At 40.1% G+C, this 115,343-nt stretch carries 79 protein-coding genes, 7 tRNA genes, 1 other RNA gene and 3 pseudogenes (1 of these 90 running past the window's edge); 59 read left to right on the plus strand and 31 right to left on the minus strand.

The window, feature by feature from the left end; all coding sequences use genetic code 11:
• On the plus strand, window positions 1-1,198 hold the 3' portion of the coding sequence (tyrS, locus tag L0Z67_RS04545; RefSeq protein WP_062570331.1) for a tyrosine--tRNA ligase. The gene continues 2 nt to the left of window position 1, outside the view; only the last 1,198 of its 1,200 coding nucleotides appear in the window; its start codon straddles the left edge of the window (only 1 of its three bases is visible, at window position 1); it ends in the stop codon at window positions 1,196-1,198.
• A 53-nt stretch (window positions 1,199-1,251) separates the two neighbouring features.
• Here the strand turns inward: tyrS and L0Z67_RS04550 are convergent, their stop codons facing one another.
• The 4 genes from L0Z67_RS04550 to folE2 all read right to left on the minus strand — a co-directional run bounded on the left by L0Z67_RS04550 (window position 1,252) and on the right by folE2 (window position 4,630).
• A complete protein-coding gene (locus tag L0Z67_RS04550) occupies window positions 1,252-2,205 on the minus strand; it encodes a cobalamin biosynthesis protein (protein ID WP_405128487.1) in 954 nt (317 codons plus the stop codon).
• A 1-nt stretch (window position 2,206) separates the two neighbouring features.
• Window positions 2,207-2,914 carry a 5'-methylthioadenosine/S-adenosylhomocysteine nucleosidase gene (gene mtnN / locus L0Z67_RS04555; protein ID WP_193988449.1) on the minus strand — a complete coding sequence of 236 codons (708 nt, stop codon included), beginning with the start codon at window positions 2,912-2,914 and terminating at the stop codon, window positions 2,207-2,209.
• A 124-nt stretch (window positions 2,915-3,038) separates the two neighbouring features.
• The gene (locus L0Z67_RS04560; protein WP_062570334.1) at window positions 3,039-3,632 is read right to left on the minus strand and encodes a DUF2726 domain-containing protein; all 594 of its coding nucleotides are present in this window, start codon (window positions 3,630-3,632) and stop codon (window positions 3,039-3,041) included.
• Between the two features lie 77 nt (window positions 3,633-3,709).
• Window positions 3,710-4,630 (minus strand): GTP cyclohydrolase FolE2, encoded by a 921-nt coding sequence (folE2, locus tag L0Z67_RS04565; RefSeq protein ID WP_193988450.1) that lies wholly within the window; start codon window positions 4,628-4,630, stop codon window positions 3,710-3,712.
• A 174-nt stretch (window positions 4,631-4,804) separates the two neighbouring features.
• On the opposite strand from folE2, the gene arcB reads away from it, so the two are divergent.
• The gene (gene arcB / locus L0Z67_RS04570; protein ID WP_193988451.1) at window positions 4,805-7,132 is read left to right on the plus strand and encodes an aerobic respiration two-component sensor histidine kinase ArcB; all 2,328 of its coding nucleotides are present in this window, start codon (window positions 4,805-4,807) and stop codon (window positions 7,130-7,132) included.
• A gap of 6 nt (window positions 7,133-7,138) precedes the next feature.
• On the opposite strand, the gene arcA is transcribed toward arcB, so the two are convergent.
• The 5 genes from arcA to trmB form a co-directional block, all read right to left on the minus strand.
• Entirely contained in the window at window positions 7,139-7,855 is a 717-nt protein-coding gene (gene arcA, locus L0Z67_RS04575; protein WP_062570337.1) for a two-component system response regulator ArcA, read from the minus strand.
• Between the two features lie 105 nt (window positions 7,856-7,960).
• A complete protein-coding gene (locus L0Z67_RS04580; RefSeq protein ID WP_237114903.1) occupies window positions 7,961-8,479 on the minus strand; it encodes a YfiR family protein in 519 nt (172 codons plus the stop codon).
• Window positions 8,476-10,101 (minus strand): ATP-binding protein, encoded by a 1,626-nt coding sequence (locus L0Z67_RS04585; RefSeq protein ID WP_062570339.1) that lies wholly within the window; start codon window positions 10,099-10,101, stop codon window positions 8,476-8,478. The genes L0Z67_RS04580 and L0Z67_RS04585 overlap by 4 nt, the downstream gene beginning before the upstream one ends.
• Window positions 10,102-10,223: 122 nt before the next feature.
• Window positions 10,224-11,252 carry a methyltransferase gene (locus tag L0Z67_RS04590; protein WP_062570340.1) on the minus strand — a complete coding sequence of 343 codons (1,029 nt, stop codon included), beginning with the start codon at window positions 11,250-11,252 and terminating at the stop codon, window positions 10,224-10,226.
• Window positions 11,253-11,270: 18 nt separating this feature from the next.
• Window positions 11,271-11,996, minus strand: a complete 726-nt coding sequence (gene trmB / locus L0Z67_RS04595) for a tRNA (guanosine(46)-N7)-methyltransferase TrmB (protein WP_062570341.1) — start codon at window positions 11,994-11,996, stop codon at window positions 11,271-11,273.
• Window positions 11,997-12,144: 148 nt separating this feature from the next.
• On the opposite strand from trmB, the gene mutY reads away from it, so the two are divergent.
• Window positions 12,145-13,221 (plus strand): A/G-specific adenine glycosylase, encoded by a 1,077-nt coding sequence (gene mutY, locus L0Z67_RS04600; RefSeq protein ID WP_405128488.1) that lies wholly within the window; start codon window positions 12,145-12,147, stop codon window positions 13,219-13,221.
• A 15-nt stretch (window positions 13,222-13,236) separates the two neighbouring features.
• The gene (locus L0Z67_RS04605) at window positions 13,237-13,509 is read left to right on the plus strand and encodes an oxidative damage protection protein (RefSeq protein ID WP_062570343.1); all 273 of its coding nucleotides are present in this window, start codon (window positions 13,237-13,239) and stop codon (window positions 13,507-13,509) included.
• Between the two features lie 33 nt (window positions 13,510-13,542).
• Here the strand turns inward: L0Z67_RS04605 and L0Z67_RS04610 are convergent, their stop codons facing one another.
• On the minus strand, window positions 13,543-16,311 hold the full coding sequence (locus tag L0Z67_RS04610; RefSeq protein WP_405128489.1) for an ATP-binding protein: 2,769 nt from the start codon (window positions 16,309-16,311) through the stop codon (window positions 13,543-13,545).
• A 476-nt stretch (window positions 16,312-16,787) separates the two neighbouring features.
• Here L0Z67_RS04610 and L0Z67_RS04615 point away from each other — a divergent pair.
• From L0Z67_RS04615 to L0Z67_RS04695, 17 genes and pseudogenes are all read left to right on the plus strand, one after another.
• Window positions 16,788-16,863: transfer RNA gene (locus L0Z67_RS04615), tRNA-Phe, on the plus strand.
• A 71-nt stretch (window positions 16,864-16,934) separates the two neighbouring features.
• Window positions 16,935-17,010, plus strand: a tRNA-Thr gene (locus L0Z67_RS04620).
• 116 nt (window positions 17,011-17,126) lie between these two features.
• A tRNA-Phe gene (locus tag L0Z67_RS04625) sits at window positions 17,127-17,202 on the plus strand.
• Between the two features lie 57 nt (window positions 17,203-17,259).
• Window positions 17,260-17,335 (plus strand) — tRNA-Thr (locus L0Z67_RS04630).
• Between the two features lie 38 nt (window positions 17,336-17,373).
• A tRNA-Phe gene (locus tag L0Z67_RS04635) sits at window positions 17,374-17,449 on the plus strand.
• 57 nt (window positions 17,450-17,506) lie between these two features.
• Window positions 17,507-17,582 (plus strand) — tRNA-Thr (locus L0Z67_RS04640).
• A 106-nt stretch (window positions 17,583-17,688) separates the two neighbouring features.
• A tRNA-Phe gene (locus L0Z67_RS04645) sits at window positions 17,689-17,764 on the plus strand.
• Between the two features lie 409 nt (window positions 17,765-18,173).
• A complete protein-coding gene (locus tag L0Z67_RS04650) occupies window positions 18,174-21,032 on the plus strand; it encodes a PKD domain-containing protein (protein WP_405128490.1) in 2,859 nt (952 codons plus the stop codon).
• 569 nt (window positions 21,033-21,601) lie between these two features.
• A complete protein-coding gene (locus L0Z67_RS04655) occupies window positions 21,602-22,474 on the plus strand; it encodes a UbiA prenyltransferase family protein (protein ID WP_193988455.1) in 873 nt (290 codons plus the stop codon).
• Window positions 22,474-22,878, plus strand: coding sequence for a GtrA family protein (locus L0Z67_RS04660; protein WP_237127733.1), 405 nt, complete (start codon window positions 22,474-22,476; stop codon window positions 22,876-22,878). The genes L0Z67_RS04655 and L0Z67_RS04660 overlap by 1 nt, the downstream gene beginning before the upstream one ends.
• On the plus strand, window positions 22,875-24,173 hold the full coding sequence (locus tag L0Z67_RS04665; RefSeq protein WP_193988457.1) for an FAD-binding protein: 1,299 nt from the start codon (window positions 22,875-22,877) through the stop codon (window positions 24,171-24,173). Before L0Z67_RS04660 ends, L0Z67_RS04665 begins: the two co-directional genes overlap by 4 nt.
• Before the next feature lies 1 nt (window position 24,174).
• Window positions 24,175-24,906 (plus strand): SDR family oxidoreductase, encoded by a 732-nt coding sequence (locus L0Z67_RS04670; protein WP_237114920.1) that lies wholly within the window; start codon window positions 24,175-24,177, stop codon window positions 24,904-24,906.
• Window positions 24,903-26,183 (plus strand): hypothetical protein, encoded by a 1,281-nt coding sequence (locus L0Z67_RS04675; protein WP_405128491.1) that lies wholly within the window; start codon window positions 24,903-24,905, stop codon window positions 26,181-26,183. Before L0Z67_RS04670 ends, L0Z67_RS04675 begins: the two co-directional genes overlap by 4 nt.
• A gap of 1 nt (window position 26,184) precedes the next feature.
• Window positions 26,185-26,769 (plus strand): HAD family hydrolase, encoded by a 585-nt coding sequence (locus L0Z67_RS04680; RefSeq protein ID WP_193988460.1) that lies wholly within the window; start codon window positions 26,185-26,187, stop codon window positions 26,767-26,769.
• Window positions 26,770-26,919: 150 nt separating this feature from the next.
• A complete protein-coding gene (locus tag L0Z67_RS04685; protein WP_405128492.1) occupies window positions 26,920-28,326 on the plus strand; it encodes an efflux transporter outer membrane subunit in 1,407 nt (468 codons plus the stop codon).
• Between the two features lie 2 nt (window positions 28,327-28,328).
• A complete protein-coding gene (locus L0Z67_RS04690) occupies window positions 28,329-29,567 on the plus strand; it encodes an efflux RND transporter periplasmic adaptor subunit (RefSeq protein WP_062570349.1) in 1,239 nt (412 codons plus the stop codon).
• Window positions 29,567-32,646: pseudogene (locus tag L0Z67_RS04695) on the plus strand (efflux RND transporter permease subunit). Before L0Z67_RS04690 ends, L0Z67_RS04695 begins: the two are co-directional and overlap by 1 nt.
• Before the next feature lie 297 nt (window positions 32,647-32,943).
• Here the strand turns inward: L0Z67_RS04695 and ssrS are convergent.
• Window positions 32,944-33,127, minus strand: a non-coding RNA gene (gene ssrS, locus L0Z67_RS04700) — 6S RNA.
• 194 nt (window positions 33,128-33,321) lie between these two features.
• On the opposite strand from ssrS, the gene L0Z67_RS04705 reads away from it, so the two are divergent.
• The 4 genes from L0Z67_RS04705 to L0Z67_RS04720 are packed head-to-tail and all read left to right on the plus strand — an operon-like array spanning window position 33,322 to window position 37,584.
• Window positions 33,322-33,885 carry a UPF0149 family protein gene (locus L0Z67_RS04705; protein ID WP_193988461.1) on the plus strand — a complete coding sequence of 188 codons (564 nt, stop codon included), beginning with the start codon at window positions 33,322-33,324 and terminating at the stop codon, window positions 33,883-33,885.
• A gap of 20 nt (window positions 33,886-33,905) precedes the next feature.
• The gene (gene pepP / locus L0Z67_RS04710) at window positions 33,906-35,231 is read left to right on the plus strand and encodes a Xaa-Pro aminopeptidase (protein WP_405128493.1); all 1,326 of its coding nucleotides are present in this window, start codon (window positions 33,906-33,908) and stop codon (window positions 35,229-35,231) included.
• Window positions 35,232-35,239: 8 nt separating this feature from the next.
• Window positions 35,240-36,421: a 2-octaprenyl-6-methoxyphenyl hydroxylase gene (gene ubiH, locus L0Z67_RS04715; protein WP_237114924.1), complete on the plus strand. Its 1,182-nt coding sequence runs from the start codon at window positions 35,240-35,242 to the stop codon at window positions 36,419-36,421.
• Window positions 36,418-37,584, plus strand: a complete 1,167-nt coding sequence (locus L0Z67_RS04720) for an FAD-dependent monooxygenase (RefSeq protein ID WP_193988464.1) — start codon at window positions 36,418-36,420, stop codon at window positions 37,582-37,584. The genes ubiH and L0Z67_RS04720 overlap by 4 nt, the downstream gene beginning before the upstream one ends.
• Here L0Z67_RS04720 and L0Z67_RS04725 read toward each other — a convergent pair whose 3' ends face one another.
• Window positions 37,585-38,454: an AraC family transcriptional regulator gene (locus tag L0Z67_RS04725; protein ID WP_405128494.1), complete on the minus strand. Its 870-nt coding sequence runs from the start codon at window positions 38,452-38,454 to the stop codon at window positions 37,585-37,587.
• Window positions 38,455-38,705: 251 nt separating this feature from the next.
• Here L0Z67_RS04725 and L0Z67_RS04730 point away from each other — a divergent pair, with 251 nt between their 5' ends.
• The 8 genes and pseudogenes from L0Z67_RS04730 to nagP all read left to right on the plus strand — a co-directional run bounded on the left by L0Z67_RS04730 (window position 38,706) and on the right by nagP (window position 49,235).
• Window positions 38,706-39,995: a TonB-dependent receptor plug domain-containing protein gene (locus L0Z67_RS04730; RefSeq protein WP_405128495.1), complete on the plus strand. Its 1,290-nt coding sequence runs from the start codon at window positions 38,706-38,708 to the stop codon at window positions 39,993-39,995.
• Window positions 39,996-40,018: 23 nt separating this feature from the next.
• A pseudogene (locus tag L0Z67_RS04735) lies at window positions 40,019-41,341 on the plus strand (TonB-dependent receptor); the annotation flags it as partial.
• Window positions 41,342-41,427: 86 nt separating this feature from the next.
• A pseudogene (locus tag L0Z67_RS04740) lies at window positions 41,428-42,896 on the plus strand (tryptophan halogenase family protein).
• A 149-nt stretch (window positions 42,897-43,045) separates the two neighbouring features.
• Window positions 43,046-44,293: an MFS transporter gene (locus L0Z67_RS04745; protein WP_405128496.1), complete on the plus strand. Its 1,248-nt coding sequence runs from the start codon at window positions 43,046-43,048 to the stop codon at window positions 44,291-44,293.
• Window positions 44,294-44,316: 23 nt separating this feature from the next.
• A complete protein-coding gene (locus L0Z67_RS04750) occupies window positions 44,317-45,192 on the plus strand; it encodes an ROK family protein (protein ID WP_130151106.1) in 876 nt (291 codons plus the stop codon).
• The gene (locus L0Z67_RS04755; RefSeq protein WP_405128497.1) at window positions 45,189-47,573 is read left to right on the plus strand and encodes a family 20 glycosylhydrolase; all 2,385 of its coding nucleotides are present in this window, start codon (window positions 45,189-45,191) and stop codon (window positions 47,571-47,573) included. The genes L0Z67_RS04750 and L0Z67_RS04755 overlap by 4 nt, the downstream gene beginning before the upstream one ends.
• A gap of 22 nt (window positions 47,574-47,595) precedes the next feature.
• Window positions 47,596-47,733 (plus strand): hypothetical protein, encoded by a 138-nt coding sequence (locus L0Z67_RS04760; RefSeq protein WP_405128706.1) that lies wholly within the window; start codon window positions 47,596-47,598, stop codon window positions 47,731-47,733.
• A gap of 197 nt (window positions 47,734-47,930) precedes the next feature.
• A complete protein-coding gene (gene nagP, locus L0Z67_RS04765) occupies window positions 47,931-49,235 on the plus strand; it encodes an N-acetylglucosamine MFS transporter NagP (protein WP_062570360.1) in 1,305 nt (434 codons plus the stop codon).
• Window positions 49,236-49,477: 242 nt separating this feature from the next.
• Here nagP and L0Z67_RS04770 read toward each other — a convergent pair whose 3' ends face one another.
• Window positions 49,478-51,628 (minus strand): TonB-dependent receptor domain-containing protein, encoded by a 2,151-nt coding sequence (locus L0Z67_RS04770; RefSeq protein WP_062570361.1) that lies wholly within the window; start codon window positions 51,626-51,628, stop codon window positions 49,478-49,480.
• A 312-nt stretch (window positions 51,629-51,940) separates the two neighbouring features.
• A complete protein-coding gene (locus L0Z67_RS04775) occupies window positions 51,941-52,786 on the minus strand; it encodes a LysR family transcriptional regulator (RefSeq protein WP_062570362.1) in 846 nt (281 codons plus the stop codon).
• Between the two features lie 124 nt (window positions 52,787-52,910).
• Here L0Z67_RS04775 and L0Z67_RS04780 point away from each other — a divergent pair, with 124 nt between their 5' ends.
• The 4 genes from L0Z67_RS04780 (at window position 52,911) to gcvP (ending at window position 58,338) form a co-directional block, all read left to right on the plus strand.
• Entirely contained in the window at window positions 52,911-53,510 is a 600-nt protein-coding gene (locus L0Z67_RS04780) for a hypothetical protein (protein ID WP_062570363.1), read from the plus strand.
• Between the two features lie 179 nt (window positions 53,511-53,689).
• Entirely contained in the window at window positions 53,690-54,772 is a 1,083-nt protein-coding gene (gene gcvT, locus L0Z67_RS04785; protein WP_341803984.1) for a glycine cleavage system aminomethyltransferase GcvT, read from the plus strand.
• Window positions 54,773-54,860: 88 nt separating this feature from the next.
• Window positions 54,861-55,250 carry a glycine cleavage system protein GcvH gene (gene gcvH / locus L0Z67_RS04790; RefSeq protein ID WP_054551324.1) on the plus strand — a complete coding sequence of 130 codons (390 nt, stop codon included), beginning with the start codon at window positions 54,861-54,863 and terminating at the stop codon, window positions 55,248-55,250.
• Window positions 55,251-55,449: 199 nt separating this feature from the next.
• Entirely contained in the window at window positions 55,450-58,338 is a 2,889-nt protein-coding gene (gene gcvP, locus L0Z67_RS04795; protein ID WP_405128498.1) for an aminomethyl-transferring glycine dehydrogenase, read from the plus strand.
• Between the two features lie 141 nt (window positions 58,339-58,479).
• On the opposite strand, the gene L0Z67_RS04800 is transcribed toward gcvP, so the two are convergent.
• From L0Z67_RS04800 to L0Z67_RS04820, 5 genes are read right to left on the minus strand one after another with little or no spacing between them, the layout of a single operon-like run.
• Window positions 58,480-59,409 (minus strand): DUF4435 domain-containing protein, encoded by a 930-nt coding sequence (locus tag L0Z67_RS04800; protein WP_405128499.1) that lies wholly within the window; start codon window positions 59,407-59,409, stop codon window positions 58,480-58,482.
• Complete coding sequence (locus L0Z67_RS04805; protein ID WP_405128500.1) at window positions 59,409-60,731, minus strand: AAA family ATPase; 1,323 nt, start codon at window positions 60,729-60,731, stop codon at window positions 59,409-59,411. Before L0Z67_RS04805 ends, L0Z67_RS04800 begins: the two co-directional genes overlap by 1 nt.
• Window positions 60,732-60,784: 53 nt before the next feature.
• The gene (locus L0Z67_RS04810; protein WP_405128501.1) at window positions 60,785-63,007 is read right to left on the minus strand and encodes a DEAD/DEAH box helicase; all 2,223 of its coding nucleotides are present in this window, start codon (window positions 63,005-63,007) and stop codon (window positions 60,785-60,787) included.
• Window positions 63,004-64,311, minus strand: a complete 1,308-nt coding sequence (locus L0Z67_RS04815) for an ATP-binding protein (protein WP_269408919.1) — start codon at window positions 64,309-64,311, stop codon at window positions 63,004-63,006. The genes L0Z67_RS04810 and L0Z67_RS04815 overlap by 4 nt, the downstream gene beginning before the upstream one ends.
• Before the next feature lie 3 nt (window positions 64,312-64,314).
• Window positions 64,315-66,627 (minus strand): TerB N-terminal domain-containing protein, encoded by a 2,313-nt coding sequence (locus L0Z67_RS04820; RefSeq protein WP_405128502.1) that lies wholly within the window; start codon window positions 66,625-66,627, stop codon window positions 64,315-64,317.
• Window positions 66,628-67,265: 638 nt separating this feature from the next.
• Here L0Z67_RS04820 and L0Z67_RS04825 point away from each other — a divergent pair.
• The 7 genes from L0Z67_RS04825 (at window position 67,266) to L0Z67_RS04855 (ending at window position 75,880) form a co-directional block, all read left to right on the plus strand.
• Complete coding sequence (locus L0Z67_RS04825; RefSeq protein ID WP_405128503.1) at window positions 67,266-68,126, plus strand: TnsA endonuclease N-terminal domain-containing protein; 861 nt, start codon at window positions 67,266-67,268, stop codon at window positions 68,124-68,126.
• Entirely contained in the window at window positions 68,116-70,365 is a 2,250-nt protein-coding gene (locus tag L0Z67_RS04830; RefSeq protein WP_405128504.1) for a transposase, read from the plus strand. Before L0Z67_RS04825 ends, L0Z67_RS04830 begins: the two co-directional genes overlap by 11 nt.
• A complete protein-coding gene (locus L0Z67_RS04835; RefSeq protein WP_405128505.1) occupies window positions 70,358-71,848 on the plus strand; it encodes an ATP-binding protein in 1,491 nt (496 codons plus the stop codon). The genes L0Z67_RS04830 and L0Z67_RS04835 overlap by 8 nt, the downstream gene beginning before the upstream one ends.
• A complete protein-coding gene (locus L0Z67_RS04840; RefSeq protein WP_405128506.1) occupies window positions 71,848-72,786 on the plus strand; it encodes a TniQ family protein in 939 nt (312 codons plus the stop codon). Before L0Z67_RS04835 ends, L0Z67_RS04840 begins: the two co-directional genes overlap by 1 nt.
• Complete coding sequence (locus L0Z67_RS04845) at window positions 72,749-74,374, plus strand: TnsD family Tn7-like transposition protein (protein ID WP_405128507.1); 1,626 nt, start codon at window positions 72,749-72,751, stop codon at window positions 74,372-74,374. Before L0Z67_RS04840 ends, L0Z67_RS04845 begins: the two co-directional genes overlap by 38 nt.
• Before the next feature lie 742 nt (window positions 74,375-75,116).
• On the plus strand, window positions 75,117-75,407 hold the full coding sequence (locus L0Z67_RS04850) for a hypothetical protein (protein ID WP_405128508.1): 291 nt from the start codon (window positions 75,117-75,119) through the stop codon (window positions 75,405-75,407).
• Between the two features lie 23 nt (window positions 75,408-75,430).
• Window positions 75,431-75,880 (plus strand): hypothetical protein, encoded by a 450-nt coding sequence (locus L0Z67_RS04855; protein WP_405128509.1) that lies wholly within the window; start codon window positions 75,431-75,433, stop codon window positions 75,878-75,880.
• A gap of 278 nt (window positions 75,881-76,158) precedes the next feature.
• On the opposite strand, the gene L0Z67_RS04860 is transcribed toward L0Z67_RS04855, so the two are convergent.
• Window positions 76,159-77,001: a WYL domain-containing protein gene (locus L0Z67_RS04860; protein WP_405128510.1), complete on the minus strand. Its 843-nt coding sequence runs from the start codon at window positions 76,999-77,001 to the stop codon at window positions 76,159-76,161.
• Window positions 77,002-77,170: 169 nt separating this feature from the next.
• On the opposite strand from L0Z67_RS04860, the gene L0Z67_RS04865 reads away from it, so the two are divergent.
• From L0Z67_RS04865 to L0Z67_RS04890, 6 genes are all read left to right on the plus strand, one after another.
• Entirely contained in the window at window positions 77,171-77,518 is a 348-nt protein-coding gene (locus L0Z67_RS04865; RefSeq protein WP_405128511.1) for a hypothetical protein, read from the plus strand.
• Window positions 77,511-81,014: a hypothetical protein gene (locus L0Z67_RS04870; protein WP_405128512.1), complete on the plus strand. Its 3,504-nt coding sequence runs from the start codon at window positions 77,511-77,513 to the stop codon at window positions 81,012-81,014. Before L0Z67_RS04865 ends, L0Z67_RS04870 begins: the two co-directional genes overlap by 8 nt.
• 44 nt (window positions 81,015-81,058) lie before the next feature.
• Complete coding sequence (locus L0Z67_RS04875; protein ID WP_405128513.1) at window positions 81,059-82,990, plus strand: hypothetical protein; 1,932 nt, start codon at window positions 81,059-81,061, stop codon at window positions 82,988-82,990.
• Window positions 82,983-83,654, plus strand: coding sequence for a hypothetical protein (locus L0Z67_RS04880; protein WP_405128514.1), 672 nt, complete (start codon window positions 82,983-82,985; stop codon window positions 83,652-83,654). The genes L0Z67_RS04875 and L0Z67_RS04880 overlap by 8 nt, the downstream gene beginning before the upstream one ends.
• 672 nt (window positions 83,655-84,326) lie before the next feature.
• Window positions 84,327-85,403 (plus strand): GTP pyrophosphokinase family protein, encoded by a 1,077-nt coding sequence (locus L0Z67_RS04885; protein ID WP_405128515.1) that lies wholly within the window; start codon window positions 84,327-84,329, stop codon window positions 85,401-85,403.
• Window positions 85,404-86,060: 657 nt separating this feature from the next.
• On the plus strand, window positions 86,061-88,019 hold the full coding sequence (locus L0Z67_RS04890) for an ATP-binding protein (RefSeq protein ID WP_405128516.1): 1,959 nt from the start codon (window positions 86,061-86,063) through the stop codon (window positions 88,017-88,019).
• Window positions 88,020-88,189: 170 nt separating this feature from the next.
• On the opposite strand, the gene L0Z67_RS04895 is transcribed toward L0Z67_RS04890, so the two are convergent.
• Entirely contained in the window at window positions 88,190-88,879 is a 690-nt protein-coding gene (locus L0Z67_RS04895; RefSeq protein WP_405128517.1) for an esterase/lipase family protein, read from the minus strand.
• Between the two features lie 311 nt (window positions 88,880-89,190).
• On the opposite strand from L0Z67_RS04895, the gene bla reads away from it, so the two are divergent.
• The 6 genes from bla (at window position 89,191) to L0Z67_RS04925 (ending at window position 98,172) form a co-directional block, all read left to right on the plus strand.
• Window positions 89,191-89,949: a subclass B1 metallo-beta-lactamase gene (bla, locus tag L0Z67_RS04900; RefSeq protein WP_405128518.1), complete on the plus strand. Its 759-nt coding sequence runs from the start codon at window positions 89,191-89,193 to the stop codon at window positions 89,947-89,949.
• A gap of 220 nt (window positions 89,950-90,169) precedes the next feature.
• Window positions 90,170-92,860, plus strand: a complete 2,691-nt coding sequence (locus L0Z67_RS04905) for a TonB-dependent receptor (protein WP_405128519.1) — start codon at window positions 90,170-90,172, stop codon at window positions 92,858-92,860.
• A 65-nt stretch (window positions 92,861-92,925) separates the two neighbouring features.
• A complete protein-coding gene (locus L0Z67_RS04910) occupies window positions 92,926-93,702 on the plus strand; it encodes a family 16 glycosylhydrolase (RefSeq protein WP_062570378.1) in 777 nt (258 codons plus the stop codon).
• A gap of 37 nt (window positions 93,703-93,739) precedes the next feature.
• The gene (locus tag L0Z67_RS04915) at window positions 93,740-96,271 is read left to right on the plus strand and encodes a glycoside hydrolase family 3 N-terminal domain-containing protein (RefSeq protein ID WP_405128520.1); all 2,532 of its coding nucleotides are present in this window, start codon (window positions 93,740-93,742) and stop codon (window positions 96,269-96,271) included.
• 129 nt (window positions 96,272-96,400) lie between these two features.
• Window positions 96,401-97,387: a sensor histidine kinase gene (locus L0Z67_RS04920; RefSeq protein ID WP_405128521.1), complete on the plus strand. Its 987-nt coding sequence runs from the start codon at window positions 96,401-96,403 to the stop codon at window positions 97,385-97,387.
• Window positions 97,384-98,172, plus strand: a complete 789-nt coding sequence (locus tag L0Z67_RS04925; protein ID WP_405128522.1) for a LytR/AlgR family response regulator transcription factor — start codon at window positions 97,384-97,386, stop codon at window positions 98,170-98,172. The genes L0Z67_RS04920 and L0Z67_RS04925 overlap by 4 nt, the downstream gene beginning before the upstream one ends.
• A gap of 64 nt (window positions 98,173-98,236) precedes the next feature.
• Here the strand turns inward: L0Z67_RS04925 and L0Z67_RS04930 are convergent, their stop codons facing one another.
• From L0Z67_RS04930 to L0Z67_RS04975, 10 genes are all read right to left on the minus strand, one after another.
• Complete coding sequence (locus L0Z67_RS04930) at window positions 98,237-98,893, minus strand: LysE family translocator (protein WP_062570381.1); 657 nt, start codon at window positions 98,891-98,893, stop codon at window positions 98,237-98,239.
• Between the two features lie 41 nt (window positions 98,894-98,934).
• The gene (locus tag L0Z67_RS04935) at window positions 98,935-99,708 is read right to left on the minus strand and encodes a bifunctional 2-polyprenyl-6-hydroxyphenol methylase/3-demethylubiquinol 3-O-methyltransferase UbiG (RefSeq protein WP_062570382.1); all 774 of its coding nucleotides are present in this window, start codon (window positions 99,706-99,708) and stop codon (window positions 98,935-98,937) included.
• Window positions 99,709-100,052: 344 nt separating this feature from the next.
• On the minus strand, window positions 100,053-100,745 hold the full coding sequence (locus L0Z67_RS04940) for a DUF4336 domain-containing protein (RefSeq protein WP_193988484.1): 693 nt from the start codon (window positions 100,743-100,745) through the stop codon (window positions 100,053-100,055).
• Window positions 100,746-100,872: 127 nt separating this feature from the next.
• The gene (locus L0Z67_RS04945; RefSeq protein WP_062570384.1) at window positions 100,873-101,235 is read right to left on the minus strand and encodes a MerR family transcriptional regulator; all 363 of its coding nucleotides are present in this window, start codon (window positions 101,233-101,235) and stop codon (window positions 100,873-100,875) included.
• 70 nt (window positions 101,236-101,305) lie between these two features.
• Window positions 101,306-102,307 carry a LacI family DNA-binding transcriptional regulator gene (locus tag L0Z67_RS04950; RefSeq protein ID WP_193988485.1) on the minus strand — a complete coding sequence of 334 codons (1,002 nt, stop codon included), beginning with the start codon at window positions 102,305-102,307 and terminating at the stop codon, window positions 101,306-101,308.
• Window positions 102,308-102,341: 34 nt separating this feature from the next.
• A complete protein-coding gene (locus L0Z67_RS04955) occupies window positions 102,342-103,874 on the minus strand; it encodes an MFS transporter (RefSeq protein ID WP_405128523.1) in 1,533 nt (510 codons plus the stop codon).
• Window positions 103,875-103,889: 15 nt separating this feature from the next.
• Window positions 103,890-105,218, minus strand: coding sequence for a GH1 family beta-glucosidase (locus L0Z67_RS04960; RefSeq protein ID WP_405128524.1), 1,329 nt, complete (start codon window positions 105,216-105,218; stop codon window positions 103,890-103,892).
• 499 nt (window positions 105,219-105,717) lie between these two features.
• A complete protein-coding gene (locus L0Z67_RS04965) occupies window positions 105,718-107,205 on the minus strand; it encodes a tryptophan halogenase family protein (protein WP_405128525.1) in 1,488 nt (495 codons plus the stop codon).
• A 9-nt stretch (window positions 107,206-107,214) separates the two neighbouring features.
• Entirely contained in the window at window positions 107,215-108,741 is a 1,527-nt protein-coding gene (locus tag L0Z67_RS04970) for a tryptophan halogenase family protein (RefSeq protein WP_405128526.1), read from the minus strand.
• A 212-nt stretch (window positions 108,742-108,953) separates the two neighbouring features.
• Complete coding sequence (locus L0Z67_RS04975; protein WP_405128527.1) at window positions 108,954-111,926, minus strand: TonB-dependent receptor; 2,973 nt, start codon at window positions 111,924-111,926, stop codon at window positions 108,954-108,956.
• 516 nt (window positions 111,927-112,442) lie between these two features.
• Here L0Z67_RS04975 and L0Z67_RS04980 point away from each other — a divergent pair.
• The 3 genes from L0Z67_RS04980 to L0Z67_RS04990 all read left to right on the plus strand — a co-directional run bounded on the left by L0Z67_RS04980 (window position 112,443) and on the right by L0Z67_RS04990 (window position 114,560).
• Window positions 112,443-112,949, plus strand: coding sequence for a hypothetical protein (locus L0Z67_RS04980; protein WP_062570391.1), 507 nt, complete (start codon window positions 112,443-112,445; stop codon window positions 112,947-112,949).
• A 29-nt stretch (window positions 112,950-112,978) separates the two neighbouring features.
• Window positions 112,979-113,617, plus strand: coding sequence for a lysozyme inhibitor LprI family protein (locus tag L0Z67_RS04985; RefSeq protein ID WP_062570392.1), 639 nt, complete (start codon window positions 112,979-112,981; stop codon window positions 113,615-113,617).
• A 112-nt stretch (window positions 113,618-113,729) separates the two neighbouring features.
• A complete protein-coding gene (locus tag L0Z67_RS04990) occupies window positions 113,730-114,560 on the plus strand; it encodes a hypothetical protein (protein WP_062570393.1) in 831 nt (276 codons plus the stop codon).
• Window positions 114,561-115,343: the final 783 nt, after the last annotated feature.

Raw genomic sequence — 115,343 nt, forward strand, 5'->3', positions numbered from 1 at the left:
GGATTTACAAACCGCTCTAGCTGAGATAAAACGCGGTGCAGAAGAGATATTAATTGAAGACGAATTAGTTGAAAAACTAAAGTCTGGTAAAAAGCTTAAAATTAAAGCGGGTTTCGATCCAACGGCGCCTGATCTGCATTTAGGTCATACGGTTTTAATTAATAAAATGAAAACCTTTCAAGACTTAGGTCATGAGGTTATTTTCCTTATTGGTGACTTTACTGGCATGATCGGCGACCCAACGGGTAAAAATGTGACGCGTAAGCCGTTAACTCGTGAAGATGTACTTGCTAATGCAGAAACATATAAAGAGCAAGTATTTAAGATTCTAGATCCTGCAAAAACAACGGTTGCATTTAATTCTACTTGGATGGAAAACTTAGGTGCAGCAGGTATGATCAAACTGGCTGCGCGTCAAACAGTAGCACGTATGCTAGAACGTGATGACTTCAAAAAGCGTTATGCCGGTGGTCAATCAATTGCTATCCACGAATTTTTATACCCACTGGTACAAGGGTGGGATTCAGTTGCATTAGAAGCAGATGTTGAGCTTGGCGGTACAGATCAACGTTTCAACCTACTCATGGGCCGAGAGCTACAAAAAGATGAAGGTCAAAAACCACAAACAGTGCTAATGATGCCACTGCTTGAAGGTACTGACGGCGTTCAGAAAATGTCTAAGTCATTAGGTAACTACATTGGTATTACTGATGAGCCAAACGATATGTTTGGTAAAGTGATGTCTATTAGCGATGAGCTAATGTGGCGCTACTATGACTTATTAAGCGCATTATCAATCGAAGAAATTGCAGCTCTTAAACAGCGTGTTGCTGACGGTGCAAACCCGCGCGACATTAAGATTGAATTAGCAAAAGAAATGATTGCTCGTTTCCACAGTGAAGAAGCGGCAGAAGGTGCTCATCAAGATTTTATTAAGCGTTTTCAAAAAAATGCATTACCAGATGAGATCCCAGAAGTAACAGTAACAATTGCTGAAGACACTGTATTTATCACTAATTTATTAAAAGAAGCTAATCTTGTTGCAAGTACGTCTGAGGCTATGCGTATGATCAAACAAGGTGCTGTAAAAATTAATGGTGAAGAAAAAGTAACAGATACTAAGCTTGAAGTTGCTAAAGGCAGTACTGAAATTTACCAAGTAGGTAAACGTAAGTTTGCTAAAATCACCGTCGCTTAAGCGTTAATAGGGCGTATTATAAAAACCAGCCTCGGCTGGTTTTTTTGTATTTGTTAAGCAAAAGCTAGAAATGTGATTATCTCAATACAGATGATAAATAGTAGCCAAAATGCTTTAGCCTGATTTAGTCGGCTTATAAGAATTGGAATGTCATCTGCACTGGGTAATCGCTCCGTACCTACACGCATTTTGTTAAAGCGCACACCTTTGTATAAAGCGGGCCCCCCTAGTTGCACACCCAGTGATGCCGCACTTACGCTGAGTAGCCAGCCAGTATTGGTTTGGTAAAAATGGCGTCCATAATGTTTAATGTAATGCAGGCTTTGTTTACTCGCATTTGTTGCTGCAAGTGTAATGGCTAGGAGTCGAATAGGTATCCACTCAAGTACAAATAACAGTTTAGCAATGGGTAGTAAAAAAGGGCTGTCAGGTAATTGTTTTTCACGCCATGCTTGGTGAATAAGGGTTAATAAACGGTAAGTCAGGCATATTATTGCGCCGCCGACTAAGTAAAAAAAGATCACGGCAAAATACTGCCGTGCGCTTTGTAGCAGTAAAGACTCCATGCATGCCTTACAAATCCCAGGAGCTGATAGACGAGATACATCTCGTGCAACTAAACCTGAGAGTAATTCTCTGGCAGCCGCTTTCTGATTTTTTTTAACTAAGCGCGCAATTCGAAGTGCCTTCTTTTCTTGTCCACGGCTATTGAGTAATAGGTAAAGAATTAGCCCGTTGAGCAGCTCAGGATAAAAGGCAAACTCTAAAAATAACATGACCAGTACTACAATCAGCAAAGTTGTAAGCGTAAATGCAAGTATTGACGATAAATACTGATAGCTTCTTGGGTTATGTTGATCGTAAAGGCGATCGCCAAGTGAAGAAAAAATAACACTCAGCAATGTATTGGGGTGATACCAGCTTACTAAAGGGAAAAAGCGCTCAGCAAGGAGCGCTATAAAAAATACAATAATGTCCAAATGGGTTTGAACAAAACTTGCAATCACCTTATAAACTCACCGACGTTAGTTTCTCTAGTAGAGCAACAACCATTTTAGATGAGTTAATAGAGGCAGTTTCGATGTACTCTTCAAATGATTGTGGAGACTCTTTACCAGCAATATCAGACATAGAGCGGATAACCACAAAAGGAGTGTCTAGTGAGTAACAGGCTTGAGCAATTGCTGCGCCTTCCATTTCAACTGCAAGCATGGTTGGGAAGTCTGCACGTGCTTTATCGATTCGCACTGGATCACACATAAATGAATCGCCTGTACAGATTAGACCAATCATGGTTTTTACATCGCTGATTTGGCTTACGCTTTGCTCAGCAGCTTCAATTAATTTAGGATGTGCAGCAAAACCTGCTGGCATTTGTGGTACTTGACCAATTTCGTAACCAAAGGCTGTTACATCAACATCGTGGTGACGAACTTCAGATGAAATAACGACATCACCCACGTTAAGAGAAGCCTCAAAGCCGCCAGCTGAACCTGTGTTAATCACACAATCTGGAGTGAAGTTGTCAATTAAAAGCGTAGTAGCAACTGCAGAAGCAACCTTACCAATGCCTGATTGTACAAGTGTAACAGTATGGCCTGCTAACTCACCTGTATAAAATGTGAATCCAGCTTTTGTCATGACACTTGGGTTAACCATGGTTTCGCGTAAAATTTTTACTTCAGGCTCCATCGCGCCAATAATACCAACATGCATAATATTTGTTTCCTTAGATTGAATAGGGTGATTATATACCCAACCTTGAGTAGTTACGAGAATTCAGCAAGTGTAAAAACAAAAAAGCAGACTTAAAGTCTGCTTTTGCCAAAATTATGACACGCTATATTTCTGCCAATGCTGTAGAGTGAGCTTTTGCCTGAGAAGGCGACAACACGGCTGGTTTTGTTACGCGGTTGCGAGTGGGCCTTAGTGGCGCTGCGCTAGGTTTACCAAGTTTAAACATAATCGCATCACGTACTTCTTTAGGTTGGTAACCCGCTTTTACTTTCATGCGGATATGTGGAATACCTGCTGCTTCAAGCGCACCACTTACAAACCAATCACGCTGCGCTTTGTGCCCATCCTTGTTGGTGTTATTAACAAGATCAACTGCGGCAACAATGGTGAGCTTATCTTTATCAATTAAGACATAGTCTAATTGCTTGTTTTTGGCTTTAGTAATTGCAGCACGCTTAGCTTTCGGCGAAAGCCCTTGTTTGCAGTCAATTAAGTCGATGAGTTTAACACGACTTACAATCTTATATTGATCGCCAACTGCACGTTCAAGAAGGTGTAAAAACGCACTCTCTACTTGTGTAAATACACTTTGTTTACGAGTGAAAGGGTATGGGTTTCCGCCATCATCTGTATACTTTGACGCAACAACAGAAGCCCCTACGACTAAAACTAAAATTGATAATAAAGCGAATTCCATCTGGTAACTCCACAACAACAAATTGACACTGAATTGTATTAGCAATTTATGTGCCTAAGTTGTGAGGAGTTACTGAATTAAGCGGTATATCCGTTGGCAACACCTTTTACCGCAATGGCAACGGCGTCATGCGCATGCAAAGATTCATAGTGATTGATTTGCAACCAATAATCAGCGTAGCTTTGTGCCTCAAGCAGGGCTTTAATTTTACGGGCAGCGTCTTCACAAAACATCAGGTTTTGACCATTTAAGCGAGCAAATTCTTGCTCATCTTCACGTTTTACCGCCGCTTGTACTGGTGTTTTCAGTTCGCTTTCAATGGCATCTATTAAACCAACAACATCAAAGCTCTCAATCTTGCTATCAAGCTTCACTTTTACATTGGCAATCGAACGTTGTGAGTGTGGTGTTGCTACTATTCCCTCTGTGCTGCCAAGCCACTCATGGACAGCTTGTTTATCAAGTTGACTGTCAGTAAATTTTTCAGCAAAGGCATTTTGAATTAACTGACGAGCAAGGGCCGCTGAGCATGGGCAAGTTGATGAGTAAGTAACATCAACCATTAATTCAAAGCTTAAGGTGCCTTGGTTTATTTTTGCTATAAGATGAATAGGGTAGTTTTTCCAGCCAACTTTGCCACTTAACAGTGATTTACGACGCAGCGGCAGTTCAAACTTAAACTCAATTTGTGCTCGGTCGCTCAAATCATCATGGCTAGTAATAAAAGCATCAAGTGCTTGTGCTAATGTCTGCGGGTTAACGTGTTGCTCAGTCGATAAGGTATCAAGCGCCAAAAATAATCGCGACATATGGATGCCTTTGGCATCTTCTTTGTATAAGTTTACAAAAGCACGTGCCTTGGCAATCACATTTACAGGGGCAATATTGTGAGATTCAAAAATAAAAGGGAGCTCAATTTCACCCATGCCAACCCAGTCTAATTTACCAGTTTGTAAAGCAGGTGCTGTATCAGCAATGTCAGGCATTGTGGTTTGCATGGTTATACTCATTTCTTTGCAGTTATTAAAGCGCGGTAGTTTACATGAAAAAATATAAAAAATCGGCGTTGATGAAAAAATTCTGTGTTTATCGCACAATATGAATATTTCTAAAGGAATAGTGGTAAAATTAACTATGCTGTTTTTTTTCAATTATGTGCCTAAGCTTTATCTATGATTGATTCGTCTTTGAGTCCGTGGGCTCGCACACTCTCAAGCTTGATCTCTAAATATGGTGAGTTTAAAACTGCCGCAGTTTGTTATGCCTTATTGTTAGTCATGTCATTAATTTTGTCATGTATGTTTTATTACGTGGCAGTGGGCACTGTTACCTTGGTTGATGTTCTTGCGGTGATGTTTTTTACCGCTGTCGTATCGCCACTTTTAATTTCTGTATTATTAAACTCAATTCGTCAGTTAGAAGCCTCTTACAGTTATTTAGATAGTGCAACTAAGCAAGAAAAGCTGTTAAACCAAACGCTAAAAGACAATATCAGTCGTTTAAATGAAGAGATTGATGAACGTAAAATGGCTTTTCATGCAAAGCACAGAGCAATTGAAGAGCTAAGGCGTGAAATCGCAGAACGTAAAAAAACACAGCAAGAGCTGGCACAGCAAGGGATGTTACTACGCTCAATCGTCGACTCCTCTCCCGATTTATTTTATTACCGCGACAACAATGGTGTTTTTGCAGGCTGTAATAAAATGTTTGAACAAGTGATGGGTAAAAGTAGTGAAGAGTTAATAGGGAAGAGCGTTGAAGAAATCTACCCTAGTGATTACCTTCCTGAAGTATTGTGTACAGATAAAAAGGTAGCACAAACTCACCAAGCACTTACCTTGGATGTTGAATACCCTGTTGATGGTGAAAAACGGTGGTTTGAGATGCGTAAGTTACCGTTTATCAATGAAAAGGGTGAGTACATTGGTTTGCTCGCTTTCGGCCGTGATATTACTAGCCGTAAAGAGGCTGCTCAAGCACTTGAAGCGGCATATAAAGATAAAGGGAAATTTATTGCCACCTTAAGTCATGAGCTAAGAACTCCCTTGAACGGTATCGTTGGTTTAACCCGTATGTTACTCGATACTGAGCTCGATAAGCAGCAGCGTAGCTGGTGTAATACTGTTTTTTCTAGTGCCGAAACGCTTGGCAATATCTTTAATGACATTATTGACTTAGACAAAATTGATCGTGAGCAATTAGATATTGTCACGGATTCTGTGAATGTCGCTGACTTTATCAACGATGTAGTGAATTTTGCAGGTCTTATTGCTGAGCAAAAAGGGCTTGAGTTTAATATTAAACGTAAAGGCACGCTGGATGTTTATGCGTCGCTCGACCCAACTCGCTTACGCCAAGTTGTTTGGAATTTAATTAATAATGCGGTGAAGTTTACCCAGCAAGGTCATGTTGAGCTTGAGTGCCGCCGAGAAAACCGTCCTGATGGTCCGTGGCTTGTTATGCGAGTCACTGATACTGGGCAAGGGATCCCACGAGAGCAACTACATCGTATTTTTGATATGTATTATAAAGCGCCAGATGTGAATGGTACCAATGCAATCGGCTCGGGCATTGGTCTAGCGGTAACGAAAGCACTTGTTACTGCAATGAAAGGCGAAATTCACGTGAGTAGTACAGAGGGCGAGGGAAGCGTATTTGTGGTGGAAATACCGCTTAAGCTTTGTATTGCACCGACAGAGAAAAGCTATGCCGTGCGTAGTTTAAATATCTTGTTGGTTGAGGATGTTCCTCTTAATGCTGAAATTGCTACGAACTTACTTGAGCAACGAGGTCATGAGGTTATTTGGGCGGAAACCGGTGAAGATGCATTGTCGTTCGTTTATACCGAAGATGATTTAGATCTCGTGTTACTTGATATGCAGTTACCTGATATTAATGGCGATGAAGTAGCTCGCCAAATTCGTGATGATGAACATTTTGATAGCCTACCTATAGTCGCGTTGACCGCAAACGTTCGTAGTGCTGAAGAAGAGCTTGCTGGTATTAACATTCAAGGAGCACTTGCTAAGCCGATTAATACCACGAAACTTGATAAAATGCTCGGTGAGCTATTTGATATCAAGCAGCAACAAAACTGTCAGCCTGAGCCAATCAAAACCGTGACTAAAAAAGACTTATCGGGTATTCGTGTTGAATTACTCGATATAGAAACGATTGAGGACTTTGTTGGTTCAATGGGCTTAGTTATCTTTAATCGTAGCTGTGAGTTATTCAATAAGTTGAACCCGCAGTATCAAACAGAGCTTGCAGATGCTTTGGCATCAGATGATAGAGAAGAGTATAAGTCTGTTGCGCATAAACTAAAAGGTGCGGCTGGCTCTGTGGGCTTAAATGATGTGCAGTTACACGCGAAGAAGATGGAACACGGCGCGCTTGAACAAAGTAGTGAAGAGTTACAACAGTGGCTGGATGTTTTAGCAGTTAAAATAAATGAAGGGCGTGACGCCCTCCAATCATTTTTACAACAGTTAGAAAGCTAATTCTAATTAGCTGTCGATTTTACCAATGAAGCGATAGCCTTCACCATGGATGGTGCTAATCAGCTCAGATGTGCTGTTATCGCTTTCAAAGTGTTTTCTGATACGACGAATAGTAACGTCTACAGTACGGTCATTAGCACGCAGCTCACGACCTGTCATGTGCTTAATAAGTTGCTCACGGCTGAAGATACGACCAGGAGAGTCAAGCATTAGACGCAGTGCACGGTATTCACCTTTAGGTAAACGTTTAGCATCACCACTTGGCGATGTTAAACAACGGCTGTTTTCATCAAGTTCCCAACCGTTAAATGTAATCACACCATTTGTTTCAAGGTTAGTTTCTTCACCACCAAGCGCTGTACGTGTAATAAGGTTACGCGCACGAATTGTTAATTCGCGTGGGTTGAATGGTTTTGTGATGTAATCATCAGCACCAATCTCAAGACCTAAGATGCGGTCAACGTCGTTGTCACGACCTGTTAAGAAAATTAGACCAACGTTGCGTTTTTGGCGTAGCTCACGTGCTAGAATTAGCCCGTTTTTACCTGGCAGATTGATGTCCATAACTACAAGGTTCACATCATCATTATTTGTAAGCTTGTCATGCATATCATCGCCATCAATGGCTTCAATAACTTTGTAACCTTCAGCTTCAAATAAACTAACGAGGTTTAGTCGAGTTACGTCTTCATCCTCTACGATCAGAATGACTGGCGTTTGCATTGTATATTAACCTTTTCGGAAATTTTATTTACAAAAATTCGGTATTACCAAGCAAAACCGAATACTAGAGATTATAGGATTAGATCCAATTGTTAACAAGTAAAATCAATTTGGATAAAACTTAGCCATAGCTAACAATCGAGATTGCACTTTAAAGTTTTGCTGCAATACGTGCTGCTTATTGATATACAGTCGGATTTTATTTCCTTCTTGAACCAGAGAGGCTATACCGCCGTTTTCTAAAAAACTGATACTTTCACCTATGGTTAAAGTATCCAATGAAATTGTATCGGTCCAAAGTGGAAGTATATCATTTTCTAATGTTTCATCAACGTATGTGATATCACAAACCTGAGAAAGTTCAGAAATTTGCTGACTTTTTTTCACTAAAATAACCTTGATTGGTTTTTTGTTAATTTGCAGTTCATTTCTATCTTTTAGGAACGCACCTGGTCCGTACTCTAAGTCATAAAAACAAAATGAAATAGGGCGGGTTATATCATCGTGGGTAAACTCGACAAACTTTGCAATCTGAAACAAAAAAGCAGATTTAACTTGATCAGGGGATTTAGCAAAAATCGACCACGATGAAAGCATCAGCAATATAAAAACAATACTTCTCATCGTATGTCACCTTCTTTCTTTGGTAAGGTGATGATGAAGTGTGCCCCATCTTGCGCTAACTCGTCATACACAATACTGCCACCAAGCGCTTGAGTGACCAAGTTGTAAACTAAATGCATGCCCAAACCACTGCCACCTTCACCACGTTTGGTGGTAACAAATGGATCGAAAATACGTTTTTTTACGGACTTCTCAACACCGATGCCATTATCAAAATAATGAATAGTGAAGTTTGATTCATTATTTTGTACGTTGAAGGTGATTTCGTTGTCTTTATCATCATTAAATGCGTGGATCACCGAGTTACTTAGGAGTTGCTGTAAAACTTGCTGTAAGGGCCCTGATTTGGTTTCAATATTAAGTTCTTTATCACAGTTTATTGTGATTTTAGGGTTGCGGTATTGTATTTCTGAACGCATGGAAAGTACCACATCACTTAATAAGTTATTAAGATTAACTTGTGAGGTGCTTTCACTATCTTGATTCACAGCGACCTTTTTAAAACTTGAAACGAGCTCGGCTGCTCGATTAAGGTTTCGATAAATGAGATCGAGGTTTTCAATGCCATCGTCAATAAAACGCTTTAAGTGAGTCGAGGTTAAGGTTTTTTGCTCAAACTCTGTACAAATTTCTGCAAGCTTATCGCGTAATAGGGTGGAACCAGTTATACCCAGTCCAATAGGGGTATTTACTTCATGGGCAACACCCGCAACCATTTGCCCAAGCGAAGCCATTTTTTCATTTTCAACAATTTGGTTTTGATACTGGTGCATCCTTTCAAGGGTATTAAGAAGCTCTTGATTTGCCTCGCGTAGGGCTATTGTTCGTTGGTTAACTTTTTCTTCAAGACTTTGGTTGAGCTGTTTTATTTCTTGCTTATCTTTTTCATGACGTTCAATTTGCTTTTGTGTGCGAGCAAGCATGATATTCAAACTAGCAGCAAGTTGGTTTATTTCATCGATATTTGTCTTTTTCGCCCGTGTTTCGTAATTATGGTTTTTTGACACATCTTGCAACAACACACTGAGCTCATCAATTGGGTTTGCAATACGCCTTTGAATTTGACGCGCGACAAAATACACCAACACTAAGACAAAAAGTATCAGAAAAATATCAATAATGATTTTTCTGTTGATGTATTGGTTTAATCTGTCTAATCCACCTCGCACATACACGTAGCCTATGGTGTTGCCTTCGTAAACGATGGGGGTAATGAGCTCAATGACCTTATCTTTTATATGAGGCTCTAATAGCTCATTTATGCTGCCGACTTTAATGGGCACTGGCGGCGTTTTGCTGGCATTAAAGCTACTAAAGAAGACGGGCTCGTTAGATAACTCATCAATAGAGTAAATATGAATATTTTTGATTAATGGCACAGATTCAAATGACTTTAAGCGTTCAGTTTCTGTGTCATTATCGTCGAATAGCACAGTCACTTGGGCATTATAAGAGACAATCTTCGAGAGGATCGTTATTTTATCAATAATAAGGCTTTTTTGTTCTTTGACATCAAGATAAGTCGAAATTGAGATCGACAATGACAAGCATAATGCTGTGACTAACATAACAGCATTAGTCAATGCTTTGCGAATACTTGTTTGTCTTTTGAATATTGACATATGCCTTATTAAGCCAAGCTTTTTTATATTATTAGTAACTGTTTAGTCTAGCAAAGACAATAGAAAGTAACTAAATATTAGGAAAAATATTTAGTCACGGAATAGGCTATTAGGCGTTTTTGCTATTTAGCAGAGTAAACGGCAAATTTGGTATTCTTAAAATCTGTGTTGAAACTAGCAAACTGCGCCTCGAGGATGGGCGGGTATTTTAAAAAGCTATTAGCAACAATCGTTAATGAACCTTGCTTGGTTAGGTGGTGTTTAGCATTAGCTAAAAACGCTTCAGCAATACTGTAATCTGTGGCGATACCTGTGTGGAATGGCGGGTTGCTGATGATTAAATCAAATTTGCCCCTAATATTTTCAAGGCCATCACTCAATAAAGCTTCACCTTTGAGGTTATTTAGCGCAAGCGTTTGCTCAGTGGCATAAGTTGCCAGCGCACTTACATCGCTACACACAAATTCAAGTTCAGGCTGCTTGAGTCCTAAGTAAGTAGCAATAACACCTGCACCACACGCGAAGTCGAGCACTTTACCCTTGTTAATACGAGGTGCATTATTAAGAAGTACCGCCGTACCAACATCAAGCGCACCGTGGTTAAATACCCCAGGAACACTAATAGCTGTAAATTCTAGATCGTTTATTTTGACTTGGAATTGTTTGTGATAACGGCTGATATCAAAGCTATTGTTTAGCGTAAGCTCAGAAAATAGATACAAAATGCAGTGTTTGGCACTGTCGATTTTGTTACTAAAGCCAGAGTAGTCTTTTAATTGCTTTTCTGCTGATTTAACGCCGCTTTTATTTTCACCTACCACAAACAACTGGGCATCTTGGTGACATACAGCACGAATGTTATCAAGGCACATTAGTGCTTCAGGCTTCGCTTTTGGATAGTAGTAGATAACTAAATCATAGTTACCATTGGGAATGGTGTGATCAACCACAGCATGTACACCGGCAATTTTGCTGGCATACATAGCGTTAGCGTGGTTATAACTGAACGCGGTAATTTTTGCGTCAGGGTTTAGCGCTGTAAGCTCGCGTAAAAAGCCATCTTGCTCAAAGTTAACCACTAAAATGGACTTTCCAACAAGCTCGTCTTCATTTCGAAGCAATAATAAACTTGGGTTGGTTAACTTACTCATGCTGCTTTTACCTTATTATTACTTAGTGCGCTCAAACATTAGATCCCATACGCCGTGGCCTAAACGGTGCCCGCGTTGCTCAAACTTCGTCAACGGACGAGAATCTGGACGAGGAACATAATCATTCGTGTTTGATTGGTTTTTGTAACCTTCAGCGACCTGCATTACTTCAAGCATGTGCTCGGCATAGTTTTCCCAGTCAGTAGCCATATGAAAAACACCACCAATTTTTAATTTGCTACGTAATTTTTGTGCAAATTCAGCCTGTACGATACGACGCTTGTGGTGACGTTTTTTGTGCCATGGATCAGGGAAGAATAACTGCAACTTAGCTAAGCTTTCATCAGCAATACAATCGGCTAATACTTCAACTGCATCGTGCTCGAATACGCGTAAGTTAGTAACTCCGGCTTCGTCGGCATCCATTAAACAAGCGCCAACACCTGGACGGTGTACTTCAATACCTATGAAGTTAAGCTCTGGAGCGTTTTTAGCCATTTCAACCAGTGACTTACCCATACCAAAGCCGATTTCTAGTACGACGTCGTTATCGTTACCAAATACATCTTTAAAGTCGAGCATGCCATTTTTGTGCTCAAGGCCCATTGTTGGCCAACACTTTTCGATGGCGGCTGCTTGGCCTTTTGTTAGGCGACCTTCGCGCTTAACGAAACTACGAATTGTGCGGATATATTTACCCTCTTGCTTTGCTTGCTCGAGGTTTGGGTTACTTGAGTCATTCATATAATTTGGCCTGATAAAAACACTGACTATAGAAAAAGGTTGCGTATTATCCCTGACCTGCGCCTTGAGTACAAGCTTTTAGCTTGCTTGGCCTAACTAACTGCAATAGACTGAGCCGCAATGAGCTTCAGCAAGTAAAGATGTTATTTTGAATTTAAGCAATAAGGAGTCAACTTGGTTCGCGAGCCAAGTCGTTGACTGGTATCACCTTCACGGCCGTAAAACTCTTCCATGGCAGTTAAATAAAACCCCTTATAAAGTGTGGATCTCTGAGGTTATGCTTCAGCAAACTCAGGTCGTCACTGTCATTCCGTATTTTGAAAAGTTCATGCAGAGTTTTCCTGATATTATTGCGCTGGCCGATGCCGATGAAGATCAAGTGCTGCATCACTGGACGGGCCTTGGTTACTACGCTCGCGCACGTAACTTACATAAAACGGCAAAAATAGTCCGTGATAAATACCAAGGTGAGTTTCCAACCACGCTTGAAGAAGTGATGGATTTGCCTGGCATCGGTCGTTCAACTGCGGGGGCTATCTTATCGTTATCGCTTGGTCAGCATCACCCAATTTTGGACGGTAACGTTAAACGTGTACTCGCGCGCTTTTTTATGATCGAAGGCTGGTATGGGGTTAAAAAAGTTGAAAACCAACTTTGGTCACTATCATCACAATTAACGCCTAAAGAGTCCGTTACTGAGTTTAACCAAGCAATGATGGATTTGGGGGCAAGTCTGTGTTCACGCAGCAAGTTTGACTGTGAGCCTTGTCCTTTAAACAGTAAGTGCCTTGCTTTTAATGAAGGTAAAGTTAAAGAGTTTCCGCATTCAAAGCCTAAAAAGGCGGTACCGAAAAAGTCATGTCATCAGCTTATTTTAGCTTGTGGTGATAAAGTACTTATGGAAAAACGGCCTAATTCAGGAATTTGGGGAGGCTTATTTGGCTTTTTCGAGTTTAGTGAGTTAAGCGAGCTAAAAACATTTTTAGTCCAGCATGGTTTAACGGCTAATACAAAGGAACTTGAAGTGTTTACTCATGTGTTTTCGCATTTTGAGCTGACCATTAATCCGCATGTTTTAACATTGCCAAGCATTCCAGATCTCATTAATGAGCGTCAATTGGTTTGGTATCCGCTTGATGAGTCTATTGAAGTCGGCCTTGCAGCCCCTACGAAAAAGCTGGTTAAACAATTACGCACAATAGATTACAATAACATCACGCAATAAGAGTAGAGAGCAATTATGGCACGTACAGTATTTTGTCAAAAGTTACAAAAAGAAGCTGAAGGCTTAGGCTTCCAACTATATCCAGGTGAGCTTGGTGAAAAGATTTTCAACAACATCAGTAAAGAGGCGTGGGGCCAATGGCAACACAAACAAACGATGTTGATCAACGAAAAGCATCTAAACATGATGGACCCAGAACATCGCACTTTTTTAGAAGAGCAGATGGTTGGCTTTTTATTTGAAGGTAAAGACGTTGAAATTGAAGGTTATCGTCCACCTGAAAAATAAGCACAGAAATTAAAAAGGGCCGATTGGCCCTTTTTAATTTTCACTTTCTTGTTCGGCTTTTTTGATTTGTTCTTTTAAGAACTGCGCCACTTTAGAGTACTCGATTTCGAACTCGTCGCGCAGCTCAATTAGATCGTCACTTGTTAGCTCTTCTTCTTTACAGCGTTGTTCAAATGCTGATGCAAGTTCGGCAATTTTCACTGCTCCAATTGTTTTGGAAATTGACTTTAATTGGTGGCATGCCGAAATGATGATTTCTAAATCATGATCGATCACCCCTGCATTTACCTCTTTAGTTAGTTGATTACTTTGTTCAAGGTACATTTTAAAGAAACGCAGTTTTTTAGCTTCATCGTTATTTATGTATTTACCAAGCATGTTCATATCAATTGGCATGGCAGGTTGTTTTATTTCAAGAGGTGTTCGCTCAGGGTCGACTTTATGCGACCACTTTAGCAATGTTGCCTCAAGTACGTTGAGTTCGACAGGTTTTGTAATATAGTCGTTCATGCCAATACTTAAACATCGCTCTTTCTCCCCTTTGAGTGCATTAGCGGTAATAGCAACAATGTAGGGTTGGGCATTGATGTCAGGAAGCAAAGAGGCTTCGCTGCGAATTTTTTCAACCATGTCATAGCCTGACATTTTTGGCATGTGTAAGTCGGTCAAAATGATCGAGTAGTGGTTTTCACGCCACATCTTTAATCCTTGCTCACCGTTTTCGGCTAACTCGACACCATAACCTAATAAATGTAATTGATCTGTCAGCACTTGCTGATTAAGAACATTGTCTTCAACCAAAAGAATTAATTTATTTTCTTCACGGGCTTGATCCACGCTCAAATAGTTATTGAGTGTTTTTGCAGAGGAAATTTGTTTTGGCTGATGAAGGCCAGCAGCAACTAATAACGACACCATAAAGTTAGACTTACATAGTGGTGCTGCATTTAAATAAAAAATATTTTTATGATTAACAGCGGCTTCATCTAGCTTACTTAATACAATCACTTGTTGATGGTTGTCTTCTAAGGTGTAAAGCAAACGGCGCAGTATGTAGTTAATATCCTCCATGCTTTCGATGCCATCGAGAATCCAAATTATGTCTTTTTTATCTTGCTCTGCTTCGATTTTTTCATTGCTATTGGCAATGATTGTCGTTGCGCCCATAAATGAAAGATAACGAGTTAATAAGCTGTGTCTGCCTTCGTGCTGGGTTACAACAACCACTCGCTGGTTTTTCATCACCTGTTTGTGAGCAAAGTTAACTTTTCCTTGCGTGCTAAACGGCAGCTCAACGATAAATTCACTACCGATCCCCAAATCACTGTTTACAGTAATCGTACCTAGCATCAACTCGGTAAGGCTCTTACAGATCGAAAGCCCAAGACCTGTGCCTCCATACTCGCGTGTAATAGAGCTTTCGGCTTGAATAAATGGGTTAAATATTTCGCGAAGCTGTGCCTGGGTCATGCCTTTACCGTTGTCGGAAACGCTAAAACGCAAGGTGTAATGATCGGTTGTGTTTTGCGCGACTTCGACAGATATTTTTACATGACCTTTTCGGTTATCGTCTGTGGTTGTAAATTTAATCGCATTACTACATAGGTTATAAAGCACTTGGCGTACGCGCACTGTATCGCCAATTAAGTTAGTCGGAATATCGGGTGCTATGGCAAGTTCTAGATCTAAGTTACGCTTTTTAGCGACAGAAGACAGCACACGGGCAACTTCTTCGATAGTATCTGAGACCGAAAAAGGAATGTTATCGATATTGAGTTTTCCTGCTTCGATTTTAGAGAAGTCGAGAATGTCGTCTAAAATGCCAAGCAATGAAAAGGCAGAATCACGAATTATTGTACTGAGTCTATGTTGTGCACCATCGAGCTCTGTTTGGCGCAGCAAATCAATAGTCCCAATCACCCCATTCATTGGTGTTCTTATTTCGTGACTCATTGTTGCTAAGAAGGTTGTTTTAGTTTCGTTGGCTTGCTCCGCTTTTAATGTTGCTTGTTCAAGTGCCAGAGTTCTGTTTTGTACTTCAGTTTCAAGGCTACTTTGTAGTTTTTGTAGGTCTTGTTGTGCTGCTTTATTTTCAGTAATTGCAGACTGAACTTTACTAAGTAAATGGTTAATGTTTTTAGCTACAATATCTAAACCAAAGTCAAGGGTTTCAGTAACATGAGTGTGGTAATTTTGGTTTTCTGTAATAGCTAATAGTTCATCGCTAAGTAGTTCACTACTTTTCATAAAACGTTTATTAATATACACATTTAATAATACAGACAGAAAAATAAGTGCAATCAGAGCAACAGCAGCTAATACATATGACATTACAGCTGATTCAACAATTGGCTGTTCTTGTGAATGCTGCTTTACGATTAACTCGCCAACGGGTTGGTCGTTAAATTCAAGCACTTTGTGAATTATGCTGGCTTGTTCTAATTGCTGATTTACTTTCGTTACAGCGATGAGTTCTTCTTTATTGTTTGCAAATACCAAAGACACATCACCATTCACTTCGTACCTATACAAGTAGTAATCAAACCCAGCATTGAGTAAAAGGCTAAGATCCAGTACTTCTTTGACCTTATCTTGGCCTGGCATTGTGAGTGCACTTACTAAGGGCGGTGATAATTGTTCGACTACTTGCGCAGCATTTAGGCTTGGGTGTGTAACTTGAGTTTTAGAATCCTGTGTTGGGTAAAAAGAGTAAGCTACAACTGCGAGAAGTGTAATAACAAGATTCGTTATAATGAATAACGGTAATAGCCCTTTTACAGGAGATGTAGATTTACTCGACATGGCTTTTATCCAACAATTTTACAGCAGTAAGAAGTAGTTACTTGATTGATTAACATAATCCTACCATCAACGAAGAAAAATTCACCACGTTTTTACTTTAGCAAAGCAATAATCGTTGGAGGAAACTATCAGAATAGGAGTTTTTGCTGCATAAGTAACCGTAAAAGTACGAAAAATAGCAATCTTGATTGAAAACTGTTCAAACAGTCAGAATCCTTAAAAAAAAGTTGACTTGAGAGGGCAAAACCCGTTTAATACGCCGCACGCCCAGACAGCGACAACTAGATTTGTTGCTTAAAGTGCGTTTAAAAGTTAGTGCCCAGATAGCTCAGTTGTAGAGCTGTTAGGAGTTGCATTGAAAATCCTTGTGGATATTCTGCATAAAACTAAATATTGCCCAGATAGCTCAGTCGGTAGAGCCATTTGGAGTTGCATTGAAAATCCTCTTTGGATATTCAGCACAAAAACCGAATATTGCCCAGATAGCTCAGTCGGTAGAGCAGAGGATTGAAAATCCTCGTGTCGGTGGTTCGATTCCGCCTCTGGGCACCATTATTTAATATATTGGTGTTATCTCTAATAGTGAGAACATTAGTATTGTGCAAAGCACACAAATTTAGTGTGCCGACTTAGCTCAGTTGGTAGAGCAACTGACTTGTAATCAGTAGGTCATCCGTTCAACTCGGATAGTCGGCACCATTTATTTAAACATCAAGCTTCTAGCTTTTTGTTATGCCCAGATAGCTCAGTTAGTAGAGCCATTGGGAGTTGCATTGAAAATCCTCTTCGGATGTTCAGCACAAAAACAGAATATTGCCCAGATAGCTCAGTCGGTAGAGCAGAGGATTGAAAATCCTCGTGTCGGTGGTTCGATTCCGCCTCTGGGCACCATTATTTGATAATCTCTTTTAAAGTGATTATAGTGCACAGCGCACACAAATTTAGTGTGCCGACTTAGCTCAGTTGGTAGAGCAACTGACTTGTAATCAGTAGGTCATCCGTTCAACTCGGATAGTCGGCACCATTTATTATCCTTGGCAGCAAATTGCAGTCAGGAACTTAGCCCAGATAGCTCAGTCGGTAGAGCAGAGGATTGAAAATCCTCGTGTCGGTGGTTCGATTCCGCCTCTGGGCACCATTATTTGATAATCTCTTTTAAAGTGATTATAGTGCACAGCGCACGCAAATTTAGTGTGCCGACTTAGCTCAGTTGGTAGAGCAACTGACTTGTAATCAGTAGGTCATCCGTTCAACTCGGATAGTCGGCACCATTTATTTTAAACGAAAGTTTAGAATGCCCAGATAGCTCAGTCGGTAGAGCCATTGGGAATTGCATTGAAAATCCTCTTTGGATATTCAGCATAAAAACCGAATATTGCCCAGATAGCTCAGTCGGTAGAGCAGAGGATTGAAAATCCTCGTGTCGGTGGTTCGATTCCGCCTCTGGGCACCATCCTTTGCTACTTCAAACTATTTCCCTAAATCAATATTAAAAATTTATAATTAATTTGGTTTTTAAGCAATAAGCACATGTTTTTTAAGTGTTTGTTTCCCTAATTCAACGTGTTAGAGTTTTACTCAATAAATTATTGCTCAAAGATTATGCTTTTTAGTTGAGTTATGCCAACATGTGATAGTATTTTGTCACTTTTAGGGACTTGATTAGATGCTACTTATCAAAAAATCATTGTCATGATCAAATTATGCGAAAAGAAAAAGATATAGCAACATTGTCGAAAGTGCCTAAATAACAAAGGGTATTTTAAAAACAACGCACTTAACTAAGAAGGTTAGGCCTAAATTTTATATTGGTTTAATTTAATTATATGATTTTAAATTAAGTAGTCATATAGTTAAACGTCATGGTAAGCACATTTAAATGGACAGGAATATTTAATATGGATATTAAGAATATCGCACTATCTATCACATTTAGTCTTTTATTTTTGGTCGGCTGTGGTGGTAGTGGTGGTGAAGATAACCCTCCACAAAGCACTCCAGAAGCGCCTACAGATACGCCAGTGGCGAATACTTCACCCACTTTAAGTTTGAGTCCCGAAGTAGAAGTTAATGAATTAACTGAGGTTATAATTAATGCAGAGGCAACAGATTCCGATGGAACAATTACTTCAATAAAGTGGGAACAAGTATCAGGAGAACCAGTCTCTTTAAATGATACAGATAAGTTGGTACTTTCGTTCACATCACCAAAAGTCTTAGCTTATGAAGTTGAAAAGTCGTTTACTTTTAAGTTAGTCGTTACGGATGATCAAGCTGCATCCGCTGAAGCAGAAGTGAATGTTAAAGTTATCCCTACTAATAACCTTCCTGTTGCTGAAGCCGGAGATAACAAGACTTTCCTAGAAAATGAATTAGTAAGCTTAAGTTGTGATGAAAGCTACGATCCAGATGGTTCTGCTATAAGCTATAACTGGGAACAAGTAGAAGGACCTGAGGTTAAAGTACTTAGTGCAGATACCTGTAACCCCTCATTTAAATTGCCTCTAGGGTCAAGTCAGCTAAGTTTTAAGTTAACAGTAGAAGATGAGGATAAAACCACCTCTTCTGACTTAGTGAGCATTGTTGGTAAGGAGTATTCGGGTACGATAAATAGCTTTAATAAAGAAAGTTTAATTTTTCGTGATGAGTACTCTAGTGACTCAACCTACTCTTTTTCTGCAAGTGTAGAAAAAGGCATCGCTTTTACCTCGGATAACAGTCGATTAAAAGCTTTAGATATATCTGATCCTTACAATATTCGAGCGTTCGGTTGGGAGAGTGCTCAAAATGGTTATCAGGCGAGTGTGATTTTTGATGATCTATTGATTGCTGAGGGAAGAACTGGACTTTGGTTCTATGATATAAGCGACATTTCAAATATAAATCTTGTAAGTTCTATTGAAAATGCTTTCCAAAACAAAAAATTTGCTAGGTATAAAAATATAGTTTATGTATCTTCAAGTGAATTTGGGATTGAAGCGATTGATATTTCTAATTTAGCATCGCCTCGCTATATAGATAGTAACACCTTAAATGAGAGTCTTTCTGGAGTAAATGACTTAAAAATTAAAGGAGATTTTTTATATGTTGCAACTGAAAGTGAGGGGTTGAAGGTATTTAATGTATCAACGCCACTTGAGTCTATTTTAGTGGCTGAGTTACAGTGTGATTGCTCTTTCAAACAAATCGAAATAAATGAGAATATAGCAGCATTAACTGGTTCAAAACAAAGCTTGCTGCTCGTTGATATTTCATTACCTACACAATTGAGCGTCATTTCAGAAACAAGCGTATCATCCCAGAATATTGCTATGGCCATTGCTAAAAACGTTATTGCGGTTGGTGATAGCTCCGAAAGTGTCCGTTTTTTAGATATATCTGATCCTAATTTTCCTAAATGGGTAGGTAAATTACCAAACACTATAGCCTCAAAATGGCTAACTTTTCATGAAGACACTTTGCTTTTAGTAGACTATTTTAGTTCAAGCCTAGAAAGTTTTGACATTTCTTCTCTTTCAGCTCCTCTAACAAAAGAATATCAAGTTGATCAAAATTTTCAGTTAAATTCACTGGTCGTTGAAGATGAGGTTTTATACTTATCTAGCAAAGATAATAGATTAATTATTAAAGATGCCTCTAATTATGAACAGCCAGAAGTATTGAGTGAAGTTACAGTTTCCAAAGCGAATAAACTTCTAATTAGTGAAGATTTATTGTTTGTTGGTACTCAGAGCGAAGGTTTACATATCCTTAATGTTAGTGATAAGAGAGCTCCTTTTTCAGTGGGTAATATCCCATCGGCTAACCCAGTAAATGCTTTGGCTGTGAAGGGTGATAAACTTCTAATTAATACAGCTAATTCAAACCTAGTTTTATATGATATAAGTGAACCTAGTGAGCCAGTAGATAAGTCAGTATTACATGGTTTAGCATCTAGAGGTGGGGCAATTTCTGATATATCCACCTCTGGAAATACAGTTCACGTTGCTGCTGAAAATGAAGCTGCGATTATCAATATTAATGAAAATAATGAGCTCAACAAACAAGGGTATTTTTTTAAAGATTGGTTTGGAGATGATAGCTGGCACTACGTCTCAATTGTTTCCTATAAAGATTACGTATATTTGTTGAGTAAATATTATGGACTAAGGATACTGAACATTTCAGAACCCGAAAACATTATTGAAGAAGCACGCCTACTGAATATTTCTGGAACTAGTTTAAAGTTAATTGGTAATGAGCTGTATGTCGTTGATCCAGAAACTGGCATTTCAAAGTACTCTATCAAAGCACCCAGCAGCCCAAAATTGTTAAGTAGTTACATAACAAGTGATTATGTTACAGATATAGCGATTCAAGGAGATAAGATCTTTAATATGGAGTGGAGTAGGGATCCGACTGCTTATTATTACAACTACTCTTTGCCTAAGAATGGATACTCTGTTTTTGATTTTGATAAGTTACTCAACGTGACTGGTGGTAAAGCAAGAGCAACTGCAGGTTCGAATTTAACTTATGATGTAACATGGGATTTTGACGGTAAAATAAAGCTGGATTGTATTGTGAGTGGAGGGGAATGTGAAGTGACTCTCGATACACAAAATAACAGTGCTAAAGTCTTGTGGAACACTCCTATTAGTAAAGGTGAATATCAAATTTCGATATTAATAGGTAATACCAGCTTTTTTAACTCATATGAAGACATGTTAATTTTAGATTGAGTTTTTACTACATATTAAAATGCGTACTCTCCTGCAATTAGGGAGAGTACTTCGAGCCATTAAGTTGATGCAGTCTTTAGATACTCTATTACATTACGCTGTAACACGTTAAAAAAATAGGACTTTGGTTTTCCCCCTATCTTTACATTCTTATAGTTAAATCTCTCCTTTAATTGCAATCTATTTAGGTCGACTCAAAAGGGAAAAAGATACATATGATCCTTTAGCAAAGTAGCTGGCAGTTACCTTGCCAGAATATAATAAGATTACACTAAATTATTAATTCAGGTATTCAAACAGTAATCTATCTTTAATTGTCTTTACATATCATAGAGAGGGTCCTATTTAGCTAGAAAATGAATCAATATTGAGCCGCCAATGCTTTTGAGATTTTTAGTACGAAAAATAGGAATATTTAAAAACTCATTTAATATCAAATGATAAAGTAGTACTATGTGGTTTAACTATAGAGAGTTCGTATTAACTGAAGCACTCTCTATTCCTAGAAGGAACCGTAAAGCTTCTATTTTTTAGAAACTTGTAATTGCATTAAGGGAAATTCTTAGTACATGCTTACTTTTAATGATATTTTTAAGTTAATTAGACCTCATCAATATATAAAGAATTTTTTTGTTTTCGCTCCACTTTTTTTTGCTGCAAAATTCACGAATATTTCACTTCTAATCGACACCACTGTTGCTTTTTTTGCTTTTTCTTTAGCTGCCAGTTCAATATATGTTTTAAATGACTATTTGGATATTGAGGATGATAAAAAACATCCCAAAAAAAGGATGCGCCCATTAGCTTCTGGAGCAATTAGTAAGCCGCAAGCAATTCTAATTATGATCATCATGTTTTCTTCTAGCGTCGCCTTGTTAGTTTCAACTTCCGTTGAAGCATTAGGTATTATGCTTATTTATGTTTGTATGAATATTGCGTACAGCGTGCGCCTTAAGCATGTTGCGATACTAGATGTTACGATTATAGCTATTGGCTTCGTATTAAGACTTTTTATTGGTTCGGTGGTTACTAATATCCCTTTGTCGTCTTGGATTGTCGTGATGACATTTCTTCTTGCGCTTTTTATGGCTTTAGCTAAAAGGCGTGACGATGTGCTCATTTACCTTGATACAGGTAAAAAAATGAGGAAAGTGATTGATGGCTATAACCTGCAGCTTGTAGATACTGCTATGGCAATTATGGCTTCTGTTGTTATTATTGCTTATATCACCTATACAACTTCTGCGGAAGTGGCTGCAAGAGTTGATAGCTCTTATCTTTACTTGACCGCTCTTTTTGTCACTTTAGGCATTATGAGGTATTTACAGATTGCATACGTGCACCTAGACAGTGGCTCCCCTACAAAAATTGTAACTAAAGATAGATTTATTCAACTAGTGCTAGTGGGTTGGCTTATATCTTTTACTTGGATACTTTATTAATGTTGTTGGTTAAATATTCAATTTTTGCGGCGTTTTCTATCTCAGTAAATTTAGCCTTTCAATTTCTTAGTTTCAAACTCTATACGGGCTTCGGCTCGTTGTATCTTGGGATGTTTGTCGGAACTTTATCCGGTTTAGTAGCTAAATATTTTTTAGATAAAAAATGGATTTTTTATCATGTAACAGCGGGAAAGTCAGATGATGCAAAGAAGTTCGCTTTATATTCATTGATGGGTGTTTTTACCACGATGATTTTTTGGGGAACTGAAATAATATTTGATTATCTAGTTCCAATTCATAATGCTAAGTATATTGGCGCTATTTTAGGCCTAACTATCGGCTATGTTATCAAATACAACCTTGATAAAAAATACGTATTTGTTGAAGGGGGGAAATCTCGATGAAATGCAGCGGGTGGGGCCGATACCCTCAAGTTGATTGTGAAGAATTTTCCATTAGTCAAAAAACCAACTTGAACGAACTCATAACTCATTGTGACTCTGCTATTGCGTTTGGCAATGGTCGAAGTTACGGAGACAGCGCTCTTGGCAGTCACATAATGAAGCTTAAACAAAGAGATTACTTTTTGAGTTTCGATCATAAAACTGGTTTGCTGCATGTACAGGCTGGCGTATTGTTGAGTGAGATTATTGAGCACTATGTTCCGCTTGGTTGGTTTTTGAAAGTTACGCCAGGTACTAAGCTAATCACTGTAGGTGGCGCAATAGCGTCTGATGTACATGGTAAAAATCACCATATTGAAGGGTGCTTCAGTGAATGTGTACATGAATTTACAATCATGCTTGCAAATGGTGAAATCACAACTTGCGACAAAGAGCAAAATCCTGACTTATTTCATGCCACATGCGGTGGACAAGGCCTCACAGGCGTTATCTTGGATGCAAAAATATACCTTAAAAAGATTAACTCTCAATTCATCAGTCAAACAACAATTAAAACAAAAAATTTAAAAGAAACTTTTGAGGCATTTGAAAAATATAAAAATATGCCATATTCGGTTGCTTGGATTGATTGTCTTGCTAAGGGAAGTAGCAAAGGTAAGAGTTTATTAATGGTTGGTGATTTCAGAGATGATTGTGAGCTTGAGTATAAACATAAGCATCAAGTTTCAATCCCATTTAACTTTCCGACGTGGTCTCTTAATAACTGGAGTGTAAGCGCGTTTAATTGGATTTATTATCATAAAGTTACAGAGAAAATTTCGCATCAAAAGGTGGATATTGACTCATTCTTTTATCCATTGGATGCTTTGGGGAATTGGAATCGTATATATGGGAAAAATGGGTTTACTCAATATCAATTTATTTTACCTAAAGAAACCAGTTATGAAGGTTTAGATGAGATACTTTCGACGATCGCTGAGTCTGGGAAGGGCTCCTTTTTAGCTGTACTAAAACTCTATGGTAAAGCAAATGATAACTGGCTTTCTTTTCCTATGGAGGGTTACAGTCTCGCACTAGACTTTAAAGTCGAACCCGAATTATTCCAGCTTTTTGAGGTATTGGATAAAGTTGTACTTAAATACGGTGGTCGTTTTTATTTAGCTAAAGACGCAAGAGTCTCAAAAGAAGTTTTCGAGCAGGGTTATCCTAATATTGAGAAGTTTAGAGAGTTTCGTAAAAAAAATCATATGGATATAAAGTTTCAATCATTACAATCAAAGAGAGTAGGAATTTAATATGAGTTATGTCCTTATCGTCGGCGCAAAAAGCGATATAGCTAAAGCCATAGCAAGGGAGTATGCAAAGCATGGCTATGATCTTTACCTGGCTGCAAGGAATAGCGCAGAGCTCGCTGATTTTGCTAATGATATTAACGTAAGAACTCAACGGAAAGTAAAGCTGGTCGAGCTTGATATATTGGCATATCAAAGTCATCAGGCAGTATATGATTCTTTAGAAGAAAAACCTTTAGGAGTTATAACAGCTGTTGGCTACCTCGGAGAACAAAAAAAAGCACAGGTCAACTTTGATGAGGCTCAGCGTATTTTAGACACAAACTACACTGGCGTTGTTAGTTTCTTAAATATAGTTGCTAATGATTTCGAACAGCGAAAAAGTGGCTTTATTGTTGGGATTAGTTCAGTAGCTGGTGAACGGGGACGTAAAAGCAATTACCTCTACGGCTCAGCAAAAGCGGCACTTACCGCTTATCTTTCTGGATTGCGAAATAGGTTACATCAAGCTCATGTGCAAGTTCTGACTGTAAAGCCAGGTTTTGTTGCAACAAAGATGACTGAGGGGATGGATTTACCTAAGAAATTAACAGCAACGCCCGAGGAAGTGGCGTCTGATATTTTTTCTGCGCAGCAAAAAGGTAAAAATTCAATTTATACAAAGTGGATTTGGAAGTACATTATGCTAGTGATAAAACTTATACCAGAATGGAAGTTCAAAGGTATGAGTATATGAACACGACGTTCTTTCAGGGTAAGGATAAAGCTTTTACCATATTGCTTTGCATGGGAATATTTTATGTTTTAGCGCTCCCCTTGATCCTGTTTAACATTAATTATGGGCGGGCTTTTGATGATCAGAAACTATTTCATTACCCGACTATTTTACATTTTATTCAAAGCTTAGATTTTTCTGATTATCCCTCAGCAACAACTCCAGGATATCATGTTCTGTTAGGATTTGTTGGTCAGCTATTTTCGTCAAATGAGATAATACTCAAGCTTACTAGCTCCGCTTTTACGGCTGCCCTTATTGGTATAATCGTGGAAAGACTATATAGTCACTTTGGTAAGTTACATAGCATCTTGCTTTCACTTCCAATGATATTATCTATTTACATTTTTCCATCAGGGGTATGGTTATTGCCAGATAACCTTGCTTGGTTGACTGTTTTGGGTGTGTTTATCATTGCGACAAAGTCTGAGTTATTGAATAAACATTTTTTGTATTTAGCTTTCATTCTAATTTTAGCTATGATGGTTAGGCAACCTTTTTTATGGCTTGCATCAACTATTTGGGCTAGCGCATTAGCTTACTATTCCTATAACACAGCTGAGCTATCTGATAGAGGCAGCTTTTTGTTAAAAGGAGTGCTTGCAACTTTACCCGCATTTGCCATTTTTTATTACTTCTATGTGCTATGGGGAGGCCTTGTTCCTCCCTCATTTCAGAATAGTCACCAAAATATTAGTCTGGCTACACCTGCGTTCTTTTTAAGTGTATTCGCTTTTTATAGTTTGTTCTTCTTGCCAGTTATGTATGGGACTATACGAGATGTTATTTCTAGCTCTAAGTTTAAATGGGTAATGTTTGGCTGTGTGATTGGATTTATTATTGCAGTTATTCCTGATACCAGCTACAGCAAGGAGTTGGGTAGATACTCTGGATTGTGGAATTTTGTAAAAATAGCTCCTACTATTGCTGATAAATCAACTTTTATCATGCTCTTATCCTCACTCGGTGGTGGCCTTTTCGTTTTGTTTTGTACGGTGCTTCCTCCACGCATTCGCTTAATATTTGCTTTGTCCACGATTGCATTTGTGTTCTCACTAATGCCAAATAAGTATGTTTTTGAACGGTATATGTCTGGTTACATATTCATCTTTATTTATTGTACCTTGTGTCATATCAAACTTAAGAATAACCCACTACCAGCTGTGGTTGCTTGGTCTGGACCTGTTATCTTCGCAGCCTTCAATGGTTTAGTTTTAGTTAGAAGTATGTTGGCATAATATGAAAATTGCTTTTTTTGACTTTGATGGCACGATCACTACTGATGATAGCCTAATTAAGTTTATTCGGTTTGCCGTTGGTGATTTTAAAATGATGTTAGGCATGTTCCTTTTATCTCCAATGCTAGTGGCATTTAAGCTAAAAATAATTCCTAACTACATAGCAAAGCAAAAGATGTTGGCATATTTCTTTAAAGGAATGAAGGAAAGCACGTTTAAGCAACTTGCACATGAGTACTCTTTAAACCATATTGATAGTATGCTTAGAGAAAAAGCAATGGCTAAAATTGCTTGGCATAAGGAGCAAGGTCACCGTGTAGTGATAGTTTCAGCCTCAATTGAGAGCTGGTTGGCACCTTGGTGTGCAAAACATGATATCGAATTGCTGGGCACACAGTTAGAGTTTAAAAGTGGTTTTGTTACAGGGGAGCTTGCAACAAAAAATTGCTTTGGACCCGAAAAAGTTTCGAGAATTAAAACCGCTTATACTCTTTCTGAATTTGAACATATTTATGCTTATGGCGATAGTTCTGGTGATACAGAGCTTCTTGAATTAGCTGATACGTCTGGTTATCGTATTTTTTAATTTGATGTGTATCAGTTATTTTATCCCTAAAGTTTAGCCATTTATCGTATACCTATGTCAGACAGTGTAATTTTATGTAAAGTCAGTTGAGCAAAGCTTAACGTGGTGCTTGAATAACATTCATAAATTGATGTTTTTCAGGTTTTTAGAATGAATTGGCAATATAAGCCGAGTTTATTGGCTTTAAGTGTAATTTTGCTAAGTGCATGTGCGAGCCAGCCGACTCACCATGAGCGAGTCGTTGAGCTTGAGACTGTGCCAAGTGCATGGCAGCAACTTCCTTCGGGTGACAAGGTGCTTGCTGTTGAAGATAACTGGCTACAGCAATTACACGATCCTCAAGTTTTTACTTTAGTTGAGCAAGCATTAGGTTATAACCAAGCAATTTTACAAGCGGGTTACGATGTAGCGATTAAAGAGCAGCAGCTTATTGCTGCAGGGGCAGATTTATGGCCCAGTCTTGATTTATCAACACGTGCTAGCCGTAGTAAAGATAATCGCCCTGTTAATTATAACAACGCCAGCTCAGCATCATTAGAATTAAGCTACGAAGTTGATTTATGGGGTAAATTATCGTCCTCAGAACGACAAGCAAACCTTGAATACCTAGCTGAAAAAGCCACATTTTCGCAAAGCAAACAACAATTAGTAGCTGATGTAGTATCAGGTTGGTTTGATGTAATCACAAATCAAAAACTGCTCGAACTTTATAAACAGCGCGAACAAAATGCCGAACAGAATTTATCGATCATTGAATCTGGTTATCGCCAAGGTTTAAATGAAGCGCTTGATGTCTATCTTGCGCGTAATGAGCTAAATACAGAGCGCTCGAACATTGCCGCGCAGCAAGCAACGTTAACTAAATCGATTCGTGATTTAGAGCGTTTAACAGGCCAATACCCAACTGGCGCGTTAAGCGTTAGCGCAGACTTGCCATTACTTGAGAATACTATACCACTGGGCTTGCCTTCAGAGCTCATCACCCGCAAACCCGAGTTAATGGCAAGTTGGTATCAATTACTTAGCACCGATGCTGGGCTTGCTTATGCGCATAAACAGCGTTTTCCAAGCTTAAATCTTTCAGCATCGATCAGTGATAGCACGGATAGAATGAGCGACTTATTTTCACCTTCAAGCTTAGCGTGGTCGTTGATTGGTAGTATTTCGATGCCGCTTTTTGAAGGAGGCCGCTTAAAAGCCAATGAAGAACAAGCAAGGCTCAATGTTAAGCGCCAAGAGCAGGCGTATCTTGCCACACTTTATGATGCCTTTAACGATGTTGAAACAGCGATCAGCCAAGAACAAGCGCTTAAAGTACGCTACGAAAAAACCTTAGAAGCGCAAGAAAACGCTATAGCTGCAGAGCGTTTGTCTTTTGAACAATATCAAAGTGGTTTGGTTACCTATACCACGGTACTTGATGCGCAAGACCGTTCGTTCAATGCGCAAAGTTCGGTCATTGAACTAAAAAACCAGCTTATTAAAAATCGAATTAACTTACACATTGCCCTTGGTGGTGACTTTAGTGCAGCAAATAGCGAAGTAGAAGAGCAATAATCATGAATAGCAAGACACGTAAAATATTAATCCCACTTGTAGTGATAGCTGTGACGGTACTGCTCGTCATGTTTATTAAAGGCAACCCACCACAAGCAAACCGCTTTTCTTCACCACCGAAAGCGAAAGTAAATGTTGCTGTTAAAACGCTGACGCCAGAATCCTATCAAGTGATGATAGATAGTTTTGGAACGGTTAAGCCGCGTACGCAAAGTTTGTTAGTTGCTCAGGCCTCAGGGCAAATTATCGAAATTAGTGAGCAATTCCGTGAAGGTGGCTTTTTTGAAAAAGGCGATGTGTTGTTGCAGCTAGACGATAGAGATCACCGCGCCGAAGTGAAATCAGCCCAGGCGGCTTTATTAACCGCTGAACAAGGCTTACTTGAAGAACAAGCCCGCGGTCGCCAAGCTGAAACCGATTGGCAGCGCTTAGGTAAGGGCGATGAAGCTAGTAGCTTAGTGCTGCGTAAACCACAATTAGCTGCAGCTGAAGCAAGTGTATTGTCGGCTCAAGCCGCCCTTGAAAAAGCCAAGCTCGATTTAGAGCGTACAAAAGTCACGGCACCATACGCGGGTCGTGTTTTAAGTCGTAGCGTAGACTTAGGTCAAGTGGTGACTAATAACATGGAACTTGCCAGCATTTATGCAATTGACCGTGTTGAAATACGCTTACCAATCAAAAATAAAGACTTACCGTTCATTAACTTACCAGAGCAATTTCGTGATGGTGCTAAAAATAGCGCGGGCTCATTAGTTAAATTTAGCTCAGATCTCGTTGGCAAGCAGCATTGGCAAGGTCAAGTTATTCGTACCGAAGGGGCTATTGACGAAAATGCGCAGCAGCTTTATGTGGTTGCACAAATTAATGACCCTTATAAAGCAACATCTATAAATCAATACCCAATCAAAATTGGTCAATATATCAAAGCGCAGATTACCGGTAAGACGATTGATAATGCCATTGTGATCCCAAATAGCGCGATTTACCAAGGCACTTATGTTTATGTTGAAGAGCAAGGTGTGTTACGTCGTAAAAATATTTCACTTGCTTGGCAAAATGCTAATCAAGCTGTTGTTGCTGAAGGTTTGTCTGCAGGCGATAACTTAGTGATTACACCACTTGGTCAAGTGAGCTCAGGTACGCAAGTGACGGTAATGGGAAGCGAAGAGTATCAAGCTACGAGGGGGAAAGCTAAGCGCCTCAATAATCAAGAGCAACCTAAAGAGCAGGGAGCGCAATAATGATTGCTTGGTTTACAAAGAATCATGTTGCAGCAAACTTATTGCTGATCAGCATTTTATTAGCGGGGCTATTTAGCGTTTCGACACAAATCCCGCTTGAGGTATTTCCATCGTTTGAGTCTGATCGCATTAGTGTCAGTGTATCACTTCGTGGCTCGACGCCTGAGGATGTAGAAAAAGGAGTCTCTATTCGCATTGAGGAAGCTGTTCAAGATCTTGAAGGTGTAAAGCGGATCACGAGTCGTTCATCAGAAGGCTCTTCATCAGTAAGTATTGAGGTCGAGACAGGGTATGATCCAAGGGAGCTATTGGCTGATATTAAAAGTCGAGTAGATGCGATTAACACCTTTCCGGTTGATGCGGAAAAGCCGATAGTTTCGCTTGCCGAATGGAAGCGCGAAGTTATCGCAGTATCTGTTTCAAGTATTTATGGTGAAAAAGAAACACTTGAATACGCAGAAACTGTACGTGATGAGCTTTTGCGTTTGCCAAGTGTAACTCAAGTTGAGTTAAGCGGTGTTCGTAATTACGAAATAGCCATAGAGGTGAGTCAAGATACTTTGCGACAATATGATTTGAGTTTAGCGGATATTTCTTCAGCTATTAAGAACTCAAGCACAGACGTTTCTGCTGGTAATTTAAAAACAGAGGGGGGGATGTACTTATTCGCTCTAAAGGGCAAGCATATCGTAAGGATGAGTTTGCTAATATAGTGGTTAAGAACCAAGCCGATGGCACTATTATCCGTTTAGGTGATATTGCCCGTATTAGTGATGATTTTGAAGAAACGCCAGTGCGTACTCGTTTCAATGGTAAACAGGCTGCTTTTATTGATGTGTATCGTATTGGCCCGCAAAGTGCGATTGAAGTTGCAGATGCGGTAAAAAATTATATTACTGAGCATCAAAGCCAACTACCGGAAGGGTTTGAGTTAAGTTATTGGGATGATGACTCAGAAGTTGTAAAAAGCCGCATAGCAACGCTTACTAGTAACGCAATTCAGGGCGGAATTTTAGTCCTTGCGCTACTTACCTTATTTTTGCGTCCTGCCATTGCATTTTGGGTATTTATTGGCATACCTGTATCGTTTATGGGCGCATTTTTGATAATGCCTATCTTTGGTATAACACTCAATGTAATCAGCTTATTTGGTTTTATTTTAGTGCTCGGTATTGTTGTAGATGATGCCATTGTTACTGGTGAAAACGTTTATACACACTTAAAAACGGCAGAAAGTGGTGAGCAAGCCGCTATTCGTGGAACGCAAGAAGTGGCAACCCCAGTAACATTTGGTGTACTCACGACAGTTGCGGCATTTTTACCTCTTGCTTTTATTGAAGGTGCCCGGGGCGCTATTTTTGCACAAATTCCTGTTGTGGTTATTCCGGTTTTACTGTTTTCTTTGATTGAGTCTAAGTTTGTATTACCAGCTCACTTAAAATACTTAAAGTTACGTCATGAAAAGGGCGAACCATCGAAATTAGAGCGTCTTCAACAGCGCTTTGCTGATGGCTTTGAACACGCAATAATGAAGTATTACCAACCACTACTTAATCTAGCCTTGAAGAATAAAATGGCTACGGTTAGTTTATTTGTCGGTATTTTTGTAATTATTGTTACCTTGATAACAAGTGGTTGGACTAAATTTACGTTTTTCCCGCGTATTCCAAGTGAAACTGTGCGTGCATCCGTTACTTTTCCTGCCGGAACACCGTTTGAAGTGACCAATAAATACGTCATTAAAATGTCAGACAAGGCAAAAGAATTACAAGATAAATACCGTGATGAAGACGGCCAAAGTGTGATTCTAAATATTTTGGCAACCACCGGTGGTCGAGGTGGTTCGTCAAATACGGGTAGTGTTAGATTTGAGATCATGCCGGCTGAAAAGCGTGAATCAGATATTGGCTCCCGAGAGCTTGCCAGCGAATGGCGTGAGCTTATCGGTATTATTCCTGGCGCTGAAAGTGTCACTTTCCGTGCTGAGTTTGGCCGAACATCGAGCCCGATTGATGTACAGCTAAGCGGCAGCTCAATTGAAATGCTTGAAGCAGTAGCTGAAAAAGTGAAAGAACGGTTATCGACCTATCCAACTGTATACGAAATTGCTGATAGCATGTCAGATGGTAAAGAAGAGCTGCAAATTGAGCTGACAGAACAAGGTTTAGCGCTTGGTTTAAACCGTGTTGATGTATCGCAGCAAGTGCGTAACTCGTTCTTTGGTGCGCAGGTGCAGCGCATTCAACGTGGGCGCGACGATGTGCGGGTAATGGTGCGTTTACCGATTGAAGAGCGCCGCTCGGTTGCAGATTTAAAAGACATTCTTATTAAAACACCTGCTGGTGGTACTGTGCCGCTTTCGCACGTGGCGACTTTAGTGCCGGGGCAAAGCCCATCGTCTATTTATCGTATTGATCGCTATCGCACACTGAATGTAACGGCCGATGTTGAAAAATCAAATACTAACATGACGGTACTGCAAGCAGACTTAAAAGCCTACTTAGATGAGCTCATGGTGCAATACCCAGGTGTTGATTACACACTCGAAGGTGAAGCCAAAGAGCAGCGTGAATCATTTGGTTCACTGGCCTGGGGCCTCGTGTTTGTATTCTTTATTATTTATGCGCTATTAGCGATACCGTTTAAATCCTATATGCAGCCATTAATTGTGATGAGTGTTATACCATTTGGCATGATAGGTGCGGTAATGGGTCACTGGATAATGGGTATGGAGTTAACCATTATGAGCTTACTTGGCATGTTAGCCCTGATAGGCGTGGTAGTGAATGACTCACTGGTGCTGGTTGATTTCATTAATAAAAAGCGTGAAGAAGGCGGTGATTTACTCGAAACTGTGAAAATGGCAGGTGCAGCACGTTTTCGCCCCGTTATGCTAACCAGTTTAACCACCTTTATTGGTTTAATGCCGCTGTTATTTGAAAAAGCAACGCAAGCACAATTCCTTATTCCGATGGCAGTAAGCCTTGGCTTTGGAATCATCTTCGCAACCCTTATCACCTTGCTTTTAGTGCCAGCTAATTACCTATTAATGGAGCGCTTTCAGGGATGGTTTAAATAAGGCGTGAAGATAAAAATTGGCGCTTGGTTGAGACTAGGTGCTAGGAGCTAGGACGCGGGATAAATCTGCTGCTACGGGTAACGATGTGGTGGCGGATTTATCCCACGTTTTAACGCCGAAAAATATAAGAGTTATTAGATATCAGTCGCCAGAAGTTAAATTAGATTGTGTCTACACATCGTTAAAGTGAAATGCTCACCCGTAGGCGTGAAATTTATTTCGCGCGAATAAGTTAGTTATTGTAAAAGCGAAAAACTACAGAGAAGATTTCGATATCTGATAGATAAAAAAGAAAAGGTGTTCCCCAAGTATGCGGTGCCCGGTGTCAGTCCTGAAACCTTGAGGTTTCAGGGCGGGAATCTGCGGTTTACCGTAGGCTTCTCGGTACATGCCGAGCTTGCACAATAGTAGACGAACAGAAACCCTAACATAAAATTTATCGGCTCAGGGACTTAACCAAGCTCCTGCACCCTAGGGAACACCTTTAGTATATAAGACAAGTTTCGATCCTTAAACCATAGAAGTAAAAAAAGCGGATCGTTCGGGTAGTTTTTCCCCACCTTTAACTGCTTATTTACTTTTCAGATTGCTTTTTGACCTCAATCATACAATTAATTGGAGTTGCGATTTATCGAGTGGTAGCATGGCGTTACTTAGCCGAACAAAGAAAAAGTTATGAGCACGTTACCTGATTACCAACAAGCCCAATTGTTATTAGAAAAAAATGAAATTTTTGTCGCACCAGCCGAAGCCCATGGTGTGATCAGTGGTTTATTAGCCTGTGGCATCAATATTGAAGCCGACGAATACTTAGGTTTATTAAGCGATGTATTCAACGATGGCTTAGCCTTCAATAAAGATTTAAAAGCATTTTTTGCTGATGTGTATTCTCAGGTTGTTGCCAGCTTTAGCGATGAAGAATTTCAATTTGACCTATTCTTACCAAGCGACGACGAAACACTGATCGATTTAGCCAATGGCTTAGTATCTTGGGTATCGGGTTTTATGCTTGGTTTTGGTTTAAAACAAAAAGATTACGGCAAGTTATCAGCTGATGTGAAAGAAGTGATCAGCGACTTTAGTGAAATTACCCGCCTAGACACCCTATTTGAAGAGACTGAAGAAGACAGCCAAGCTCTGCACGAAGTGATCGAGTATGTGCGTGTTTCTGCGCTGTTATGTTTTGCTGAGCTAGGTAAAGAGCCCGCAGACCAAAACCCTAAGAAGACCCTTCACTAATCAAATTACAGAGGTTTAGTATGTCGTCTATTGCAATCGATAAAGCTGAATTTAAAGCCCGTCGTGAGCGCTTGCTTGCGATGATGGATAAAAACAGCGTGGCTATTATTCCTGCGGCAGGAGAAGTAACACGTAGTCGTGATACTGAGTATGCATTTCGCCAAGACAGTGATTTTTTCTACCTAACAGGGTTTAACGAACCGGATGCGGTTTTAGTACTGTGTCCTTCGAGCAATACGCCAAGTACCCTAATTTGCCGTAACAAAGACAAGCTGGCTGAAATATGGCATGGTCGCAGAATAGGCTTCGAAAAGGCTAAATCTGAGTACTTATTCGACGCAACTTGTCCACTTACTGAACTAGATGAACAATTATTAGATTTGGTGAACGGCCAGCAGATTTTATTTTATGCACAAGGCACTTATGCAAACTTTGATGCAAAGGTTTGGGATATATTAAGCACACTTCGCGGCGCACCTAAAAAAGGTTACAAAGCTCCGCATACCATCAAAGATATTCGCGGTTTAGTGCACGAAATGCGTTTGTTTAAATCTGACGCAGAATTAAACATTATGCGCGCAGCGTGCGAAATTAGTGCACAAGGTCATATTCGCGCTATGCAATTTGCCAAACCTGGCGCAACTGAATACCAATTAGAAGCAGAGCTTCATCATCATTTCGCAATGAATGGTGCTCGTCATCCTGCTTATGGCACGATTGTCGGCAGTGGCGACAACGCCAATATTTTGCACTACACACAAAATGACGCTGAGCTAAAAGATGGTGATTTAGTGTTAATCGATTCTGGCTGTGAACTTGAAGGGTATGCGGCAGATATCACACGCACTTTCCCAATCAATGGCAAATTTAGCGATCCACAAGCGGCGCTTTACAATATTGTATTAGCAGCTCAAGAGGCGGCATTTAGCCAAGTAAAACCGGGTGGTAGCTTATCTAAAGCGAATGAATTGGCTTCGACGGTACTGACGCAAGGGCTCATTGATTTAGGCATTCTAACGGGCGAGCTTGATGAGCTAATGGCAAACCAAGCGTGCAAAGCGTTTTACATGCATGGCCTTGGCCACTGGTTAGGGTTAGATGTTCACGATGTTGGCGAATATAAGCTTGATGAAAAAGAGCGTGTATTTGAGCCAGGCATGGTGCTCACTATCGAGCCGGGTTTATATATTAGCGAAGATGCAAAAGCACCGGAGCAATATAAAGGCATTGGTATTCGTATTGAAGATAACTTACTTGTCACTCAAGATGGCCATGAAAATCTGACCATTTCGGTTCCTAAAACCATTCGTGACATTGAAGCAGTGATGCAAGCAAATAAAGGCTAGGAGCAAGCGTGGCAAAGCAGTTTGATATTGTCATTATCGGCGGTGGAATGGCGGGTGCAAGTTGTGCACTGGGCCTAAAACAGAGCAATAAGCAGTTATCAATCGCTGTAATTGAAGCAAATGAAGTAAGCGCAGACTATCACCCAAGCTTTGATGATAGAAGCATTGCGCTGGCTCAGCAGTCGGTGCAGTACTTAAAATCAATCAATGCCTTTGATTGCCAAGCGCCATTTGCGGCAGCGATTGAAAAAGTAACCGTATCTGATCGTGGCCATTTTGGTAAAACACATATTGATTGCCAAGAATACGGCCATGATGCCCTTGGCTATGTGGTCGAAGTGAATCCATTTGGGCGTAGTCTTCATCAGCAACTCATAGGTACTGACGTCAGTTTATTTTGCCCTGATACAGTCGCCAAACTTGAATACCAGAGCGACTGTGCCAACGTCACGCTAAGCTCCGATGAGCAGTTAAGCGCAAAGCTTGTGGTGATTGCCGATGGCGCTCATTCGCAAAGCCGTAAACTGGCTAATATTGAGTTTAATACCCGCGCGTATCAGCAAGCGGCGATTATTGCCAACATCGAAGTAGCTGGTGGTCATCATCATCATGCCTTTGAGCGTTTTACCGAGCACGGCCCAATGGCACTGTTGCCAATGAGTAATAATCGATACTCGTTGGTGTGGTGTATGGAGCCTGAGCAAGTTGAGCACACTATGGCGCTTGAAGACGATGCCTTTTTAGCTGCGTTACAAAAAGCATTTGGTTACTGCGGCGGTTCATTTAGCAAAGTGGGTATGCGTGCAAGCTACCCGCTTGTGTACGGTAAAGCAGAATCACTGAGCAGCCACCGCACAGTATTAATTGGTAATGCAGGCCACGCTATTCACCCAATTGCCGGGCAGGGCTTTAATTTAGGCCTGCGTGATGTGCAATTATTGTGTGATATGGCTAATAGAAGCGACCTTGGTGATTACGCCTTTACCCGTTATTACAGTCAAACTCGCAGTAAAGATATTACTACCGTGATGACACTCACAGACAGCCTAGTGCGTTTGTTCTCAAACTCATCACGATTGCTCGCGCTTGGTCGCAGCATTGGCCTTTTCTCAATGGATTTATTCTCCTCGTTAAAAACCCCGCTGGCAAAACAGCTTATGGGTCAGGTTAAGCAAGGTAAACGGATATGAAACAAGCACAAGTTTGTATTGTCGGTGGTGGCTGTGTTGGCCTTACGCTAGCACTAGGTTTAGCAAAAGCAGATATCAGCGTGGTGGTGATTGACGCGAGTAAAAATCAAACCTTACCGGGTGATGATTACGCACTTCGCGTGAGCGCGTTAAGCCTAGCTAGTCAGGGCTTACTCGAGTCTTTAAATGTTTGGCCAGAGATCATTAAACACCGTGCTACACCGTATACGTCGATGGATGTACGTGATCAAGACAGCTTTGGTAAAATTCATTTTGATCATAACGATCTCGACTTACCACAGCTAGGTCATATCGTTGAAAACGACATTATTCGCTATGCTTTAATTAGTGAACTTGAAAAGCAAAGTAATGCCACTTTACTGTTCGAAACCCGTTATCAGCAAATTCATCAAACTGACTCTGATGTGTTTATTACCCTTGAAAGTGGCGAGCCTGTGATTGCTAAATTATTAGTGGCGGCTGATGGTGCTAACTCGGCTATTCGCAAGCAGTTCAACATGCCAATTACCTTTAAAGATTATGACCATCACGCCATTGTCGCCACGGTGAAAACTGCTGATGAGCATAACAACACGGCACGCCAAGTGTTTTTGCCAACAGGGCCGCTGGCGTTCTTACCCTTGCCAGATAAACACACTCACTCAATTGTCTGGTCAACAAGCCCAGAGCATTGCGACACACTTTTAGCGCTTGATGATAGCAACTTTAATAAAGCGGTTATGGCAGCCCTCGATGGCCAATGCGGTTTATGTGAAGTGCGAAGTGAGCGCATGGCGTTTCCGCTTAAGATGCGTTATGCCCAGCAGTGGGTGTCGGGCAACGTGGTATTAATGGGCGATGCAGCACATACCATTCACCCATTAGCTGGTTTAGGTATGAACCTTGGCCTAAAAGACGCCGCTTATTTAATTACCCTTTTAAGTAATGAGCAAGGCGAGTTTGCAAGTGCACGCACGCTGCGTGATTATGAACGTACTCGTAAGCTTGATGCGCAAAAACACATTGCTATGATGCAAGGCTTAAAAGAGCTATTTGCAGGGGCTAACCCACTGAAAAAACTTGTCCGTGGCGTTGGTTTAAGCCTTGTAGACAACCTTGGGCCAATTAAGCACTTATTTGCCAAAGAGGCCATTGGTAAATAACTATATTAGCGATTTTTGTTTCAAACGTTTTCTAAATTGGCTCGGTGTCGAGCCTTTTAATGTTAAAAACCGTCGATTAAAGTTTGATGCGTTTTTAAATCCGCACTGATCGCTAATTGCTGTGATAGAACGATTAGTATTAATAAGTAACTTGCATGCCTTACCAATTCTAAGCTGATTAATAAACTCAGTGAGCGTTCGCTCCATTCGTTTTTTAAAAAAACGATGAAAATGATTTGTACTCATATGTGCCATTTTAGCGAGTTGCTCTGCGTATAATGGCTCTGTGTAGTATTGGTAGATATACTCAATTACTTTATCAAACTTATCTTTGCTAGGATCTGTTCTGTCGGTATATCGAAACCCAGAGCTTGATAACGACAAGGCACTGTTATCTTGGCTCATAAGTCTTAGTAATTTTAATAGTCCTAAATATTGCTCAAACGGCTCACTGAGTTCAATTTCTTCAAAGTATGATTTAGCGTGTCGAGCGCATGCTTTTGAAAATTTTAATCCTTGATAAGAGTCTAGGAGTAATCCTTCTAGGGAGTGTAGCTCAGGGTGGCTATCAACCAGTTGAAATAACCATTGCTTGGGGATTTGTGCAACATGAACAACTTGGTTGCTCTGATCCTGATTGGGTGTTGATTGCCATGTGTGGGGTAAATCAGGGCCGAGTAAAACTAAATCTAACTCGTCATAAGGCGCAATATAATCACCAATATGACATACACCTTGGCTATTCAGTGTTAAACAGACTTCAAATTCCGGATGGTAATGCCAATTAAATGGAATGTAATCAAGCTGATATTTACAGTATCGCCACGATGAGTTTGTATTGGGGATCACTTTTTCGCACATTGCACGCATTGAATCAGCCTATTATTATTTTTAATTTTCTTATTTGAGCAAATGTTAAGATTGATAGTGATACTATTCTATTACCTTTTGGTATTAACCTACTCCAAGCTTATTCTCATTTATTATCATGGTTTAAATTTTCGTCATAAATAGGCATTAATTGATAGAAAAATACTAGAACAGGTAAGAATTGTACCTCTTAACGTGAGGTTAACGGGATAACCTAGTGCCGCTTTTATAACAATAAATAGGGACTAGGAATGAAGATTAAACACACCAAAGCGCCATTTCGACTGAGCATATTGGCAATCTGTACTTCAACATTATTTAGCGCACCAACAACAAGTTATGCTCAGGAAGTTGATGCTACAGACGACATCGAAACCATCGAAGTAAGAGGCATTCGCCGCTCATTAGAAGCATCCATGAATACCAAACGATTTGCTGACGGTGTTGTCGATGCTATCACCGCAGAAGATATTGGTAAGTTTCCAGATAAAAATATTGGTGATGCACTGCAACGTATTTCAGGGGTAACTGTTGACCGTCAATATGGCGAAGTAAGTGGCGTGACAATCCGTGGTACAGCACCTGAGCAGTCACGTGTGTTATTAAATGGACAAACAGTGGCAAGTACATCTTGGTATGACTTAGGCCCTGCCACACGTACTTTCAATATGGAGCTATTATCGGCTGAGCAAGTATCTGCTGTTGAAGTGTTCAAAACGCCGGAAGCAAATATTGAAGAAGGTGCTCTAGGCGGCACGGTTAACTTAACAACGCGTAAGCCTTTAGACCTTGATACAAATACGCTCATGGTGTCGGCTGAGCTGGCAAGAAGCTCGCTGTACGATGAAACGGATCCTGGCGGTTCTGTGCTATTCAGTTGGAAAGACGATAACGAAAAATTTGGTGTGCTAGCAGCCTATTCATATGAACAGTTAACATCTGGTCGTCATGTATTAGAGTCCATAGGTGGCTATTACGAGTACTTCGCAGAAGATCAAAGTACAAATCAACAATCAACGGTAGGTGCATGGAGTATTGGCTCGCAAGCATTTAAAGCAGAGCGTGAGAGAACAAGTGCGCAACTCACGGCACAGTTTACACCAATCGATAATACAGAGTTTGTCGTTGATTATTTTCGTTTTGAATTCGATAACCCGCATGTAAACCATAACTTTTTAACAGTCAGTGCGCGTGGTATGGGCTCATCTAATGTTGTTAATAATTCATTAGGGGGAACAGAGCAGGCAACAATCGAGCCTGGGTATGCATCTATTATATACAACCCTGTGGTGCGTAATGCCGTTAACATGAAGGCTGATGTATTAAACCTATCGGGTAAATATGTAGGCGATAGCTTTACTTTATCAGGGGTTATTGGTCAGTCGACATCCGATGGTGGTACTCAGTTTGGTGCATCTTCTTGGTGGATCCCTGCAACAGATGAAGGCGATAAAATTGGCGATCCGGCATTTCCTGATGGACAAAATAGTACCGATGGGGGTTTACCTATGATGCAACAGGACCCTACCAAGTATGGTTAACATCACTTGATGCGACAGATGCTTCGCAGCTTAAGCATGCACAAGAAGCTAACTATGAAACCACAGTTCAAGAGCATGAAGTGAGCTATGCGCAATTAGATCTTGAATTTATCCTAGACGGCCAATTTTTTACTGCGCTTGAAACCGGTATTAAATTTAATCGCAGTGAGTTTTCTCGGGTCGCGTTTAATCGTAATCCCGATGAAATAATTGGTTTTGTGCCAGACAGTAATTTTGCAAACTGGAGTGGCGGTGTTTTTACAGGCCTACACTCACAATCTTCAGGCCACACACTTGATTCATATGCCTATCTTGATACCGACAAATGGTGGGGGTTTATTTCAGATAAATATAAAGCCGGTGCGCTCACTGAAGTTGCAAATCTAGGTAATACCTTCTCGGTTGATGAAGATATGATTGCTGTGTACGTAAAAGCCGATTTCAGCGGTGAAAACTATCGCGGTAATATGGGGGTGCGCTATGTTGAAACAGAACAAACATCACAAGGTTTTGCAACAGGTCAGCAGTTTGAAGAAACCATCGATTACGATAACTTCTTACCAAGCATTAACTTTGCCTATGATTTAACAGACAACATTATTATTCGTGCGGCAGCATCGCAGGTAATGGCGCGTACCAACTACAGTGATTTAAAACCTGGTTTAGCTATTAATGAAAACTTTGGTAATGCAACAGGGGGTAATCCAGATTTAAAACCTTATGAGGCTGATCAAGCTGATTTAGGCATAGAGTATTACTTCACAGACGCATCAATGTTTTCAGCAGCGTTATTTACTAAACAGATTGAGAATGTTGTCTTCTCAACAGAAGCGGTTGAAACCGTTGATGGCTGTGGTGCGAGCCCAGATCTTTATGATCAATGCCGTGTGACCAGACCGCGTAGTAATGGTGACGGTGAAGTAACAGGTTTAGAGCTACAGCTTCAACATAGCTTCGATAATGGGGTTGGCTTTATAACCAATTACACTTACGTTGATAGCGAAACCAATACCCCTGATAACACCAAAGAAATGGTGCCAGGGGTGTCGGAAAATAGCTTCAATGCATCATTGTTTTATGAAAATGCTTACATCAGCACTCGACTTGCGTACAACTGGCGCAGCGAGTGGATTGGTGTTGGTGCGGCCCAAGCTGTGAAAAACGATGATTATCAGCAAATTGATGCTTCAATCATTTGGCATGCGATGGAAAACCTTGATGTCAGCCTTGAAGGCGTAAACCTGACCAACGAGGTTATCCAATCATACGACACCAATTATGGTCTTACACAAAATACCATTGAATTTGGTTCTCGTTACTATCTAAGTGTTAGCTATAAATTTTAATGGAGTTAGGCCGTGTAATACGGCCTAAACACCCTATGAAAGAAATTAAAAAGTTAGCAATTTTAGGGGGTGGTACAGCCGGTTGGATGTGTGCTGCTTACCTAAGTAAATTCCACACTGATCTGGATATTACCCTGATTGAGTCGAGTAAAATCGGTGCTATTGGCGTAGGAGAAGGATCTACACCTCATCTAAAACAGTTTATGCAACAGCTGGGTATTGCAGAACAGCAGTGGATGCCTCATTGCGATGCGACATTTAAAGCGGGTATTTACTTTAAAAATTGGAATGGTGATCAGCGTGCTTATTTTCATCCCTTTTATAGTGAGATGGATATCAACACCGCGGAGGTATTTTTTGTAAATGCCAATGCAAGACGTCGTGGTCATGAGCAATGGTGTGGCCCCGATAGTTATTTTTTAACAGGACATCTTGCAAAAAACGCGTTAAGCCCGAAAGCCAAGAGCCCGATGGTGCGTGAGCAGCACTATGGTTATCATTTTGATGCCAAAAAGTTAGCTCATATTCTAAAGTGCTATGCAATCGAGCGTGATGTTACACATATTGATGATGAATTTGTTGCAGCAACAACAAATGCTCAAGATGAAATAAGCAACCTAAAACTAAAACACTCAGCACCGGTTAATGCTGATTTTTATATTGATGCAAGTGGTTTTAACGCGCTCTTAATTGGTGAAACACTCGGCTGTAGGTTTCAACCTTTTACAGAACAGCTATTAAATGACAGCGCTGTAACTGTAGCCTGCCCACAAAATATGAATCAGCCGCTACCAGCTGCGACACATTCAACTGCGTTGAGTGCAGGTTGGCTTTGGCAAATTCCTTTAACCTCACGCATTGGCACAGGCTATGTTTGTAGCTCGGCTTTTCTCTCAAAACAGCAGGCAGAGCAAGAGCTTGCAGCAACGCTTAATGTTTCAGTGAATGACGTTGAGTTCAGACATGTGTCCATGAAAGTAGGGGCACGCTCGTCTGCATGGCAAAAAATGTCATGGCAATAGGCTTAGCACAGAGCTTTATCGAACCTCTCGAGGCGACATCACTGATGGTTACCCAGCAATCCATTTTGTGGCTGAGTGAGGCTATATCAAAAATACAAACAAGTCCTACACAAACTGAAAAACTAAGACTACACACCAATCAACAGCTTCATTATTTAGTGAATGGGATTAAAGATTATATTTGTGCACATTATGCGACATCAAAGCGTCGTGATAGCGCTTATTGGCGTGCTGTAACACAGGCTACCGAGATACCAACTAGGTTAGAGCCATTGTTAGCGGCATGGCGAAACGGCGATGATTTTGATGCTTATTTATATCATCAATACCCAGAAAGCGTTTACTCAAGGCCGAGTTGGTACAGCTTACTGGCAGGCATGGACTATAGAGATAGCGCGTTAAATGCCCCCACTGAAAGCGCTCAACAAGAGATCGATTTAGCCGCTCATGCCTATTTAGAGTCGTTATGTAGCAAGCACTTCGAGCCGCACATAATGCAGCTTAAGGCAATGCGGCAAAACAACTTTGAATAGTATTAGTAATCGCTTGATAAATGTCACATGGCTTTAATTTTTTAAGCACACTAAGAATTAAGAGTGGTGATTACCACCCCTTGGATCATTTTGTTTGTCCGCCCACAAGCAAATGCAATCACCACTCTGCTTAATTTAGGTATATAACAATGAAAATTAATTACTTATTAGTAACTTTGTTACTTTTTACATTTTTTACTATCTCTTTTATCACTAACTTGTTGGCACCTTTGTTTCCGGCATTAATCGAAAGCTATGACATAGGCTTGGCACTAGCTGGTTTCTTTGCATTTGCTTTTTTTATTGCATACGGCGTGATGTCAATTCCCGCGGGCTTATTGGTGCAGCAATTTGGTGAAAAGAAGATCATGCAGCTAGCGTTTTTATTAGCGCTGATTGGCAGTGTTATTTTTGTAACTATGCCGACCTTTTTTGTTGCTATGCTCGCGCTATTTTTGATTGGTTGTGCAATGGCGATGCTGCAAGTTGCTATTAACCCATTACTCAGAGCCAGTGGTGGTGCACATAACTTTGCGGTGTTATCGGTTGCCGCTCAATTAATGTTTGGCCTCGCTGCGAGCATTTCTCCATTAGTGTATAGCCACATAGCGGGCTCTGCCAACAGAGGTGAGAAGAGTTGGTTACTACAGTGGGTGCCAGAGAATATGAGTTGGCTCAGTATGTATTTAATCTTTGCTTTGGTATGTGCCGTGATGTTGGTTGCTGTATCACTTGTACCTATGGCGAAAAAGGCCGACGACAACAGCGAAACGTTACATCTCAAAGACAGCTTAGCGCTTTTAAAAGACCGCACTGTGATTAAGTTCTTTTTTGCTATTGCTGCCTATGTGGCTATTGAACAAGGCGTTGCGAATTCAATTTCAGTTTTTCTAGAAAGATATCATCAAATCGAACCACAAACTCAAGGCGCACAAGTCGTCAGCCATTTTTGGTTAGCACTCACATTAGGCTGTTTATTGGGGATTGTATTATTGAAACTGTTCAACGCTAAACGTGTATTACAAGGTTTTAGTGTTGCTGCCAGTGCCTGCTTTATTGCTGCAATATTCGGTAGTAAAGAGGTTGCAGTGATGGCTTTTCCTGCGGTTGGATTTTTCTTATCTATTATGTGGTCCGTAATATTTTCTCTTGCCCTGAACTCAGTGTCATATGGGCATGGAGCTGTATCAGGTGTTTTATGTACAGGGATTATCGGTGGAGCGCTTGCATCGCCAACCATCGGTTTGATTAGCGACCTGACTAATAGCTTGCAGTTGGCTCTATTGGTTGTACTTATTCCACTGGTTTACTTATTCAGTGTGGGAATATGGGCCAAGCCACTTGTTAATAATCACACCATTAATATTTTTAAGCGTAACACGCAAACGTCGATTTAAATAAATTTAGAGTAGAGGCTGAGATGTCAGACACCATTTTATGCGTAGATTTAGGTGGAACTAAAGCACTAGTTGCTCAAGTTGATGAGCAAGGGATCAAGGAAAAACATTACTTTGACGTTGATAGCCATTTAACGAAGCAGCAGATGAATCAATTTTTGTATCGCATAATTGATCACGTGATAGATAAACATTGCAAAGGCATCGTTGTTGGCGTGCCAAGTATGGTGTTACAGCCGACAGGTGTGGTTATTGAAACGATCAATATCCCCCATTGGTATGATGTTCCTTTAAAAACATTATTAGAGAATCGTTTTAACTTACCAGTTCTGATCCATAACGATGCAAATTGCTTTGCGATGGGGGAGTATAAATATTCTCAGGTAAACCCAGACGATAATCTTGTTGGTGTCTGCATTGGCACAGGGCTGGGGGCAGGGCTTATTTTAAATGAGCAACTATACACAGGTAAGCATTCTGCGGCAGGCGAGTTTGGTAGTTTTCCCTATTTAGATGGCATTATCGAAGACTACACATCTGGGCAGTTTTTTAAAAATCAACAAACCACAGGTCGCGCAGCTTATAACAACGCACTTAACGGCGACACTCAATCATTGCGTTTATTTACGCAGCTAGGGCAGCATCTTGCGCATGCCATTAATCAGGTAATACTTGCCTTTAACCCAGATAAAGTTGTGTTGGGTGGGTCTGTTGCTCAATCCCACGCGCTATTTATGCCAGCGCTTAAATCGGAACTCGCCTTACTGGTGCAGCCCATTATTATGCAGTCGCTGCAAATTACTATTAGTGAGCTTGGTGACAATGCGCCATTACTCGGTGGTTATGAGTTATTTCAACTTGCTGCATCTGAAACGAATTTATTGGAACAAGCATCATGAACAAGGTTATTTTATTGGTTATAACAGGGTTGCTATTGCTGACGCATTCAGCCCAAAGTGCGACTCAAACAGAGTTAAATCGTTTAGCGGAGAGTCTACAAGTAAACTATCAGTTGGTAGATGCAAACCCCGTAAACTGCCCAGCGCCACATGAAAAGCAATGTTATTTATCAGCGCTTACATTTACCTCTAGCACTGATATTGACCCACAACAGTGGCACATTTACTTTAGCCAATTAATGCCTGTTTATAAGGTCGATTCGAAGTGGTTTGATATTGAACATATCAATGGTGATATTCATCGTATTTCGGCAAAACAAGCATTTAAAGATATGCCGGCAAATACCGCTTTTGCAGTACAGTTTTATAGCCAAGAGTCGCAAATTACTCGTTCAGAATTTTTACCTAACTTTATACTCGCTGCACCAGGGCTTGATAGTAAGGTTATTGCCAGTACTAAAACATCTGTCGATAATGAAACACAACTTGAGCTACAGCCGTACTTGCAACCTTTCACTACTGACGCACAACTACAAGTGAGCGATGACGATGAAACGCCTTGGATGGGCGCAAATTATCTTTATGATAGCTACACAAAACCGACATTTAAAACAGCTCCGTTAGGGTTAATCCCTTCACCTATAAAGCTTGAACAGCTTTCAAGCTCGCGTATTGATTTAAGCAAAGGCATAAATGTCGTAGCTAAAAAGTCGCATTATATTGCTCTCATACCGGCATTAGAGCGATTAGCCAAGTTAGGAGTACCACAATCGAAAGAGGGGATTGTGATTAATGTATCGCAGCAATTAACGTCTCAGTTACCTGATGCGTATGAACTTACCTTACGTAATAACGCTATAACTATAAATGCAAACAATACAAGGGGTGCTTTTTATGCCTTACAAAGTCTTGCTGCCTTAATAAGCTTAGATGATTTAACCTTACCCGAGCTGAAAGTTACAGACGGCGCTAGGTATGAATACAGAGGCATGCATATCGATGTGGCCCGTAATTTTAGATCAAAGGCATTTATTTTAAATACGATAGAGCAAATGGCTGCGTATAAATTAAATAAGCTTCATTTACACTTAGCTGATGACGAAGGCTGGCGTTTGCAGATTGCGGGTCTTCCTGAACTAACTTCTGTAGGAGCAAATAGGTGTTTTGATTTAACAGAGCAAACTTGCCTGCTACCTCAGCTTGGTGCAGGCATAAATGCTAACTCTGGCATAAATGGCTATTTTAGTCGCGCTGACTATATTGAAATTTTACAGCATGCTAAAAAACATTTTGTTGAGGTGATCCCCTCATTTGATATGCCAGGGCACTCTCGAGCAGCAGTTGTTGCAATGGAGGCACGTTTTAATCATTTTATGGCATTAAATAAAGCAGCCCTTGCAAAGCAATATCGACTTACCGAGCCTGAAGACACTACTGCATATAGCTCTATCCAACATTACAAAGACAACACGCTGAATGTATGCCTTGATACAACCTATGACTTTATCGATAAAATCTTAGACGAGGTTATTACACTTCATAAAGAAGCGGGTGTGCCTTTAAACACATACCATATTGGTGCCGATGAAACAGCTGGAGCTTGGTTACAATCACCAAGTTGTATCGCATTACAGCAAGAAACCAAGATACACTCGTTCAATGGTTACTTTATTGAAAGAATAGCTAAGCTCGTTGCCGATAAAGGCTTAAATGTGGCGGGGTGGAGCGATGGTTTAAGTGATGTGAATGTAAATAATATGCCCAGTAATGTGTATTCCTACGCGTGGGCAACATTAAGTGACGAAGGTCACAAAGTCGCGCATAACCACATAAACAATGGTTGGAAAGTCGTTGTGACCAGCCCTGATGTTACCTATTTTGATTTTCCTTATCAGTCACACCCACAAGAAAGAGGAAATCATTGGGCAAGTCGTGCCATTGACAGTAAAAAAGTCTTCTCTTTTATGCCGGATAACTTACCCGCACACGCGCAAATTTGGCGCTCTGTGAAGCATCAAACCTACGTCGCCGATGATAGCCAATCAGCAAGAACGGCGGATGCATACGGTATTCAAGGACATTTATGGTCTGAACTATTACGAAGCGATCAACAAGCTGAATACATGATGTACCCTCGCTTGTTTGCGCTTGCCGAGCGAGCATGGCACAAAGCTGAGTGGGAACTTGATTATAAAAACGAAGGCGCTATTTATAGCCATAAAACTCAACAGTTCACTCTAGCCATGCAGCAACAAAAAGAGCAAGACTGGCAACACTTTGCAGCCCTTGTCGGGTTTAAAGAGCTTGCCAAGCTTGAGCAAGTAGGGCGCTTTTATCGTATTCCCACAGTGGCAGCTAAAAAAGACGGACAGTGGCATTGATGCGTTTGTTCCCTATCCAAATATTGCTGTCGAGTATCAAGATAAGTTAGGAAATTGGCATCGTTACGATAGCCATAATAAACCTTTGCAAGCTGTCAAAGTAAGAGCAAAGAGTATCAATAATGAAAGGGCAGGTCGTGCTTTAAAACTAACTAATTAAATCAAAGCACTGTCGATTTTTAAAGCCGCAATTAGCCTGCTGATTGCGGCTTTTTTCATGTTGTACACACTGCAAAATGATAGCGCTGTCATTTTTGTTAGTGTATGATTAAATTTTTGTGATTGGTATGGAAATTAAACGGCAGAAAGCTGCTATTATGACCCGCCAAATAAAAATAATTAACCAAGAGAACAATTATGGAAGCAACGGTTGAGTGTGACAACAACACAAAACAAAGCATCTGGCTGCCAATGGTATTGGCCGGCTCGATGTTTTTTATTCTAGGGTGTATAACCTGGCTTAATGGCGCAATTACACCATTTTTACAACAAATGCTTGAGCTATCGCCGTTACAAGCTTCGTTTATTATCTCCTCATTTTATATTGCTGTAACCGTTGCCGGTATTCCATCTGCAATGCTTATAAAACGAGTCGGCTATAAAAACGGTATGGCGATTGGTTGCGCTATTATGGCTTTGTCGGCGTTAATGTATATTCCGGCCGCTAAACTGCAAATGATCGAAATCTTTTTGTTTGCTCAGTTAATGATTGGTGTTGGGCAAACTGTTTTACAAACTGCTGTTAACCCGTATGTGGTTAAAATGGGCTCTGAAAAGTCAGCCGCAGTGCGTGTTTGTATTATGGGCTTATTAAATAAGTTTGCAGGTGTTATCGTGCCTGTTATTTTTGCTGCTGTGGTTGTAAGTGGTGTAGTGGATGGTGCGGGCAAACTATCGCAAGAACAAAAAGACATCATGGCAAATAGCCTTATCATGCCTTATGTACTGATTGCTGGTTTAATCATGCTTTTTGCGGCATTTGCTAAATTTGCCCCATTACCTGATTTAGTGTTTGATGAAGATCAATCATCAAATGGCAAAGGCGAAATTAAAGAAACTCTTGCACACCCTCACTTAGTTTTAGGTGTTGTTGGTATTGCGCTATACGTTGCTGTTGAAGTGATTGCCGCAGATACTATTGGCTCGTACGCGTTGCAAATTGGTGTAGCTGACTATTCAGTGATGACCTCATACACCATGGCGTGTATGTTAATTGGTTATGCAATTGGTATCTTAACTATTCCACGCTTTATGAGTCAGCAAACTGCGTTATTAATGTCGGGTATTGCCGGTATTATCACAGTCTTGTTAGTGGTTATGGGTAGCAACGACTCATTCATTATCTCAAACTTTTTATTAGTGCCATTTGGTGGCCCAGAGCTTCCAGATCCTCTGTTATGTATTGCTTTACTCGGTTTTGCTAATGCTATGGTGTGGCCAGCAATTTGGCCTTTAGCGCTTGCAGGCTTGGGCCGTTTAACTGGCACAGCCTCAGGGTTATTGATCATGGGTATTGCTGGTGGTGCATTAGGTCCTTTATTAATTGGCCTTGGGAACGTGGCAGGCCTTGGTGCACAAGGCGCGTACATTGTGATGATCCCAAGCTATGTATTTATCTTATTCTATGCCTTAAAAGGTCATAAGATGAGAAGTTGGAAATAACTTGGTGTAATAATTCAAGTTAGGCAAAGCCGCGGTACGCCCATCACCGCGGCTTTTTTTATTTGGTATAGGTTATCTTAATGGTTATGCTTTAATAAACGCGCCATGCAAGCATAACGCCTACACAATTATATAAGCGCCGCTGTAGGCGTGAAATTCATTTCGCGCGAATTTGTTTCTACAAACAAAAAAGCCGTGGGATTTTCATCACACGGCTTTTAAACTTTCGCTAAGTCATTTTATTAGAACGAGTAGCTGTAACCTAGTTGTAGGGTACGTGGTTTACCAGTTTGGATACCACCATGAGCGCGGTTTGCAACGTAAGTCTTATCAAACAAGTTATCTACAGTTAGATATACTTTTTGTTTGTCGTCGATAAGGTATTTAGCTGCTAAATCCCATACTACACGGCTGTCGATTGCATTGCGGCCTGAGTCTGATAGGTCTGCATGCGCATCTGAAACATAGCGCATTTGCGTATCGAATACGAAGCTTGAGAACGCAGCACCAACAGAAAGGGCTAGCTGGTTTTCAGGCACGTATGGCATTTCATCACCACTTGTTACACTTCCCCATAGGTCAGATTCAAAATCGTTTTCGAACTCAGAGTCTGTGTATGTGTATGTTAAGCGAACAGGGAATGATGCGGCATTGCTTGTAAATACTTTACCCGCGCTTAGCTCAAAACCAGATACTGATACTTCACCATAGTTGTATTGGTCGCCAATGTTGTCATCACTACAACCTACAGCTGCAGTACAGTTACCATGCATGTTGCTGTAGTCAGAGTTAAAGTAAATGACTTCACCAGTGATACCAGCGTAATCATAACGACCACCAAGTTCAATATTTACACTCTCTTCTTCTTCTTGGTCAGCGTTACCTGGCGCTGCTGGAGCATAACCTTTTTGGATACCGGCAAGCAGCGTAAGGTTGTCGTTTAATGTATAAGTTGCGCCAAGTGAAGGCACTAAAATATCGCTGTCGTTGCTGATATCTTTTGTTAAGCCATTAGAGCGTGTTGGATCAGACTTAGACCACTCTTCACGTGTAATCGTAATATCTTCGTAGCGTAGGCCAGCATTAATGATTAATGCATCAAGGGTCCATTGATCTTGAATGAAGAATGTTGTCGCCTCAGCGCTATCTACGCGGTTACTATCAGAACCACGTACGCCTCTTTCAGTTAGCGTCATTGAAAGGTCTTGATTTAGTGTGTATGTGTCTTGCCACTGAAAGCGGTCCATTTCGTCTTCATGGTAACGAGCGCCAACAGTAATGTAGTGGTTACCTGCTGGAATGTGGAACTCAGTTTGTAAGCCTTTTGCTTGGTAGTCACGGTTATTCGCTTTTACGCCAATGCCCTCGATACCTTCGCTTGTTGGGTTTGCTTCAAACTCGCTGTATTGCTCAAGGTAGCTTGTACCCACTTTACTTGCTTTATACCAGTTACGGTGAAAGTCGTTTACATAAGCCGTAGCCAGTAGTTCGTAACCGTCACCAAAACGATATGCATAGTTTAGTTGATACGCATTGTGGCGTGTATTCATTTCATCGTTTTGTGATGCTGCATAACGACGGTATGGACTTTCTTTGTAATCTGCATCTGTTAAGCCCATATATGTTTCATCAGAGCGCTCATCAGAATACTTTAGTTTCATTTCTAGGCTATGGGCTTCGTTATCGCCAAAATCAAAACCAAATTTTAAGAGTAAGTCATTTTTCTCAAACCCAGTGTTGTCACTGCCAACAGGTAGATCTTTAAAGCCATCAGCACCATAAGAGAATACTTCTACAAGGCCCGCAGCATTGTTTTTCTTTTTACCGTAGTAAGCATGGCCTTTATAGAAGCCATCACTACCAAGCTCGGCATTAAACAATCCTTTAGAGCCTTCTGTTGGTAAACTACGAGAAACTAAGTTTAAAACACCGCCTGTTGTACGAGGACCATATTTAACAGAGGCTGCACCTTTTAGTACTTCGATAGACTCCATACGACCCATAGTAGGGAAGTAATAAGCAGAAGGGGCAGAATATGGAGCAGGGGCTACAAGTACGCCGTCTTCCATTACAGATATTTTATCATTACGAGAAGTGCCCGTGCCGCGCATGCCGATATTTGGGCGAAGGCCATAGCCATCTTCCTCTTGTACATAAACGCCAGGTACTGAGCTCAATACACGTGAGATATCTGTGTATTCAAACTTTTCTAGCTCTTGCTCGCTAATAAACGTTGCTGAACCTGGAATATCATTAATAGCTGCAGCTGAGCCAATTACAGTAATTTGTTCAAAGCTTTTTTCTTCTTTTGTTGCATCTTTTGCAAGTGCATTAGCGCTTAAAGATAACGCGATTGCAGTCGAAAGTGTTGAAACAATAAACTTAGGTGTCATTGTGTGTCCTGTCTGTGCTTGGTTTTGAAACGGTGTAATTTAAACATGGAAAATAATACGAATCAATCCTATTTGTACTAAAATAGGTACTAATGATTAAGTTTTTGATATAAAAGAGTAAAATCACCTTGTGGTAGTATTGTAATACTATACTTTATCTGGTGTTTTAGGGTTGATTTTAAGATGATTACTAGGGGTTTTGTTTAGGAAAATGTAATAACTTAATGATTGATATCAATATGCTGTTTTAACTATGCACGATGTTTTGGCTTACATTCGTGTCGTAAACACTGCTTTTATAGTGATTCAACCTTAGGTTAAGCGCAAGGCGATAAACTCAGCGAGTTTATCTACTGCGTTACCAGCTTCATCAGCGCGTTTTATTAAACTAATGCCAATTTGACCCAGTTCAGGGAGATCTTTAGTTTGTAGCTGGTAGTTAAGCTCATTGGGTACGGTACTTTTTGCGAGCACCGTAATGCCTAAGCCTTCTTTTAAGGCGGCAGTCAGGCCAGTTAAGTCGGCATTACTGTAAGCAATACGGTATTTAATACCTGCACTTTGTAATGCTTCGATTGCACGGCGGCGATAAATACACCCTTCTGGAGCGGTTACAAGTGTTACCACATCGTTTTGCGCAAGGCTTAAATCGCCTACCCAAACTAGTTGGTCTTGCATAAAAATAGGGAACTTGGCTGATTCGAGCTCTTCGTTTAATGCCAGTACTAAATCGAATTGATCTTGGCGTGAAACTGACAATAAATGTTTACTCAAACGAGAGCGTACTTCGAGCGATACATCAGGGTAGAGGGCAACGAAATCACCAATGATCGAAGGTAAAATACGTGCAGCAAATTCACTTGGGATCCCCAAACGCACTTTACCGGTGACGTTTTCGCTGGTGAACTGCTGCAAAATAGCGTCGTTTTGTTGCAGCATTTGCTTAGCTAATGGCATGAGCAATTCGCCATACTGGTTAAGCACTTGGCGCTGCCCTTGCTTTTTAAACAGCTTGTGGCCAAGCATATCTTCTAGGCGCTTTATTTGTAAGCTCACAGCCGGTTGCGATAGCCCTAATAACTCACCCGCTTTGGCAAAGCCGCCTACTTCAACAACGGTGACTAGGGTGCGTAAACTGTCGGTGGAAATATTTTTCATAAAAAAAATCTATTTATAGGGCTACATATATAAGCATTATTTATCAATTGATAAATAATTACAATTTGTTGTTGCCTGCACGGCGCAATATACTTCAAGCATTAACGATTGATAGGTGTCACATATGACTTTTACGCCAATAATGTTTGCTCGCCACAGCCAAGCTGAGACACCAGCAGACAACGTGCTACAAGCAAATAACGATACTGCCATTATGGACTTTAGTGGCACTGAAGCAATCCCATTTTTAACGGCTATTTTAGGTCTTGATATTAATAAGCTAACCGCCAGCGGTTTAGGCTTACGTAGTTCATTAGACGATGACCTAACAAGCAGCTACGCTTATGCCCTGTACTACTTTAATGAAACCGCATTTCGTTTTGTGCTAGGTAAAGATGCCAGCGTGCAATTACAGTCGCTTATTAATGAGCAACAACTACGTTACGACATTGATTATGTAATGCGGGACGATTTAAGCGCGCTAACCCTAAGTGGTGAGCAAGCGTTTGATGCCTTGGTGGACAGCTTTAAACTAACGCCAGGGCTGCGTTTATCAGACATGCGCAGCTGCTATGGTGCACAAAGTGGTGAAGTGTTTATAACCGCTATAGACAACCAAGCAACACAGCAATTTCAGCTGGTGGCGCGCCAAGCAGAGCTTGATAAATGGCAAACGCACTTACAGCAGCTCGGCTTTGATTTAGCCTTAGCCAACGTTGCTTAAAATAGAAAGTTTTTAAAACAGCTATACACTTGGGTGTTTAGCTGTTTTTAGTTACAAAATCGCAATTTGGGTGTGACAACTGTGCAACTAATGTATAATCGCCGCCCATGTTATTCCCCCTCATTAAATTGAGGCCACGCCCCACAACTAGTGGGTTAATTTAAAAGTGAAGGAATATTATGACTTCTAAAACAGTTTTACATGCTAAGCACCTAGAAGCTGGCGCAAAAATGGTTGATTTTCACGGCTGGGAAATGCCAATCAACTACGGCTCACAAATCGAAGAGCATAATGCGGTTCGCACAGATGCAGGTATGTTTGACGTATCTCACATGACAATTGTTGATGTTCAAGGCGAACAAGCACAAGCATTCTTACGTAAGCTTGTTGCAAACGACGTTGCTAAGTTAACTGTACCAGGTAAAGCACTTTACACAGGTATGCTTAACGAAGAAGGCGGCGTAATCGACGACCTGATCATCTACTTCTTTTCAGAAACTGACTATCGTTTAGTTGTTAACTCAGCAACACGTGAAAAAGATTTAGCACATTTAGCTAAAGTGTCGGCTGATTTCGCCGTAACGGTTACTGAGCGTCCTGAGTTTGCAATGATTGCCGTTCAAGGCCCTAACGCACGTGCTAAAACAGCAACAGTACTTAACGCAGAGCAACAAGCTGCTGTTGAAGGTATGAAGCCTTTCTTTGGTGTGCAAGCAGGTGATTTATTTATTGCGACAACAGGCTATACTGGCGAAGATGGTTATGAAATCGTAGTACCTAACGATCAAGCTGCTGATTTATGGCAACAACTTCTAGACGCAGGCGTAGCGCCAGCAGGTCTAGGTGCGCGTGATACATTACGCCTTGAAGCAGGTATGAACCTTTACGGCCTAGATATGGACGAAAGCGTTTCTCCACTTGCTGCAAACATGGCGTGGACAATCGCATGGGAGCCAGAAGATCGTAAGTTTATCGGTCGTGAAGTATTAGAGCAGCAACGCGCTGACAAGAGCACAGACAAACTAGTTGGTTTAGTGCTTGAAGAAAAAGGCGTATTGCGTAGCGGTTTAAAAGTCATCGTTGAAGGTGGTGAAGGGGTGATTACCTCTGGTACATTCTCACCAACGCTTGGTCACAGTGTTGCGCTAGCACGCGTTCCGCGTTCAACTGGCGAAACAGCCCAAGTAGAGATGCGTAAAAAACTGGTTAACGTTAAGGTTGTTAAACCTTGCTTTGTACGTAACGGCAAATCAGTTATCTAAACTATAAAAAATTTGGTGTTATCACCTAATAATGCCAATCATGTTGAGTTGTTAGCATGATTGGTAACAGAACCAAAGGAACAAAAAGATGAGCAATATCCCAAGCGAATTAAAATATGCTACTTCACACGAGTGGGTTCGCGACGAAGGTGACGGTACGTTTACTGTAGGTATCACTGAGCACGCACAAGAACTTCTTGGCGACATGGTATTCGTTGAATTACCAGAAGTTGGTGATGAAGTTGACGCGGGTGAAGACTGCGCAGTAGCTGAGTCTGTAAAAGCAGCATCAGACATCTACGCACCAATCGGCGGTGAAATCGTTGCAATCAACGAAGAGCTTGAAGATTCGCCTGAAACAGTAAATAACGACCCGTACACTGACGGTTGGTTATTCCGTATCAAAGCATCTGACACATCAGAGCTTGATAACCTGTTAGACGCTGAAGGCTACGCTAACACAATCGACGAAGACTAATTAATTAGTCACGCCGACTAAAAGCCCCGTCTAGATACCTAGCTAATCAACTACCTAGCTTGGGTTTCACTGGGGCTTTTATGATTTTATAGCTTACGTTTCCATACGCTGTAAGTTACTAAATCAACACGTTTTTAAGTTATTGCCAGTTACCCATTGGCAGTAACCACTTTTTTTTGGATCATAGGAATCTGGACAAATGTCAAACGCCAAATCTCTTGAACAATTAGAGCAAAAGCAAGATTTTATTCGCCGTCACATTGGGCCAAGCCCAGCGCAAGTAAGCGACATGCTGAGCGCTCTTGGAGTATCGAGTGTTGAAGAGCTGATCGGTCAAACGGTACCTGCAAGCATTCGCTTAGAGCAAGGTTTATCAATTGGCGAAAGCCGCACTGAAGTTGAAACACTAAGCTACTTAAAATCAGTAGCAAGCAAAAATAAAGTGTTCAAATCATACATCGGTCAAGGCTACCACCCAACTCACGTACCACACGTTATTTTACGTAACGTACTTGAGAACCCAGGCTGGTACACTGCGTATACACCATACCAACCAGAGATTGCACAAGGTCGTTTAGAATCATTATTGAACTTCCAGACTATGACCCTAGACCTAACGGGTCTTGACTTAGCCAGCGCGTCATTACTTGACGAGTCAACGGCTGCGGCAGAAGCTATGGGCCTTGCAAAGCGTGTTGCTAAGTCTAAAGCGAATGCATTCTTCATTGCTGATGACGTACACACTCAAACAATCGACGTTGTTGCAACACGTGCAGAGCAGTTCGGTTTTGACGTTATCGTTGGTAAAGCAGCTGAAGCACTAGACCACGACATTTTTGGTGCGTTATTCCAATACCCATCAACAACCGGTGAAATCACTGACGTAACCGATTTAATCGCTGGCGTACAAAGCAAAAAAGCGATTGCCTGTGTTGCTGCAGACATCATGAGCTTATTGATGCTAAAAGCACCAGGTAAACTAGGTGCAGACGTAGTACTTGGTTCAGCACAACGTTTTGGTGTACCTATGGGTTACGGTGGTCCACACGCTGCATTCTTCGCAACACGCGACAAGTACAAGCGTTCACTACCAGGTCGTATTATCGGTGTTTCTAAAGACCGTTTAGGTAACGACGCACTACGTATGGCAATGCAAACACGTGAACAACACATTCGTCGTGAAAAAGCCAACTCAAACATCTGTACAGCGCAAGTATTACTCGCGAACATGGCAGCGTTCTATGCGGTTTACCACGGTCCACAAGGCCTTAAAACGATTGCTGAGCGTATCCACCGTTTTGCAGACATCTTAGCGGCAGGCTTAAAAGCGAAAGGTGTAAACCTTAAGCACGACACATGGTTCGATACACTGACGGTTGTTGCAGATAACAAAGACGAAATCGTTGCACGTGCAGTAGAGCACGGCGTTAACTTTGCCTCTAACCGCGCAGGTGAATACTCAATTTCTGTATCAGAAACAACAACGCGTGCAGACGTAGCTGAGCTATTCGACATCATCTTAGGTGAAGACCACGGCCTGAGCGTTGACGCACTAGCAAACGAAATCGAAGTAAACGGCAGCAACTCTATTCCTGCCAGCCTAGTACGCGATGACGAAATTTTAACGCACCCTAACTTCAACTCGTACCACAGCGAGACTGAAATGCTGCGTTACATCAAGCGTCTAGAAAACAAAGATTTAGCGCTTAACCACTCAATGATCTCATTAGGTTCATGTACCATGAAGCTTAATGCGACAGCTGAGATGATCCCAATCACTTGGCCTGAGTTTGCAAACTTACACCCATTCTGCCCACTTGATCAGGCAGCGGGTTACCAAATCATGATGACTGAGTTACATGATTGGTTAGTAAACATCACAGGTTACGATGCAGTTTCACTACAACCTAACTCAGGTGCACAAGGTGAATACGCAGGCTTAATCGCGATTCGTAAATACCATGAGTCACGCGGTGAAGGACACCGTAACGTATGTTTGATCCCAAGTTCAGCGCACGGTACAAACCCAGCGTCTGCACAAATGGCAAGCATGAAAATCGTGGTTGTTGACTGTGATAAAAACGGTAACGTTGATATGGCAGACCTTAAAGCGAAAGCCGAAGAGGTATCTGAAAACCTATCTTGTATCATGATCACTTACCCATCTACACACGGTGTTTACGAAGAAACAATTCGTGAAATTTGTGACATCGTGCATCAGCACGGCGGTCAAGTGTACATGGACGGCGCAAACATGAACGCGCAAGTAGGTGTTACAAGCCCAGGCTCAATCGGTTCTGACGTATCGCACCTTAACCTACACAAAACATTCTGTATTCCACACGGTGGTGGTGGTCCAGGTGTTGGCCCTATCGGTGTTAAATCTCACCTAGCGCCATTTATGCCTAACCACAGCGTCATTAATGTAGCTGGCACAAACATCGGTAACGGTGCGGTTTCTGCTGCTCCTTACGGCTCAGCAGCTATTTTACCAATCTCGTGGGCATACATTGCCATGATGGGCTCTGAAGGCTTAAAACAAGCAACAGAAATGGCTATCGTGAACGCTAACTACTTATCTGAGAAGCTAAGCGAGCACTACCCAATTTTATACCGTGGCCGTAACAACCGCGTTGCGCACGAGTGTATTGTTGACCTACGCCCACTTAAAGAGCAAACAGGTATCTCTGAAATGGACGTAGCTAAACGTCTACAAGACTACGGCTTCCATTCACCAACTATGTCATTCCCAGTAGCTGGCACACTCATGATTGAGCCAACTGAGTCTGAGTCTAAAGTTGAGATCGACCGTTTCATCGAAGCAATGGTGTCAATCAAGTCAGAAATCGACCGTATCGCATCTGGCGAATGGTCAATTGAAAACAACCCGCTCGTGTTTGCACCGCACACACAAGCAGACGTACTAGGCAATGAGTGGAACCGTGCATACGACCGTTTCTACGCAGCATTCCCAGTACCAAGCGTAGCAAAAGACAAATTCTGGCCTACAGTAACCCGTATCGACGACGTATACGGCGACCGTAACCTAGTTTGTTCATGTCCAGCGGTTGAGACATACCGTGACTAAGGTTTGATTTGATAACGACAATTGAAGTTGGAAACCGCGTAATCGAAGTTGGAAACTGTAATTGAAGTTGGAAACTAACTAAGTATAGAAGGCGAACCAGATGGTTCGCCTTTTTTTACTTTGTAAAAAGACTAACAGTGATTATGCAGCTTTATGTGAATTTAAAAAGTCGACAAGGCATCCAGGGGTATCGGCATACTGACTTAATTCGGATAAGCAGTTTCCCTTAGAAAGTTGTAATTTGACGTTACCTTTATTTTTAAATACTTGGCGACCATTTTTCTTACATCTGTCTTGTTTTAATTTGTCTAAATAGATTCTGAAAAACTCTAAATTTTGTTTTCCTCTGAACCATATCTCACCATCAAGGTCGCTAAGGTATTCGTCAGATTCACTTGTGTTGATTACAATATCATTGTCTAAATCCTGAAATATTGATTTTGGATTCTTTTCATCGTAATTTTTTTCTGTTGAATCTAAGCTTACGCTAATTAAATCTTCAAATTTAATATTATTGATATTTAATTTTCGGTGACAATCACCAGTCTTTTCCATCATCCTAATTGTTCGGATGAAACTATTGAAAGGTTTTATATTTCCTAAGAATGAGGCTTTTGTCTCAGTGAATAGATTTATAGCGTTCTCAAAACATTGATGATTTTCAATCGAGTCAGTGATGCCAAACTCTGCACTGAGTATTCGTTGGAATGCTGAGTTACTAACATAAAAATTTTCTATTGAATAACAGGGTGTTACATAAACGTCATGTAAGCTATTTAACTCATTATTATCATCAAAATCTGAGTCAACGAAGAATAAGCAATTCGAGGAGGAATAAGTATTATGCTTCCTGACTTTATCCCTTAGCATAACTACTTTAGACTTTCCGCCACTATTTATACCTGACCAATTTAATTCTGGTCTAATATTACTTATTCTAACAGAGTAATACTTCTCATCTTCACCCTCGAAAAAAATAGCACATTTCCCTTTAGATGTGATTCTGGTGAACTCCATGAACTTCACAGATAAGTTGTCGCGAGCCTCCACCAATAAATTAACTCTCGACATTATAACTCCTCAATATACTCTGCTAAATCAACAGTTACACTTTCTAATTCATTTTCGAATATAAAGGGGGAGTGAGTTGTGGCAATTAAGAATTTACATTTTCCTGATGAAACTATATCTGGTAGAAGGGTCTTTTGCCATTCCATAGATAAAGAAAGCTCTGGTTCATCAAAAAATATAGCTAGGTCATCTTTCTTTTGTAAATATAGTAAAGCGAATAAAGAAATTATCTGCTTTTCACCCGAGGACAAGCTTTCTATGTCTACTGTTCTACCATTTTTCTTTCTAATTACATCAATAGTTACGTTACTCTCATCATATACAACTTCTTTGTCAGTTAGGTATTTGTTGCTGACTTTAGTAAATTGCTGTATCGCTTCATCATTTTCTTGTTGTTGTTCGTATACTTTTAATAAGTTACCAACAAAATAAATTAATGGCTCATGCCCATTTAATATTTCACCACTATTAACTAGAGAAAGTATTTGTTCTTTGTGTGATGATGAAATGTTTTTCCCAATTCGCTCCAACACAATTTCGACGGCCCTTGGACTGGAAATTGATTCTCGCATTTCATCAGTAACCACAAAACCATTAACGAGTTGAGATAGCATTTGGCCATTAATTTTTGAGAACCACTCTACAGATGAACTAAGAATTTCAGAGGTGATTTTCTTTATACTTAATTTCACATCACTCATACCAAAATTGATAGAGGAATGTCTGAGTGGAGAACTATCTTTTACACCGTTGAATGCACGAATATCTTCTTCAACCCTTCTATAAGTCGGTAGATGTAGTGTTTTTAGATTAAACTTTGCTTGTATTTGATTGAGTTTTTTCTGAGTGATGGAGTTTATTCTTTTATTAGGTCGGCTACTGCGTACCTCTCTTAAATAATCTCTTAGTATCGATGGCGGAATGTCTAATACGTTCATAGCATTTCTGAACAGACTAGATCTCTCCATAGAATGGGAGGGAAACTTTCGAACGTCATCCACTAACTCAAGAATGAAGTCCTCACCAAGCTTGCTTTCTAAGTGTTCGAAAAAATGGTGCCCTTTAATAAACTCTAAGTCAGCATCAAAATCTGATTTCTCAAAAGAAATACATTCGCCATCTATAAATTTTATGCCTATTGAATCGAATACGACCTTTCTTAGTTTTGATATATCTCCAGAGAGAAGAGCATAAAATGAATTCAAAATGGTTGTCTTACCATACCCATTTTCAGCCACTATAATTTTGTATTCAGAGTCAAATGGAATTTTTACATTTCTCTCTTGGTATAGGTTATTTATAAAAAATTCTTTAATCATCATATTTCCCTATCGTATGTGTTTAGTTATTTTCTAATATTAATCTCTTTGCTGTTCTAGTGATGGCTTACTAAACCTTTAATTGAACTTACTGAATTAAAAAGCCACTCTTTTGTATTGAAATTATCAAAAGCTTTTGCTCCATACCCTATGGATAGAATACTTTCCGGCAAGAACTCATCGAACTTCTCGATACGTTTTTCCTGTACTTGTTGTGCTAGTTCTGTTTCTGTTGGGAGTTCCGTTGAAGCAAGTTTGAGCAATATTGAGCGAACACTTTCTAATGACGCTTTTTCTACTTCTATGACTCCTGCATATGCGCCAGCTTCAACCCCATGTTGGATTAGCAAGGCGACAATTGTATTTACCACTTTGTCGCCAAGCCATGGGAATATATAAGTAGTATTGCCAACCTGAAGCAGTGGTTCTCTAGAGAGCTTTGCATCTTCGAAATATCGTACGCTTTCACCAAACAGTTCTCGTGCAGCTGAATCTGCGAAGTCGACTTTCTGATCCCCCACAGAAATTCTGTAGTCACCGTCTTTTAATATTTGGAACATCTCTTGCCGGACAACATCATGTATGTTCAAGCCAGTACCACCAAATTTAGGCGGCTTGCCACCTTTTGCATGCTCCACATAAATGACTTTCTTTTCGCTATCTATGTCGTTTACTTTCCAACGTTTTCCACCGAAAACAATATGCTGACCTTCCAATACCAATGAATCTACAGGCAGCGTTCCGAGTGATTTTGTTCCACATACAATCCGAAACTCTTCAGGCGTTTTGAAAACAGCATAGAACGAGTAATGGCTTGTCAGCTTTTCTCCCAAAAGGCCAAGCACCAATTCACCACTTCCTAACTGAGTTATGAGTTCTGTTTTGCCCATGTGGACAAGTAGTGCTTTGAAGTTTTCAACATTAACGTTTTGAAAAGGGCCATCTTTACAGAGCAAACTAAATAATTGCTCGGCTCTAATTCCTCCCCATTGTGCAGTAACTGCAAGTACTTGGTGAAGGAGTGTTGAGAAGTGGTAAAGTGATGTATCAGCTGGTTCATACCATTTACTGCCGATAAGAAGTCTGATCATGGCCAGAGATTGAATAAGCTCCAATCTCAGCTTGTCGATGACGCTAGAGTCTTTTGTCAATTCAGCTTCAGCGATGAGCATTCGCAATATTGAGGCTCCACCGCGTCTTCCTGAGCGTCCCATTCTTTGACGTAAACTTGAAATAGAATGGGGGGCTGTTACTTGAATTACTGAGTTTACCTTGCCAATATCAATGCCTAGTTCAAGAGTCATTGTGCAAATCGCTGTGGTAGGATAATGCTCCTGTTGCAATCGCTTTTCTAAGCTTTCTCGAAGATCTTTAGATAGCGAACCATGGTGAGGAAAAAATTCATTCGGTACAATTTTTTCTTCACAGAAGTCAGATAATGTAGCCGCAATGCTTTCTGTACGGCTTCTACTATTTGCAAACACAAGGTGATTTCCGCCTCGACAAAATTTAAATAAATCTTGGCAGATCGTGTATTCGGCATCATTGGAAGACTCAGCTTCTAAGTTAGCAGGGTTGACATACCCCTTTACCTGAATCTTCAGGGTGGAAGTCGAATGTGTATCTTTGATGATCTTGCAAGGTAAAGAGCGATTAGGGCGAAGTGATAGAGGTACTTTCTCTAACTCACCAAGCGTAGCACTCAAAGCGACTCTCGGGATTGGTGTTTCTAGTCTTCCGAGAAGGTGTTCAAGTCTATGAAGTAAAGAGAGTAAGTGGTGGCCGCGCTCAGAGCCAATAAAGGCATGAAACTCATCAATAACGATATATTTCAAATTAGAGAATGCAGCTTTGATCCAGCCAGAGTCTCTGATGAGTAATGACTCCAATGACTCAGGTGTTATTAACACGACACCAGACGGTGATGCTTTTAATTTCTTCTTTCGGCCCTGTGAGCTATCACCATGCCAGGGAGTAACTGGTATTTCTAACAGATCAGACAGACTTTCTAAGCGCCTATCTTGGTCATTTATAAGGGCTTTTAGAGGGCTAACGTAAAGGATCCCTACACCCGTTTCTTGATGTGCGATAGTGCTAAGCGCAGGCAAGAAAAATGCCTCTGTCTTTCCTGCTGCGGTTGAAGCGCTGATCAGCACATCTGTCTTTTCAGACAATATAGGTTCAATAGCAAGGCATTGTATTTCCCGTAAGCCAGTCCAGCCTTGTTTGAATATCCAGCGTTGAATCCGATTGTCTAATTTTTCATGTTCATCAATCATAGTTTGAAGTCAGCAAATCCATCTTCATTGTCCTCTGTTTCGAGTTCAACATCGGAAGGCTTATCTTCATTAATTGCTACTGATGAGATTAGACTATGCCATGCAATTTGCGGGTTTTGGTCGATTACAGCGAGCATGTCTAAAAATGCTTTAATGGTGTTACGTGGCGTTCTAAAATACGCATCCCCAATAGTTTGGCTGCAATGCTGTAAGAACGCTTTGAGAGATTCGTCTGGAACCAAGTACTTTGCTTCGTCACCTTCAGCATAAACATGGCGCAAGTTTTTAAGCAAAATATACAATTCTTCAGGGGTTAAGCTAGCGAGGTGTAGCGCTGGTGACGAATAATCAATCACGCCCGCTTGTTTAGCAAAGCTGTTATCTGCCAATCTAGATTGTAGTGCTTCATAGCTATACAAGCCTTTACGTGGATCTAGCAAAAACTCAGGGGTTCCGCCTAGAAGGAATCCCAAATGTTCAGCGCTTCCTTGTAAACAATCGTTTAGAATTCGGAGTATTTGTTCATAGTTAGAAGTTCTCGCTGTTGTGTTGTTCAACTTATACAGATTTACCATTTCGTCTAAGTTAACTAGAAGCCCTTGGTAGCCAGCTTGTCTGACAAATAAACTCATTAATTTCAGCGCATCATAAAAAGATGTATCTGAAATAATTGTTCGAACCCCTAGGTCATTTCGGGCATCGGTTTTAGTTGAATACTCTGCTCGTAACCATTTTATGGCGTTAGCTTTTAATATCTCATCATCTTTCTCATGACCTATCCAATAAGCCTCAATAACTTTAGCAAAATCATAACCGCCAACGAGTTCAGAAAGTGATGCTAATTTTTCATGGATAATTGAATTTATACTTTTTCCTGAAGTATCAGCTTCTTTCATCGCTTCTGTGATGAACTTTTCAACTACACTTGTTAAAGCATTACCATCAGGTTTGTTGCGAGTCGCCATGTTACGCATTAGCTCAGAGTAAAGGTTTCTAGCTTGACCAGCCGATGCATGAATACGTCTATCAGGAGATAAGTCTGCATTGACGGTTACAAGCTTATTCTCCAGAGCAATAGCACGTACAACACTTAAAAAGAATGTTTTACCAGAACCATAATCGCCGATAATGAGCCTGAAAGCTGAACCTCCATCTGAGATCCGATCAATGTCTTGGATTAGAGCTTTTAATTCATTTACTCGACCAACTTGGATATGCTGGATTCCAATCTTAGGAGTCACACCTGACTTCAGAGATTGGATAATTGCATCCCTTTCTTTAGCTCGTATTCTTTTTGCAACCATTGTTTATCCCTTCAATTCTTCTACGATTTCTAGATCGACATAGATATCACCATCGTCATCTAGAACTGGCGCATCGACTTTGTCATAAGCCCAGTCATTAATGGTTTCTAATGCGCCATCAACCATTATGTTTAGTTTGCTGCACAGTTCATGAACTTCTTTACGTGGCCACGACTCTTTAGCTATCAAAGTTTCAAAAAGTTCTTTGTAAGGGCTATCTAAGCCTTCTTCATTGACATCAGCTGTGGGGCTCACTCCCAGTTCAGCTTCTTCATCAACGGCAAATATACTCTCCAGCATACTCTTTGCATCGTTGGTGTCACTTTCATGCATAGCCAGAATACCTTCATCCAACTGAAAGGTACTTTTATCAATGGAAGCGCCTTTAGATGTGGCAGAGATAGGTTGTTTACTGGAGGCAAACGCATGAATGTCACTTGTAACGAGTGATTTATCTAAGCCTAACGAGGTATATAACTTTTCAATTTGCTTAATTTCAGAAGCATCGATTCTTCCATCAGCAAGAGCGATGGAAAGCATGAATCTTTTCAAGAATTCCACCTGTGGAACGCCGAGTTTTTCAATCCTGGCTTTCAAGCCGGTATTATTTACAGGGGCATTTAGACGCCAAGTTAAATATGCATTTAACGAGTTCTTTTCAGAAGGTGAGAGTTTGTCATCGTGGTTTATCAACGTTTGTAATGCAATTTTCTCATGATGATCTACAGTACCGTCTATCGTTGCGACCATTGCCCCTAACCTAATTGCTAAACTTACTTGGTTGAATGCAGAGCTTGGCTCAAAAAACTCTCCATGGCCCGGTGAGAAGAGCACAATGTTGTCATCGATTTTCAGTTTTGCATGATGAAAACGTTGGTCTGGCGCAATACCTATTTCAGCCTTAGCAGCCAAGTTAGCGACTAGTTCATTTTCTTTTTTGTTAAACGCCTTAGGGAGAGGTGTACCTGTATGAGTCCAGAAATCCTTGACTGTGGTTAGTCCTTCATTTGAACTAATTATCTGATTTGCCCAAGATTTAAATGTTTCTATGACTGGTGAATTTGCTTCGTTTGCTAGTTCTTTAGGTAATAACATTAACGCTGCAATATCACTCCTTGAGGTATCAGCTTTTCCTAAGTAACGGCTATAGCTGTTCAACTCTTCCGTACATTGTTCGGCAATTGGAATGAGCTTTTTAATTGGGCCTTTGAGAATACTTGGATCTGGTAAGTCACCCAACTCCAAATCAACCCCATGCACACCATTACTTGCCGCATGGTATGAAAGTCGCAGTTTAGTTTTATTGGGTTTTACGGAAATTCCTTCGCCAAACTTGTCAGAAAATCTAATTTGGAAAAGCTGGCTAAACTCTTCTTCACATCTACGGGCGGGGGTTTTTAGGGAATACTCGAATGTATTTTTTAGCCACTCTAAAGCTAAGGGAGCTGTTACAGGGTTTCCATTGGCTATAGTTGTTGCAAGGTTAACTTTAAATGACAATGCATTATTAGTTTCAGGTATATCTGCCAGTCTATCTTCAAGTAAGGTGGGTCTTTGAAGTGCCATTAGTTCGAGGAAATTAGCAGAGTATCCTCTGAACGAACGATTCGCGTTGAAAACGCTATTGAGACGCAACACTTCTTCAAATATTGCTATGTACTCTTCATCAGTTATTTGATTATTGGATTTGTTTTCAATGACTCTTCTCTCAAACCCGTAGAAATAGATGAAGACATAACCAATAGGTGTATTGGGGTTTGAGCGATCAGAGGCGAGCCAATCTAGGTAAGCACCTCTACAGCCTTTAGATAAAGATGCGTAAGTCGGCCAGTACCCTAAGGATTCATCAGTGTATATTTCTGAATCTACCGAGGGACTTGAAGCTGGGCGTTTATCATCCACTAGAGATGGCTCTATACCGTACCCATCTAGTGAATTCATTACTCCACCAAAGTAGAAAAAGCCTTTTGTTAACTGTCTTCCATTAACAGAAAGTTGTTCATCTTCACTTATCCATCGACCTTTTTGTTTGTTCGTTGTTTTTTCTGGCTCTCGGCCAAAGCTTGTATGAATAGTAAAAGTAGCAAAGTCATCATCATTGTCTAAATAAGTATGGTTAGATGTACTGGATACACTTATGCTGGAAGATCTTACAGCAATACTGGGGGATGAGGTTCTATTTTCAGGGACTTTTGCTTTTTCAGAAAAAGGTTTCGGAGTTCTTTTTGGGGAAGGTTTGTGTGCAGAAGGTTTACTGTTACCTTTAAATAATCTATAGATCAAATAAATTACAAATAACCCAATAATAAATTCCATTTTATTTCCTCTTTTTTCAAGGCTCTAAATTAGGTTACTTTGATCCTTGCTTTTTATATGTTTTTATTGATTTTTTATATCAAATAAAGATAAACAATGCAAAATTTGAATCAGTAAAAGTGATTAATAGTGTTGTGATAATTTAAGCTTTTCAATAACTCTACTCCTTTCAAAACAAATATAACCCTGAATAACCTTATGCGGCCATTCAAAACATGGCCAACCAATCATTGTAATGAAACATCTACCACAAAATGATACCTAGCAAAGGTTGAGTATACAGCAACTCCTATTCAGGCTAGTTCAGTAATTTGTCTACAGTTGAATTGCGGTAAAGAAGTTAAATTTGCGATCGGGCTTGCTTCTTACACGGTAATTCTCTTATTAAATTGCAGCATTAATATACTCTTTCCAAATATCTTATTCTTTTAGGTTATATACATACTATATTTAAATATAAGCGGCTGTTAATAATTGTTTTTCAAGTCTTTGATTTTACAAAAGCTCAAAAATTGACCACTTTAAATTATTAGTGCTTGCTAATAAAAATCTTTAATTATCAGTATATTATGTGTGTTGATGTAATTTGAACGTTCGACTATCTTCCTCTTTTTTTACTATTCAAAGAGGAAATCTAGATGAAAAAAGTTACTCAACCCATCATTACTGATAAAGAGCGAAGTCGTATTGCTCGATATTATGCAAAAGTTAAAAAAGAGGGATATCGCCCTTGGATCACTGTCAGGCAGTCTCACACGATTGGGCAAGGGCAGATCATATACAGTCACAAAACTAAACGCGCTCATCACTTTTTAAGTCGAGGAGAGCTCCAAGCGTTTTTTCACTTTGAGGCAAACAAACGAGTGAAAAATATCTTAGAGCAATTCCCGCTTCCTATTGCAGATACAATGCAAGTGGCTACTGAGCTTAATATCGTGCACCCGTCTTCGTATCAAGAAGCGGTAAATTTCAATGGACACCGTCCCGCGAAAACGATGACGTTGGATTATTTAGTGATTCACTCCGACAAAAGTCGACATGCTTATAATTTCAAATACTCTGATGCGTTAGATAAAAACATTACCAGTCCACAAGCTGTAGCGCGGACAAACGCTAAAGCGGAAATTGAGCGAATCTACTGCTTACAAAATAACATCTCTTGGACTCAGTTAACTGAGAAGTCATTCGATAAATCAGTAACAAGCAATCTGCGTTATTTTCGCGAATGTTATGACTCTCCTGATGATATTGATATTAGTGATGACTTGAAATCAGCTGTGCTTTGTCACTTAACGCTTAATTTCGAAAACTATCCCACAGCTACAGTGCGCAATAATCTTGAACGCACTGCAAATGATATCAATCTGCCACTACATCAAATTCAAAGCGTTTTTCAGATGCTCGCTTATGAGCGTGTGCTGCATTTTGACTGGACGACTGAGATTAATCTAAACCGCCCGTTACCGGTGGTCGCGAAGGAGGTGGACTATGTTTGTTAACCAGATCATCGCTTCAGTAAATCAGAAGCAACCCGAAGTGAATTATCGCATCGTAGCGATAGAAGAAGACAGAATTGCTGTCTCGGATTTGAGTTGTGACAGACCTCGTCGACCATTTACATTGAACATTGAATATTTTATTCAGAAAGAAAAACGTAAAGAGTGGGTGTTATTAGAGTCTAATCTACCGGAAATCCTGTTCAAAGATGACAGCTTTTTCAAACAAAAGCTTTTAGCTAAAAAGCTCAAATTACTTAAGAAAAATGCAGCTAATGATGATGCGTATGATCCTTTGGAGATGCGAGATGCTGCTTGGGCAACGATTGAGCCTTTAGTAGGCGATCCTGAAAAGTTATATCGTTATTTATTCGGGGATCCAACAGGCTTATTGCAAGAGCTGATTGAGCTTTCCCAGCGCAGTAAGAAATATGTCACTAGCATGCTAAATCGCTATTTTCGCGATGGTGGAATAAAAAATGCTTTACTCCCCAACTACTACAACTGTGGTCAAAACTTCTCTCTTCCTGACTCTCCAATATTGAATGAGGACGGGCTGCACGATCTTTCATCCAAACCCGGCCCTGAAACGGTTAACGGCAATGCTTATCGTCATGTCACGCAAAAAGACGTTGAGGATATTGAACAGTTTGCACGTTCACACTTACGCAACAGAAAAGAAGTCGTACTTGAAGACTTATATAAAGACTATATCCATTTTTTCGGCAGCGTATCAATCCGACCAAAAGGTGCAACGATTGAAGAGATGATAGAAGAATTTCGTGTCCCGCTTGGTAACAATCACGTGATTTCGTCGAGAGCATTCAAACGTCAAATTAATAAGATTGTGTCTAAATTGACGTGGTTAAGAAAACGTGTCGGCGAGAAGAACTATACACGAGATCACAAAGCGAGAACGGGAAGTGCCAAACATGGGTTACGAGGTGCCACAAGTCGCTATGAAATTGATAGTACAATATTAGATTCTTATGTGCGCTATGAGTTTTCGAATGAGTTAATGTCGATCGGCAGACCAATTCTTTATTTAGTTATTGATGTAGTGACCGGTATGATCGTTGGCATGCACATTGCTTATCATGGCCCTGACTGGACTGGGGCCTGTCACGCTTTACTCAATGCGTGCTCTGATAAAGTCGAATTTTGTAAGCAGTTTGGAGTTAAAATCAGCTCCGAAGATTGGCCGTGCAGCCATCCTCCTCGCGAATTAACCGCAGACCGTGGTACAGAAAACAGTGATAAAAATATGGAGGCTTTGCTCAAAGGTAAAATTGGCATCGAAGTTGTCAATTTAAATGCCTATCACATGGGGGTCTGCAAAGGCACTGTAGAGAAAAGTTTCGATATTATTCAAAAGAAAGCATTTTCTCCGCTTGAGCACGGTAAAGTCATCAAGATTAATAAATTTGATGAACAACATCCTAGCCGTAACAATGTTTTGACTAGCGATGAGTTAACTCGCGCAATCATTAAGTGTGTTCTTCACGCTAATAATCACTCAACTCGCATTAATAATCGTACATTCGAGATAGAGCGAGATGGTGTGGCATTTGCGCCACGCGATGCTTGGAATTACAGCTTAAGCAACTGCGTCATTACACCTGCACAGTTGCCAAGAGAGCAGCTATTGTTTGGTTTGTTGCCGGAGGCAAAAGTCAGTGTTCGTGGTCAGGGTGTGTATTTCAATGGCTTGTATTATTCGTCTACTGATTTTGAGCGTTTGCCGCTTTTAGAGCATTCTAAAAATTTTGGTCGTCAGTCTATCGCGATTCGTTACTCAGAGAGCTCCACAAATCACATCTGGTACAAAGACGAAGAAACTAAGACAGTATATCAACTTGAGCTTACAGAGCGCAGTGAAGCTTATAAAAACATGGCTTGGGAACAAATACATCATCGTATGGTGATCTTAAAATCTCAGCTTGCTGTCGCAGAAGAGCAATCTCGCATTAGTTCGGTGATTTTAAGATCTGACTTACGCACATTAGAGAGAATAGCTAAAACACGTACTAATCAGCATCAAAAATCGCAGGCCAAAGGGATTGTGTCTGATATCAAAGAGAACCGTAAAACTGAGGCTGATAGACAGCATCATCGGTATCAACAAGATATTGCAAAAAGCATGAAAGGTGCTGTTAAAGATACAGCGCCAAATCACAGCGTCAGTCCTGCCGCAGACATGTTTGGTAACCCCAATGCTGTGGAAGAGGTGACTCATGGCTAAAGCTAACTATATTCGTCACCCCAACCCGATGCATCGGGGCAACCCGCTTGTCGAAGGGTTAGGCTTTCCGCTCGCTAAACAGCAGATTCATACCCAGTGTGGAGTATCATTTGTTGATGGATTAGATTTGACAGGTGTACCCGATGAGCTTCACGGCTATTACACTCGCTCTAGTATTCTTAACTTGTTTAGTTTGCACGTTGTGCAAGATGAGATGGTTGAGATTTATGAAGCGATTCGGCTCGGTATTGAAGTGTCTTACCTAGGGCGCAACCCTCTCAATGATGATTGGCAAGGTATTTTAGCGGCCATTGAAGCCGATAAAGATGCCCCCTTAAAGTCATTAAATATCAGACGTCTAAACTTGCTTGAGAACAGCTATACCTTCTTGATATCCGGTTTGAGCGGGCGCGGTAAGTCCAGCATGGTCAAGCAAGCGCTGGAGCAGATTGAGCAAAAGATTGAACACACTGCTTATCCGATGTCCGGTGATGGCACACAGAAACCATGTCAATTGACGCAGATAACGTATGTATATGTTGAACATCATGATCGAGTCGGTCAGAAAGCGTTTTTAACCGCTATATTAGACGCGATTGATGAAGCTACCGGTGAGCAATATGCGTATAAGCAGCGCAATAGTAGCGTGTATGAACTGATCCAAACGGTGCGTAAAGCGGTTGTTAAGCATCATATCGGCGCGTTAATCATAGATGAAGCACAAAACTTTGCGCCCAGCTCAAGTGATTTCAAGATAGGCACGAATGAAAAAACGTCGATGAAGTTTGTTGAAGAGTTGGTGAACACTCTTGGAGTATCGACAATTTTTGTCGGCACTTTCAGTGCGCTGGAGCTTTTTGCTAAAGAAATGACTATTACACGGCGTACACTTCGTGCCGGTTCGCTCAATTTAGCTAGCTGTGATGTGGAGTCAGGGTTTTGGAAAAACCTTTGTTATGCATTATTCAATTCTGTTCGATTCTCTGCTGCTAGAGACAGTGATGAGGTGCTTCGTTATAAACTGCATGATTTAACAGCTGGAATTCCAGCTATTGCCGTATCGGTAGTTCAAGCAACATTGCGCTTTTTAAGCTATTTTGAAGCTTCTAAGCAGACTCTGACGGCATCCGCGTTAGACCATGTATTCCTCAAGCAGTTTTCGCCGTTATCTGGACCTATTGCAGCATTACATAGCATGCGCAATGGTTCTGATTACAAGGCATATGAAGACTTAAAACCCATGCGTTTACTTGAGATGGTTAATCCTAAAAATGCCCATCATGATGTCGAAAAGCTTAAAGCGGTCGAGGGCAAAGCTAAGCAAATGATGCAGGAATATGAGCGAGATAACGCAAAGCTGCTAAGAGGTAAAGTGCAGGTGATACCTCACAAGCCACCTCGAACGGCGTATGAAGTGGATGCAAGTCAAGAAAGTGACAAGATGTCCCCTGATAACTTTTTATCGATGTTAGGGGAAGACTGATGACTCATTGGCGAACAATATTGCCAGGGGAAGATTGTCAATCTGCCCCGGCTCGCTGGCATTATCTTGAACGCATTACGTGTTTAGTTCCTGATGAACCGTTAATGCGACTTGCTGTACGCAGTGTGTCACCTCACCAAGCTTTTGGCGCATTAGAAAAGGAAGCACTTAATGTCTTGGGTAAGCTTGAAGATAGTGAATTTCATGCTGATCATAGTTTGGTGAATTATTTTCGAGCTTTCTTGCCACAAGATGAATTGGTTTGGGAAATAGCAAAGGAGCCTAACCTCGTTGTAAGAGGAGGAGCGTCAACGCATGTTGCACGCTGGCGTTGGTGCCCGGTGTGCGTGGGTAAAAACGAAGCTCGTTATGGTTTGGCGTACTTTCATCGTAACCATCAGTTGGCTGGCGTATTTTATTGTCACAAGCATGATGAAGCATTAATTGATAGTTGTCAGGCATGTGGTTGGCGACAGCATCGATTAAATGAACAAGCATTTCCTCCCAAAGGAAATACCTGTCCTGATTGCGGAGCCTGGCTTGAAGCTGATTCTATCGCGATGACAGATACAATGAAACGAATTGAAGCGGCGAGTCTACGGCTAGCTCATAGTCCTATTATGCGTGATAATCGGTTAGCATTAGTCAAGCGTGTTCGGGAGTTGGCTGAGGTATCGACACTTGAGCGAAACAGTGTGGCAGAGCGGCGATTGTTGGGGGTATGGCAAAAACGCTTCTTGTCATACTTTAGTGAGTACGAGCTCAGCGCTTGGTTTCGTAATCTTAAACTGCACAGAGGGGTTTTATGTCACCCAATGATGCTAAGTCCGCACTTAACGCAAATAAGTTCAGTAGCCGCGCATCCACACCCGTTGGTGTATTTGCTTTTAGAAGACTTTCTTGCAGTATCGCCCTCTGAGCTGGCAACAGATGGATAAGCTCAGGCTGTTACCCGGTGAATGTGGGTATAGCTTGGCAGCTAGAGCCCATTTACTGTCTCCCTACGGTTCGTGGAAAGTAACGAACCAAACGTTATTCGGACGCGAATCTGTCCGTATCAATGCCCTGTTACCGGGGCATTTATCATCACTGGCGCTATTGGCGGACAGCACCGTTGAGCACCTTCGCCTTGAAGCATCCGCCCATCCTCTCGTCGCTTTTGGATTGAGCGATAAAGAAAAGCGACTCGCCTTGGCAAACAGTGAAGTGCAAAACAATGCATCAACAGTCTACGAGCAAGCCAGAATGGCTGCTAGCAAGTTGAGCTTTGGCAATGTGTTGAAGTGCTGCTGTGCTTGTATGGGAGAAGATAAAGCGCGGTATGGGCTGGCGTATTGGCACACCATGCATCAACTTCATGGGGTTTCTGTCTGTCCTGTGCATGCGAGAGTGCTGTCTACCGTTGAAGCCGGTGAAGGGGCGCTAAACCATGCTTACGAATTGCCCTTTGTAGACAATACGCTCAATCTTGAAGTCGAGTCCAATGCGCTCAAGTTAAGTCGCTATATTGCCGAATTACATGCGTTATTAAGCCAATTTACCCCACTAGGAAGTATGTCCGAGCGGTACATTGCGTGGTTAGATGCGAAAGGTTTTATCACTGCTGGTGGGCGAATACGCTGGAAACAGCTAAAAAAAGAATTACAGCGTACTTGGCTCACTCTTTTTGATGTTCAAGGTAAAGTGCTGCCTCCAGAGCTGTCTACATTTCATTTTGTTCCCCGGTTAGTGCATCAAGATGCACCAACTCATTATATTCGTCACGTATTATTAATGGCGTACCTGACTGATTCCCCTGAGCAGTTCTTTGCAGGGCAGAAAAGTAAATCGGTATCTATATCGCCTCAGAAAACGCATACAGTGCCCGAAGAGCGCAAGGTGCTTCAACTGCTCAAGCAACACTGTTCACTTCGTCAGTGTGCCGCACAGCTAAAATGCAGCGTAGGTTATGTGAAAGGAGTAGCTCTTCGACACCAAGTTACGATTGAGAGACGCCGAAAGTACATTACATCTGAAATGGAGCGCTGTATTTGGCGTAAAGCCTTTGTAGGGCAGCATCGGCAGGACATTGCGCAGCAGCTTGGATTGTCAGTTGGAGCCGTAGAGCAAATTATTCAGTCGCATGCAGGTTTATCCGCATGGCGTCATCATCTACTGATGCAGCAGCGGAAACTAAGCAATCGAACATCGTTGATAAACTTTATGAAGCGGTTTCCTGATGCATCACGCAATGTGATTAAGCACCATTGTAATGCGTATATGTGGCTCTATAAACACGACAAAGCTTGGTTATACGCTCAGCTTCCTGAAGCGAAGTCACCAGGTAAGCGTCAAGGCATAAACTGGGCTGGACGAGACTTGGTGTTGTGTGAGCAGCTTGAAGCGCTGCAAGGTAAGTTTACTTCATTGTCTGCAATCGATAGAGCAGTAGGTGGTCACAGTTGGCTAATGCGCTATCGTGACAAGGTGCCATTGGCTTTTAGGATGGCTCAGCAGATGTTGGTTTGCGGGACTTTTAAAGAGTAATTTTTTAAAATTGGTAGACAGTTATTTATTGTTATCAATTAATCTTGTTATTCCGCAACTGCGTTGCGAAGAAAGCCACTTTAATAAGACACAAGCAACTCAAACAGCTAATTAATGGGTTTGAGTTGCCTATCTCTCACCAAAAGACATGTTTTATTGTCTCCAAATAAGAGACTAATGATTTCAAAAAAAATTGCAAGCATGAATTTGCTAAGTCATTGATTTAGGCTGTTTGTTTGCTTGTTTTGTAACCAAAATGGTAGAAAAAGTGCTTGACAGGAAAACTGTGAATTTTGGTAATTGGTTTACAAATCAATGTATTATATGAATCCTGTTGCATGTGTTTTCTGTTTGTAGAGTATTCGCTTCTTCGGTTTTTAAGAGTGACATTGGAAATACAGAAAACTATCAAAAATGGACTGTTCGCAGCTAATTTCCTCTCAACCTATCAAAAAGGGGGGATAGCTCATAATGCGTGGTTATGTTTAATAGGTTTTCTCCTCTGATTTTACTGCTATTCAAGTCTGTTAAGGGGGTATTGTATAGGCTTGAACCAATTAGGTTGCGATAGCGTCGTTTTTTGAGTGTTTAATCGTTTTACTGCTTGTTCGTAAAAAGTCATTTAACAATTTTTTTGCGAAATTTTAGTGACACTTCCGAGATTTAAGTGACACTTCCGAGATTTTTTCCAGTTTCTGATTCATTCTATATATAAGGTTTTTTATCGCTCTAGGGGGCTCATATGTATGCGACTGCACTTGAACAGCACCTTCGTGAACACTCACCGAATGTACTTATTTACACCCCTTTGCTGGTGGACGATAAGTTTGTGTTCATTATGTGTCGATTGCTTCGGACGCTGTCCGGCATGGTTGAAGACGATGCAGTAGAGGTGCTTCATGTTGAGATATGCCCTGAAACACATATTCCGACTGTACATTTAATGCTTCCGTTTTGGCTCAAAGAACAAGATGTCGCATCATTATTTGATGAAACACAGCGTTTATTCCAAAAAGCGGCTGAGCGAGCCTAGAGTCTGATAGAGGAATTCATAAAATGAATATCTTATTTTTATGTACATCGAATTTAAATCGCAGCAAGACAGCTGAAGACCACTTTGCTGTGAAAGACCCACTACGCGTCTATCGCTCAGCGGGTTTGAGCGAGAAAGAATGCAAGCGAAACAGTACAACATTATGCAGTGAAGAGCTGCTCGAATGGGCTGATGTTGTGTTTGTTATGGAAGACGAACATGTGCGCCGTATCGAGCAATATACTGGTCAGCGCTTCTTAGACAAAGTCATCAACCTCAATATTCCAGATGTTTATCAGTATGGTGAGCCTGCTTTGATAGAACAACTTGAAAAGCGCAGAGATGCAATGCAATTTGAAGAGTTGTTTGCTCGTATTGAATCGCCATCTTCTACTCGTGCGGCACTACGTCTTTTTAATTTTAGCAATGAAGAGCTTGCGGCAACTTTTAAGCCTAGCCCAACTGAAAGCTAATCTTAAAAATTAGTAACTAGTAGCCGAAATTACTCGTCGAAAAGAAGTTTATAAAAAATCTCCCGCTGATATGGTCATCTTCAATGAGTTGGAGCTTACGATTTCTCAATAGTGCTTTTTTACATTATTAATGACATAAACACGACACTACAGTGGAAAAAAGCATTATTGTGTGTCTAGTCATTTGAGTGAAGATCACCCGACGATTTCTAGTAGTGCTCGAACCTTCAAGTTCTGTGTCGATTAATACATTAACTATCAGTAAATCATGTACTTGTTTATTTTTCGTTAAACCCTGGGGCCAGTATTAGGGAATTTAAGTTTTCTAATTCATACCTGTTCAATAAGCAGTATTGAAAGTGAAATGGGTTTAAAATTGAATTGGCTGATGAGTCCACCCCAAGCTCAGCTAAAACAAATCCTGCTAAGGCTTCAGACACAATGAGATTGACAACTGGTTTGTCGAGCAAACCAAGATCGAGTTTTAACGCTTCTGGGTTTGGATGTTTGATGTGGGGTCCAATGGTTAAAGTGACCTTATTTCGCCATTCAATGTCATCAGGTGCTTCTTTATTGAATTCAGCTGCTTTTGCATCATTAAATCGGATTAATTTAAAATTTTTATAAGTATTGTTATCGCTTAAGTCACATGCTCTAACATACCAATTATTTCTGCTTTCAAAGATGGCTGTTGGGAGAATAAGTCGCTCTCGGTTTTTGTAATTTTCTGTTGACGATACGTAGTCAGCTTTCAAGGCTTGCCCAGCATATATAGCCCTACATATTTTGGATACCAAATCTGTATTTAGACTCACATCAATAGAAGCGATTGAGTCTGGTCCTATTGTAGTTAGTAATTTTGTAGGCTCTAAGCGTTGGCCATATGCCATTGCTTTGAGTGCGCTTATACAATTATGAGAAAAGGCGGGGCTGAATTGCGTAGTGGCATCGTATCGCTTCTTTCCAATGTTATATTCGATGTTATCTGCATACGTTTCTCTGTATTGCGTCAGCGTTCTGGTTGCTGTAGCAATAGAAATATCAGCAATTTCCATTAACTCATTTCGATTTACTTTCCCTGTAAACATTAACAAAAAGTCCACGAGTTCAAGTTTATTCACAATGAGATCCTCAATTTGATTCTTAGCATCATTATAAACTGTATAAATACACTCTTGCAAATCAAATGATTCTGTTTAGTATGTGTACAGGGTGCTTCAAGGCATGATAGCGCAGCAAAATAATGCTTTGTGATAACAGACAGCTAAAGAGTTTTCGGTGGGAGGACTTATGAAGTGGACAAATGATAGTAAAGAGCGATTGTATGAAATCGCAAGGTCTTACGACCCTCAGTTGCTCACTTTGGAGGAAGCCATCGAAGAAAACCCAGTTATAGTTAAACTTGCTCAGAGGTTTGGTGATGAGCCAAAGGCTGTATTGTTTATGTTGGCAAAGATGGTTTTTTTTCAAATAAACATAATAGCTAATTTTAAAACAAGGTTGGGTTTTACAAGAGCAGTTGGGGTGATGTTTTATACCTTCTCTATCCAAGCTTTATTCGAAAAGCTGCCTACTAACCTTGTCGAGGAGCTAGAAGCTGAGTTAGTAGTCAGTAAGAGGATATTACTAAATGGATAGCGAACTATATAAAGCATACATCTGTTATGCGGGTCCTGAAGCGGTTAAACAGGAAGATGGTTTCATTGTTTTAGCTGATGCTCAGACTGGTTTAGGCAAAACGTTTCAAGCGTCTGAACTTGAGTTGGAACATTTGATCAGTGACTCGAAGCGTAAGCTCATTTATACCACTAACTTGAGGGTTAACGTGACAGAGGCTTATGAAGAGCTGATTGAAAAAGTTAACGCTAACCCTTCTCTGTCCCCCTCACAGAAAAAACAGTTTCTTAAGAATATTATTCTCATTCCTTCGCAGGAGACATCAATTAAGCAGCTCAGTGAGGATGATTGGCAGGTGCTGCTAGGTGAAGTGGAAGGCAGTCAATATCGAACAGTCAGTTCGCTGAGAGACAGCATTAAAATACTTAGTCAGGCAGCCCAATCGCTGAGCAATCAACAAATAAATGATGACCTCAGTGAGCGTCACAATAAGTTGTTTAAGACACTGCAAACGATATTTAAAGACAAGCTCAATCAAAAAGAATTCTCTAAATCATCTGCAATGTCCCGCGTGCTTGCCAAGCTATTTCCGGCCAGTCGGATCGATGAAGAATCGACACAAGTGCTTTTCATGACGACGGCAAAATTGCTGTACCCGTGGCATGCGTTAAGGAAAAATTATAGGCTCAGTGATGTCCTCAAAAACTCATTGATAATAATTGATGAGTTTGATCGTCAACAAGGAGAGTTTCTAAGCCACTTGCTCAGAGGTGTGAAAGACTTTGATGTTATTTCTTTGGTTAGAAGACTTTATTCAAGCTTTCAAAGTTTCCTCGTGCAAGGTGATGACGAATTCGATGGCGTGGAAGATAGCTTTATTAAGTTCCGTGAACAATTAGCGGAATTTGATGCTAGCTGGCAAGTTACCCTTCGACCTTATATTAACGACAAGACCATACAAGCAGGTGTCGAGAATCAAAACCGTGTTTTTACAATGCTCTCAGACAGAATGTCTTTGCATACCATCAATTTTAAGCACGATGAACTTATGTCTGATATTGATGAGTTCAGAGGTGCTCATGAGATTGGCACTGGAGGAGAAAGAAGTGCCATTACTTTCGTAAACCACGCGAGTCAGGTTGTCCGTGCATTTTGCAATGCGATGCTCGGTGCTACATACAAGCTTTCAAATAATCTTAGAAGCATTGAGGGAAGCAAGCCGCATTCTACAGAAGATCTCATAATCAAAGTGCTGAACCACTTTGGTTTGGCAGAATTGAGAAATGATGTTTTATCTCTGCTGAGTGCGCGGTTAAGCTTTCGGGTGCAAAAAGATTATAGATCGTACAGCTATCACGATACCGGCTTTGAAATTTCCAAAATCAGTAAGTTTAGTGAGTTAGATAATACTGTGACTGCGGCAACGTTTGAACTTGCTCTCACTCCAACGGGGCTTTTAGCAAATTGGGTGTTAGAGGGCGCTAAAATACTGGGTATCAGCGCGACAGCAACTAGCCCAACTGCTATTCACAACTTTGATCTTCCCTATCTTCAAAATGTATTGGGAGACAAGTTTAAGCATCTAAGTGAACTTCAGAAGCAGAGTATCCAACAAGAGTATTTATCCAAACGTCGCTATAAAGAGCAACAAATTCATATCGATGTTCAAGCTGTTTCTGAGCAAGACCTACGTGGTGGTGTTGAACAATTATACAAAGAGTTTCGGGGGGGCTATGTCGATGACCTGATGTTGGAAAGCCAACTTATTCAACTTCTGGATGCTAATTCAAAGTCCATTGCTTTCTCAAAAAATCGAGTTAATAAGCTGATCGCTGCAATCAAGAGATTTGCTATTCACCCGTCCAACCGATACATGTTCTGTATGTTGAACAATAGCTACAGAGGACATGAATTTTTTCGATTCATGGAGTTTGTGGGGAAAAAGTATGGTGTGAGGATATTTGAAAATATCAACGCTGCTTCTTTTAGAAATGAACAATTTAACTCGGTGCTGGGGTTACTTGAAGATACTGATGAAAAGGTGGTTGTCATTACTAACTATCAAGCCACTGGTGCCGGACTCTCGCCCTCATACTCAATAAAGAACAAAAAAGACTTTGTGTATATAGGTCCGGCAGGTAAACCTCCTTTCCAAAATAAAACGGATATCGATTCAATTTACATCGAGCAACCAAAAAGTCTCATTGGCAGTTTTATTTATGATGACCAACCTTTGGATGAAAGAAGCTTTTCCATCAAAAAGAACATACACGACACACTCATGCTTCACGAGAAAGAGGTGTTAGTTGCAAACGATGTAAAACCTATCTTGAGTAAGTTTATTGCAACTAACGTGAAGGGTATGTCAGTAAGTTCGCTGATTGGCATTTACAAAGATACTGATGACTACCGTCACGCTGTATTCAGATTCATTGAGCAAGCGCTAGGTCGTATGTGCAGAACTGAGTGGAAACAGAGAGAAATTAGCATTATGTTCGATGGAGATATTGAGTTTGTTGAGACTCTTGCTTCTGACAATCGTGATTTATCTTATCTCTCCGTTGAATATGCAACCCTCATTTCAAAGGTAAAAAGCGAATGCAAAATAGATGCAACCAAAAAACTGGCGCATTCCTATTCAGCAAAAGCTAGCCGAAATCATGCACATATCCAGAGATTAATAACAGGTGTATATCGTCATCAAAGTCGCGACGCTGTTGGCCAGTATGCGCGGTTGAGGAGATCTGTTTTGGAACAGCCAACAGCATCGCAGATACCAACTGGAGAGTTCAATCGATACTTTATCCAATCAAACACTCTCGGAAGCTATCGTTACCACATCGACTACAAAGATGAAAATGGTGTGACTCAGGTATTTATCAATTCCCAAGATTACGCCACTCAGAAAATTGTTTCAGCTACATCCGCGAGGCTGGACAAACTCATGCTCAATAATGTTGTTAAAAACCACTTTGTAGAAAATGGTTTTGCCACCTCATTTGGCGAGCATGAATACCTAATTGCGCCCGCGATGTTCGATATTTACATGGGCGCTCTCGGTGAGGAAACAGTTTTTGCCATTCTTAATGAATTTGGTTATCAGATTGAGGAAATGCCAGAGGGCACTGTTGAATGGTTTGACGGGTATTTAGAACTTGGTGACAGGGTTTTATTAATTGATGTCAAACATTGGGATGTTGAGAAGTCTTGCCTGCAACGAGATGACACACTAGAAAAGTGCAAAACTAAGCTAGAAAATTTGAAACGAGAAGTACCAGCGGCTTTTGAGGGAAAGCGAGTTCAGGCAATGTATATCAATGTGTCTTATGAAAAGGGAAGCACGATAACCGGTTCGAATTTCTCTAGTGCCAGCGAATTGTTAGTTGAATCGGCGAATTTGCTTCAAGCTGATGTAATTGATGTGCCGGGTATAATTGATATCCATACAGGACAATCCAATATTCCACCGATGGAACAACTGCTGACTTTACTGGAAACAATGAAAGGATTTAATTGATGAGTAAATGCCTAACGACACTTATCGATGTAACGATAAACCATATGGAATTGTCCAATTTGTTCGATCTTTACCAAGTGAGCTTCGGTAGTGGATCAAAGGAACTTAGTTGGGGTAAGAGGTTATCCCAAATTGATAAGCACACTTCGCCACTGGGATTAATTTCTCATGGTGGAAAATATTGGATACTTTTACATAAAGGGACTGACGTACCTCGTAAGCTTCCCGATATTGGATTCGTAAGATCAGAATTCGTAGATTGTGATGACCTGTTGGTAACGAGGTTACTAACCAGAGCTTTAGGGAAATTGTCGGGGGAGCGAGTCTTCTCCGGGCTGGGTGAGACCTATTTTTATCTAGAATCTGATACCTTCAGAAATGAAACTGTTCACAAATGTGTCAGCATTGATATCAAGGAGAGCCTACGTTTTAGCTCTATGTTTGTCGAACTTAAAGGGACGGTGTTTTGCCCAACTGAAATTGTATTCAAGTCACAAGCTTTTATCGAACAATCCACCAAGTTTTCCTTCGATATGACTACAGGTATGTTGAATAGAGACAAGGATGGTGCACTCATCGTCCATAGTCCGGGAAAAGGTAAGTTTACGAGTAACGCAGTAGATATTTCAGGGCAGAAACCTATTTCTCTTCGAAAATCCAGAACAGGGGCTTTGCATCACTATATCGAACTGATGAATAGGGAATTCAGTGGTGCCTTTAATATAAACTTAAAGCAAATGAACGCTGATTGGCGTCAGCACTATGGAAACGCTGAGATTAGAGCTGTATACAATAAGATATACGACGTAGTTAATGCCGCTGGAGGTATCAATGTCGTTAATGCATCTCTTTCTGAAGAAGGCTTCCTAAAACTGAAAGCCGAAGACTGGCCCGTAAAGGTCAATTTTGAATCTTCTGAAAACACTGACGATAAAACTCCAACGCTCGTTGTTCTCGATAGTAGAGAGGAATATGAAGGCGCAGGACTAGAGGATAGAAAGCAGTCATTCTATAGCCCACAAAGTGTCGTTCAAAGTACATACAACAAAACAGTCATTTCAAAAGACAGCAAAGCTTTGCAAGTTCTGATTGATACTTGGGTGAAAGAAATAGCAATTAAGTTGGAGTGCAGTAATAGACAGTTTTTGATCCAAGAGTTTAAAGATAATTATTGGTTTGTTTCAGTTGAGCAAAGATACAAAGCCGATCCTGTTATCTACCACATCCTTAAGTGTAATGATGGTGAGTTCACTTATGAATCAGGAGATGAATATTACTTTGACGATCTGGGAATAGAACTGCCTGAAAAACAGAGGTATTTTGAAAGTATCAATTACGTCATTGATATGAGTTCAAGTGAGCCTCAGGTATGTTCGATTGTTCACGAAGGGATTGCTGCTGTCCCAGATGGGAAAGTGCTTTTTGAGATATTAAATCGGTTAGAAAAGGGAAGCGTTGAATGTATCACGCGACAATATGCCGATAAGTTTTTATCAGCGCATAGTATGTCTGATGACCTGTTGAACTCGCGTCTTAAGTCTCTAATGGACAAGTACCCGTGTAAGCAGGAGTTTTATAAAGATGAATTGAAAAATGAGGGAATTCAGTATCGCTCAAACGCCGAAAAACAATTCTTTGATGGTTACTTTGAAGAAACTGGTATCTTGTTAAATTACTCTTTGAAGGGGCAGCATAACGAGTATTTGGAATCACAAACGGGTCACTTCTATGACGCTGAACATTCTGCATATTTCGTTGGAATTCCCAAAGGTGGTTTTAAATTTAGCCGAGGGCAGTTTAACCACATTCGCTTCTTGGACGGGCCTGAATGCCTCAAACAAAGATGTGTGGAGTTGACAGCAACATATTATGTGAGAAACAAATTGGCTACAGTGCTTCCGTTTCCGTTTAAGTTGTTAAAAGAATTGAGCTTAGGTTTTCGAGAAAACGTAGGAGTAGTGAGCCGAAATGGATAATGAAATATCAACCAAGTCGTCTGATGAGATCATTAGGCATGGTATAACTGAAAAGCAATGGAGGGTTTTGGAGTCGTACCAAAAATATAACTGGCGCATTGCCCTTTTCTGTATCGTAGCTATCTCTTACCTCGTTCTATATCTTTCCTGCGCGAAACTTTTAAGTTTAGGTGGAATACCCAAATGGGTCTCTCATGTAATAGGAATTTATAGTTCTTGTTGTTTGCTATTACTTACCTCTGGAGAGAGGGAATATAGTTCGCTCTTAGAAAAACAACGAAAAATAATTGACTTAGTTTGGACATTTGGAGGAGCTTTACTGTCTCTCACTGGAGGGACGTTATTTGTATTGTTCATAGCGTCTGCCTTCTGGATAGGGATTGTCCCAATTATGGTCGAAGATTTTTCTAAAGGGCATGGTCCAGAGTTGCTAGGTTATGTATTAGTGAGCATAGCTCTTCTTATTGCTATTTATATACAGTTTAATGGTTTTTTAATTAGCTGTTTTAAGATACCTCGAAAAGTTGCAAAAAGCTGGATATTGGCAGCTAGAACTGGAAAAGTGCCACTTGCTGGAGTGGAGTGTACTTTGGCAGCAGTTTTCCCTTTGGGTCACATAATAGTTGTCGGTATGTTATCTGCTCTTATGTCGTTATGGTCTTAGTCAGTCTGAAGCTGAACTTTCCAAAGTTGTTGAATTGCGTCTTTGCAAGAAAGACCAATATTCGGTTAGCGTACTACTGAAGCGGTATAGAGAGGAGTTCCCAACTTGAATGTCCCAAACTAAGTAATAAAAACTGTAAAATGTAAGCATAGTTTCCAACTAGATATGATTTAGCATTTATCGTAACTTGTTGAATTATTTAGGGTGTAGGTTTCCAACTAGATCTGTCGTGATCATGATTAAATTCAAATGCCAAAAAGCCGTTGCAGCAATGTAACGGCTTTTTTTGTTGGAAAACAGTTATCAGCTTGTAGGTTGGGAAGAGCGGAGCGAAACCCAACAAGTTAGCGAGTTGCGAGGAGAAAGGGGAAAGATACGAGTTTCGAGATGCGAGTTGTAGGAGGCGTTTTAACGCCGAAAAAGAGTTATTAGATATCAGTCGTCAGAAGTTAGGTTAAAACAAAGAGCTGTAAGCTTTAAGCCATAAGTTTATAGTTTGATTGTGCCCGCACATTGTTAAGCCTAACTCCGATAACGTAGGCGTGAAATTTTTTTCGCGCGAAGAAGATAGAGTAAAGACAAAAAGCAGGACTTGTGCCCATGTGTTTGATATTGCTTGACTAACAGATGCATGGTATACCTTGTTGAGTTAATGAAAGAAAAGGATATTTCATGCCATCACTTGATTTTGAATCCGAAAGGCAAGTATTTAAAGAGTTTTATGATGATAATCATGGTGTTATAGAAGGAGCGAAAACTTCATTCATCACCCTCCTCAACTCACTAATTCGAAGCTCAGAAAATCTTCCTCTTTCTAAAATAGAGGGGAGAGTTAAAGATCGTGACGAATGCATCAAAAAGTTTAACTTGAAGTATAGAACTGAATTAGAAAGTGCTGACACGGTGTATGAAATAAAAGATCATATTACTGATCTAATAGGGGTTCGTGTCGTTTGCTTATATGAAGATGATATTAAAAGAATAAAAGATTTGCTTTGTGTGCATTTCGAAGTTATCGATATTACGGATAAAATAGCTCAGATAGAAAAGACCGAAAATTCCTTTGGTTACAAAGGTCTACACTTAGATTTAAAACTAAATGATATTAGGAGTGGTCTGCCTGAATACTCTAAATTTAAAGACTTTAGTTTCGAAGTACAAATAAGAACTATTATTCAAGATTCTTGGAGCGTTTTAGATCATAAGATCAAATATAAAAAGTCAATCCCAAATGAATTAAAGCGCAGAATAAATTCTCTTGCTGCACTGTTTGAAGTAGCTGATAGAGAGTTTAGAGAAATTAGATCTGCCACTGAAGAAAGTTTGAAGGCTGAAGATGTTTCTCAAGAGCAAATTAAAGCTGAGTCGGATCAAATCCAAAGTGGTGAAGTATGCACTCAATCTTCAACACACACTTTAAATGCATTCAGCTTTTTAAAAATTGCGAATCATTTCTTTAATGGGTATGAATTTGAGCCTCATAAAGTTGATGGTTTTACTGCTGAAATCGTCATGTTAAAGCCAACTCTAACAAGGGGAAAGTTTAATTACTTTATGAGAGAAAATATTGCTAAAGTTAAAAAATATAAAGAATATTTTGAGGCTGAGTTTCCAGCTGATTCTTTAAATCCATATACAATAATAAGACATTGCTTATATTTAGGCGATAAATCAATTTTCTTAAAACTACTCACAAAACAAGCTTCAGAAACTTTTGAAAAATGGCTAAGCGATAATCCACAGCATTAATCACTAAATGCTAAATACTTTTAATCAAAATAACCCACTTAATTCAAATGCAAAAAGCCATTGCAGCAATGCAACGGCTTTTTTGTCCATTGAAGAAAAAAGGGTAAAGTTAAGAGTTGCAAGTTGTAGGTGGTGTGATCTGACGCTGAATTACAAAGGAGTTTGTAGGTTAGGTATTTGCCGAGGGAAATCCAACGTTTGGAGCCATCAGCTTTCGACCGTAAAATTGAGAGCAAAAGAGCTTTAAGTCATAAATTTGGGTTAGTCTGTGCTCTCCCAATGCTAATATCAAACCCGCTACCGTAGCCGTGAAATTTATTTCGCGCGAGTTAGTTAGGTTAAAGTCAATAAGCAGACCTGCCACTTGGTTTGAACTCTAGAATTTTTGTATGAAATCTATTAGTGCGGTCATGTAATGTAAGCTAGTAACCCATCTTAAGAACAAAACTCTTTATACTACCAGTATATTTCTACAAACGAGAGTCGTTAAATTTGGTATGTTATTTATTCCTGTAGTTGTTATATTGTTGATATAAAAAAATTGCTTAACTAAGAGTCATAAATTATTTTTCAATTTATCATGTAATCGAAAGTTAAAGAGGTAACTATATAGAACTCTTTGAATTTGGAGTCAGAAAATAGAAAAGGGAAAGTTGAATGGATGAGCTAGGACATACTGGAAACACATTAGAGACTTCATTTGGTGAACGTTTTATAGATGATTACTTAGGTCCCAAGATGTCATCTGATCCCGTTACAGCAATAGTCGAGCTTATTGCCAATTCTTGGGATGCTGGCGCCAGAAAGGTGATTATCGAATGGCCTAACAATAGTGTTGAAAAATTCTCTATCACTGATGACGGTCATGGAATGACAGAAGAGCAGTTCTCTAGACGGTGGACTCAATTAAATTACAATCGACGCAATGATCAAGGAGTGAATGCTGAAATCCCTGAAGATAATAATATAAAAAATACTAGAAGGGCATACGGTAGAAATGGTAAGGGGCGTTTTTCAGCGTTTTGTTTTGGTAAGAAAAGTTATTTTATTGAAACTTTGAGAGATGGCCAATATAGCTGCTTTCAAGTCAAGCTGTCCTCTGGAAATCAACCATTTAGTTATGAAAAAATTGCTAGTCCGATATTAAAAAAAGTTAAAAATGCCAAGCATGGAACTTCTGTTTATGTTGAAGAACTTAAGCATATAGGGTTAACAGAAGAGCGTGTTCGATCAGAGATAGGATTGCGCTTTTTGACAGACCCAGACTTTATCGTTGAGCTTAATGGGAAAAAGGTTGAGTTTAATGATATCGACAGTCAAAAAGTTACGGATCTATTTTTTAAGTTTGATGATACTGAAGTATTAATTAAGGCTATACAAACGGAGAGATCTGATAAGACATCGCAACAACATGGGGTAGCATGGCACGCTAATAATAGATTAATTGGTGAATGCAATTGGCATGGGTTAAGAAAAGATAATATTTTGGACGGTCGTTTTGCTTATGCTAAGCAATACACATTTATAGTGGATGCGTCTGTTATAGCAGATGAAATAAAAGCAGATTGGTCTGGATTTAATGACACTAGTTATGTTTTAGATTTTTACGATATTGCAAAAAAAACCATTGTAGAACATTTAAATAGTCTCACATCGGTTAAGAGAAAATTAACTTCCGACAGGCTAAGAGAGAATAATAGAGAAACTTTGAATAAAACTGGATTAATTGGAGTTAGTCGGTGGAATGCTTTTATAGAACAAGTTCAAGTCACTTGCCCCAAAATATCCGAGTCGGAATTAGAAGCTCTCGCCAGTATTTTAGCAAATTTGGAAGCATCTACATTCCAATATTCTTTGATCCATCGCTTAAATGAGTGTTCTACTAATGATCTTGATAGTTTGAACATGCTGTTAAATGATTGGAACGTCAGTTCAGCAAAGGCTGTATTAGACGAGATTAAGGCGCGACTTACATTAATTCAAAGTATCCGGGAAAAGGTACACAAGCCTAACACACTTGAAGTCCAAGAACTTCAACCTCTTTTTAAGAAGGGACTCTGGATATTTGGACCAGAGTTTGAATCGATTGAATTTTCATCTAATGAGGGGATGACGAAAGTTATTAAAAAATTATGTAAAGTTGATGAACAAGGTAGTAAAAATCGACCAGACTTTGTTGTGTTGCCTGATAGCTCTGTAGGATTGTACGGGCGCTATGAATATGATGATGACGGCTTTGAGAACGGTATTAAAAAAGTAGTCATCGTAGAGCTAAAAAAACCATCCATTCCTCTTGGTGAAGAAGAAAAAGGGCAATGTTGGAAGTATGCAAAAGAGCTATTTGATAAAGGTGCAATTCTTCCTGATGCAAAAGTAACCTGCTACCTTCTAGGCGAGATTATTCAGCCTCAGGAATCGGGAACAGATACTAAAAAGGATGGGCAAGTCCAAATAGTCCCATTAATTTTTGATACTGTTTTAAAAAGAGCTGAATCTCGTTTATTAAATCTTCATAAGCATGTAAAAAAAGCACCTTTTTTAGACCAGAGTGAGATTCAAAGCTTTTTAAATGAAAATACAGTACAACTAAATTTACAAAGCACTTTAGGAATTTAATTCTTAATATTAAATATATTTTGGAGAACCAAGGGGGCAGGTCCTTCTGCCTAACCCCTTTACCAACCCACAACCAACACTATGCTGTTAGCACCTAGCACCTAGCACCTAGCACCTAGCACCACTCTTACGCGATATAAAATCGTTGCTACAATCTCGCTTACTTGCATCTACTGAATCAAACTCACTTGTCTTACATACGTATCGGTTTGCAAACCAAAGTGGCCGAGAACGTAGGTGTAGGTGGCATTTTCATTCCATAATCGACTGCTGTGAATGCCGTACACATAGCAAGTGCCAGTTGAGCAGACGATTTGATCAGAGTAGCTCTTTATGGAGTACACTTTATCGCCTAATGCTTCTCCATAAATACTATTTAATAATGGGTTGCCAACCGACAAGCCATAGTAACCACATGTGTTATTCCACACATTATATGGGTAAACACCACAACTAAGCAGGCCGCGCGTGGCACCTGCAACACCAACAAAGGTATCCACATCTGATGCCATTGCTAACTTATAAATTTGCTGGGCTGCGAGTGTAACACCCATTGAATGGCCGATAATATCAATTTTACCTGTGCAAGATTGGTTGATTGCAGTAAGAATGGCGTTACGTACGGGCGTTTCTTCACTGCCGTTATGATCGTTGCAACTCGCGCAAGATTTAGAGCCCCAATCTGGGGTGAAAATTTCACTGTCGACATACCCTTTTCGTTTTAATTCGTTGATTGTGTTATTCCAACTTGAAGGGGAGGCAGTATTACCATGTACCAGTACAACGTTATCTCTACATGCTGCAAAAGCAGTTGTGATCATACCTGTGCATAGCGCAATCATCGTTAATAAGCGTTTCATTGTGGGTTCTCATGTTTAACATTTTATTTACAGGGTATGAAGTTTAAACAGGGCTGGATATAGTACTTTCGTGCAGCAATACTATTTAGTATTGTGCAATGTAGAACGTTATATTTTGTTAGCAACGAGCTTAGTTATAGTAGAGCAAAACCCCACTAATAGGGGTTATCACCTTTTAGATGACAGGCACAGATTAACAACAAAAGCTAGCGAGTTAGAAAAGGGAAAGTCGTTTTTTATAATTACTATTCCTATTTTTTAATAGCTTTACGTATAATTTATTTTTAGTATCTTTATAAGGACAATCAGGAATGGTCACGGGAGTTAGGCGCGTCGTCAGTGTTTTTTTCTTTTTAATGTTATTAGTCAATTGTTATGCTGGTTTCGCGCATAGTAATAGTGTTAACCAAATCAGCATCACACAATTAGCAGATGGTGTGTGGCTGCATACAACTTATTATACCTACCCAGATGGTACTCGATTCCCTTCAAATGGCTTAATTGTGAAAGAAGGGGATAGTTTAACTCTTATCGATACAGCGTGGGGTGAATTACTCACCTTAGAGCTACTTGAGGCTATTAACTCAGAAATAAAATTGCCAGTAAGTAAAGCATTTGTCACCCATGCCCATGGCGATAGAGCTGCTGGAGTAGATGTGCTTGAGTCGAAGGGAATCAAGGTTTTTGCCCATCCTTTAACTGTTCAGCTAACGACAGAGCAAGGGGCAGCGGTTCCAAACAATATCATCAGTGAACTTGAAGAAGCGGGCTCAGTTGTTAAATTTGGCTCACTTGAGCTATTTTTTCCAGGGGCAGGGCATGCAATGGACAATGTTATGGCATGGTTACCTGATAAAAGAATTTTATTTGGTGGCTGCGCTGTTCGAGCACTTCAATCATCGTCTGTTGGTAATGTAGTACATGGCGATGTACATTCTTGGCTTAAAATAACAAAGCAATTAAAAAGGAAATTTAAAAGTGCAGCGATTGTTGTACCCGGTCATGGTCGCGTTGGCGGGTATGACTTGCTCTCACATACGGAAAAGTTAATAACAGAACGTCTAAAATAGCCAGTCATTATTACGATTGCGGCTTTAGATTTACTCAGCACATTCTAAGGTCGCTTGCGCCTAAAAGTTTTTAGCACTGAACTCAAAAGCAGCTTAAATTCGCTTTGTATTATTTGAAACTCGTCTTGCCGAATTTGACTAGCATTGAAAAATGAACCTGCAGATACTGTTAAATTAAAGTAAATACTTTTAAATTTGAACACACATCTAAAGGTTGAATATGCACACAATAAATAAAAAGGCATTAGCAGTTGCTGTCGCTTTAGCTTGCTCATTCCCTGTATATGCACAAAACGAAAATCAGCAGGATACTGATAGCAAAACAGCAAAAGAACCGCAAAGTGGCTTAGAAATCATTTCTGTTACGGCAACAAAACGTAAAACTAAATTAATGGAAACTCCCGTAGCGATTACGGCACTAACAGAAGCTGAGCTTAAAAAAAATGGGGTTAATAATATTAAGGATATTGCTAACCTTGTTCCTAGTCTTGATATTTCAACAGCAACAGACCAGTCTGCACCTGTTATTTCAATGCGTGGTGTACGCTCTACCAACCTCACAGAGCTTGGTGACCCTGCGGTTGGTGTGCATTTAGACGGTGTGTATTCACCTAGAATGCAAGGTGCGCTTGCACTTATGTACGATATTGACCGTGTTGAAGCATTACGTGGTCCGCAAGGGACTTTATTTGGCCGAAACTCCACGGTCGGTAGTATCAACGTTATATCTGCAAAGCCGCAATTTGAAAACGTCTTTGGTAACGTCAATGTTGAAGCTGGTAAGTACAACAGTAAAAACATTGATGGCATGATTAATATTCCTATTAATGAGGAATTTGCAGTTCGTTTTGCCGCTAAAGGTTTAAAACGTGATTCCTATTTAGAAGGCTACTATGACCCTAACCAATACGATACTCGCAGACTCTCTGATGATGTATTGAATGCCCCTGTAATATCTGAAGACTCTTATCAAGGTGTGGGCCAAACGGTTACTCAAAGAGAAAACTGGTGGATTGACGGCGCGGGTACAGACCCTGAAGCACAAAAAGTTCGTGCGTTAACACCTGCCGATAAAAGTGATTTTTATAATAATGCCGATGAGTATTCATTTCGTATCAGTACACTTTGGGAGCCATTAAATGGTAATTTCTCAAACCATACGGTTTTCCAAAAATACATAAACAACAGCAGCAATAATCTTGATTTAGTTAATTGTGATAAGTTAAGAGGACGCCCAGTTGAAATGGGAGGCGATTGCGCAAACTTCTTGCCAAGTGATAACACTTATCAGGCGGTTGTGAATGTTCCTGGACAATTAGATTTGGACATCACATATCTTCGCAACACGTTAAATTATAACCTAAATGATAAATACAATATTGTGTGGTTGATGGGTTATGAAGACATGGAGAGAGAGTCAGCACAAGACAGTGAAGTGGGCCTTGATCCTTGGGATGGTGCTACTTACTTCCTAGACGGTACAGGGGCTGAATCGTTTTCAACAGAGCTTCAACTTCAATCCGATGAGTACGGTGACTTTATATGGATTGTAGGTGCTAATTACTTCCACGAAAAAACCACAACGGTGGGTTATTACGATAACCCGATGGATGATAAAGCATTTTGGGATCAACCCGATCGCTCAACGGATGCATTTGCCATCTTTGGACAAGGAACTTATAAATTAACAGAAAAATTGCATGCAACTTTGGGCTATCGTTTTAGTGATGAAACAAAGCAAGATAAAGGCGGTAGAACTTATCGTTGCTCAAATGCAGATGGCTGTACTGTTGGTTGGTTAAATAGAACAGAGTTAAATAACCTTCCAGTCGACTATTATGAAGATCCATCTATATATGCGTCTTATTTTGAAAACGACAATAAAGGAAGCTGGCAGCACCATGATTTCCGTATTGGTTTAGACTATGACATTTCATCAGAAACCATGCTCTATGCATACTTAGCGAGTGGCTTTAAAGCGGGTGGTATTGGTGATGTGTATGAAGTGGTTAACGATAGAACCGGTGATGTTACACGATTCGAAACGAAGTTTGACCCAGAAGAAGTACTGACTTGGGAGCTAGGTGCTAAATCAAGCTTTTTTGATAACTCGCTGAACTTAAAAGCTGCTTTTTTCTACACAGACTATACCGATATGCAGTATGCATCAGTTGGTTCGATTGGTAATGTTGAACGCTTATCAGTTGTGGAAGATGACAACGGAACACCGATTTTAGATGATAATGGCGAGCCTCTTCTTGATTATCAAAATCAACCCGTTATAGCGTATTACACGCAGAACGTTCCCGCGTCGACGATTAAAGGTATTGAATTCGAGTTTGATTGGAAGCCATATCCAAATGGTCGTATTACAGGTTACGTAACTTGGACTGATGCTAAAATTACGGAAGATTGGAATACCAAGTGGGACTATGACTCAGAATATTTATTCGATATCTCTTATGAAGAATCAAAAGACCCAGAAAACACGTTGTTAGCCACTAACCTCAAGGGTAACAATCTAGCAATGACACCTAAATACACTGCGAATATTAGTTATACGCATACGTTCAATTTAGGTGAATATGGCTTTATTCATGGCTGGTTTAACGCAAGTTGGAAAGACAAATCCTATTCAACGGTATGGAACCTAGATAAGCATTTAGATGATATGGATTTTGCCGTTTCTGATGAAGCGACAAAGTATATCGATGACAGCCGAGATGCCTTCGCGGTATATAATGCTTCTTTGAAGTATGAGCCGCAAAGTCAAACATGGTATGCGGAGCTGTTCATTAATAACGCTTCTGATGAGACCATTCAATACTGGAACAACACAAGTAAAGGTATACCAAAAGGAAGTTTTGGCATGCCAAGATACTATGGTGTTAGAGCCGGTTTCTCATTTTAACCCTACCACTAGATGCCCTCATTTTGCTTAGCAATTTGGGGGCGAACCAGATATGAGGCAAAAAAATGAAAAAAAATTGGCTACATATATCAATTTTCTGTATTGCATTTTTATCCCCTAGTTTAAGTGCTAACTACTTTAAAGATAACTTCGCTTGGGGTTATAACACTAGTATTTGGACGGCACGACAAGGGGATAATGGCACGCCATTTGGGTGTACTTTTCAGCCTAATATGCTAAGCCCCAGTGAAAATGGTTTAACACTGTCGTTATCGCAGGGCAGATGCTCAGAGTTACAAAGTAATCAGTTTTATAGTTATGGCAAAGTACAAGGACGTTTAAAGTCAGGAAATATTGCGGGTACGGTTTCATCTATATTCACTTACACATCATGGTGGGATAGCCCAGGCCGAGCATGGCAAGAAATCGATATTGAGCTGCTCCCCTCACTTGGTAATGTTGTGCATACAAATATTATCTATCAGCCGCAAGGCGGAGTATATCAGAGCTGGGAAAAGGACATCGATTTAAGTCAATATGGTCTCGATTATCGTGAAAACCTGCTCATGATAGGCTTTGATTGGTCTAGCAGTGTTATTCGTTGGTATCTTTATGATGCCAATGGCCAAGAGCAAACTATTCGTACCGTGTATAAAGATAATGGTGATGGTGTGCTCACACATAATGAGATACCTGCGTACGCTTGGCCTGTTGATAACACCAAAATCATGATTAATCACTGGCACGGCGATAATTCACAAGAAGCCAATTACTTTCCTGGGCAATATTATGGTGCTTCATCTTGGGTATATTATGATTTTATTGAATACATACCTAACTAACTATTTATTTTTCAACGTGTTGTATTATAGGTTTTAAATGTCTAGATTTAAATTTTCAGCGTTATTATTAAGCCCATTCGTTCTTGTTGGGCTTGTCTATAGTCATCTTTCACATGCCATCGGCAGTGAACAGGTAAACTGGCCCGATGTAAATACTAAACTCAAGCAAGACCCTGCTGTTGAAACGCAAATTGATGAGCTCATTGAAACAATGACAATTGAGCAAAAAGTAGCGCAAATGATTCAACCTGAAATAGGCTATTTAAGTGTCGAACAGATGCGCAAGTATGGCTTTGGATCGTACTTGAATGGTGGTAATACCGCGCCTTATGGTAATAAACGAGCCTCGATGAAACAGTGGCTTCAATACGCAGACGAAATGTATCAGGCGTCTGTAGATGCATCATTAGATGGGGCTGCAATCCCGACTATTTGGGGCACAGATGCGATGCATGGACACAGCAATGTGTATGGAGCTACGTTATTTCCACATAATATCGGTTTAGGTGCAACCAGAGATAAAGAGCTCATTAAACGCATCGGTCAAGCGACAGCAAAAGAAGTTGCTGCAACCGGAATAGAATGGAGTTTTGCGCCTACTGTCGCAGTAGTCAGAGACGATCGGTGGGGTAGAACATATGAAAGCTACTCTGAGAACCCTGATTTAGTTAAAGATTACGCAGGCGAAATGGTTGTGGGTATTCAGGGAAACATCAACAATAATTTCTTAACAGGAACAAATCGGATTGCAACAGCAAAGCACTTTGTTGGTGATGGTGGAACTGAGCGTGGTATAGACCGTGGTAACACCATTATTGATGAAAAGGGATTGAGAGACATTCATAGCCCGGGCTATTTTTCAGCGATCAATGAAGGGGTTCAGTCAGTTATGGCGTCCTTTAATAGTTGGAATGGTCAACGTGTGCACGGTGATAAGTATTTACTGACCGAGGTACTTAAAAAGCAAATGGGCTTTGATGGCTTTGTTGTTAGCGACTGGAATGCCCATAAATTCGTTGAAGGCTGTGACTTAGAGCAATGTGCCGCTGCTATTAATGCCGGTGTCGATGTTATTATGGTCCCAGAGCACTTTGAGGCCTTTTATCATAATACGGTTGCGCAAGTGAAAGAGGGGATTATCTCTGAAGAAAGAATTAATGATGCTGTTCGACGCTTTTTGAGAGCGAAAATTCGATGGGGAGCTTTCTCAAGAGGTAAACCATCAAGCCGATCTGAATCTCAGCATCCTGAATGGTTAGGTGCTGCTGAGCACCGTGAGCTCGCTAGAGAAGCGGTTCGTAAATCATTAGTGTTACTAAAAAATAATGACCAAATACTCCCTATTAAAGCAACAAGCAAGATATTGGTTGCTGGCGAGGGTGCCGATAATATTGCAAAGCAAGCGGGTGGTTGGAGCGTTTCATGGCAAGGTACAGACAATACCAATGATGATTTCCCTAATGCAACGTCAATTTATAACGGTTTGAAGAAGCAAGTTGAAAAAGCTGGTGGGCAAATTGAACTAAATGAAGCCGGAAACTACTCGGTCAAACCTGATGTAGCGATTGTAGTTATAGGTGAAGAGCCTTATGCAGAGTGGTTTGGTGATATCGAATATCTTGAATATCAGCATAAAACAAAAGCAGATCTAGCATTATTGAAAAAATTAAAAGCTGATGGTATTGCGGTTGTTACTGTATTTTTGAGCGGTAGGCCACTTTGGATAAATAAAGAACTCAATGCATCTGATGCATTTGTTGCTGCATGGTTACCCGGCTCTGAAGGTGAGGGCGTGGCAGATGTTTTATTGACAGATGCGAAGGGTAACACTCAGTTCGATTTCTCTGGTAAATTAAGCTTTTCATGGCCAAAGTATGATACGCAATACACATTAAACCTAGGTGACAAAACGTATGATCCATTGTTTGCTTATGATTATGGATTAACTTATCAAGATACGGTTAATGTGCCTTTATTAAGTGAAGATACAACACCTAAAAAGGTGGCGAGTGATGACGCTAAGCCTTTATTTGTAAGAGGACTTTCAGAGTACTTAGTGTGGGAACTTAAAGATGCAAAAACAGCAGCCACTGAAACCACAGGCTCTTCTGCAACCAGTGGTGATGGTGCTAGTTTGTTAATGCAATCAGTTAACTTGTCTTATCAGGAAGATGCAAGGCAGTTCATTTGGCGAGCAGGAGCGAAGAAAGCCACTTTGAGCTTAAGCTATCAGCAGCCTGAAGTGCTCAGTGATGCAAGTAAGTCAGCTATTCTTGAACTAAAAATGAGAATTAACACTGCGCCAAGTAATCAGGCTCAATTGCAAGTAATGTGTAATGAAGGAAATTGCTTGCGCAACATTAAGTTTGCATCAATAGAAGCCTTGATGAATGATAAGAAATGGCATACGTTAGCGATACCGTTAAATTGTCCATCTGCGTTAAATAATATAACCAAGGTGACTGAGGTGTTAAATGTTTCAGCAAAGGCTGCCAGCTTAGCTGTTGCGGATATAGCACTGACTAGTAAACCAAATGCAGATGCTTATTTACTCTCATGCTCTGACTAAATCTTAGTAAAGCTGATGGGCAAGTAATGTTTATCAGCTTTACCTTATGGATTGAATAATTTGAATACTAGTAACCCCCGCGGCCACTTATTTTGGCTGTTTCAGATATGTGGTTGGGTTGTTTACGCAATGCTAACCGAGTTAATGATTAAAGTACCAAGTGATGAGCCTTGGACTATCCATATCCCGCATTTGATTATTGACACAGCTTGCGGGTTTCTAATTACCCTTATCCTTAGAAAACTATTCGCCTCTATCAATTTTATTGAGCTAAAGCTGAAGATTGCGCTTCATATTTTCGTTGTCATAATCGCGACGTTAATTTGGACGCAAATAAAGTGGATAACACTTCAGTGGTTTTATGGAAACTTATGGCAACCAATGACATGGTTTGATTTTGGCACATGGACATCGGCGTCATTAACGGTTCTTTCAACGTGGACCGCGTTTTATTATGGGATTAAGATTTATTTAGATAATTTAGAGCAAACGCAAAAAGCAGCAGAAGCCACACATTTAGCTAAAGAGTCACAATTAAAAATGCTGCGCTACCAGCTAAACCCCCATTTCATGTTCAATAGTATCAATGCAATTTGTACATTGATTTTGAAGAAAGAAAGTTTAGAGGCTGTAAAAATGCTTGAAAAACTGTGTGACCTTTTACGGCACAGTTTATATACAGATCCACTGGAAAAAGTAACAATTAAAGAAGAAATCGGCATTCTTAGCAATTATCTAGACATAGAAAAGTGCCGGTTTACAGACAAGCTGGTTGTTGATATTTCTGTGGCAGATGATTGTAACGAGTTGCTAATCCCATCTATGTTGATTCAACCTCTTGTAGAAAATGCATTAAAACATGGCATGCGTTCAAACCAGTCAATGTGTATCACCATTGCGATAGAAAAAACAAAGAGCTATTTAAATATAAAAGTGTCTGATACTGGCAAGGGATTTGGTGATGAAAGCACCAACAAAAGAGGGATTGGATTAGCAAATTGTGAGCAACGTCTAAAGTTAATGTATGGAAAGTCACACCGATTAGAAAAGGGCAACTTAAGCGAAGGTGGTGCTTGGGTATGTATAACCTTACCAATAAGTGGTCACAATAAATGATAAAACTAAACACGATACTGGTTGATGATGAATACAGTGCTGTCGAAGGGTTACGTATTCGGCTCGAACAATTTCCTGAAATCAATATTGTTGGGAGTGCATGCAGTGTTGACGATGCTATTGAACTCATAAACAATAATGAAATTGACTTAATTTTTTTAGACATCGAAATGCCCACTAAATCAGGCTTTGAATTGATAAAGTATTTTCAACCCGAAGCATGTCCAGCGGTCATCTTTGTCACTGCTTTTCACCAACATGCAGTACAAGCTTTTGAAGTTAGAGCTATTGATTATTTATTAAAACCAGTGAAACTAGACAGGCTTGCAGAAGCTATAGAAAGAGTGGTCAGTAACGTAAAGCTATTTCAAAAAAGTGAGTTGATAGCGCTCGAGCAAGCAGTGAGTAACAAAGCTGAGCATCACAAACATTCTGTCAATCAGTCAGAGTATAATTTTGATAGTGATCACTTGGTGATCCGAGACGCTAAAAATCCGATTCAAATAATTTCATTCACCGATATTCTTTGGATTGATGCAGCTGGTGACTATATGTGTGTGCATACTGCAGCCGAAACCCATGTTATGAGAGCAAGGTTGAAAGAGCTTGAAAGCAATATGCTACCAGAGGCATTTTTGCGGATCCATAAGTCGACCATTGTCAATTTAACTTACGTAAGACAGCTTGAGCCACTTCGTAACTCTGAATATATGGCAACGTTAACAACAGGTAAAACATTAAAAGTAAGCCGAACTTATAGTAAGCAATTAAAAAAGCTCATATAAGGAGACGGGTGCTGCTTTACAATTAAGGGTTATAAACAGCACCTTACTGTGGCTAATTTTAGTATTACTGTTTAGACCAAACTGATTTTAAAATGTTAAACCCTATGGCACCGAGTAAGACACCCGTTACTTTATCAATATAAAATGCCGCTCTAATGAACTTTTGTCTGATAGTATTTTTTGACAGCATATAAATAATTGCCACATCCCATAAGAAGACCACTAAGGTCATCCACACGCCTAAAAGCACTTTAAAGCTAATACTGACCTCAGGTGTCAGTGCAACAGTGAATAGGCTCAAATAAAATAATAAGTTTTTAGGGTTTAATATGCCTGAAAGAAACCCAGTCACAAATTCCTTGCAAAAGCATGACAACGAAAACTCAGTTGATGTCTTCGTGTTTGTGGAGAAATTAGCATAGGCATTTTTAGGTGCTTTTAATGCGTGATAGGCTATATACATCAAAAATAAGCCACCAATAACTTTGAGTGTCATCATCAAGCCAATAGATGCAGATAATATGGCACCAACGCCAATAAGGCACAGGGCAATATACACTGCGTTAGCTGTTGCTATACCAAGTGCTACGCCTATGGCGTTCTTTTGATTGCCTTTTAATGCACTTTTTACAACCAAGACAAAATCAGGCCCAGGACTAAGTAATGCAAGAAAATGTGCAGCTGCAACTGAGACAAATATACTGATTAAGCTAATATCCATAAATTCCCCTGAGAATGGTGAAACGCGAAGAATGGCTCATTTTAAAGGTGCTTCCTCGCTTTAATTGAAAAAATAAGAGGGACTTGATGCCCTCTATGAAGTAATTGATACCCCTTATCAGACACGTACTCTAAGCCTTCAAAACAGTCATATGGGCTAAATGGGTACTCGTTGAATGACTCTATCGTTAAACCTGCCTGAATGAGCGCGTTTATAATGTCACTAATTGAGTGGCTCCATGTCACTGTTTTCGACAGAGTGCCGTCACAATTCTCGGTATAGGTGCCTTCTTCTTCAATCGTTGGGGCAGTGTCATGAAAATAAGAATAACCATTTAATAATTCATTGAAAGAATGAAATTCTATTAGGTAAAACTCTCCACCTTTTTGTAAAGAGTTAGCGATTACGTTAGCCCACTTACTTAAATTGGGTAACCAGTTTAGGACACCATAAGAGGTATAAACAATATCAAACAGATGCGTGTTGATAGTGCTAAAACTATATACATCACTTGCTATGAATGTTGCTTCTATATTTAAGCTTTGTTTGAGCTTATTTGCGTACTCAATTGCTGTAGGCGATAAATCAACGCCGGTTACACGTGCGCCAAGTCGCGCCCAAGAGAGCGTGTCTTGACCAAAATGGCATTGTAAATGTAGGAGTGATTTATTTTTCACATCAGCGAGTAGGGCCAGTTCAATCGGGTTAAGAGAGTTTGTTCCACTTTTAAACATGGGTAGGTTGTAAAAAGTAGATTGGGTATGAAGGGCAGTTCTTTTATTCCACGTATCTCTATTTACTTTAATATAATCCATTTGCTCGCTATCCAATCAATTTTCTATTTGGCATATCCTTAGAGCCGCAGCAATGCCTAATAGAAATAATAATATATTATATTTTAAGCAACCATAAGCCTTTAGTCATACTTAGAACTAAGCTGACTAACGCCCTTCTGGTGCATCGAAATCACCCTATTAGAAAGTATGGTTTGTAGTTTCGTCATGGCGGTTTAAAAATGAAGAGCTTTGTTTTAGCACGTAATTGCAAGTCTAAAGCCTGCCCTTAACGGGAGAGTCAATCATTACCTGAAGAACAGTTTGGTATAATTTTTATACTTTATTAGGTCTGTGACCCACAAACAAAACTGGTTAGTTTTAGTTTAGCTGTTAGCGAGCCAGCGAAAAGACTTACGTAAAAACTCAACGGCTTGGTGTTTAATCAATTCACCATGAGCCATAACTAACATCTCAGGCTCCCAAGCCAGTATTTTTCTGAAGTGCTGTCTGGCTTGGGACTTTTTAAACATGAAACTTAAACGCCAATCTATCGGTGTTTGTCCTACGGGAGCTAAGATCCCAGCACCTTTTGCTAGCCATTTCTGCCAACTGTTAAAGTCATCACCAGAAAAGTTCTCGACCAAATCCGTCACGATCAATGTTTTTGAACGTTTATGAAAAAACAGGCATTCTTCCATCAAGGGCGAGCCTGTAAATAACTCTTGAGAAATATCGGCATGCCACTGCCACGCTAAATCGTCATTGAGGGACGCATCAAATGAGATATCGCTACGCTTTTTGATGACTTCATCTGTGCCATAGGTTTTAGCATCTGGATATGCTGTAATCCATTGAGGTAAAAATAAGTGATGTAAGTGATTAGGTGCGATGAGGTGTTTAACTGGACCTAAGCGGTCTATTTGGTTCTTTAGAGCATCGCTCAGATAGATAGGGCTGTGTACCCATAGGTCGCCATTAGCGAGTTTAATGACTGTCATCCTCGTTGTAAAAGGTAAAAAGAAAAAATTTACTGTTTTACCATCAACAACCCAAATCTCGTTTGCCAACTTTTCCATATTATTTCCGAATAAGAATCAAAGTTATCAGAAAGGCTTAATTTTTTGAAATTATTATAATTAAACACAATGTACGTGCTATGACGTTTGACTATTTTAATAATCTTCAACGATTATAAACCTTCCACTAAGGGGGAGAGTCAACTAACGAGTTAGCGTTAATAATCGCAACACATGAATCGATTTTGGTGATTTTCTGTTTTGTTTGCTCAATCTGATCTTGCAAACGGCTTTTTAAGTGCAATAGGAACTCACTTATCTCAGCCCAGTTAGCTTCTCCGTTTTCATATTTTATGAACCCTTTCAGTTCAGCTAATGTAACACCCAACAGTTTCGCTTCTTTGATTAACCTCAATACTTCTATGTGCTCATCGGTGTAAACACGGTACTTTCCTTGACGTTTTGGTGGGGTAATGAGCTCTTTCTCTTCGTAAAACCGAATAGCTTTAACAGATAAATTGGTTTTTTTTGCTACTTCACCGATAAACACCTGTTACTCCATTAGTAAATCGATATTATTCGTTATATAAAATAAGCGGTTAGTGTCGCCTTTGTTAAGCTTAGACTAAATGCGTTGTCGAATCGCGTACCAGTAGATCAGGTGTAAAAATATGCTCTATATTAGAGCGATTTTGTTTATACACCTGTTTTAACACAAGGTTGGCAGCCATAATGCCCATTTTTTCAACTGGGTTATCAATCGTCGTCAAAGTTGGGTACAAGTAATTTGTAAAATGAACATTGTCAAAGCCGACAATTGCTAAGTCTTTTGGAAGGTCAAGTTTATGCTCTCTTGCACATTTCATTACACCGGAAGCCATTTCATCATTTGCACAAACAACAGCGGTAAATTTTATATTGTTGCTAAAGAAATACTCTAAGCCGTTATACCCGCCGGTTTCTTTAAAATCACCGACAAATAGTGTTTGCTCATCAAAAGCAATACCATGTTCTTTTAAGGCTTTTTTGTGACCTTCTAATCGATCGAATGCATCGGGTTTAAATAACGGACCCGCAATGTATGTTATGTCTGTATGGCCTTGATTAAGTAAGTGTTTGGTTGCTAAGTAGCCTCCCATCACGTTATCAAGGCTAATGCAGTTTTCTTTCATTTTATCTACATAGCGGCTGATCAAATAAATAGGGGTTTTACCTTTGTTTAACTTTACTAGATACTCATCACTAACAGCTTCAACATGGGCAATGATTGCATCACAATTACGTGAAATTAAAAATTCTAAGCCATTTTTTTCTTTGTCTTCTTCACTGTGTCCGGGAGTAATAATGACATGTTTCCCAGCGGCCCTTAATTGCGCTTCAATAGCAGACATCATCTCACCAAAAAACGCGCCATCTAATTCAGAGACTAAAATACCCACACTATTAGTGCAATTTGAAGCAAGGGAGCGAGCTATCGAGTTTGGTGTATAACCAAGCTGCTCCATTGCATCGAGTACTTTTTGTTTCGTTTTTTTACTGACGTAGTCATTCTCATTTAAAACGCGAGAAACGGTCGATAAAGAAACGCCTGCGAGCTCTGATACTTGATAAATAGTTGCCATAATTATTATTAAATATAAACCTTAGCTTTTTAATTTACAGACTTGCGCGTCTAATTGCCAAGTCTTCTGTAATTTTTTCCGTCATGTCAGATGTTAATGGATAAAAGGCCATCAATGCCGCGGCGATAAGAGCAAAAGCGGCTGGTAGCCAGCTCATTAGTAGAATCATGCCATCGAGTGAGTGTGCAACGGTCGTTTCGTCCATTCCATCATAGCCATAGCTTGCAAGTACAACGAGCACTAAGGCTCCTGCAAAGCCTCCACCTGTTTTTTGCACAAAAGTCCCTGCTGAATATATAAGGCCGGTCGCTCGGCGTTTATTTTTCCATTCAGAATAGTCAGCACTATCTCCTAACATAGTAAAAAATAGGGTAGGCATCATGGCGGCGAAGAATTCGGAAAGACAGCCCATTACAAAAATCAGGCCGAGGTTATCATTAGGTAGCCAAAAGAAACAAATGGTAAAGAGGGCACTTAATAATAAGGAAGCAATAAACAACGTGCGTTTGCCGAGTATTTCCGCTAACTTCCCTGTACTAAGCGCACCGAAAATTGAGACAACTAATAAAGCAATAAAGTACTGGCCTGTCAAAAGCTCGTTACCAACATAGTATTTAAAGTAGTAGGCAATGACACCATATTTAATGCCATTAAACATCATTGTTAAAAAGCCCATACCTAACAATATCAGCCATGGTTTATTTGTAAGTAAATCAACCATATCTCGTTGTGAGCCACTCAGTTTACTGTGATCACTTGCCAGTAAGCGACGGATAAGGACTGTCATAAATATCATTGTCGCCGCAAAAAATAAGCCTGAGTAGAGCTCGCGATAATAGAAAAATAATGTGATTGCTAATAAGGGAAGGATGATAAAAGGTAAGCTTGAACTTAAATCCGCTAACTCTGTTTTTAGTGAGGTTTGCTTATTTGTAGCAGGTTGAACACGCTCCTTGGTACTTGCAAACGTGACTAACATGAGTACGGTGAGTAAGGCGGCAAATACATACATGGTGTATTGGTAACCTTGCGCACTATCCCCTTGCCCAAAGTAAGCGACTAGGTCTGGTAAAAAGCCCATTACTAATAAACCACCTGCAAACGCCCCAGCAAAACGGAAACCTGATAACTTAGTTCGTTCTAGATCATCACCTGTCATAACCCCCATTAATGCAGAGTAGGGCACATTACTTACGGTATACGCTAAAGTGAGACCAATATAGGTGAAGTAGGCATAAATTAGTTTTGCCGTTGGGCTAATATCAGGTGTCGTAAAGCACAGCACCATGAAGAGTGCCAAAAATGGCGTTGACCATAATATCCATGGGCGAAACTTACCTAACCGTGTTTGCGTCCGATCTGCAATCATGCCCATTATTATATCAGTGACCCCATCTGATAGGCGTACGACTAAAAAAAGTAAAGCGGCAGCGGCGGCAGAAATACCAAAAGTATCAGTATAAAATACGGCTAAGTAAGCTAAAGCTCCACGCCAAACTAAATTAGCACCGGCATCGCCCATCGCGTAGCCAATTTTTTCGTAGATGGGAAGAGTGTGTTTTATCATTGTTGTTGTCTTTTTTTATCGGCGAGTAATTAACTGGCTATATGCTTTACCACTTAGCTTTACTGTTCGTATTTGTGTGTTGTAATCAACATGAACAATACCAAAGCGTTTTGAATAACCTTCAGCCCACTCAAAATTATCCATTAAGCTCCATGCGAAGTAGCCAGCTACATTAACACCTTGTAATATGGCATCATTTACTGCATTTAAATGGGCATTATAATAGGCGATACGATCTTGATCGTTCACCTCACCATCCACCATTTTGTCGGCCATAGCAGCGCCATTCTCTGTAATATAAATTGGCGGCAAATCATATTTTTGATGCAAAGAAACTAATAATTCTGTTAATGCAGATGGATAAATTTCCCACCCAATATCTGTCATTGGCGCTTGGTGAGGCAGTTCATGGTAATAATCTGTATCACTTGCTTCATAGCGCAGCCTGGTATAGAAATTTACGCCTAAGAAATCTAATGGTTGGCAAATAATATCCATGTCGCCAGCTAGAATGTCAGGTCTGTGAGCGGGTGGCAACTGTTCTATGATGTCAGGATATGCTCCTTGCATCACTGGTTTCATATACCATTGGTTTATATAGTCATCTGCAAAAGCTGTTGCTGCAATGTCTGCTTCGCTCGATGATACAGAATAACAAGGAGTAAAGTTGAGCACGATACCGTTTAATGACTCAGGGCTATTTTTAGTTAGCACTTTCATCGCTAAACCATGGGCAAGTAATAAATGATGAGCGGCTTTTCTGCCAAATTCACGGCCTTTGATACCCGGTGCGTGAACGCCTATTTCATAGCCCAAATACGAGCTGCAGAAAGGTTCATTCAACGTTGCATATGAATATACTTTTCCTGATAGTGCTTTACTTACTAGATCTACATAGCGAGCAAACTCATACGCTGTTTCGCGATTTAACCAGCCTCCTTTATCCTCTAAATGCTGTGGTAAATCCCAGTGATATAAGGTAACAAATGCTTTAATATTTCGACGCATTAGTTCGTCTAAAATAGTAATGTAAAAGTGAATACCTTCTTGATTTAAAGTACCGTCTAACTTTATGACTCTTGGCCAAGAAATTGATAGGCGATAGGCATCTACACCTAAAGAGTCGATTAGTTCAACATCGTCTTGCCAATTTTTTACATGCTCACAGGCGGAATCGCCGTTTGAGTTATCAGCTATTTTTCCAGGCGTCGCGCAGAAAGTATCCCAAATACAAGGGAGACGCTGATCGGCTGCTCCTTCTATTTGAAATGAGGCTGTTGCAACGCCATAGATAAAATCTTTGCTAAGCATTGTTGAGTTTTTTGGTAACGTGAGCTGAGTCATGTAAAGAAACCTTTGGTAAACAAATGCAAGTAAATCTTGCGACTAAATTTAAATTGTTATGGTAGCGCTTCCATTTTTTTGTGTTTCACTTGAGTCGAAGTTATTGGGTTGTTTATGGTAGCGCTTCCATATTTAGGTTAGAGGCTATTGTCCGAACGGTCAACCGTTTATTTAATTTAGTCTTAAAACAACGTAAATAATTCATTTTATTATTTAATAATTAATGAGTTAGATGCAGGTTGTTTTTAGGGTTATTAGTAATAAATCAAGAGTGAATAGGTGAATGATTCAGTTATTTTCTATGTTGAGTCATGGTTTTATTTTTTAGCAATCGTACGCTAAGTAGTTTTAGTTACCACTCATACTTAACACTAAAAACTCTCATTAAGAAAGATGTAATTTAGTGTATTGTTACTGTAAAGCGAGCGCTTAGAAGTGGCTTTACAGTAAATTTTATTATCAATATTTTAACAATAATATTATCGGCTTTACTGTGGGCTTAATCATCTATTCGACAGTACTCGTTAATAAACTCTTTATGAGTTGGTAATTGCGCTAACCTATGGGCAATTTGTTGTTTAATGCCTTGCATAAAGCGACCTAACTCTTGGTCATTCATTAAAGAAGCAACATAATGATATTGCGCTGGTTTAACACCTTGCCCAAGCATGACTTGAACCCAAGAGTCGACACGGAAAATATCGCCGTCATCTAAGAAAACCCGGCCAGTTTCTTTAAATAATGCGATTTTATGAGCAAGGGATTCAGGAATTTCCATAGCTTGGCAATGACGCCAAAATTCACTGTCTTGCCTATCCGTAACCTTATAATGCAAAACAATAAAGTCACGAATACTTTCGAGCTCTGACTTCAATTGCTTATTATATTCATCGATAGCTTGTGGCGTTACACCAGCAAAAGGGTACAGGCGCATAAACCGAATGATACCGGTCATAATCAAGTGGATACTTGTTGATTCAAGAGGTTCTAAAAAGCCACTGGCAAGACCTAGAGCAAGACAATTTTTATTCCAGCCTTTACGTCGTCGACCAGTTTTAAATTTAATGATTTTTGGTTCGGTTAGGGTGTCTCCAATAAGGTTATCTAATAGTAATTTAGTTGCATCATGGTCATTTAAATAGCGGCTGCAATAAACTAAGCCATTGCCAACTCTGTTTTGCAAAGGAATCTGCCACTGCCATCCTGATTGATGCGCAATAGAGCGGGTGTAGGGCAGAGGGTCTGGTGTTCCTTTTGTTTGTACCGCAACGGCACTGTCGCAAGGTAATAAATGAGACCAATCTTCAAACCCTGTATGTAAGGCTTGCTCGATAAGTATGCCTTTGAAACCAGTGCAATCAATAAAAAAATCACCCGCTATTTCAGTGTTATTATCCAGCGATAAGCTTTTAATAAAGCCATTATCAACATGTTTATTTACCCGTTCAATTTTACCTTCTATACGTTTTACACCGAGGTTTTCTGAAAATACTCGTAAAAATGCAGCATAACGACTGGCATCCATATGAAATGCGTAATTAATTGGGTTTTGAGGGCTAAACCCAAATTTACCTTGCTTAGCTGCCTGTAGTTCATAGCAGTAATCTGCGAAATCATCGGTATTGCCCATTTTTTGCCAATGCAACCAAAAATGGTGGAACTCACCAGCCCAGCATTCTTTACCTGTCATACCGAAAGAGTGAATGTAATCACTGTTTGGCTGATGCCAATTCTCAAAGCGAATTCCCAGTTTGAATGTTGCTTGTGTTGCCCTCATAAATTCTTGCTCATCGATACCTAGCAATTTATGAAAGGTACGAATAGGTGGAATGGTTGCTTCGCCAACACCGACAGTGCCAATATCGTCTGATTCAATTAAGCAGATTTCAATATCTTTATTTAGTAATTTAGCTAACGCGGCTGCGGCCATCCAGCCTGCGGTACCACCGCCAGCTATGACCACCTGTTTAATTTGTTGTTGTTTCATGTTGCCACCTTATTCCTTTTGTAATTGCTTTAATAACAGTCGATTAGTGGGTAGTTTTTGTAAGTATTGCGCAATCTTCTTGCGATTGAGTTGGTAGAGTTGTTGTGCCATCTGGTATGTATGGTTATCAAGTTTTGTTGTTTGTTTGGTTTTGAAGCCCATGCCATACAGCACGTATTGATAACTTGGAGAAGAAAAAATCTCTTCATTTTCTATAAAATCGAATCGACTGGGAGCCTGATATTGCCACAATGTTAGTAAGTTCTGTAATTCAATTGGGATACTTTTAGGGTGGTGGTTATCGCACCAATAGCTATTATCATCACGACTACTCAATACATAATGCAGTTTTAGAAAATTGATGACTTGCTCCCAGCGGTACCTAAAGCGTTTATTAAACCGATCACTCAACAGCTGCATGTGCACTTGGTTTACTGGCATTTGCTCACTTAGCATACTGATGCTTAATTCAACCATGGCTAACGCTGAAGCCTCTAGTGGCTCTATAAACCCTTGCGACATTCCGATCGCAACACAGTTTTTATGCCAAAATACTTCTCTGTAACCAGGCGTAAAACGTAGTGTTCGTGTTTCAATCTTGCTAGCTTGTTGAATGCCAACAGATTGTGCAGCATAGCTTTTTAGTGTTTCAATAGCCGTTGTAACGTCACAATATTTATCACTAAATGTATAGCCAATACCGCGTCTAGTTGGTAATCCTATATCCCAAATCCAGCCAGCGGATTGTGCGGTGGATAAAGTCGCTGATGCAATATTCTGAGATGGGCTTTCGTAGGGCAACTGTGCGGCCACAGCAGTATTATTAAAAAGAATGTGACTTTGATCTAAAAACGGGATCCGGTAGTGCTTGGCGATTAACAGCCCCTGGCTACCAGAACAATCAATAAACAAATCACCGTAAATCTCACCATTATTCTGTGTAGTGACACTTTCAATGTAGCCTTGAGCATTATTATTGGCGTGAAGAACATTATCGGTGATGTGTTTTACGTTAAGCGTATTTACACAATGTCTTGCTAGAAATTGTGCGAATTTATGGGCATCTAGGTGGTAACCGTAATTCGTAACACCTGCATATTCAGGTGTATTAAGTTGTTTGGGGGCAAGAGCTGCTTGGCAAATAAAGCTTTGCATATTCATAGCATCGGCGTATTTTTGTTCAGGAAATAATTGCTGCCATGCAGTATGAACATCATATTTATAGTAGCCTTCAGGTATCATGAAAGGGTGATAATAGTTATCTGCCTGTTCTTTTCCCCGCCAGTTTATGAACTTTGAACCTTGCTTAAAAGAGGCGTCACATTGCTGTAAAAAGTCACTTTCTTTTACTCCAATCCGCTGCAATGTGTTGCGCATTGATGGCCACGTGCCTTCACCAACACCCGAAATACCAATATCAGCAGACTCAATTAAGGTGATACTTTTATCTGGGTGTTCTTTGGCTAGTAACCCAGCTGTAAGCCAACCAGCCGCGCCACCGCCAATGATCACAATATTATTTATTTTTTTGCTCATATACTTACTTTAAATAGTAAAGCCGCTTCAATTAAGAAGCGGCTTTGTAGCAATTTACATTAACCGTGAGCCTTTTAGAGAATATAGCGTGATACTATTTGCGTTAAAAATGTCTAATTTAGAACAACTAAATAACAACGTCGTTTAATCCTTACAAGCTCACTTCATTAAGTAAATAGGTATCAAACTGTATACATTTTTACAGCTATCGTTTAGAAGTTATAACGCAAGCCTAAATTGTAGCGAGCCCCATTTTTGTCTAAGTTCCACAACTGTGCTTTATATCGACCATGTTGGCGATTGTCTTGCTCAGTAATGTTAATTCCTTCTAAGAAGAAAGACAGTTGTTCACTGTAGTTATAAGCCACATTAAAATCGATTTGATAATACTCTTCTGTAAATGCGGGCTCGTTTACATAGCGAGCAGCATTATTTAAGAATTTATCACGCCAGTTATACGCTACACGCGCTTGAAATTTATCATTCTCATACATCGCAATGAAGTTAGCTGTGTCACTTAAACCAACTAATGCAAACTGTGTTGTCGTTGGATCTGCGGCAACATCAAAGTCAACATCGCCATTTACGATCGTGTAGTTTGCTTGAATACCAAAGCCTGAGTCACCAAAGAAATGCTGAATAGCAAACTCATAGCCATCAATTTTTGCATTTTTGTTATTGGTTGGAACTTGAGCTGTGAACTCCATCAAAGGGTCATCGCTGTTAGGTAAGATATCGTAAGCGGCTTCAAACTCTTCGTAAGTCATTGAATCAAAAGCCACCCCATTTTCCATGGCAGCAACCATTTGGAATAGGTTTGAGTCAGTGATTGCCAGACCTCTTGCTTCTAGTTCAGCTTTTGCTGCTTGGGCACGAGGGCCAGCAGAAACATCTCGTAAGTCATAGTAATTTTGAGTCATCGGTGTTAGGCCAATAAAGTTATCAACTTTTTTATTGTAATAACCGACAGAAACATAGCTAACATCGCTGTAATACCACTCAGCGGAAACATCGATATTATCTGATTCGAGTGGTACTAAACCAGGATTACCCGTCGATGCAGGCGCATTGGTTGTGCCTGGAATTAAACTAGGTCCAGTGGGTACCCCAACTGTTGCTGCAGAGCTTAAATTATCATAAGTAGGCCGTGCGATTGTTGTGCTATATGAAGCACGAAGTTTTACATCATCGACCACATTAATGTCAAAATCTACGCTAGGCAGAAAGTGATCATAGTCAGCGCTTAGCGAGTAATCTTGTTTGTCAGTGCCATATCGCACATTAAAATCGTTGTTACCTTCCCAAGCTACTGCATTTGGTAAATCAATATTTGCTGTTGAGGTGATATCTGTGGTTTCGTATCGAGCCCCAACTAGTAGGTTAAATGGCATATCGCCAATTTCACCTTGATAGTTATATTGCACAAATGCAGCTTGAATCTCTTCTTTAATGGTGCGGTTTGTTGCAAATGCACCATCAGCAGCAAAATTAAAGCCGTACTGGTTTGCTGCCCAATAACCTATTTCAGATGCGCTACCTGTAAAACCTTGAGCAAACGAGCCAGAGGTGTTGTAGCCATCTAATTCACTTAAGAAGTTTGTAGGATTAAGGTAACCGTCTGGTAACTCTCCAGGGTTTTCAATCCCCCAGTTGCCCATTGTATTACGTGTAAGGGATTGTAATGAATGGCTTTCCATAGAGCGTGATTCAATACCAAAATCAATTACACCTGACTCTATTTCATATTTGCCAAGTAATCGGAATTCATCAACGGTTGACTCTTGGCGCGCAAAGTTAGAATCGAGAATAGAAGTACCTACGTCATCTTGGTCTAATACGCCATTACAGTTTAGATTAGCTCGGCTGCAATCATCAAAACCAATTACCATTGAGGGTAACTTGCGACTAAAATCGACTTCTTGAGAGGCGACGATATTTGCTCCTAACCCCGCATTCACCCAACTGCCATAAGGTGCATCTGGTTCACTCGTTGCTTTTGAGCTATGTGCATCAAATACAAATCTAAGTCGATCATTTACAAAGTATTCAAGGTTAAGACCGATAGAGTCATTTTTATTAAGCTGATTTAGTTCTTGTAACGCGAGGCCTAGATCACGCGTTGATAGATCTCTACGCTCTTCTTTGTAGTAAATGGGGGTTTTAACGGTATTGTCATCAAAAATTAAATGGGTTTTATAGTTATCCATCCAGATTGACTGTTCAGCCCGCGACTCAAATAACTCTTGCTGTGAGTATGTATAATCAAGTGTTGCTGTTAGTGACTCTACGGGGCTATATTGTAGAGTTAATTGCGCATTTGTTCGAGTTCGTTCGCGATCTGCGATAGTATAACGAAGATCAGAAGGCATCGAATAATATTGCCCCATTGCAGGTGCATTTTCGATAATGATGTCATCCGCAGATTGAGGAATTGTGCCATCGTAAGCGGTCGTTCTCCATTCGTTAACAAAAGCCCCTGCAGCAGAACTATCACGCTCTTGAACACTTGCAGTAAGTGATACACCAAATTTAGCGTCTTCGTCCGTCCAACTAAAAATGCCCGAAATTTCAGGTGTGATATCATCGCCTACACGGTTTGTTGTGTCGTGCATGGCTTTAACACCGATATTAGTAATTAAACCAGGATTGTCTAAAGGGCGAGCTGTATTAATATTGATTGTGGCGCCAATACCCCCTGATGCGATATTTGCTTTTCCTGTTTTATAAACTTCGACAGATTTAACACTTTCTGATGCCAAATTAGCAAAATCATAGGCACGAGAATTTGGCGATCCTCCGCCTGCAGGAAGCGAAGCTGCTGGCATGGTACGGCCATTTAAAGTCACCATATTATAATCTGGACCAAACCCACGTACAGTTACTTTTGAGCCTTCACCATTACTGCGGTCTATCGATACACCTGTAATGCGTTGTAAAGATTCTGCTAGGTTTGTATCGGGGAATTTACCTATATCTTCTGATGAAATAGCATCAACAACACCTGAAGAATAGCGTTTTAGTTGGGTTGATTCTTTAATACTGCCTTTAAACCCGGTTACTTGAATAACTTCAATGTCGTCGTTGTGTTCAGATTGCTCTGCGTAAGCAGATAAGCAGGTGCTAGCACCCAAAAGCAAAGATAAGCTGGAAGCTAACTTTGTTCTTTTAAAGTTATGGCTTGGCATCAGGTTTCCCTCGTTTTTATCATTGTTATTCATGCTGTTAGAGCATGATATTGTTGTCAAAATAGATTTTATATCATATCTGGAAGCGCTACCATAAAGAGGTTGAAAACCGCCCTTATGAAAGCGCTTCCAGAAAAGAGTAGTGTGATTTGCAGTTTACGTCAACAGCTACATCAATAAATTGTTATAAAAGTTACGCTAAAATTGAATGGATGTTGCTTCGTTTTTTCATGGTTTAATTCACTGTTGGGAAGATGGTTTATTAATTACTTTTATGCGGTATCAAGATAAGAAACAAGCTATCTTGGGTGAACAAAGTGACTGTGCTGTATAGTCAAAAAGAGAGAACTGGCCTTTTAATTTGGCAAATTATGGGGGTATTACGGAGTGTTTTTCTGGTAAAAAAGTAGATTAGTTTGTGTAATCATTTTCCCTGACTGTTATGAAACTGGCTAGCTTAAATATCGTACTATGCTACTATTTTATCTGACTTTGTTTAACAGTTAGGATGTTAGTATGGATAGTCGTTTTTTTTCAATCAAACCAATCGAATCACTCCTTTTTTGTTTATCGCTTCTTTGTCTTTCGTCTACTTCACAGGCTGAAGAATTAAACTTAAGTTTAAAGTGTAAAGGTTCTGGCACGGTGAGTGATACGGAGACAACATTTAAGAATAGTCGCAATAAAAGTGAGCATTCGAAAGAGTTTGGTACTGAGCAAGCCATGATAAAACGACCTTTCGAAGGGGTTATGCTTGTTGAAATTCACTCAGATAAAGGCCAAGTAAAAATACCTGTTGGTATGCTACCTCCTTTTCAAAAAGATGAAGCCTCAGATTGGTTTCCTATTCGTGAATATAAAATCACGAATACTGAGGTAACGGGTGAGGTCAAAATCAATTTTTTAAATAAACCAAACCTTCGGATTGATCGGACAACAGGTACAATTGTTTTTGCAAGTGGGCTCAATGAATTTTCTGGTGAGTGTGAAAAAGTTGACCCTAACGCAAAACCACTCTTTTAACCCACAGCTAATATTAAAACGGAATTGTGATGAAAAAACGGTTACTTCTATTAGGTTTGTCTTTCTATACGTCTGTATCAATAGCGAACGCTGATGGACCTGATTTTTTTCGCGTATCGAGTGAAAACTCAATACAAATGTTTGAAAAAATGCAAGCCAACAGCAAGTTGGTTTTACTTGTTCCTCCAGATACAAATGGTATTAAAAATTTAGGCTGCACAGGGGGCACTTCATTACAAGCATGGCAAAAAATGACAGAGCAACAAAGAGAGACGTCTAAAAATAATGCATGGTGTAATGTGGGTGTGCAAGGTAAAACTGGCTGGGTACTTAGTAAGTATTTATCCGAAGGCAACCGTATAGAAGAAACCCCTTCTTTTAATTGTAATGCGGCTCACCCCCATGAGATTGAGATATTAATCTGCGGCAATACTGAACTTATTTTATTAGATAATGAGTTAGCGTCTGTTTACCAGAATGCAATTTCAAAGGCCAAAGCAATGACTAAAGGCTCAGAAAATGTGCTCAGTGATTTAAAGCAAAAACAAATTGGGTGGATTAAAGAGCGAAATGAGTGCTGGAAAGAAATTGGCGCAAAACTTACTTGCTCAATAAGTAAATATAAAGAACGGATTGAAGCTCTTCAAAACTATAAAAATAAATATTAGTTGAAACAAGCACTAAAGTTGAAAAAACAGGGTGATTTACGACTCAGAAATGTAGTTGTCGTGGTGCGTGTTTAAACCATCAGTTTAGATTAATTTAGAACAAGGACTATTTATGCGTTTATTGTTGACTCTATTTATGGCGCTCCTAACTGGTTGCGTGGCAATGCAAGAAAGTAAGCCGCCTCCTCAACATACGATACAAAAGTTCTCAATAAGTGAGGAACTTCCAACTTTACCCTCGGGTTCACGGTTGATCCCTGGCACTCATTTTTCAGTCATATTTGCTGACAGCGCTGCAACGTTACTAGTTCCAGTTCCTTTTGTTGGTGAGGCTGTTACAGGGGCCATAAACTCAAGTAAAAGTGAGTCTTATAAAGAGCATTATGTTGGTATTGATATTTTAAAATTTGCTAAAGAGGCTTTTAGTCGTAGTGAATTTTATAGTGAACAGCCACAAGCAACTAAGCTTTTTCCAGTTGCTTATGTTCAGGAATGCTTCGATGATGTATTTAGAATATCTTTAGCAATAGAAGTTGACTCAGATAATTGGGTGGGTCGATATTTATATCATATTCCAACTCATATTCCAGTCAGTGATGTTAAAAACCCAACTCAATTAGAAGTTGAAACGCTTAGCTTCGAGCTAAATGAGGGCATGCAAAAGCTTACTGAATTAATTGAGCGAGATATAAGGGGGCAGCTTAATTCGACGAATAAAAGTGTAGATTTTGGTAGCTACTATATTTATGGCAGTAATTTGGGTGGTTTAATTACTCCGTCTGTAATGCATCTATCAGATGGTCAGTTAATTGAAGAGGGGAATGATTATGTCATATTTAGACATAGTGGAGACCCTAGTGTCGCCGGAAATGCAGGTGCTCTACTTTTTGGTGTTCATTACTTTAGAAAAGAGCAACTACACACATTCGAAGTGATAGAGTAGCCAAATTTATACTTCGAGAGTTTGACTAATATTAGATCTAGATACAGGAACGGAAGGCTTGTTTTGTTTGTCACCCCCAAATGTCAATAACTCTGGATATAATTAAATTCAAATACCCAAGAAGCTGTCCTAGTAATGCAACAGCTTTTTTGAATAAACAAAAGTAACAAGGTGCGAAAATGGATTCGAAGTCTAGGACGCATTTTAACGCCATAGAGTGCGTAGTGGTTTCATCCTATATTATAGTTATTTCTGCAACTGTTTCTTAATATACTGTAATTGCTTTTTGTGTCGTCTTTTATGCCTTTTTATAACAAGCGCACTTGTTTTAAGTTGCTTACTAAAAAATAACACCGCTAGTAATAAATTAAACAAAAGAAAAAAGCTTGATACTTTCAAGCCATTAATAGATTGGGCATAAATGTCAGTGAATGAAATCATAAATAATGTATAAAGTGAGATTGAGATTGCTGTAATAACCAGCGCTTTAAAAACTTTTATGACTCATGTTTTGCCGATAGATAAAAGTACACCCAGTGTTATACATGCTAAGTGACCTTTATACATTAAAAGATGAAAGATCCTATGTGTCAATTTAGAGATATGGATTAATAAGATTTATAAATAAAAGTTAATTCTGAGGGCTTTCGCCTAATGATTAGCTTTAAAACCTTCCAAGCAGGCAAGTCTCTCATATTCATTTGGCAGTTTTTACCAATGAAAAACCTAATAATTTGTACTTAAAAAAAACAATAAAGTTAAATTTATGTAAATTTTTCTTGC

It is taken from the genome of Pseudoalteromonas sp. PB2-1, from assembly GCF_045040605.1.
Classification (GTDB): domain Bacteria; phylum Pseudomonadota; class Gammaproteobacteria; order Enterobacterales; family Alteromonadaceae; genus Pseudoalteromonas; species Pseudoalteromonas arabiensis.

Coding starts and splice junctions, on each gene's coding strand:
- mtnN (WP_193988449.1), bottom strand. CDS start 2,914: ATGCATGTTGGTATTATTGGCGCGATGGAGCCTGAAGTAAAAATTTTA.
- L0Z67_RS04560 (WP_062570334.1), bottom strand. CDS start 3,632: ATGGAATTCGCTTTATTATCAATTTTAGTTTTAGTCGTAGGGGCTTCT.
- folE2 (WP_193988450.1), bottom strand. CDS start 4,630: ATGCAAACCACAATGCCTGACATTGCTGATACAGCACCTGCTTTACAA.
- arcB (WP_193988451.1), top strand. CDS start 4,805: ATGATTGATTCGTCTTTGAGTCCGTGGGCTCGCACACTCTCAAGCTTG.
- arcA (WP_062570337.1), bottom strand. CDS start 7,855: ATGCAAACGCCAGTCATTCTGATCGTAGAGGATGAAGACGTAACTCGA.
- L0Z67_RS04580 (WP_237114903.1), bottom strand. CDS start 8,479: ATGAGAAGTATTGTTTTTATATTGCTGATGCTTTCATCGTGGTCGATT.
- L0Z67_RS04585 (WP_062570339.1), bottom strand. CDS start 10,101: ATGTCAATATTCAAAAGACAAACAAGTATTCGCAAAGCATTGACTAAT.
- L0Z67_RS04590 (WP_062570340.1), bottom strand. CDS start 11,252: ATGAGTAAGTTAACCAACCCAAGTTTATTATTGCTTCGAAATGAAGAC.
- trmB (WP_062570341.1), bottom strand. CDS start 11,996: ATGAATGACTCAAGTAACCCAAACCTCGAGCAAGCAAAGCAAGAGGGT.
- L0Z67_RS04605 (WP_062570343.1), top strand. CDS start 13,237: ATGGCACGTACAGTATTTTGTCAAAAGTTACAAAAAGAAGCTGAAGGC.
- L0Z67_RS04610 (WP_405128489.1), bottom strand. CDS start 16,311: ATGTCGAGTAAATCTACATCTCCTGTAAAAGGGCTATTACCGTTATTC.
- L0Z67_RS04650 (WP_405128490.1), top strand. CDS start 18,174: ATGGTAAGCACATTTAAATGGACAGGAATATTTAATATGGATATTAAG.
- L0Z67_RS04655 (WP_193988455.1), top strand. CDS start 21,602: ATGCTTACTTTTAATGATATTTTTAAGTTAATTAGACCTCATCAATAT.
- L0Z67_RS04660 (WP_237127733.1), top strand. CDS start 22,474: ATGTTGTTGGTTAAATATTCAATTTTTGCGGCGTTTTCTATCTCAGTA.
- L0Z67_RS04665 (WP_193988457.1), top strand. CDS start 22,875: ATGAAATGCAGCGGGTGGGGCCGATACCCTCAAGTTGATTGTGAAGAA.
- L0Z67_RS04670 (WP_237114920.1), top strand. CDS start 24,175: ATGAGTTATGTCCTTATCGTCGGCGCAAAAAGCGATATAGCTAAAGCC.
- L0Z67_RS04675 (WP_405128491.1), top strand. CDS start 24,903: ATGAACACGACGTTCTTTCAGGGTAAGGATAAAGCTTTTACCATATTG.
- L0Z67_RS04680 (WP_193988460.1), top strand. CDS start 26,185: ATGAAAATTGCTTTTTTTGACTTTGATGGCACGATCACTACTGATGAT.
- L0Z67_RS04685 (WP_405128492.1), top strand. CDS start 26,920: ATGAATTGGCAATATAAGCCGAGTTTATTGGCTTTAAGTGTAATTTTG.
- L0Z67_RS04690 (WP_062570349.1), top strand. CDS start 28,329: ATGAATAGCAAGACACGTAAAATATTAATCCCACTTGTAGTGATAGCT.
- L0Z67_RS04705 (WP_193988461.1), top strand. CDS start 33,322: ATGAGCACGTTACCTGATTACCAACAAGCCCAATTGTTATTAGAAAAA.
- pepP (WP_405128493.1), top strand. CDS start 33,906: ATGTCGTCTATTGCAATCGATAAAGCTGAATTTAAAGCCCGTCGTGAG.
- L0Z67_RS04720 (WP_193988464.1), top strand. CDS start 36,418: ATGAAACAAGCACAAGTTTGTATTGTCGGTGGTGGCTGTGTTGGCCTT.
- L0Z67_RS04725 (WP_405128494.1), bottom strand. CDS start 38,454: ATGCGTGCAATGTGCGAAAAAGTGATCCCCAATACAAACTCATCGTGG.
- L0Z67_RS04730 (WP_405128495.1), top strand. CDS start 38,706: ATGAAGATTAAACACACCAAAGCGCCATTTCGACTGAGCATATTGGCA.
- L0Z67_RS04745 (WP_405128496.1), top strand. CDS start 43,046: ATGAAAATTAATTACTTATTAGTAACTTTGTTACTTTTTACATTTTTT.
- L0Z67_RS04750 (WP_130151106.1), top strand. CDS start 44,317: ATGTCAGACACCATTTTATGCGTAGATTTAGGTGGAACTAAAGCACTA.
- L0Z67_RS04755 (WP_405128497.1), top strand. CDS start 45,189: ATGAACAAGGTTATTTTATTGGTTATAACAGGGTTGCTATTGCTGACG.
- nagP (WP_062570360.1), top strand. CDS start 47,931: ATGGAAGCAACGGTTGAGTGTGACAACAACACAAAACAAAGCATCTGG.
- L0Z67_RS04770 (WP_062570361.1), bottom strand. CDS start 51,628: ATGACACCTAAGTTTATTGTTTCAACACTTTCGACTGCAATCGCGTTA.
- L0Z67_RS04775 (WP_062570362.1), bottom strand. CDS start 52,786: ATGAAAAATATTTCCACCGACAGTTTACGCACCCTAGTCACCGTTGTT.
- L0Z67_RS04780 (WP_062570363.1), top strand. CDS start 52,911: ATGACTTTTACGCCAATAATGTTTGCTCGCCACAGCCAAGCTGAGACA.
- gcvT (WP_341803984.1), top strand. CDS start 53,690: ATGACTTCTAAAACAGTTTTACATGCTAAGCACCTAGAAGCTGGCGCA.
- gcvH (WP_054551324.1), top strand. CDS start 54,861: ATGAGCAATATCCCAAGCGAATTAAAATATGCTACTTCACACGAGTGG.
- gcvP (WP_405128498.1), top strand. CDS start 55,450: ATGTCAAACGCCAAATCTCTTGAACAATTAGAGCAAAAGCAAGATTTT.
- L0Z67_RS04800 (WP_405128499.1), bottom strand. CDS start 59,409: ATGTCGAGAGTTAATTTATTGGTGGAGGCTCGCGACAACTTATCTGTG.
- L0Z67_RS04805 (WP_405128500.1), bottom strand. CDS start 60,731: ATGATGATTAAAGAATTTTTTATAAATAACCTATACCAAGAGAGAAAT.
- L0Z67_RS04810 (WP_405128501.1), bottom strand. CDS start 63,007: ATGATTGATGAACATGAAAAATTAGACAATCGGATTCAACGCTGGATA.
- L0Z67_RS04815 (WP_269408919.1), bottom strand. CDS start 64,311: ATGGTTGCAAAAAGAATACGAGCTAAAGAAAGGGATGCAATTATCCAA.
- L0Z67_RS04820 (WP_405128502.1), bottom strand. CDS start 66,627: ATGGAATTTATTATTGGGTTATTTGTAATTTATTTGATCTATAGATTA.
- L0Z67_RS04825 (WP_405128503.1), top strand. CDS start 67,266: ATGAAAAAAGTTACTCAACCCATCATTACTGATAAAGAGCGAAGTCGT.
- L0Z67_RS04830 (WP_405128504.1), top strand. CDS start 68,116: ATGTTTGTTAACCAGATCATCGCTTCAGTAAATCAGAAGCAACCCGAA.
- L0Z67_RS04835 (WP_405128505.1), top strand. CDS start 70,358: ATGGCTAAAGCTAACTATATTCGTCACCCCAACCCGATGCATCGGGGC.
- L0Z67_RS04840 (WP_405128506.1), top strand. CDS start 71,848: ATGACTCATTGGCGAACAATATTGCCAGGGGAAGATTGTCAATCTGCC.
- L0Z67_RS04850 (WP_405128508.1), top strand. CDS start 75,117: ATGTATGCGACTGCACTTGAACAGCACCTTCGTGAACACTCACCGAAT.
- L0Z67_RS04855 (WP_405128509.1), top strand. CDS start 75,431: ATGAATATCTTATTTTTATGTACATCGAATTTAAATCGCAGCAAGACA.
- L0Z67_RS04865 (WP_405128511.1), top strand. CDS start 77,171: ATGAAGTGGACAAATGATAGTAAAGAGCGATTGTATGAAATCGCAAGG.
- L0Z67_RS04870 (WP_405128512.1), top strand. CDS start 77,511: ATGGATAGCGAACTATATAAAGCATACATCTGTTATGCGGGTCCTGAA.
- L0Z67_RS04875 (WP_405128513.1), top strand. CDS start 81,059: ATGGAATTGTCCAATTTGTTCGATCTTTACCAAGTGAGCTTCGGTAGT.
- L0Z67_RS04880 (WP_405128514.1), top strand. CDS start 82,983: ATGGATAATGAAATATCAACCAAGTCGTCTGATGAGATCATTAGGCAT.
- L0Z67_RS04885 (WP_405128515.1), top strand. CDS start 84,327: ATGCCATCACTTGATTTTGAATCCGAAAGGCAAGTATTTAAAGAGTTT.
- L0Z67_RS04890 (WP_405128516.1), top strand. CDS start 86,061: ATGGATGAGCTAGGACATACTGGAAACACATTAGAGACTTCATTTGGT.
- L0Z67_RS04895 (WP_405128517.1), bottom strand. CDS start 88,879: ATGAAACGCTTATTAACGATGATTGCGCTATGCACAGGTATGATCACA.
- bla (WP_405128518.1), top strand. CDS start 89,191: ATGGTCACGGGAGTTAGGCGCGTCGTCAGTGTTTTTTTCTTTTTAATG.
- L0Z67_RS04905 (WP_405128519.1), top strand. CDS start 90,170: ATGCACACAATAAATAAAAAGGCATTAGCAGTTGCTGTCGCTTTAGCT.
- L0Z67_RS04910 (WP_062570378.1), top strand. CDS start 92,926: ATGAAAAAAAATTGGCTACATATATCAATTTTCTGTATTGCATTTTTA.
- L0Z67_RS04915 (WP_405128520.1), top strand. CDS start 93,740: ATGTCTAGATTTAAATTTTCAGCGTTATTATTAAGCCCATTCGTTCTT.
- L0Z67_RS04920 (WP_405128521.1), top strand. CDS start 96,401: ATGCTAACCGAGTTAATGATTAAAGTACCAAGTGATGAGCCTTGGACT.
- L0Z67_RS04925 (WP_405128522.1), top strand. CDS start 97,384: ATGATAAAACTAAACACGATACTGGTTGATGATGAATACAGTGCTGTC.
- L0Z67_RS04930 (WP_062570381.1), bottom strand. CDS start 98,893: ATGGATATTAGCTTAATCAGTATATTTGTCTCAGTTGCAGCTGCACAT.
- L0Z67_RS04935 (WP_062570382.1), bottom strand. CDS start 99,708: ATGGATTATATTAAAGTAAATAGAGATACGTGGAATAAAAGAACTGCC.
- L0Z67_RS04940 (WP_193988484.1), bottom strand. CDS start 100,745: ATGGAAAAGTTGGCAAACGAGATTTGGGTTGTTGATGGTAAAACAGTA.
- L0Z67_RS04950 (WP_193988485.1), bottom strand. CDS start 102,307: ATGGCAACTATTTATCAAGTATCAGAGCTCGCAGGCGTTTCTTTATCG.
- L0Z67_RS04955 (WP_405128523.1), bottom strand. CDS start 103,874: ATGATAAAACACACTCTTCCCATCTACGAAAAAATTGGCTACGCGATG.
- L0Z67_RS04960 (WP_405128524.1), bottom strand. CDS start 105,218: ATGACTCAGCTCACGTTACCAAAAAACTCAACAATGCTTAGCAAAGAT.
- L0Z67_RS04965 (WP_405128525.1), bottom strand. CDS start 107,205: ATGAAACAACAACAAATTAAACAGGTGGTCATAGCTGGCGGTGGTACC.
- L0Z67_RS04970 (WP_405128526.1), bottom strand. CDS start 108,741: ATGAGCAAAAAAATAAATAATATTGTGATCATTGGCGGTGGCGCGGCT.
- L0Z67_RS04975 (WP_405128527.1), bottom strand. CDS start 111,926: ATGCCAAGCCATAACTTTAAAAGAACAAAGTTAGCTTCCAGCTTATCT.
- L0Z67_RS04980 (WP_062570391.1), top strand. CDS start 112,443: ATGGATAGTCGTTTTTTTTCAATCAAACCAATCGAATCACTCCTTTTT.
- L0Z67_RS04985 (WP_062570392.1), top strand. CDS start 112,979: ATGAAAAAACGGTTACTTCTATTAGGTTTGTCTTTCTATACGTCTGTA.
- L0Z67_RS04990 (WP_062570393.1), top strand. CDS start 113,730: ATGCGTTTATTGTTGACTCTATTTATGGCGCTCCTAACTGGTTGCGTG.